Annotated in this window: 97 protein-coding genes and 1 other annotated feature (2 of these 98 running past the window's edge); of the genes, 39 read left to right on the top strand and 58 right to left on the bottom strand. The window is 41.5% G+C overall.

Annotation, left to right across the window (positions count from 1 at the left end; all coding sequences use genetic code 11):
- Positions 1 to 866 carry the 5' portion of a tRNA uracil 4-sulfurtransferase ThiI gene (gene thiI / locus G3341_RS03475; protein ID WP_154622800.1) on the bottom strand. Its footprint begins 586 nt before the window's first position, so the window shows 866 of its 1,452 coding nt (coding positions 1–866); it begins with the start codon at positions 864 to 866; the stop codon falls past the left edge of the window.
- A 219-nt stretch (positions 867 to 1,085) separates the two neighbouring features.
- On the opposite strand from thiI, the gene xseB reads away from it, so the two are divergent.
- The 3 genes from xseB (at position 1,086) to dxs (ending at position 4,375) form a co-directional block, all read left to right on the top strand.
- A complete protein-coding gene (gene xseB / locus G3341_RS03470; RefSeq protein WP_004926992.1) occupies positions 1,086 to 1,337 on the top strand; it encodes an exodeoxyribonuclease VII small subunit in 252 nt (83 codons plus the stop codon).
- A 3-nt stretch (positions 1,338 to 1,340) separates the two neighbouring features.
- Positions 1,341 to 2,258 (top strand): (2E,6E)-farnesyl diphosphate synthase, encoded by a 918-nt coding sequence (gene ispA / locus G3341_RS03465; RefSeq protein ID WP_163860711.1) that lies wholly within the window; start codon positions 1,341 to 1,343, stop codon positions 2,256 to 2,258.
- Between the two features lie 248 nt (positions 2,259 to 2,506).
- Entirely contained in the window at positions 2,507 to 4,375 is a 1,869-nt protein-coding gene (gene dxs / locus G3341_RS03460; RefSeq protein ID WP_154622802.1) for a 1-deoxy-D-xylulose-5-phosphate synthase, read from the top strand.
- Positions 4,376 to 4,956: 581 nt separating this feature from the next.
- Here dxs and thiL read toward each other — a convergent pair.
- The 10 genes from thiL to queA all read right to left on the bottom strand — a co-directional run bounded on the left by thiL (position 4,957) and on the right by queA (position 14,544).
- Complete coding sequence (gene thiL / locus G3341_RS03455) at positions 4,957 to 5,946, bottom strand: thiamine-phosphate kinase (RefSeq protein WP_154624255.1); 990 nt, start codon at positions 5,944 to 5,946, stop codon at positions 4,957 to 4,959.
- Between the two features lie 134 nt (positions 5,947 to 6,080).
- Positions 6,081 to 6,497: a transcription antitermination factor NusB gene (nusB, locus tag G3341_RS03450; RefSeq protein ID WP_163860710.1), complete on the bottom strand. Its 417-nt coding sequence runs from the start codon at positions 6,495 to 6,497 to the stop codon at positions 6,081 to 6,083.
- A gap of 26 nt (positions 6,498 to 6,523) precedes the next feature.
- Positions 6,524 to 6,994 carry a 6,7-dimethyl-8-ribityllumazine synthase gene (ribH, locus tag G3341_RS03445; protein WP_154624256.1) on the bottom strand — a complete coding sequence of 157 codons (471 nt, stop codon included), beginning with the start codon at positions 6,992 to 6,994 and terminating at the stop codon, positions 6,524 to 6,526.
- A gap of 239 nt (positions 6,995 to 7,233) precedes the next feature.
- Positions 7,234 to 8,349: a bifunctional diaminohydroxyphosphoribosylaminopyrimidine deaminase/5-amino-6-(5-phosphoribosylamino)uracil reductase RibD gene (gene ribD, locus G3341_RS03440; protein ID WP_154624257.1), complete on the bottom strand. Its 1,116-nt coding sequence runs from the start codon at positions 8,347 to 8,349 to the stop codon at positions 7,234 to 7,236.
- A gap of 4 nt (positions 8,350 to 8,353) precedes the next feature.
- On the bottom strand, positions 8,354 to 8,803 hold the full coding sequence (gene nrdR / locus G3341_RS03435) for a transcriptional regulator NrdR (protein ID WP_154624258.1): 450 nt from the start codon (positions 8,801 to 8,803) through the stop codon (positions 8,354 to 8,356).
- Positions 8,804 to 8,981: 178 nt separating this feature from the next.
- On the bottom strand, positions 8,982 to 9,950 hold the full coding sequence (gene secF / locus G3341_RS03430; protein WP_163860709.1) for a protein translocase subunit SecF: 969 nt from the start codon (positions 9,948 to 9,950) through the stop codon (positions 8,982 to 8,984).
- 10 nt (positions 9,951 to 9,960) lie between these two features.
- Positions 9,961 to 11,808, bottom strand: a complete 1,848-nt coding sequence (secD, locus tag G3341_RS03425) for a protein translocase subunit SecD (RefSeq protein ID WP_163860708.1) — start codon at positions 11,806 to 11,808, stop codon at positions 9,961 to 9,963.
- A 27-nt stretch (positions 11,809 to 11,835) separates the two neighbouring features.
- Positions 11,836 to 12,168 (bottom strand): preprotein translocase subunit YajC, encoded by a 333-nt coding sequence (yajC, locus tag G3341_RS03420; RefSeq protein ID WP_004905542.1) that lies wholly within the window; start codon positions 12,166 to 12,168, stop codon positions 11,836 to 11,838.
- A gap of 93 nt (positions 12,169 to 12,261) precedes the next feature.
- A complete protein-coding gene (gene tgt, locus G3341_RS03415; RefSeq protein WP_163860707.1) occupies positions 12,262 to 13,389 on the bottom strand; it encodes a tRNA guanosine(34) transglycosylase Tgt in 1,128 nt (375 codons plus the stop codon).
- A gap of 48 nt (positions 13,390 to 13,437) precedes the next feature.
- On the bottom strand, positions 13,438 to 14,544 hold the full coding sequence (gene queA, locus G3341_RS03410) for a tRNA preQ1(34) S-adenosylmethionine ribosyltransferase-isomerase QueA (protein WP_163860706.1): 1,107 nt from the start codon (positions 14,542 to 14,544) through the stop codon (positions 13,438 to 13,440).
- 301 nt (positions 14,545 to 14,845) lie between these two features.
- Between queA and G3341_RS03405 the strand changes: the two genes are divergently transcribed.
- Positions 14,846 to 15,430, top strand: a complete 585-nt coding sequence (locus G3341_RS03405) for an ACP phosphodiesterase (protein ID WP_154624262.1) — start codon at positions 14,846 to 14,848, stop codon at positions 15,428 to 15,430.
- Between the two features lie 67 nt (positions 15,431 to 15,497).
- Here G3341_RS03405 and G3341_RS03400 read toward each other — a convergent pair whose 3' ends face one another.
- Complete coding sequence (locus G3341_RS03400) at positions 15,498 to 16,523, bottom strand: hypothetical protein (RefSeq protein ID WP_163860705.1); 1,026 nt, start codon at positions 16,521 to 16,523, stop codon at positions 15,498 to 15,500.
- A 526-nt stretch (positions 16,524 to 17,049) separates the two neighbouring features.
- Here G3341_RS03400 and G3341_RS03395 point away from each other — a divergent pair.
- From G3341_RS03395 to G3341_RS03380, 4 genes are all read left to right on the top strand, one after another.
- A complete protein-coding gene (locus G3341_RS03395; RefSeq protein WP_154624264.1) occupies positions 17,050 to 17,652 on the top strand; it encodes a peroxiredoxin C in 603 nt (200 codons plus the stop codon).
- 412 nt (positions 17,653 to 18,064) lie between these two features.
- Positions 18,065 to 18,685 carry a hypothetical protein gene (locus G3341_RS03390; RefSeq protein ID WP_163860704.1) on the top strand — a complete coding sequence of 207 codons (621 nt, stop codon included), beginning with the start codon at positions 18,065 to 18,067 and terminating at the stop codon, positions 18,683 to 18,685.
- A 236-nt stretch (positions 18,686 to 18,921) separates the two neighbouring features.
- Entirely contained in the window at positions 18,922 to 20,688 is a 1,767-nt protein-coding gene (gene ggt / locus G3341_RS03385) for a gamma-glutamyltransferase (RefSeq protein ID WP_154624266.1), read from the top strand.
- A gap of 178 nt (positions 20,689 to 20,866) precedes the next feature.
- A complete protein-coding gene (locus G3341_RS03380; RefSeq protein WP_163860703.1) occupies positions 20,867 to 21,883 on the top strand; it encodes a hypothetical protein in 1,017 nt (338 codons plus the stop codon).
- A 77-nt stretch (positions 21,884 to 21,960) separates the two neighbouring features.
- Here G3341_RS03380 and brnQ read toward each other — a convergent pair whose 3' ends face one another.
- From brnQ to phoB, 3 genes are all read right to left on the bottom strand, one after another.
- Positions 21,961 to 23,286, bottom strand: a complete 1,326-nt coding sequence (gene brnQ / locus G3341_RS03375) for a branched-chain amino acid transport system II carrier protein (protein ID WP_154624268.1) — start codon at positions 23,284 to 23,286, stop codon at positions 21,961 to 21,963.
- A gap of 708 nt (positions 23,287 to 23,994) precedes the next feature.
- Positions 23,995 to 25,308, bottom strand: coding sequence for a phosphate regulon sensor histidine kinase PhoR (phoR, locus tag G3341_RS03370; protein WP_154624269.1), 1,314 nt, complete (start codon positions 25,306 to 25,308; stop codon positions 23,995 to 23,997).
- Between the two features lie 21 nt (positions 25,309 to 25,329).
- Complete coding sequence (gene phoB / locus G3341_RS03365; protein WP_154624270.1) at positions 25,330 to 26,019, bottom strand: phosphate regulon transcriptional regulator PhoB; 690 nt, start codon at positions 26,017 to 26,019, stop codon at positions 25,330 to 25,332.
- 316 nt (positions 26,020 to 26,335) lie between these two features.
- On the opposite strand from phoB, the gene sbcD reads away from it, so the two are divergent.
- Both sbcD and G3341_RS03355 read left to right on the top strand, forming a co-directional pair.
- Complete coding sequence (sbcD, locus tag G3341_RS03360) at positions 26,336 to 27,553, top strand: exonuclease subunit SbcD (protein ID WP_154624271.1); 1,218 nt, start codon at positions 26,336 to 26,338, stop codon at positions 27,551 to 27,553.
- On the top strand, positions 27,550 to 31,227 hold the full coding sequence (locus G3341_RS03355; protein WP_163860702.1) for an AAA family ATPase: 3,678 nt from the start codon (positions 27,550 to 27,552) through the stop codon (positions 31,225 to 31,227). The genes sbcD and G3341_RS03355 overlap by 4 nt, the downstream gene beginning before the upstream one ends.
- A 66-nt stretch (positions 31,228 to 31,293) precedes the next feature.
- On the opposite strand, the gene G3341_RS03350 is transcribed toward G3341_RS03355, so the two are convergent.
- Both G3341_RS03350 and G3341_RS03345 read right to left on the bottom strand, forming a co-directional pair.
- Complete coding sequence (locus G3341_RS03350) at positions 31,294 to 32,577, bottom strand: cystathionine gamma-synthase family protein (protein WP_154624273.1); 1,284 nt, start codon at positions 32,575 to 32,577, stop codon at positions 31,294 to 31,296.
- Positions 32,578 to 32,622: 45 nt separating this feature from the next.
- On the bottom strand, positions 32,623 to 33,657 hold the full coding sequence (locus G3341_RS03345; protein WP_154624274.1) for an isopenicillin N synthase family dioxygenase: 1,035 nt from the start codon (positions 33,655 to 33,657) through the stop codon (positions 32,623 to 32,625).
- A 229-nt stretch (positions 33,658 to 33,886) separates the two neighbouring features.
- On the opposite strand from G3341_RS03345, the gene G3341_RS20605 reads away from it, so the two are divergent.
- The 4 genes from G3341_RS20605 (at position 33,887) to G3341_RS03330 (ending at position 36,439) form a co-directional block, all read left to right on the top strand.
- Positions 33,887 to 34,171, top strand: a complete 285-nt coding sequence (locus G3341_RS20605; protein WP_244316471.1) for a hypothetical protein — start codon at positions 33,887 to 33,889, stop codon at positions 34,169 to 34,171.
- The gene (locus G3341_RS03340; RefSeq protein ID WP_244316503.1) at positions 34,123 to 34,737 is read left to right on the top strand and encodes a MetQ/NlpA family ABC transporter substrate-binding protein; all 615 of its coding nucleotides are present in this window, start codon (positions 34,123 to 34,125) and stop codon (positions 34,735 to 34,737) included. Before G3341_RS20605 ends, G3341_RS03340 begins: the two co-directional genes overlap by 49 nt.
- 315 nt (positions 34,738 to 35,052) lie before the next feature.
- The gene (locus G3341_RS03335) at positions 35,053 to 35,652 is read left to right on the top strand and encodes a nitroreductase family protein (RefSeq protein ID WP_154622320.1); all 600 of its coding nucleotides are present in this window, start codon (positions 35,053 to 35,055) and stop codon (positions 35,650 to 35,652) included.
- Between the two features lie 484 nt (positions 35,653 to 36,136).
- The gene (locus G3341_RS03330) at positions 36,137 to 36,439 is read left to right on the top strand and encodes a hypothetical protein (protein WP_154622321.1); all 303 of its coding nucleotides are present in this window, start codon (positions 36,137 to 36,139) and stop codon (positions 36,437 to 36,439) included.
- A gap of 92 nt (positions 36,440 to 36,531) precedes the next feature.
- On the opposite strand, the gene G3341_RS03325 is transcribed toward G3341_RS03330, so the two are convergent.
- The 8 genes from G3341_RS03325 to mak all read right to left on the bottom strand — a co-directional run bounded on the left by G3341_RS03325 (position 36,532) and on the right by mak (position 47,196).
- Positions 36,532 to 37,686, bottom strand: coding sequence for a fimbrial protein (locus tag G3341_RS03325; RefSeq protein ID WP_163863482.1), 1,155 nt, complete (start codon positions 37,684 to 37,686; stop codon positions 36,532 to 36,534).
- A gap of 81 nt (positions 37,687 to 37,767) precedes the next feature.
- Positions 37,768 to 38,976: a fimbrial protein gene (locus G3341_RS03320; RefSeq protein WP_163860701.1), complete on the bottom strand. Its 1,209-nt coding sequence runs from the start codon at positions 38,974 to 38,976 to the stop codon at positions 37,768 to 37,770.
- 7 nt (positions 38,977 to 38,983) lie between these two features.
- Complete coding sequence (locus G3341_RS03315; protein ID WP_163860700.1) at positions 38,984 to 41,452, bottom strand: fimbria/pilus outer membrane usher protein; 2,469 nt, start codon at positions 41,450 to 41,452, stop codon at positions 38,984 to 38,986.
- A gap of 14 nt (positions 41,453 to 41,466) precedes the next feature.
- Positions 41,467 to 42,216 carry a fimbrial biogenesis chaperone gene (locus tag G3341_RS03310; RefSeq protein WP_163860699.1) on the bottom strand — a complete coding sequence of 250 codons (750 nt, stop codon included), beginning with the start codon at positions 42,214 to 42,216 and terminating at the stop codon, positions 41,467 to 41,469.
- 86 nt (positions 42,217 to 42,302) lie between these two features.
- On the bottom strand, positions 42,303 to 42,815 hold the full coding sequence (locus tag G3341_RS03305) for a fimbrial protein (RefSeq protein ID WP_154622576.1): 513 nt from the start codon (positions 42,813 to 42,815) through the stop codon (positions 42,303 to 42,305).
- 106 nt (positions 42,816 to 42,921) lie between these two features.
- Positions 42,922 to 43,170: a helix-turn-helix domain-containing protein gene (locus G3341_RS03300; protein ID WP_244316470.1), complete on the bottom strand. Its 249-nt coding sequence runs from the start codon at positions 43,168 to 43,170 to the stop codon at positions 42,922 to 42,924.
- 955 nt (positions 43,171 to 44,125) lie between these two features.
- Positions 44,126 to 46,075 (bottom strand): bifunctional 2',3'-cyclic-nucleotide 2'-phosphodiesterase/3'-nucleotidase, encoded by a 1,950-nt coding sequence (locus G3341_RS03295; protein ID WP_163860698.1) that lies wholly within the window; start codon positions 46,073 to 46,075, stop codon positions 44,126 to 44,128.
- A 215-nt stretch (positions 46,076 to 46,290) separates the two neighbouring features.
- Positions 46,291 to 47,196 (bottom strand): fructokinase, encoded by a 906-nt coding sequence (mak, locus tag G3341_RS03290; RefSeq protein WP_154622315.1) that lies wholly within the window; start codon positions 47,194 to 47,196, stop codon positions 46,291 to 46,293.
- Between the two features lie 196 nt (positions 47,197 to 47,392).
- On the opposite strand from mak, the gene rdgC reads away from it, so the two are divergent.
- Positions 47,393 to 48,298: a recombination-associated protein RdgC gene (gene rdgC, locus G3341_RS03285; RefSeq protein WP_163860697.1), complete on the top strand. Its 906-nt coding sequence runs from the start codon at positions 47,393 to 47,395 to the stop codon at positions 48,296 to 48,298.
- A gap of 226 nt (positions 48,299 to 48,524) precedes the next feature.
- On the top strand, positions 48,525 to 49,040 hold the full coding sequence (locus tag G3341_RS03280; protein ID WP_154622317.1) for a GNAT family N-acetyltransferase: 516 nt from the start codon (positions 48,525 to 48,527) through the stop codon (positions 49,038 to 49,040).
- 196 nt (positions 49,041 to 49,236) lie between these two features.
- Here the strand turns inward: G3341_RS03280 and yedF are convergent, their stop codons facing one another.
- The 3 genes from yedF to G3341_RS03265 form a co-directional block, all read right to left on the bottom strand.
- Positions 49,237 to 49,476 (bottom strand): sulfurtransferase-like selenium metabolism protein YedF, encoded by a 240-nt coding sequence (gene yedF / locus G3341_RS03275; protein ID WP_004926886.1) that lies wholly within the window; start codon positions 49,474 to 49,476, stop codon positions 49,237 to 49,239.
- Positions 49,473 to 50,687, bottom strand: a complete 1,215-nt coding sequence (gene yedE, locus G3341_RS03270; protein ID WP_154622318.1) for a selenium metabolism membrane protein YedE/FdhT — start codon at positions 50,685 to 50,687, stop codon at positions 49,473 to 49,475. The genes yedF and yedE overlap by 4 nt, the downstream gene beginning before the upstream one ends.
- Before the next feature lie 1,667 nt (positions 50,688 to 52,354).
- A complete protein-coding gene (locus G3341_RS03265) occupies positions 52,355 to 52,546 on the bottom strand; it encodes a hypothetical protein (protein ID WP_163860696.1) in 192 nt (63 codons plus the stop codon).
- A 514-nt stretch (positions 52,547 to 53,060) separates the two neighbouring features.
- Here G3341_RS03265 and G3341_RS03260 point away from each other — a divergent pair.
- A complete protein-coding gene (locus G3341_RS03260; protein WP_163860695.1) occupies positions 53,061 to 53,951 on the top strand; it encodes an alpha/beta fold hydrolase in 891 nt (296 codons plus the stop codon).
- 381 nt (positions 53,952 to 54,332) lie between these two features.
- Here the strand turns inward: G3341_RS03260 and exbD are convergent, their stop codons facing one another.
- Together exbD and exbB are read right to left on the bottom strand one after the other, a co-directional pair.
- Entirely contained in the window at positions 54,333 to 54,758 is a 426-nt protein-coding gene (gene exbD / locus G3341_RS03255) for a TonB system transport protein ExbD (protein WP_154622415.1), read from the bottom strand.
- A 5-nt stretch (positions 54,759 to 54,763) separates the two neighbouring features.
- The gene (exbB, locus tag G3341_RS03250; protein ID WP_154622416.1) at positions 54,764 to 55,699 is read right to left on the bottom strand and encodes a tonB-system energizer ExbB; all 936 of its coding nucleotides are present in this window, start codon (positions 55,697 to 55,699) and stop codon (positions 54,764 to 54,766) included.
- 360 nt (positions 55,700 to 56,059) lie between these two features.
- Here exbB and metC point away from each other — a divergent pair, with 360 nt between their 5' ends.
- Both metC and G3341_RS03240 read left to right on the top strand, forming a co-directional pair.
- Positions 56,060 to 57,247, top strand: coding sequence for a cystathionine beta-lyase (metC, locus tag G3341_RS03245; RefSeq protein WP_163860694.1), 1,188 nt, complete (start codon positions 56,060 to 56,062; stop codon positions 57,245 to 57,247).
- A 167-nt stretch (positions 57,248 to 57,414) separates the two neighbouring features.
- Complete coding sequence (locus G3341_RS03240) at positions 57,415 to 58,086, top strand: DedA family protein (protein ID WP_154622418.1); 672 nt, start codon at positions 57,415 to 57,417, stop codon at positions 58,084 to 58,086.
- A 43-nt stretch (positions 58,087 to 58,129) separates the two neighbouring features.
- On the opposite strand, the gene G3341_RS03235 is transcribed toward G3341_RS03240, so the two are convergent.
- Positions 58,130 to 59,158: a MerR family transcriptional regulator gene (locus G3341_RS03235; protein WP_154622419.1), complete on the bottom strand. Its 1,029-nt coding sequence runs from the start codon at positions 59,156 to 59,158 to the stop codon at positions 58,130 to 58,132.
- Positions 59,159 to 59,329: 171 nt separating this feature from the next.
- On the opposite strand from G3341_RS03235, the gene G3341_RS03230 reads away from it, so the two are divergent.
- The gene (locus tag G3341_RS03230) at positions 59,330 to 59,731 is read left to right on the top strand and encodes a hypothetical protein (RefSeq protein ID WP_154622420.1); all 402 of its coding nucleotides are present in this window, start codon (positions 59,330 to 59,332) and stop codon (positions 59,729 to 59,731) included.
- A 66-nt stretch (positions 59,732 to 59,797) separates the two neighbouring features.
- On the opposite strand, the gene carB is transcribed toward G3341_RS03230, so the two are convergent.
- From carB to dapB, 3 genes are all read right to left on the bottom strand, one after another.
- Positions 59,798 to 63,019, bottom strand: coding sequence for a carbamoyl-phosphate synthase large subunit (carB, locus tag G3341_RS03225; protein ID WP_154622421.1), 3,222 nt, complete (start codon positions 63,017 to 63,019; stop codon positions 59,798 to 59,800).
- 14 nt (positions 63,020 to 63,033) lie between these two features.
- A complete protein-coding gene (gene carA, locus G3341_RS03220) occupies positions 63,034 to 64,197 on the bottom strand; it encodes a glutamine-hydrolyzing carbamoyl-phosphate synthase small subunit (RefSeq protein ID WP_167520909.1) in 1,164 nt (387 codons plus the stop codon).
- Positions 64,198 to 64,643: 446 nt separating this feature from the next.
- Positions 64,644 to 65,465 (bottom strand): 4-hydroxy-tetrahydrodipicolinate reductase, encoded by an 822-nt coding sequence (gene dapB / locus G3341_RS03215; protein ID WP_163860692.1) that lies wholly within the window; start codon positions 65,463 to 65,465, stop codon positions 64,644 to 64,646.
- A gap of 299 nt (positions 65,466 to 65,764) precedes the next feature.
- Here dapB and G3341_RS03210 point away from each other — a divergent pair, with 299 nt between their 5' ends.
- Complete coding sequence (locus G3341_RS03210) at positions 65,765 to 66,790, top strand: TerC/Alx family metal homeostasis membrane protein (RefSeq protein WP_163860691.1); 1,026 nt, start codon at positions 65,765 to 65,767, stop codon at positions 66,788 to 66,790.
- 70 nt (positions 66,791 to 66,860) lie between these two features.
- Here the strand turns inward: G3341_RS03210 and G3341_RS03205 are convergent, their stop codons facing one another.
- The 6 genes from G3341_RS03205 to ribF all read right to left on the bottom strand — a co-directional run bounded on the left by G3341_RS03205 (position 66,861) and on the right by ribF (position 73,356).
- The gene (locus G3341_RS03205) at positions 66,861 to 67,520 is read right to left on the bottom strand and encodes an HAD family hydrolase (protein WP_247046870.1); all 660 of its coding nucleotides are present in this window, start codon (positions 67,518 to 67,520) and stop codon (positions 66,861 to 66,863) included.
- A gap of 86 nt (positions 67,521 to 67,606) precedes the next feature.
- On the bottom strand, positions 67,607 to 68,560 hold the full coding sequence (gene ispH / locus G3341_RS03200; RefSeq protein ID WP_154622425.1) for a 4-hydroxy-3-methylbut-2-enyl diphosphate reductase: 954 nt from the start codon (positions 68,558 to 68,560) through the stop codon (positions 67,607 to 67,609).
- Positions 68,541 to 69,011, bottom strand: a complete 471-nt coding sequence (fkpB, locus tag G3341_RS03195; protein ID WP_154622426.1) for an FKBP-type peptidyl-prolyl cis-trans isomerase — start codon at positions 69,009 to 69,011, stop codon at positions 68,541 to 68,543. Before fkpB ends, ispH begins: the two co-directional genes overlap by 20 nt.
- 67 nt (positions 69,012 to 69,078) lie before the next feature.
- On the bottom strand, positions 69,079 to 69,579 hold the full coding sequence (lspA, locus tag G3341_RS03190) for a signal peptidase II (RefSeq protein ID WP_154622427.1): 501 nt from the start codon (positions 69,577 to 69,579) through the stop codon (positions 69,079 to 69,081).
- Positions 69,579 to 72,389: an isoleucine--tRNA ligase gene (gene ileS / locus G3341_RS03185; protein ID WP_163860690.1), complete on the bottom strand. Its 2,811-nt coding sequence runs from the start codon at positions 72,387 to 72,389 to the stop codon at positions 69,579 to 69,581. The genes lspA and ileS overlap by 1 nt, the downstream gene beginning before the upstream one ends.
- Before the next feature lie 28 nt (positions 72,390 to 72,417).
- Entirely contained in the window at positions 72,418 to 73,356 is a 939-nt protein-coding gene (ribF, locus tag G3341_RS03180) for a bifunctional riboflavin kinase/FAD synthetase (protein ID WP_163860689.1), read from the bottom strand.
- 601 nt (positions 73,357 to 73,957) lie between these two features.
- Here ribF and rpsT point away from each other — a divergent pair.
- A complete protein-coding gene (gene rpsT / locus G3341_RS03175) occupies positions 73,958 to 74,218 on the top strand; it encodes a 30S ribosomal protein S20 (RefSeq protein WP_154622430.1) in 261 nt (86 codons plus the stop codon).
- A gap of 52 nt (positions 74,219 to 74,270) precedes the next feature.
- On the opposite strand, the gene nhaR is transcribed toward rpsT, so the two are convergent.
- Positions 74,271 to 75,194 carry a transcriptional activator NhaR gene (gene nhaR, locus G3341_RS03170; RefSeq protein ID WP_154622431.1) on the bottom strand — a complete coding sequence of 308 codons (924 nt, stop codon included), beginning with the start codon at positions 75,192 to 75,194 and terminating at the stop codon, positions 74,271 to 74,273.
- Positions 75,195 to 75,378: 184 nt separating this feature from the next.
- A complete protein-coding gene (gene nhaA, locus G3341_RS03165) occupies positions 75,379 to 76,551 on the bottom strand; it encodes a Na+/H+ antiporter NhaA (RefSeq protein WP_154622432.1) in 1,173 nt (390 codons plus the stop codon).
- Positions 76,552 to 76,944: 393 nt separating this feature from the next.
- Between nhaA and G3341_RS03160 the strand changes: the two genes are divergently transcribed.
- Entirely contained in the window at positions 76,945 to 77,793 is an 849-nt protein-coding gene (locus G3341_RS03160; RefSeq protein ID WP_163860688.1) for an EamA family transporter, read from the top strand.
- Between the two features lie 54 nt (positions 77,794 to 77,847).
- Here the strand turns inward: G3341_RS03160 and dnaJ are convergent, their stop codons facing one another.
- Both dnaJ and dnaK read right to left on the bottom strand, forming a co-directional pair.
- Positions 77,848 to 78,993: a molecular chaperone DnaJ gene (gene dnaJ / locus G3341_RS03155; RefSeq protein ID WP_163860687.1), complete on the bottom strand. Its 1,146-nt coding sequence runs from the start codon at positions 78,991 to 78,993 to the stop codon at positions 77,848 to 77,850.
- Positions 78,994 to 79,103: 110 nt separating this feature from the next.
- Positions 79,104 to 81,017: a molecular chaperone DnaK gene (gene dnaK, locus G3341_RS03150; RefSeq protein WP_154622435.1), complete on the bottom strand. Its 1,914-nt coding sequence runs from the start codon at positions 81,015 to 81,017 to the stop codon at positions 79,104 to 79,106.
- 335 nt (positions 81,018 to 81,352) lie between these two features.
- On the opposite strand from dnaK, the gene satP reads away from it, so the two are divergent.
- A complete protein-coding gene (satP, locus tag G3341_RS03145; RefSeq protein WP_163860686.1) occupies positions 81,353 to 81,919 on the top strand; it encodes an acetate uptake transporter in 567 nt (188 codons plus the stop codon).
- 48 nt (positions 81,920 to 81,967) lie between these two features.
- Here satP and mog read toward each other — a convergent pair whose 3' ends face one another.
- Together mog and tal are read right to left on the bottom strand one after the other, a co-directional pair.
- On the bottom strand, positions 81,968 to 82,549 hold the full coding sequence (gene mog, locus G3341_RS03140) for a molybdopterin adenylyltransferase (protein WP_154622020.1): 582 nt from the start codon (positions 82,547 to 82,549) through the stop codon (positions 81,968 to 81,970).
- Between the two features lie 364 nt (positions 82,550 to 82,913).
- Positions 82,914 to 83,867, bottom strand: coding sequence for a transaldolase (gene tal / locus G3341_RS03135; RefSeq protein ID WP_154622019.1), 954 nt, complete (start codon positions 83,865 to 83,867; stop codon positions 82,914 to 82,916).
- A 284-nt stretch (positions 83,868 to 84,151) separates the two neighbouring features.
- Between tal and yaaA the strand changes: the two genes are divergently transcribed.
- The 4 genes from yaaA to G3341_RS03115 all read left to right on the top strand — a co-directional run bounded on the left by yaaA (position 84,152) and on the right by G3341_RS03115 (position 87,226).
- On the top strand, positions 84,152 to 84,928 hold the full coding sequence (gene yaaA, locus G3341_RS03130) for a peroxide stress protein YaaA (protein WP_154622018.1): 777 nt from the start codon (positions 84,152 to 84,154) through the stop codon (positions 84,926 to 84,928).
- A gap of 198 nt (positions 84,929 to 85,126) precedes the next feature.
- Positions 85,127 to 86,122: an aldo/keto reductase gene (locus tag G3341_RS03125; RefSeq protein ID WP_154622017.1), complete on the top strand. Its 996-nt coding sequence runs from the start codon at positions 85,127 to 85,129 to the stop codon at positions 86,120 to 86,122.
- Positions 86,123 to 86,470: 348 nt separating this feature from the next.
- The gene (locus G3341_RS03120) at positions 86,471 to 86,707 is read left to right on the top strand and encodes a hypothetical protein (protein ID WP_154622189.1); all 237 of its coding nucleotides are present in this window, start codon (positions 86,471 to 86,473) and stop codon (positions 86,705 to 86,707) included.
- 66 nt (positions 86,708 to 86,773) lie between these two features.
- A complete protein-coding gene (locus G3341_RS03115) occupies positions 86,774 to 87,226 on the top strand; it encodes a hypothetical protein (RefSeq protein WP_163860685.1) in 453 nt (150 codons plus the stop codon).
- A gap of 141 nt (positions 87,227 to 87,367) precedes the next feature.
- Here G3341_RS03115 and thrC read toward each other — a convergent pair whose 3' ends face one another.
- The 4 genes from thrC to thrL all read right to left on the bottom strand — a co-directional run bounded on the left by thrC (position 87,368) and on the right by thrL (position 92,209).
- Complete coding sequence (gene thrC, locus G3341_RS03110) at positions 87,368 to 88,660, bottom strand: threonine synthase (protein ID WP_163860684.1); 1,293 nt, start codon at positions 88,658 to 88,660, stop codon at positions 87,368 to 87,370.
- Between the two features lie 3 nt (positions 88,661 to 88,663).
- Entirely contained in the window at positions 88,664 to 89,593 is a 930-nt protein-coding gene (gene thrB, locus G3341_RS03105; protein ID WP_163860683.1) for a homoserine kinase, read from the bottom strand.
- A gap of 3 nt (positions 89,594 to 89,596) precedes the next feature.
- Complete coding sequence (gene thrA / locus G3341_RS03100) at positions 89,597 to 92,056, bottom strand: bifunctional aspartate kinase/homoserine dehydrogenase I (protein ID WP_163860682.1); 2,460 nt, start codon at positions 92,054 to 92,056, stop codon at positions 89,597 to 89,599.
- 24 nt (positions 92,057 to 92,080) lie between these two features.
- Positions 92,081 to 92,202: a sequence feature (Thr leader region), on the bottom strand.
- The gene (thrL, locus tag G3341_RS20930) at positions 92,141 to 92,209 is read right to left on the bottom strand and encodes a thr operon leader peptide (RefSeq protein WP_071599685.1); all 69 of its coding nucleotides are present in this window, start codon (positions 92,207 to 92,209) and stop codon (positions 92,141 to 92,143) included. Its footprint overlaps the feature before it by 62 nt.
- 657 nt (positions 92,210 to 92,866) lie before the next feature.
- On the opposite strand from thrL, the gene arcA reads away from it, so the two are divergent.
- Entirely contained in the window at positions 92,867 to 93,583 is a 717-nt protein-coding gene (gene arcA / locus G3341_RS03090) for a two-component system response regulator ArcA (protein WP_004926714.1), read from the top strand.
- A 77-nt stretch (positions 93,584 to 93,660) separates the two neighbouring features.
- On the opposite strand, the gene creA is transcribed toward arcA, so the two are convergent.
- Complete coding sequence (gene creA, locus G3341_RS03085) at positions 93,661 to 94,137, bottom strand: protein CreA (protein WP_154622193.1); 477 nt, start codon at positions 94,135 to 94,137, stop codon at positions 93,661 to 93,663.
- A gap of 253 nt (positions 94,138 to 94,390) precedes the next feature.
- Here creA and robA point away from each other — a divergent pair, with 253 nt between their 5' ends.
- The gene (gene robA / locus G3341_RS03080) at positions 94,391 to 95,287 is read left to right on the top strand and encodes an MDR efflux pump AcrAB transcriptional activator RobA (protein ID WP_163860681.1); all 897 of its coding nucleotides are present in this window, start codon (positions 94,391 to 94,393) and stop codon (positions 95,285 to 95,287) included.
- Between the two features lie 125 nt (positions 95,288 to 95,412).
- On the opposite strand, the gene gpmB is transcribed toward robA, so the two are convergent.
- Positions 95,413 to 96,060 carry a 2,3-diphosphoglycerate-dependent phosphoglycerate mutase GpmB gene (gene gpmB / locus G3341_RS03075; RefSeq protein ID WP_163860680.1) on the bottom strand — a complete coding sequence of 216 codons (648 nt, stop codon included), beginning with the start codon at positions 96,058 to 96,060 and terminating at the stop codon, positions 95,413 to 95,415.
- Positions 96,061 to 96,112: 52 nt separating this feature from the next.
- Between gpmB and yjjX the strand changes: the two genes are divergently transcribed.
- The gene (yjjX, locus tag G3341_RS03070) at positions 96,113 to 96,649 is read left to right on the top strand and encodes an inosine/xanthosine triphosphatase (RefSeq protein ID WP_154622196.1); all 537 of its coding nucleotides are present in this window, start codon (positions 96,113 to 96,115) and stop codon (positions 96,647 to 96,649) included.
- A gap of 160 nt (positions 96,650 to 96,809) precedes the next feature.
- On the opposite strand, the gene trpR is transcribed toward yjjX, so the two are convergent.
- Both trpR and sltY read right to left on the bottom strand, forming a co-directional pair.
- Positions 96,810 to 97,130 carry a trp operon repressor gene (trpR, locus tag G3341_RS03065; protein WP_154622197.1) on the bottom strand — a complete coding sequence of 107 codons (321 nt, stop codon included), beginning with the start codon at positions 97,128 to 97,130 and terminating at the stop codon, positions 96,810 to 96,812.
- A gap of 70 nt (positions 97,131 to 97,200) precedes the next feature.
- Positions 97,201 to 99,114, bottom strand: a complete 1,914-nt coding sequence (gene sltY, locus G3341_RS03060) for a murein transglycosylase (protein WP_163860679.1) — start codon at positions 99,112 to 99,114, stop codon at positions 97,201 to 97,203.
- A gap of 677 nt (positions 99,115 to 99,791) precedes the next feature.
- Here sltY and G3341_RS03055 point away from each other — a divergent pair.
- Both G3341_RS03055 and ettA read left to right on the top strand, forming a co-directional pair.
- The gene (locus G3341_RS03055) at positions 99,792 to 100,319 is read left to right on the top strand and encodes a bactofilin family protein (RefSeq protein ID WP_231131827.1); all 528 of its coding nucleotides are present in this window, start codon (positions 99,792 to 99,794) and stop codon (positions 100,317 to 100,319) included.
- 533 nt (positions 100,320 to 100,852) lie between these two features.
- Positions 100,853 to 102,520: an energy-dependent translational throttle protein EttA gene (gene ettA / locus G3341_RS03050; protein WP_154623553.1), complete on the top strand. Its 1,668-nt coding sequence runs from the start codon at positions 100,853 to 100,855 to the stop codon at positions 102,518 to 102,520.
- Positions 102,521 to 102,597: 77 nt separating this feature from the next.
- Here ettA and nadR read toward each other — a convergent pair whose 3' ends face one another.
- The 3 genes from nadR to serB all read right to left on the bottom strand — a co-directional run bounded on the left by nadR (position 102,598) and on the right by serB (position 106,664).
- Positions 102,598 to 103,830 carry a multifunctional transcriptional regulator/nicotinamide-nucleotide adenylyltransferase/ribosylnicotinamide kinase NadR gene (gene nadR, locus G3341_RS03045; RefSeq protein ID WP_154623552.1) on the bottom strand — a complete coding sequence of 411 codons (1,233 nt, stop codon included), beginning with the start codon at positions 103,828 to 103,830 and terminating at the stop codon, positions 102,598 to 102,600.
- Positions 103,831 to 103,943: 113 nt separating this feature from the next.
- The gene (gene radA / locus G3341_RS03040; protein WP_163860677.1) at positions 103,944 to 105,332 is read right to left on the bottom strand and encodes a DNA repair protein RadA; all 1,389 of its coding nucleotides are present in this window, start codon (positions 105,330 to 105,332) and stop codon (positions 103,944 to 103,946) included.
- A gap of 354 nt (positions 105,333 to 105,686) precedes the next feature.
- Positions 105,687 to 106,664: a phosphoserine phosphatase gene (gene serB, locus G3341_RS03035; RefSeq protein WP_154623550.1), complete on the bottom strand. Its 978-nt coding sequence runs from the start codon at positions 106,662 to 106,664 to the stop codon at positions 105,687 to 105,689.
- Between the two features lie 123 nt (positions 106,665 to 106,787).
- On the opposite strand from serB, the gene G3341_RS03030 reads away from it, so the two are divergent.
- Positions 106,788 to 107,540 carry an AhpA/YtjB family protein gene (locus tag G3341_RS03030; protein WP_154623549.1) on the top strand — a complete coding sequence of 251 codons (753 nt, stop codon included), beginning with the start codon at positions 106,788 to 106,790 and terminating at the stop codon, positions 107,538 to 107,540.
- Positions 107,541 to 107,584: 44 nt separating this feature from the next.
- Here G3341_RS03030 and G3341_RS03025 read toward each other — a convergent pair whose 3' ends face one another.
- Entirely contained in the window at positions 107,585 to 108,367 is a 783-nt protein-coding gene (locus tag G3341_RS03025) for an energy transducer TonB (RefSeq protein ID WP_163860676.1), read from the bottom strand.
- A 182-nt stretch (positions 108,368 to 108,549) separates the two neighbouring features.
- On the opposite strand from G3341_RS03025, the gene G3341_RS03020 reads away from it, so the two are divergent.
- The 5 genes from G3341_RS03020 to G3341_RS03000 form a co-directional block, all read left to right on the top strand.
- Positions 108,550 to 109,086, top strand: coding sequence for an RNA polymerase sigma factor (locus G3341_RS03020; RefSeq protein WP_154622152.1), 537 nt, complete (start codon positions 108,550 to 108,552; stop codon positions 109,084 to 109,086).
- Positions 109,086 to 110,072: a FecR family protein gene (locus G3341_RS03015; protein ID WP_163860675.1), complete on the top strand. Its 987-nt coding sequence runs from the start codon at positions 109,086 to 109,088 to the stop codon at positions 110,070 to 110,072. Before G3341_RS03020 ends, G3341_RS03015 begins: the two co-directional genes overlap by 1 nt.
- Positions 110,073 to 110,189: 117 nt before the next feature.
- Complete coding sequence (locus tag G3341_RS03010; RefSeq protein ID WP_163860674.1) at positions 110,190 to 112,964, top strand: secretin and TonB N-terminal domain-containing protein; 2,775 nt, start codon at positions 110,190 to 110,192, stop codon at positions 112,962 to 112,964.
- A gap of 48 nt (positions 112,965 to 113,012) precedes the next feature.
- Positions 113,013 to 114,719 (top strand): ABC transporter ATP-binding protein/permease, encoded by a 1,707-nt coding sequence (locus G3341_RS03005; RefSeq protein ID WP_163860673.1) that lies wholly within the window; start codon positions 113,013 to 113,015, stop codon positions 114,717 to 114,719.
- Positions 114,709 to 115,343, top strand: the beginning of a protein-coding gene (locus tag G3341_RS03000; protein ID WP_163860672.1) for a M16 family metallopeptidase. The gene runs 2,155 nt beyond the window's last position; 635 of the gene's 2,790 nt are visible here — the first part of the coding sequence; it begins with the start codon at positions 114,709 to 114,711; its stop codon lies off the right edge, out of view. The genes G3341_RS03005 and G3341_RS03000 overlap by 11 nt, the downstream gene beginning before the upstream one ends.

Here is a 115,343-nt window from a genome sequence, read left to right as displayed (position 1 = left end):
GCCTCGCCAGTGACAATCGCTTGTACACCATAACGTTCGGCGACTTTAGAAGCTGCACGTACCATCATGCGCTTCAGTACCACTCCCATTTGGCCATCATCAACTTTTTCAAGGATTTCTGCCACAACAGGTTCAAAATTAACCGCAATAAAGCGAACTTTATGTGAACTGCCAAAGCGGTTCCATAAATAGTGGGCTATTTGTTTAACGCCAATTTCGTGGGCTGCACCGCCTAAGTTAAAGAAACAGTAGTGCACTCGACAACCGCGGCGCATCAACATATAACTGGAAACGCCTGAGTCAAAACCACCTGAAATCAGCGACAGTACATCTTCTTGAGTACCAATTGGGAAACCACCAATACCTTCATAACGCGCTTTCACGAGGATCAAGTTTTCGTCTTCGATCTCCAAATGCACGGTGAGATCAGGATCGGTTAATTTCACTTTTGCAGATGAAATATGTTGATTTAAGCCACCACCGATGTAGCGTTCCGCTTCAATCGATGTAAACTCGTGCTTCCCTCTGCGTTTTACGCGAACACAAAAGGTTTTGTTTTCTAGTAATGCACCGTATGCCTCATGCGCCATTTCATAAATATGATGTAGGCTAGTAAACGGTTTTTCTTCAACTTCTAAAATATGGTGAATACCAGGGATTCGAGTCAGCATGTCACAAATTTCGTCGTGCTTTGTTTCCCCTTTAACACGCACTTCGATGTTATCCCAATGACGGACAACCGCGATTTCTTCGCCTAATGGTTTGAGGACATTACGGATATTGCTGGTGAGGATCTTAATAAAACGTAGCCTAACGGTTTGGCTTTTAATCGTAATTTCTGGGAATAACTTAATGATAAACTTCATAATAGCAGCATGTTAATGTTATAGGGGCCAGCGCACGTATTTTAAAAGTGACACACGTACAGGTTACCAATTGTCAATAAAGAAGCGTATTATAGCACTATCTTGTGTGTTGAATCTAAAAACACTAAGAATAAATTGTATCCGTAGCGAGACTACGCTAGTCTGCTAAATGAATATAATCCCTTGATTGAATGATTGAATATTTGTGGTTGAAGAAAGATGGCTAAAGAAAAATCTCAACAAGTACCAGTAGTTAGCTTCGAAAACTCACTCAAAGAACTTGAGGAAATTGTTTCTCGCCTTGAGTCTGGCTCACTACCACTTGAAGATGCTCTCAATGAATTTGAACGAGGCATTCAAATCGCTAAACAAGGGCAAAAAGTCCTCCAACAGGCTGAACAACGCGTTCAAATTCTCCTTAGCGATGATGAAAATAAAGCACTTGATGATTTTTCACCAGATACCGAATAAATTATGTCTGAACAACACCTTAATAGCTTCATAGTACAACAACAACAAGCGTATGAGCGAGTTAACCAATATCTATTAGATGCTTTGGATGCGCTTCCTTTCTCACATTTACCGCTTGCTGCTGCGATGAAGCATGGCGCATTGCTCGGTGGTAAGCGCCTACGCCCATTTTTAACCTATACTGTAGGAAGTATGCTTGGTGTCGCGACCATTAATCTTGATGCACCAGCGGCGGCGGTTGAATGTATTCATGCCTATTCACTCATTCATGATGATCTCCCAGCGATGGATGATGATGATTTACGCCGTGGGCAACCGACATGCCATATAAAATTTGGTGAAGGAAATGCGATTTTAGCCGGCGATGCGCTACAAACATTAGCATTCCAATTACTTTCCTCCGCCCCCATGCCAGATGTCACTGATAAAGATCGGATTGCCATGCTGTCAGAGCTGGCTTATGCCAGTGGTTTAGCAGGCATGTGCGGTGGACAAGCCCTTGATCTTGAAGCTGAAGGTAAACGTGTCGGCCTTGCGGAACTAGAGCAAATTCATCAACATAAAACAGGTGCACTCATACGAGCGGCCATTCGCATGGGCGCCTATGCCGCTGGAGATAACGGCTATCAAATATTATCTGCTTTAGATCATTATGCTGAAGCTATCGGTCTGGCATTTCAAGTACAAGACGACATTCTAGATGTCATTGGTGACAGCGAAATCACAGGTAAGCGTCAAGGTGCAGATGCAGAGCATGAAAAGAGCACTTATCCCTCATTACTGGGGCTTGAAGCAGCTCAAGAAAAAGCGCGTGAACTTTATTTTAATGCCCTTGAAGCCTTAAAAGTCATTGAAGCACAAGGCTATAATACGCAAACCTTAATCGCATTAGCTAATTTCATTATCGAGCGTAAAAGCTGATCTTATATAAAGCCACTTTACATTCAGACGTATGATGATAAAAGTGGCATAATAGCTGAATTCGAACGCTGGGATTACCCAGCGTTATACTCTAAATAATTCGTAGTACCGCTGAGCGAACAACCAATAAGTCGCTAACAGCACCGCAAACTAGATGCCCCATAGGGTTGGGCCTAGTCAACAATGCGGCAACTGGATATATGACGAGTATATTACCTTTTAACAATTATAATAGTAGTGAGCCCCTAATGAGTATTGATATCGCTAAGTATCCAACACTAGCGCTGGCAGAAACACCGGAAGAGCTTCGTTTGCTACCGAAAGAAAGCCTGCCTAAGCTATGTGATGAACTCAGGCAATTTTTACTTAGTAGTGTTGGTCGATCTAGCGGTCATTTTGCCTCTGGTTTAGGCGCCGTTGAACTCACCGTCGCATTACATTATGTCTATAAAACCCCTTTCGATAACCTCGTTTGGGATGTCGGTCATCAAGCCTACCCACATAAAATTTTGACGGGACGCCGCGATCGTATCGATACCATTCGCCAAAAAAATGGCTTACATCCCTTTCCTTGGCGTGATGAAAGTGAATATGACGTACTCAGTGTCGGCCACTCATCAACTTCAATCAGTGCCGGCTTAGGTATGGCTATTGCCGCTGAAAAAGAAGATAGGAATCGTAAAACCGTCTGTGTGATTGGTGACGGCGCAATTACTGCCGGCATGGCTTTTGAAGCGATGAACCATGCTGGTGATGTCGCGCCGGATATGTTAGTCATTCTTAATGACAATGAAATGTCTATTTCTGAGAATGTTGGAGCACTTAATAATCACCTTGCGCATTTACTTTCTGGCAAGCTTTATACCACCTTACGTGAAGGTGGAAAAAAAGTGTTCTCGAACATGCCGCCGATTAAAGAGCTCTTAAAGAAAACCGAAGAGCATATCAAAGGTATGGTTGTTCCAGGCACCATGTTTGAAGAACTTGGTTTTAACTACATCGGTCCAGTTGATGGCCATGATGTTGTTGCGCTCGTACAGACGCTGAAAAATATGCGCGATCTAAAAGGCCCTCAGTTCTTACATATCATGACCAAAAAAGGTCGTGGCTATGAACCAGCCGAAAAAGATCCAATTAGCTGGCATGCTGTGCCTAAATTTGACCCTAGCACTTTTACTTTACCTAAAAGCAAAGAAACGGGGCCTACATTCTCTAAAATTTTTGGCGATTGGCTGTGTGATGAAGCACAGAATGATAGCAAACTCATGGCGATCACACCTGCAATGCGTGAAGGTTCCGGTATGGTGCGTTTTTCAAAAGAGTACCCCGACCAGTACTTTGACGTTGCTATCGCCGAACAGCATGCGGTGACCTTTGCTGCTGGCTTAGCTATCGGAGGCTACAATCCTATTGTTGCAATTTACTCCACTTTCCTACAACGCGGCTACGACCAAGTGATCCACGATATCGCGATCCAAAAAGTGCCTGTTTTATTTGCTATTGATCGTGCTGGGATTGTTGGTGCAGATGGTCAGACTCATCAAGGTGCTTTTGATATCTCCTATCTCCGTTGTATCCCAACATTGGTGATCATGACGCCAAGTGATGAAAATGAATGTCGTCAAATGCTGCATACAGGCTACCACTATAAAGAAGGCCCAAGTGCTGTTCGCTATCCTCGAGGAACAGGAACAGGTGCTGAGCTTCAACCTCTCGAAACCCTGCCGATTGGTAAAGGAGTCATTCGACGCCAAGGTGAGAAGGTGGCGATCCTCTGCTTTGGTACTTTGCTCAAGCATGCATTAGTTGCCGCTGAAGAACTTAATGCAACCGTGGTTGATATGCGTTTTGTGAAACCATTGGATGAAGAATTAATTTTGGAAATGGCAAATAGTCATGAAATGTTAGTGACGCTAGAAGAGAATGCCATCATGGGTGGTGCGGGTAGTGGTATTAACGAATTTCTGATGCGCGAGCGCAAGATGATCCCCGTATTAAACCTTGGATTACCTGACTTCTTTATTCCTCAAGGTAGTCAAGATGAGCTTATTGCAGATCTCGGTTTAGATAGCCAAGGCATTCTGAACGCTATCGAGCAGTATCAACAAAAACTGTAGTGTCTAAAATAGACAGGTATTGTTAGGGTAACAAGCAATACCTGTTTTTTCTTGGTACTTCATCCTATTCCCTCTGTAATTTAATGTTGAATTGCACTCATATTTTTTAATATCTCAGTATAAAATTAGCGGGATCATTAGTTAGATCAATTTCAAGCAAATTTCTTTTAAAAAGGATCTTGCTTTTATCTCAAATAAAGTTCAGTATGGATTTAACATCTATTTACCCTCATAAGAATTTTGTCAATATTGACATAAATATCTCATATTTATATGAGATCTACGCCTCATTTTTGTTTTAGCTGCCTTTTGGCAGCTTTCTTTTATGAATAAAAAATGACTTTTTATTCATACACTTAAAGAATACTTAATCCCCCTCTTTATATGTAAGTATTTATACTAATAAGCCTGTTTATTCTTTTATATAAATTATCTCAGCATTATTTTGCCAGCAAAATATAAAATAAAATATTTTATGGATTCAAGATCCCTTTATAACGATCTGTTGCGATCAATAATAATAAAAAAGCCCGTGACAATGACTGACACGGGCTGATTTTTTTATGCGTTATTATCTAGGATTAATTATCAATATTTTCTAATACAAAATGATCAAATCCTTTTAATGCCACATCTACAACCTGATTATCACAATAATAACTGATCCCCTCAGATTGCGGTTTGATCTGCCCAATACAAGTAAAGTTGGCACCGGTATGCGCTAGTGCCATTTCGAGTGCACCACGGTTTATCTCAGGAACTGTGAAGCAAAGCTCATAATCCTCGCCGCCACTGAGAGACCAAATACGCGCTTGCTCTACGGAACAGTTTTGCTGTAATGCTTCAGAAAGTGGTAATGCATCAAGATTAATACGTGCACCACAGCCGCTAGCTTTCAAGATATGGTTTAGATCGGAAATTAATCCATCTGAAATATCAATGGCGGAAGAGGCCAGATTGCGTAATGCTTGGCCTTGCAAAATACGTGGCTGAGGACGCAAATGGCGTCCCAGTAACCATGCTTTTTGCTTTTCATCTTGGATATCTAACCTGCCCTGCAATATTGCTAGACCGGCAGCGCTATCACCCAGTGTCCCCGTCACATATATCCAGTCTCCATTACGAGCCCCTGACCGTGACAACGCTTTTCCATGTGGCACTAAGCCATGTACCGTATAAGTTAAACTCATCGGGCCACGCGTGGTGTCTCCACCAATTAACTGCATACCGTAATAATTAATCTGCTCAAACAAGCTATCACTGAATTGCTCTAACCAATGGAGGTCAACATGAGGTAATGTAATCGCCAGTGAAACCCAAGCAGGATCCGCCCCCATCGCAGCAAGATCACTTAAATTAGAGGCTAATGATTTGTAGGCTAGATCCGCAGGGGAAATTTCAGGTAGGAAATGAATACCAGAAACCAGTGTATCAGTACTGACAGCAAGCTGCTGTTTTTCTGGTATGGTCATCAACGCACAGTCATCACCAATACCGATATTCACATCCCGTCGATTGGTAGTTTGACGGTTAAAGAAACGTGCGATGAGGTCAAATTCGCCATATGACATGGTAGCTTTTCCATTTTCGCTATGCCTAGTATCATATTTATCATGGATACATACGCATAAAATATAAAGATAGGCTGGAACCCAGCCTACCTCATTACTACTGTAGTATTACAGGAGGGAACCCTGATCAATGTTTATTTTTTACGACGAACAGCTGGCGCAGCCTTATCAAGTACACCATTAACAAATTTATGGCTATCTTCTGCACCGAATACTTTAGCAAGTTCAATGCCTTCATTAATAGCAACTTTATAAGGGACATCTTCACGGTAGCTAAGTTCATACATAGCAACACGTAAAATCGCTTTCTCTACCTGTCCCAGCTCTTCGAGTTGGCGAGATAAGAAAGGAGCCATGAGTTGATCCAATTTCGCAGCGTTATTCGCTACTCCAGATAACAGTTCACGAAAATAAATAACGTCAACGTCAGACATGTCCTGTTCAGCAATAAATTCATATTCCACATCGGAAACGTTATTACCGGATAATTGCCATGAATAGATGGCTTGCACAGCACACTCACGAGCGCGGCGACGAGCAGCAGGTTTCACAAGATTCCCCTTAAATAAAAACTAAATCAGCCTTTTACAGCTTTAAGTACATTAATCATTTCTAATGCTGTCAGTGCTGCTTCAGCACCTTTGTTACCAGCTTTAGTGCCAGCGCGTTCAATCGCTTGCTCAATATTCTCTGTGGTCAGAACACCAAAAGTGACAGGAATTTCACTGTTCATTGCTACATGAGATAGGCCTGAGCTACACTCTCCTGCAACAAACTCGAAATGGGCGGTTCCACCACGGATAACCGTGCCTAACGCAATGACTGCATCATATTTTTTCGTTTCAGCTAACGCCTTAACTGTTAGTGGTAGCTCATAAGCCCCCGGTACCCACACAACAGTAATGTTGTCTTGAGAAACTTGGCCGATACGCTCTAAAGCATCAACAGCACCGTCCAGCAGACTATCATTAATAAAGTTGTTAAAACGAGCGATTGCAATGGCGACACGCGCTTGTGGCGCGGCAACAACACCTTTAATTACGTTCATAGCCTTCCTTTAATATTAATTATACTCGTCATGCTTCAGGTTGCAGCGTTTTACCTTACCTACGGTAAGAACCCCATTCGCCCTAGCCATACAGCGAACTATACATCTAGCGACGCTTTCACTTATTACCGAGCTGCACCTCGAATGATGAACAGTATACAACCCGTGGGGCGCGGATTTTATCACATTCTTTCATTAATCGCGTGGTTGAATTTTAGCAAAACGATAAAAAACTTTTATTACCACACGGGACGTAGTCTAACACGTAGATCATCACCAACCTTTTGCACATCCGTAAATGCAAATTTTGGCGCATCAGACAAATGCGCAAGAGCCGGAAAATTGACTAATCCGTGCGCGGTATCGCCTAGCAGTTTAGGTGCAATATAAACAATAAGCTCATCCACTAAACCGAGCTTAAGTAACGATCCGGCCAGTGTTGGTCCTGCTTCTACCCATATACTGTTCACATTACGCTTAGCGAGCTGCATCATCAGAATCACTAAGTCAATGCCATTGTCGTCACTGGGTATCGCTAATTGTTCAACTTGCCCCTGCCATACGGCATCGACGTCAGGTTGTGGGCGTACAAGCCAACATTCACCTGATAATTGAGTCACCTTATGCTCTGCCGTGACTTTGTTCTGCTGATCCAACACAATTCGAATAGGCTGACGTACCGTCTTTTCTGGGTAAATAGTTTGTATATTTTCTGGTAACTCATTCCATCGAACAGTCAAAGAAGGATCATCTGCTAATACGGTACTGCTGGTACTTAAGATGGCGCTTGCCTGCGCTCGCAATACTTGAACATCCTGCCGAGCAGCGGCAGAGGTAATCCATTTACTTTCGCCAGAGGCAAGCGCTGTCTTACCATCAAGAGAGGCTGCCAGTTTCAATTGAACATAAGGGAATGCTGTACGCATGCGCTTGAGAAAGCCTTGATTTAATCGCTCAGCTTGCTCCATCAAAACCCCACTGGCCGTTTCGATACCTGCTTGAGACAGCATATATAGGCCACGACCTGCAACTTGTGGGTTAGGGTCTTGCATAGCGGCCACAACACGGCTAACACCGGCTTTAATTAAAGCTTCAGCACAAGGTGGTGTACGACCATGATGGCTACACGGCTCTAATGTGACATAGGCGGTTGCACCTTTTGCGTTTTCCCCTGCCATACGCAAAGCATGAACTTCAGCGTGAGGCTCCCCAGCCTTCTGGTGGTAGCCTTCACCCACAATTTCGCCATCACGTACAATAACACAGCCAACATTTGGGTTTGGTGACGTAGTAAAACGACCTTTTTGGGCAAGCTCAAGCGCCCGCGCCATGTAGATGCGGTCTTGTTCAATCATGTTATTAATCCTGTAATTTAGCGATTTCTTCGCCAAATTCCCGCACATCTTCAAAACTGCGGTAAACCGAGGCAAAACGGATATAAGCGACTTTATCCAACTTTTTCAACTCATCCATCACTAAATTACCAATCAATTTAGAAGGGATTTCTCTTTCACCCGTTGCACGGAGTTGTGATTTGATAGAAATAATCGCCTGTTCAACCGCATCTGCACTTACAGGGCGTTTTTCCAAGGCTTTTTGCATGCCTCGGCTAAGTTTTTCTTCATCAAACGGTTCACGTATTTCATCACTTTTAATTACCCGTGGCATAACAAGTTCAGCCACTTCAAAGGTGGTGAAGCGTTCATGGCAAAGCAGACATTGACGGCGCCTGCGCACTTGAGAGCCTTCACCAACTAGACGCGAGTCAATTACTTTCGTATCTACAGCTGAGCAAAATGGGCAGTGCATAGTGTTTCCTGATTCTTATTTCGGGTAAACAGTGTAACCCAGAGCTCAATAAAAAACACCCCGCAAGACTGTACATTTGCAGTCTAACGGGGTGTTTCACGTTTTTAGCTCGCTTTTCAAAACCCAAAAGATAGCGTTAATTGGCCTACTAGCATGACAGGCCTTCTGCTAAATCAGATTAAGGCAGTAAAGACTCTTGGTCTGCACCTTCTTTCTCAACTTTAGGAGGAAGTAAATGCTCACGTCTCATTCCCATCTTCAATGCTAATGCAGAAGCAACATAGATAGATGAGATAGTACCAATAGTGACACCAATCAACATTACCAATGAGAAGCCTTCTAACATTGCGCCACCAAATATATACAGCATCAAAACCACCAGTAATGTGGTTGCAGATGTCATAATGGTACGGCTTAATGTTTGGGTAAGAGAGACGTTCATGATTTCATAAGGTGTACCGCGACGGATCTTACGGAAATTTTCACGAATACGGTCAGATACTACGATACTGTCGTTCAGTGAATAACCAATAACAGACATCAATGACGCAACAATCGTCATATCGATCTCAATATGGAATAACGATAAGATACCTAATGTAATGATAACGTCATGGGCAAGTGCTAATACCGCACCCGCAGCAAGACGCCATTCAAAGCGGAAACCAACATAAATCAGAATACAGATAAGCGCGGTTAACAATGCCAGTGCGCCTGTTTGAGCCAATTCAGCGCCAACACTTGGCCCCACAAACTCAATCCGCTTAACTGTCGCCTGTTCATCAACATTTTTATTGATGATAGTGATGATCTCTTTACCAACTTCTTGACCCGCCACACCTTCGATAGGGGGTAGACGGATCATAATGTCACGGCTACTACCAAAGTTTTGGATCAGAGGGTCTTTGTGGTCCGTATTAGAAAGACTATCACGAATCTTATCCAAGTCAGCAGGCTGACTCAGGTTGATCTCGATTACCGTCCCCCCCGTGAAATCAAGTCCCCAGTTGAACCCTTTAACCCCGATGACCACAAAAGATGCGATCAGCAGTACGATAGAAATCCCAAAGGCAACGTTGTCCCAGCGCATAAAGTCATAGACTTTACGGCCATAGTTCAATTGTTCAACAGTATAATCCTGTGCCACAACGTGCTCCTTAAATTGACAGCTTGTTGATACGCTTACCACCATATAGCAGGTTCACGATAGCACGTGTACCGATAATGGCTGTAAACATAGAGGTGGCGACACCGATAGCTGTCGTAATTGCAAAGCCTTTGATTGACCCGGTTCCCACTGCATACAGAATAATGGCAGTGATAAGCGTAGTCAGGTTTGCGTCAATAATACTTGAGAATGCGCCTTTATAACCTTCATGAATAGATTGCTGGACGGAACGCCCATTACGCAATTCTTCTTTGATACGTTCGTTAATCAAAACGTTCGCATCAACGGCAACGGCAAGGGTCAACACAATCCCCGCAATACCAGGCATTGTCAGTGTTGCACCCGGTAACAGCGACATCACACCAACAATCATGATCAAGTTTGCAAATAGTGCAGTACTGGCAATCAAACCAAACTTACGATAGTAAATAATCATAAATAGAATTGATGCTAACAGGCCTGCCAAACACGCTTTCAAACCTTGTTCAATATTCTGCAAACCAAGCGTTGGACCAATGGTACGCTCTTCAACGATTTGGATTGGTGCAATTAACGCACCCGCACGTAACAGCAATGATAACTGGCGTGCTTCATTTGGATCATTGATACCGGTGATACGGAATTGACTACCGAAACGCGCTGAAATGTTCGCAGCGTTAATCACTTTCTCATCTTTCATCAAGATAGCGCGGCCTTCGGCATCTCGTTTACCACTGTCTTTATATTCAACAAACAGGGTTGCCATGAGTTTACCCTGATTATCACGAGTAAAATCAGACATGATAGAGCCACCAGCACTATCCAAACCGATGCTAACTTGAGGTGCACCGTTTTCATCACCGCCTGAAGTTGAGTCAGTGATATGGTCACCGGTCAAAATAACACGCTTATACAACACGTAAGGCACGCCATTTCGATCATACTTAACTTCGGAATCACCAGGCACACGTCCACTTTCAGCAGCCGATGGATCAACGCTTTGGTTGACTAAACGGAACTCTAGGGTTGCTGTTGCACCTAAAATTTCTTTAGCACGGGCGGTATCTTGAATACCCGGTAACTCAACAACAATACGCTCCGCACCTTGACGCTGAACTAAAGGTTCTGCAACCCCTAATTGGTTCACACGGTTACGAATGATAGTAATGTTTTGAGATACGGCATAGTTACGAGCCTCACGTAGACGCTCATCCGTCATGACAGCAGTCATGGTATTATTGCCACCATCAGAAAACACTAAGTCTTGGAATTTACGAGCCAATGTTTTCTCTGCTAGGCTACGGTCATCAGCGTTACGGAAACGGACTTCAACGCTGTAATTGTCGCCTTTACGGATAGAAGAGTACGGAATGCCTGCTTGGCGCAAGTCATTACGTATACCGTCCATGTTTTGTTCCTGCAATTTACCTAATGCAGTGTCCATATCAACTTCCATTAGGAAGTGAACCCCACCACGCAAGTCAAGGCCGAGTTTCATCGGCTCACCACCGATCATTTCAAGCCATTTCGGTGTTGCAGGTGCAAGGTTTAATGCAACAACGTATTGATCACCCAAGGCGCTAACTAAAGCTTCACGAGCGCGCAACTGAATATCTGAGTTGTTGAATCGGGCTAATACAGCCCCATTTTCCAAGGCAATAGACTTGCTTTGGATATTGTCTTTTTCTAACGTTTTTTGGACTTGGATCAGCGTTTGTTCATTGGCGGCGGTTCCCCGCACGCCAGTGATCTGAACAGCCGGATCCTCACCATATAGGTTTGGAAGCGCATAAAGCAGACCGATGAGGATCGCAGCGATCAGCATCAGATACTTCCACAAAGGATAACGGTTTAGCACGGCAGTTCCCTTCGGGAAAATCAGAAATTAAATAGCTTTCATTGTGCCTTTAGGTAAAACAGCAGCAACGAAATCACGTTTGATAGTTACTTCAGTGTTCTCACTGAGTTCAAGAACAACATAGCCTGTTTCAGAAACTTTGGTTACACGTCCGATCAAACCACCCGTTGTCAAAACTTCATCACCCTTCGTAATGGATTCCATCAGCTTACGGTGCTCTTTAGCACGTTTTTGCTGTGGACGTAGGATCATAAAATAGAAGATCAGGGCGAAAACGACGAGCATAATGACCATCGTGTACGGGCTACCCTGTGCTGGAGCGCCTGCAGATGCCGCTGCTTCAGAAATAAAAAAACTCATTCAACTTTCCTCATTGTTATTGAACGCTATTTAAAACATAAGTACAGCAAGGCTTAATATGCTACACAGATTAAGCCTATTTGGCACTTAAATTCATTCCATATTTAAAGAAGGTTGGCTTTTGCCAATCTTCTGGTAAAAATCTTGGGCAAACTGTTCAAAGTTACCCTCTTCAATCGCTTGACGAATGCCAGCCATCAAACGCTGATAATAACGTAAATTATGAATGGTATTTAGTCTTGCGCCAAGAATTTCATTACAACGGTCGAGATGATGTAAATAAGCTCGGCTATAATGGCGGCAAGTATAACAATCACATTCCGGATCGAGTGTTGAAGTATCTGATTTATACTTCGCATTACGAATTTTTACCACGCCATTAGTGACAAATAAATGTCCATTTCGTGCATTTCGAGTTGGCATCACACAATCGAACATATCGATACCACGGCGTACACCTTCGACTAAATCTTCAGGTTTACCGACACCCATAAGATAACGGGGTTTATCAGCTGGAATCTGTGGACATACATGCTCTAAAATACGGTGCATATCTTCTTTTGGCTCACCCACCGCGAGGCCGCCTACAGCGTACCCATCAAAACCAATTTCTACCAGCCCCTTAACCGAAATATCACGTAAATCTTCGTAAACACTCCCTTGGATAATGCCAAACAACGCATTCTTGTTGTTTAATTCGTCAAAACGTTGACGGCTACGCGCGGCCCAACGTAAAGACATCTCCATGGATGTTTTTGCATAATCCCAATCCGCGGGATATGGCGTACACTCATCAAAAATCATGACGATGTCCGAGCCAAGATCGTACTGAATTTCCATCGATTTTTCTGGGCTTAAGAAGACTTTTTCGCCATTGATTGGATTGCGGAAATGCACACCTTCCTCTTTAATTTTACGCATAGCGCCGAGACTAAAGACTTGAAAGCCTCCTGAATCTGTCAAGATCGGCCCTTGCCACTGCATGAAATCATGTAAATCCCCATGCAATTTCATAATCTCTTGCCCTGGGCGTAACCAGAGATGAAAGGTATTCCCAAGTAGGATTTGAGCGCCCGTTTCTTGTACTTCTTCAGGCGTCATTCCCTTGACCGTACCATAGGTACCCACAGGCATAAATGCCGGCGTTTCTACGACTCCGCGTTCAAACACTAAACGACCACGACGTGCATTGCCATCCGTGGTGTGTAATTCATATTTCACGTTTATTTCTCCTAGCACCAGAAAAACAGTCCGATGCTGATATTAACTTTACAGGCTAGTGGCGTTGCCATCGCCTAAATCAAACGACTCTCCAATCTGCTCTAAACGAGCATCGGGATTACGGGTGATAAACATAGCATCACCATAACTAAAGAAACGGTATTGTTGTGCTACCGCTTCTTTGTAAGCTTGCATAGTATGTTGGTATCCTGCAAAGGCAGAAACCAACATAATTAATGTCGATTCTGGTAGATGAAAGTTAGTAATCAACGCATCAATCACTTGATATTCATAACCTGGATAAATAAAAATTTGCGTATCATCAAAAAAAGGTGCGATTAAAGTGTCTTTACTGGCTTGAGCCGCACTTTCCAATGAGCGGACGGATGTCGTTCCTACCGCAATAACGCGATTACCTCGGGCCTTACAAGCCAATACCGCATCGACAACATCTTGGGGAACTTCCGCATATTCTGAATGCATGACATGGTCTTCAATGGTATCGACTCGCACGGGCTGGAACGTACCTGCACCTACATGCAATGTGACAAACGCCATTTCCACACCTTTTTCACGCAATGCTTCCAGCAAAGGCTCATCAAAATGTAATCCCGCTGTTGGTGCCGCAACAGCACCAGGGCGCTGACTATAAACAGTTTGATATAATTCTTTATCGGCTTCTTCGTCTGGACGATCGATATAAGGAGGCAACGGCATATGACCAATTTGATTGAGGATACTCAGCACGTCACGCTCATCATCAAATTGCACTTCAAACAAGGTATCATGACGAGCGACCATGGTCGCCTTGACGCTTTCGTCTTCACCTAAAATCAGCTCAGCACCTTCTTTTGGTGCTTTAGAAGCTCTGATATGCGCAAGCACGCGGTGCTTATCTAACATTCTTTCAACGAGCATTTCGATTTTACCACCACTCGCCTTACGGCCAAATAGTCTTGCTGGAATAACACGAGTATTGTTAAAAACGAGCAAGTCACCCAGCTCCAATTTCTCAAGAATATCGGTAAAAATGCCATGCGTGAGCTGCCCCGTTGGGCCATCAAGGCTAAGCAGCCTGCATGCGCTTCGCTGCGCTTGAGGATAGTGGGCAATTAATTCTTCAGGTAACTCAAAAGTAAAATCAGAAACACGCATTGTCTTAACTTCAATCTAAAAAAACAGGCGACTAGTCTAGTGCTGAGCACTCAAAGGCGCAAGAAATAAGCGTATTTTTGCTGAAAAAACTCCCCACATTTAACAAATATTTAGCAAAGTAGCCCTATTCCCTGTTTCTCTAAAGGGGCTATTATCGTTCTCTTTTGTTCGTCAATACCTAATGACAAAGCGGCTTACCACTCATTGACACTGAAAAACAGATAACCGTAGGTAGCTCAAACAATGTTTAAACAACGAACATCACTATAATTTGTTAAGCATCAGGTATATGATAAGGATCATGAACTTTCTCGCTCATTTACACTTGGCTTATACCGCTAACTCCTCATTACTCGGCAATATCATGGCTGATTTTGTACGTGGCAACCCTGAAGGCCTGTATGCGCCAGATGTCGTCGCGGGTATCATGATGCACCGAGCTGTTGATAAGGCAACGGATTCGCACCCTTTGGTCAAAGAGGCGCGTCTGCTATTCAGAACGGATTACCGGCGAGTCGCACCAATCACGTTAGATCTCGTATGGGATCATTTTCTGTCTTTGCATTGGTCTAAGGTTGAACCGCATATTAACCTAACTGACTTTATTCATTATGCTCGCCATCAAATAGAGCCAAACCTCTCCCATACTCCTGAAAAGTTTCAGGAGCTGAATGAGTTTCTTTGGCCGCAGCACTGGCTAACGCGCTATGCAGATAAAGCCTACATTGGTAAATCATTAAATGGTATGGCTCGCAGACGACCAAAATTACAAGCACTTAGTGGTTCATATGACGATTTTTTATTGCAATATGCGCAACTTGAAAAAATTTTTTTCCAGTTTTACCCACAAATGATGGCGCTTGTGAAAAACTCACGCTTTTCTTAGACACCCTCATGCCATGACAAGCCGTTACATGATTTCGCAAAAATAATAGCCATAAATGAATGTTCGATTAAAACGTTTCCCGAACGGATTTTGCATTCACCCAATGAGTTACCTGCCCCGTTTTACTATCAAAATCAGAATCTAAACATTGAGCCTTAGAAAGGTAATCACTGCCTCTTGAGATCCCAATACCGTGATAGCCATAGATGCGAGCTTCTGGCACGACTTTTTGGGCTTCTATTTTGGCGTGAGCAGCTAGTGAATGAGTATGATTTTTATCAATTCGCTTTTTTTGTGTTAATTGGTTAAATGAGTCAAGTCTCTCAGCATCGGCGCTTTCACAAGCAGTCAATTTAATTTTTACATTGCTGGCGATTTTATTGCCTAGTGATGCATAGATTTCCTTCATCACATCTGCAACATGTTTTTGCCGACAACCTATTTTGCTCGTTTCATAGAGATAAGGCTGCCCTGCTTCACCATGCCCAATAACATAAATTGTGTCTATTTTTTGTGATGACTTTAACTCTAACTGCAATTGGTTCAATGCCTTATATTCCCCCAATACAGTCACTGCATTCTTATTGAGCGCTATACCACCTTGTAAAATCGCATCATGTACCGTTGCAAGCCCATGCTCTGCAATTAAAGGAGTCAATTTTTGGTCATAAACAGCCCCATTCTTTAACTTTCCCTGTAGCTCACTTTTTTTAAATTCCCTCACCGATTCTTGCAGCATCGGACGCAATAATTTCGAGCTCAATAAGGGTAATGCAGCTTTATTTTTCAAAACTCTAGGTGTATTGATTCTCAATGCTTGGCAAATCATATCTTGATGACCAAATGGACTATAAATAACCGCATTCTTCGAGGGTAAACTAAACGTCTCATTATTATTTTTTAATTTAATGATATTCGGCGCGACGGATAAGGTATTACTGTCCACCATAGTATTGTGATATCCGCGGCTCCTAACGGTCGCGTTTTGACTCACCTGATTCACAGGTTTAGCCGTTGGACGGTGGCTTTTTGTCTGAGCGATGTGGGCGCTTTTGGGCGTCATAACAGACTCTGAGACTATTTTACCAATCATTCGTATACCTCTATGCTTCGCTAATGTATTTTTATCAATAAATTAAACTGCTAATAAATTCAGCATCAGACATAGTAGAAGCAATCAAGAACTGAATGATTTCATAAAACGCGGCTATGACGTAATTCAAGAGTAGAAAAGAGTCACAACATCAATAAATATCATCTATCAATATTAATTTAGTTATAAAGATCAATAAATTAAAAAACCTATTAATATCAATGCAAAATTTAAGCTTGCACCTCACAACAATCAAACTATCTTATTGTTATTAATCTGATAAATTGTTACAATCAATAGGTAAAAACTATCACAACGATTGGTATTTATACCTTTATTCTTTGTAGGGAATTTCATATTCTCTCTTGAGATATAGCCCAAATATTTTGAGCTGCTTGTAGGCGGAAAATAACCACTCCCCCTAACAGCACCATTGAGTGCGCAGGGAGTTTAGTGAACCCCACACCTAAGCAGTTTACATTATTATGGGTATAAAACCTTTAATTAACACTCATAGGAGTAAATTATGGTTCTGGTAACACGTCAAGCCCCTGATTTTACCGCAGCAGCTGTTCTAGGTAACGGTGAAATTGTTGATAACTTCAACCTGAAAAAACACCTAAACGGCCGCCCAGCAGTGATCTTCTTCTGGCCAATGGACTTCACTTTCGTTTGCCCTTCTGAGTTGATCGCATTCGATCATCGTTATGATGAATTCAAAAAACGCGGCGTTGAAATCGTTGGTGTTTCTTTTGACTCTGAATTCGTTCACAACGCATGGCGTAAAACACCGGTTGATAACGGTGGTATTGGTGAAGTTAAATACCCAATGGTTGCTGATATCAAACGCGAAATTATGAAAGCTTACGGCATTGAACACCCAGAAGCAGGTGTTGCTCTGCGTGGTTCTTTCTTAGTCGATAAAAATGGTGTTGTTCGCCACCAAGTCGTTAACGACCTGCCACTAGGCCGTAACATCGATGAAATGCTGCGTATGGTTGATGCGCTGCAATTCCACGAAGAGCACGGTGATGTTTGCCCAGCTCAGTGGGAAAAAGGTAAAGAAGGTATGAATGCATCTCCTAAAGGTGTTGCAGACTACCTGACTAAAAACGCAACTGGTCTGTAATTAGATCTTTTCAGTTTTTATGGGCCAGCATAATTTTATGCTGGCCTTTTAGGTATCGTTCTCATTTTCCCTGTTATTTCCTTCTGTTTTTTCTTCCTTTTTTAAATATCTCAGACCAGAAAATTCTCAATTGAAGATAAAAAACCATATATCAAATGATATATAGCGCCTCATACTTTCATGTGGTGAATATTTATAATATGGTTACATTTATCAACAAATAGTTACATTCACTATTGAATAAGCCTTATTGAATTTAATGATATTTTTGGGGTAAGTCTGTTAATCATCTATATCTCGATACGTAAATTATTTTTATATCAAATAGTTACAAAAATATCGTCATCATAGTCGTTATAATGATCTTTATAACAGCAATAAATATACGTAAGTCGATTAGGATAGGAATACAATGAAATTTAAAATGTTAGCTTCTCTTGCTATTGCAGCGACTTTCCTCGCTGGCTGCGATAATAACCAAACTGCTTCTGAAAGTAATTTCAAAAAGTCTATTCAAGATTATCTCGATACTAAACCGGCTATTTGTATTAATACAGGAGCCTTTCCTGCGGGGTTTTTAGCACAATCAAATGCGACAAAAATAGAACAATTAAACAGTTTAGTTGATGCTGGGCTATTAAATAAATCAGAAAAAGAAATTGTCATCAAGGATATGTGGGGCAAAGAAAAATCAGGTGAGGGCGTTGAATTTACACTGACTAATGAAGGTCAAAAATTCTTTGATGAAACCAAGGCTGAATTTTCAGGACGCGGGAGTTTCTGTACAGGTAAACTCGTTGTAACGGAAGTGACCAACTTTACTGAGCCAGCTGAACGTGGCGGGCAAAAAATTTCTATCGCTAACTTCAAACAAAAAATTGAAGATGTTGCGCCATGGGCTAAAAATGAAAAAGTCATCGCCGCATACCCACAAATCAAATCAGCCCAAGAACGCGCTGAAAAATCGCAGCAATCACCACTAGTGCTGACGAACAATGGTTGGATCCACATCGCATTATTCAATGCAAAATAAGTTAACTCACTTCGGTAGAGCTCTCGCCTAGGGCTCTACCCTTCCCTTCTCTAGGCTCGAGAATAAAATTTATTTCCTCTCATTTTAATCATATTCTCATACCGATCTCTCGGCCTGCTCATCTATTTTGTGCTATACATAAAATACACAATTGATTAACAAATCGACCCATTTAGTCATTTGTGTTACACAACATCATAATAACCCTATACTATTTTAATTATCGGGAGATACGAATGATAAAAACATCATGGCGCCCTTCTGCCTTATTACTTTCGCTACTTATCTCACCTCAGCTGTTTGCAGCCTCAGAGCCAGCAGTGGAAGCCAAAAAAGGGATGGTGGTATCTTCCCAGCACTTAGCCTCTCAAATTGGCGCTGATATTCTTAATTCAGGTGGGAATGCTGTCGATGCTGCCGTGGCTGTAGGTTACGCTCAAGCGGTCGTAAACCCATGCTGCGGTAATATTGGTGGAGGCGGTTTTATGACTCTCCACCTTGCTGATGGTAAAGATATTTTTATCAATTTCCGTGAAACTGCCCCTGATGCGGCTAGCGCCAATATGTACTTAGATAACAATGGCAACTTAATAGAAGGCGCAAGTCTTTACGGTTACTTAGCATCTGGCGTCCCCGGAACAGTAAAAGGGCTTGATTACGCGCTCGAAAAATACGGTTCAATGAGCCGCCAGCAAGTGATGGCACCCGCCATTAAATTAGCCCGAGAGGGCTTTGTTTTAACACGGGCGGATACCGATGTTCTCGATACAACCACTGAACGATTTAAGCAGGACCCTGAAGTCGCGCGTATCTTTTTAAAACCGGATGGTAGCCCTTTCCAACCCGGTGATTTGCTCGTTCAAACTGACCTAGCAAATACCCTCGAAAAAATTGCTAAAGAAGGCCCTAGCGCCTTTTATGAAGGAGAGATCCCGAAAATTGTTGAGGAAGCATCGAAAAAGAACGGCGGAATACTCACCGCTAAAGATTTCGCTAATTATACAATCACCGATACCACCCCTGTTAGCTGTACCTATCGCGGCTATAAGTTCATTTCAGCACCGCCACCAAGCTCAGGGGGAGTGACGATCTGCCAAACGCTCAACATCTTAGAAGGCTATGACCTCAAAGAAATGGGTTTTAACTCGGCAGAATATATCCATACACTAACTGAAGCGATGCGCCATGCCTATATGGATAGAAATACCTTCTTAGGCGACCCTGCCTTCGTTAAGAATCCAACGGATAAATTGTTAAGTAAAGCCTACGCTGACGAGCTACGCAAAGAGATCAAACCAGGTCAAGCGACACCATCAACACAAGTGCAGCCGGGTGTCGGGCCTCACGAAAAACCTGAAACCACTCACTACTCTGTGGTCGATGATAAAGGCAATGCGGTATCCACGACTTATACCATTAATGGTCGCTTCGGTTCTGTAGTCATCCCACCGGGTACGGGCTTTTTCTTAAATGATGAAATGGATGATTTCACGACTAAAGTCGGTGAAAAAAATCTGTATGGATTAGTCCAAGGGGAAAGAAATTCGATTGCTCCGGGTAAACGACCATTGTCATCAATGAGCCCAACCATCGTGACAAAAGATGGCAATGTATACCTTGTGCTAGGCTCTCCTGGCGGCTCACGGATCATATCCATCACATTACAAACTGCATTGAACATTATCGACCATGGCATGCCTCCTCAAGAAGCCGTTAATGCACCACGTATTCATCATCAATGGTTACCAGACGAGGTTTACTATGAAGAACGAGGAGTATCTAAAGATAGCTTAGCCTTACTCGATAAAATGGGCTATAAAATGGTTGAACAAACGCCATGGGGGGCTGCTGAGCTAATTATGGTGCCTGTGCCGGATGCGAAAGGCGCTAAAACAGACTCCTCAGGTAATGACGCAGCCGTCTCAGGTAAAGTTCGCCAAGGCTATATTTACGGTTCCAACGATGTTCGCCGTCCAGCAGGAAGTGCTGTTGGCGTGAATTAATCTTCTCCAAAAAAGCGGGAGCCATCCCGCTTTAGACTGCTGCCAAACCTATTATGTTTGGCAGCAAGTCGAATAGGTTATTGATTCATCTTCCAAGAGGAACGTGTCTCTTTTTTTGAAAGACGCTTATTCAGCGTTTCATATAATTCCATAATATACAATTAACAAAGGAATTATTATGATCAACACATTTACAAAAAACGAGGCTCCTTCCGCCCTTGTTTTCACTAATCATAATACTCGCTCAACGAAAAGTTCAGCAGACTCATCCCCTCAGAGATTACAGCCCAACCATGTTGACAGTATCAGCAATACAAATGAATCTTATACATTCCCATTAAATGGCCGTTTTATTCATTTTAATAAAGAAAAATTACTGACTGATTATCAACAGCATAGCAATTCCGAATTAATAAAAGGTGTTAGACGTGAACTTAAGGCACAACTTAAAAGTGTCAATAAATTAGATAGACTTAAACACCCGCAAAGAACCCTTAGAATGATGGATATACTCTCACACTTAAAACAACCGAAGAGTCATCAAGAAGGAAAAATTCATTCGCGATATCAATCAAACAACCAAATCGTTCAAATCCTGATGGAAGAAGGACGTCAGCAACATGCTCAGCTGGAAAGATCACTCGCTATAGCTAGGACTATCAATACAGCAGTGTGTGCTACGATTGAAGAATGGAGAGCCAATCACCAATCTACTACCATTACGCTGACACCCGTAGAAATCGAACAAATAAAAAGTAAAGTGTTAGATGCGGTGATAACCAAATTTGAATTAACCGATGAACATATTAATTTAAAAGATAGTTCTCCCTACACCGCATATCATGTCGCAATGAATTCATATAATAAGGCGATTAAAACCATCGATTTTAATACACAAGGGCTCACAGAAAGCCAAAAGCGTGAAAACGCACAAAGTATGACAAAAGAGATCAATACCATCATCACAACCCTTGGCAATAACATTATCAACCATGTGATGACAGAATTTGAAAACGGTAAGGTATTCAATCTTCATGAAATTAAGCAGTGCGCTTCAGAGGTCACCCAAGAACAGCTCAATCATCTAGCGCCTTGCGCCTCAACAAAATCAACAGCGAATATTCCTCAACCAACACAGCTTCAGTTCTCAACATACGGTATTCATGGGGAATATGATGAAATAACTGACGTGTAAGTCAATTTTACCGATAGCTTATATTTAACAGTAAAAAGGAGCCATTAGGCTCCTTTTTACTGTGAATCCTTTCGTCATTAAACAGGTTTATGCGCCTTACTTGGCTCAATCATTCGGTCACACACTGCCGCGACAGCTAACACAATCACAGAGGGCAACAGCCACGCTAAATCTTGCTGATATAGTGGGATAGCCGTCATCCAATCAGGAATATAGGTTTTCAAATGCTCAGAAGCTTTGGCAGCCCCCACTAACCCAACAATAAAACTGGTTAACATCGTAGGAGCAATGACCACACTTGGATTACGCCACCATTTCAATGTGAAGCTGAGTAAGATCAAAACAATACATGGAGGATAAATCGCGACAAGCACAGGCACTGAAAAGGCAATCAATTTACTCAAACCAAGGTTAGAGACCACCATGGAAAACACCCCCAGTATGAGTACTAATGTGCGATAAGAAATGGGGACATATCGACTAAAGAACTCTGCGCAAGCACAAGTCAGCCCAACAGCAGTCACCATACAGGCAACAAAAATCAGTACCGCAAGGAAAAAGCTACCGTAATTACCAAATGTATACTGAACATAGGCATGCAAAATATCCGCACCATCCTGTGGGTTTGGGATAATAGAAGCGCTATTTTCGCCCAATTTAAATAGGGATAGATAAACCAGTGTCAACAATAGACCCGCAATCAAACCTGCCCACATGGTATAGCGCGTCAACAACGACGAATTCTCAATGCCGCGTGAACGGGCTGCATTAACGATAACGATACCGAACACCATTGCACCCAATGTGTCCATCGTTAGATAACCGTTAATGAAACCATTCGAAAATGCCATCTCTCGATATTCATCCGTTGATGGTATTGGTTGACCCGCTGGCCACAATACTGCCGCAACCCCTAAAATGGCCAAAGCAAGCATTTTGACCGGTGCCAATATATGCCCAACACTATCTAATAACTTGCCTGGATACAGTGAAATACCAATAACCAAAACAAAGTAAATTGCGCTGTAAATCAATAATGAGATGTCAGATTCACCACCCAATAATGGTGCAATACCCACTTTATAAGACACTGTAGCAGTACGTGGTGTGGCAAATAAAGGTCCCACAGAGAGGTAAGCGACAACCGCTAGCAATAAGCCTGCTGTTTTTCCTACTGGAGTACTCAGTGCCTCAATGCCCCCTCCAACTTTGGCTAATGCCACGACCGTTAAAACGGGGAGACCGACACCTGTAACAAGGAACCCTAATGCAGCCGTCCAAACTTGTTCACCTGCTTGTAAACCAACCATAGGCGGAAATATGATATTTCCAGCCCCCACAAAAAGCGCAAAGGTCATAAAACCTAAAGCAAGAATATCTCTGGATGTTAAACGATGAGCCATATTTTATGTTGAATCTATGTAACAATGTTAATAAATATAGAGTCACTAATAAGTAACTCTTTGAATTATAAGTGGCGGTATAGAATTCTAATTAACAAGATGATAAACAATACAATCTGTATGTTTTATCACATCAGGCAAGATTAAAAATCAAAAAACAGAAAAAATCGCCAATAACTGGCTACAAGTAAAACTTTTATAGGGAAAAAAGGCAAGAGCAAAGCGAAAAACAAGAATAAAACTCTAAAGTATTTTTTATAACTAGTGATTACTGTCAGTAAAGTAACAATATGCGCTATATGATTTGAATAAAAAACAACCAATAAACACTCAACTCTCCTTCGAGTTTAATGATATCTAATTCGAGATTGCTAGATAAAAATAGGCATTTCTGTAGTAATTGAGTATGTTTTTAATATAAATCAATGGAATATAGAAACATTGCCTCATATACCGAAAGAACGCCTAATATATAAAGACTGGCTTTCTAGAGTACAAGAACAGTAAAAGCGGCTGTATGCCGCTTCAGACGGCTGACAAACCTATGATGTTTGGCGGCAAGTCGAGTAGGTTTTAAAAATAAACGAGGAAATCAATTTATTGATTTTCGGCTGATAACACAAAGCGGGAAAAACTACGCTTTTATCCCGCTTTGTCAACAACCTCAAGCGGCTATATGCCGCTTTTAGTCGGGTAATCATGACCTCTTTATGCTGTTTTATTCGCCTTTTTATCTACGACAATTAACACCGGCGGTAAGGTAAATGAGAATTCACTCCCCTTGCCTAACTGACTGGTTATCACTAACTGGCTGTTATGATGCTGCAAAGCATGCTTAACGATAGCAAGACCTAACCCCGTCCCCCCACCAGTTTGGCGAGACCTCGCTTTATCAACACGATAAAAACGTTCCGTTAAGCGAGGAATATGCTCTGCGGGGATCCCTGCACCATTATCTGTCACACTAAAGCGCGCGCCATTATGTGTTTTTTGCCAACCTACACGAATTGTCGTCCCTTCCGGTGTGTGCATAATGGCATTATAGACAAGGTTCGCTACCGCACTACGTAATTGCTCTTCATTACCATAAACACGTAACTTTTCATCCACTGAAAATACCAATTGCTGCCGACCTTGGCTTAAACTTATCGCCTCCTGCTCTATCATTTTTAAAATGACCGGAATATTCACTTGTTCATCTAAATTGATATGAGGCGCGACTTCAATACGAGATAATTGCAGTAATTGTTTCACTAAATTATCCATCCGATGTGCTTGCTCTTGCATCACCATCAAGGCTTTTTTATTTGCCGGAGAAGTATTTTCTTGGTCTTCCAATACTTCAAGATAACCTTGAATGACTGTCAACGGTGTCCGTAGCTCATGACTAACGTTCGCAAAGAAATCTCTACGCGATTTTTCTAAGCGACGCTTTTCAGTGACATCACGAGCCACCATTAGGAGCTGGTCTTCGCTATAAGGCAAGATACGAAATTCGACAATAGCGCCACTGTTTAACTCTATCGTTAACGCTTGCTCATAATTTTGTAACGTGAAATACCGACTAAAGTCAGGATAGCGCAATAAATTAAAAATAGGTTGCCCGCTATCTTCCGGCCAACGAAAACCTAATAGGTGCTGGGCATGCCGATTACACCAAAAAATGTTACCTTCAAGAGTCATCATCACAACCGCATCCGGTAAAGACTCTGCCCCACTGCGAAAGCGTTTAATCAATTGGCCTAATTCACGACGACGTTTACGGTTTCGTTGTTGAAGTTGGTAGATGCCATAAAATATGGGTTCCCACCCCCCTTTGCCATCAGGTGGAAGCATACTGCGATCAAGCCATAACCAATATGAAAGCTTCATCAGGTTATAGCTATGCCAAATTAAGGCCGCCGCCAATGAAATCACTAAAAGCCATGCTAGATGGCCGATAAAAATAGACAATATTAAGGCTGGTAAGATAAATAAAAACAGCCCCCAAACTAGCTGCTTCCATGATAAGCGTTCAAGCAAACTGGAATCTCCTGTTATTTCTCAGTAGCGCACTGAAAAGCGATAGCCAGTGCCACGAACCGTTTGAACCATTTTATCATGCCCTTCCGTCTCTAATGCTTTTCTGAGACGACGAATATGAACATCAACCGTTCTATCTTCAACATACACATTCGCCCCCCACACATAATTGAGTAACTGTTCACGGCTATATACACGTTCGGGGTGAGTCATAAAGAAATGCAATAATTTATATTCCGTTGGCCCCATATCAATAGGCACATCGTTACTGCTAACGCGGTGAGACGTTGGGTCGAGTGTTAACCCATTCATTTCAATAATATCTTCAGTCGCCATTGGCGAAATACGGCGTAAAATGGCTTTTACTCGCGCGACTAACTCTTTAGGCGAAAAAGGCTTGATTAGATAGTCATCTGCACCAACTTCCAATCCCTTTACGCGATCTTCTTCTTCTCCCCTTGCTGTTAGCATCATCACAGGAACATCGCGAGTATCACTGTCACGTTTCATGTGCTTAATCACTTGAATACCGGATCCGCCTGGGATCATCCAATCCAATAGAACTAGGTCAGGTAATGGGTCAACCAACTGCGCAATCGCGGAATCATAATCATCAGCTTCAATAGACTGAAAACCATTCTGCTCCAGTACAAAACAAACCATTTCTCGGATGGGCGCTTCATCTTCAACAACTAGAATGCGTCTTGCCATGATTAATCCTGTAAATAAGAAGAGATTATTAAAAGTGAAACCATTATGCGTCACTTTTATGACAGAATTATGAATCCTGTCATCCAATGACACGACTCTTTTCTATATTAGTGGTAAATTGTCATTTTAGTGAAATAAACTTGTCATACATAATGCCGTGAATGGATTTATCTTCATACGGCATCATCATCTACTGGGCAATATGCCTAACACCTCTTCCCACTCAATTCGCTATTTGTTCTGATATTGCCATTAACGACCTCTAATAAGGTATACTCATCATCGCAACTCTATCAAGCAGCAGGAATCAGCCCTTATGCGTATCATTCATACCTCCGACTGGCACCTTGGCCAATATTTTTTCACCAAAAACCGAGCTGTTGAGCATCAACACTTTTTAACTTGGCTGATTGAGCAAGTTAAACAATACCAAGTGAATGCCGTGATCGTTGCCGGAGATATTTTTGACACAGGCTCCCCGCCTAGCTATGCAAGAGAACTTTACAACCAATTCGTTGTGTCACTCCAACAAACTGGCTGCCAGCTAGTCATACTGAGTGGTAATCATGATTCCGTTTCGGTCTTAAACGAAACCAGCTCGTTGCTTGCGTATTTAAATACCCAGGTTGTCACCTCTGGCAGCCATCCACAGGTGATCACCTTAAAAAATGCACAAGGCCAACCTGGGGCACTACTTTGTGCCATTCCTTTTCTACGACCAAGAGATATTCAATTGAGCGTGGCAGGACAAAGCAGCGAAGAAAAACAGCTATCACTACAGACCGCGATTAGCGAGTATTACCAAAATAGCTATCAACTAGCAGTACAACAACGGGCATCACTCGGATTAGATATCCCTATTATTGCCACTGGCCACCTAACGGTTGTCGGCGCCGAAGTTTCCGATTCTGTGCGCGATATCTATATTGGTAGCTTGGATGCATTCCCTTCCGGCGCATTTCCTCCTGCTGATTACATCGCATTAGGGCATATTCACCGCCCACAAACGATTGGGGGACAGCAACATATCCGTTACTCTGGCTCTCCTATTGCTCTAAGTTTTGATGAGGCTCAGCAACAAAAAAGTGTCTGTATGGTGGAGTTTGACGGCCATCAAATCTCACAAATTTGTCAGCTCCCTATTCCTCTATTTCAGCCACTACAAACATTAAAAGGCTCACTTGCTGACATTGAAAAGCAATTAAAGACATTAAAACATACGCCTGACACCCCACCTATTTGGTTAGATATTGAAGTCGCATCGCAAGACTATCTTGCGGATATCCAACAACGTATAGAGGTCTTAGTCAAGGATTTACCTGTTGAGGTGGTTTTATTACGCCGTGCGCGTAAACAACAAGGTCAGTCTGTGACGATAGCCAATGAAACCTTAAATGAGCTCACTGTAGAAGAGGTTTTTTTACGTCGTTTAGCAGAGGAAGCGTTGGACGATAAAGAGAAGGAACAACGCCTATTATTACTCTTTAGGCAATCCTGCGAAGCACTACGCGCTGAATTAGAGGGAGACGCATGAAAATCTTGAGCTTACGTTTAAAAAATATTAACTCCCTTAAAGGCGAATGGAAAATAGACTTTACCCAAGAACCGTTTGCTAGTCAGGGACTGTTTGCGATTACTGGCCCAACAGGGGCAGGCAAAACAACATTGCTGGATGCTATTTGTTTGGCGCTCTACCATCAAACGCCTCGCTTGAGCACTTTATCTGCCAGCCAAAACGAACTCATGACACGTCATACTGGTGACTGCTTGGCTGAGGTTGAATTTGAAGTAAAAGGTATTGCTTATCGCGCATTTTGGAGTCAACGCCGAGCGGGTAATAAACCTGAAGGTAAGCTGCAATCTCCAAAAGCGGAGTTAGCAACTAGCGATGACGGTAAAATTATTGCTGAGAAAATCAGTGAGGTAAGAGAAAAAATCATTCAGGTGACAGGACTCGATTTTGAACGTTTTACCAAATCGATCTTATTATCACAGGGTGATTTTGCCGCCTTCTTAAATGCTAGCGAAAAAGAACGCGCTGACTTATTAGAAGAGATCACAGGAACCGAGATTTATAGCCAAGTATCCAGCTATATCTACCGTCAGCATAAGCAAGTTAAACATGATTTAGAGCTGTTAAAAACTCGCGCGCAAAGCATTCATTTACTTACCGAGAGTGAACATCAAGCATTCGTCGCCCAGCAAACGCATTTGGCTAGCCAAGAAAGCCAGCTAAATGATACACGCGCCCAATATCAACAGGCCTTATATTGGCAGCAACGTCGGCAACAATTGGCAGCGCGTTTGAGCCAATTACAATATGAAAAACAACAAGCAGAACAAGCCTACAACGATGCACAGCCTAAACTAAAAAAACTGGCAAACAACTTACCAGCAGAGAGTATGCGACCGCTATGGCTAGATTTAGAGCGCCAACAACAATCCCTGAATGAACTCACTGAAAAACAGCGCCAGCTTTTACAGCATATCGAACATCAACACCAACAACTCACCCCGTTGCAAATGCAGCTCACGCAGGCACAAGATAAAGACAAGCAACATCAAGCTTACGTGCAGCAACAAACCTTGTTGATCGATAGTCAAGTTCGCCCTCTGGACAATGAGATCGCTCATTTACATCAGCAGATTAGGGAAGTTTCAGAGCAACAATCACAAGATCAAGCTGAATATCGTTCAAAACAGGCCTTAATTTCCGATGCCCAACAGCAGGCTAAACTGGCAAATACAGAACAACAACACATTCAGCATTACCTAGAACAAAATGCACAAGATGCCCGCATTCTGCAACAAATTGGATTATGGCGCCAACAAGGCCACTCTATTGATGAGTTAAATCAACGCGTACTGGCATTAAAACAAAAACATCAAGCTTTAACGCAAGAGCAGTTAACCTTGTCCGCCGAGCAACAGCAGCAAGTTGAGCAAAATACGCAAACTCAACAACAGCTCGAACAAGAGACGATGACCTATCAAGCAGTTGAAGCACACTATTTAGCGTGGCAGAACAAACACGATGTTGAGCAGCTTAATCACGCAATAGAACAGCTGCGAACAAGATTGCAACATGCCCAACTATTGCCTTTATTATTATCGCAATGGCAGGAACAACAGAAACAATTAAAGCAAAAACAAAGCCAACAAGATGAAATTACTCAGTCTATCTCTCAAGCTGAACAACAAATTCAACTCACTGAAACACAAATTAATCATCTTCAGCCACATTTAGCAGACTTGACTGCACGGTTACGCTTAGAACAAAAAATCGTCAGTTTGGAAAAGGAACGGCAGCAATTACTCTCGGGCGAGCCTTGTCCTTTGTGCGGGTCGACTGAGCATCCTTCGATTGAACAGTATCAAGCCATTGCGCCGACGCAAACGGAACAGCGATTAGCTGAGCTAACCAAGCAATTGGAAGAGTTAAAGCAAACGCAGATGGCCCAGCATTCACTGAAACAACAAGAAATCCAGCGTCAAGCTGAGAACCAAAGATCACAACAACAATTAATTGCCCAAGAAGGCAACTTACACCAGCAATGGGTAACCGCTTGCCAACAAGCCTTAGCGCCTCAATTAGAGATGACAGATGTTGTTGTTGAACAATTCATTGCTGAGCTTCAGCAACAACTCGCCATACAACAACAATTGTTGCAGGATTTCACTGTCCTTGAACGCAAATATCAACAACTAAAATATCAATTACATGAAAAACAGTCTTTAAATAAACAACAGCAATCGACACTTGCCTTGGTTATCGAACGTATTAAGCACTTACATCAACTTATCGATGAAACACAAACCGAGCTGAACATACAGCAGCAACGTCAACATGAGCAAAAGCAGCAATTACACATTGCACTGGCTGACTTTGATCTGCCCATCAACGAAAGTTTTGATAACCGTTTTGCTGTATTAGAACAGCGAGGCCAACGGTATGAACAACAAAGGCAAGCAGCTCAAGAGATAGCAAAGAAAATTGCCGTCAATGCAGCAACCTTACAAGCGCAAATGGCACAGCAGGCTGACTTAAATAAACGACTAGAGAGCACCTGCCAGCAGCTACAACAATTAAAATTAACGCTACAACAAAAGCAAGCTATGCGCCAACAATTATTAGATGGGCAGCCCATTACAGCGTTTGTCGCCCAACTTCAGGCACAGCAAGACAAACTGACTCAACATAAGCAACAGCTCACAGAGCAAATCAGCCACTGTGAAAAAGCGATTGCATCGCTCAAAGGTAGCCAAACTGAAATTGAAGGCGCAATCACTAAAAATCAGCCTCTATTAGCCAACGCTCAACAGGCTTTCGATACTGCGCTCTCCATGAGTCCATTCGCGACACAACAAGAATTCTTAGGCGCCTTATTATCTTCTGATGAAAAACTTCAACTTGAACAGTTACAACAGAAGCTAGAGCAGTCACGACTACAGGCGCAAACACGCTATACAGAAGGTGAACTAACGTTATCAGAACATTTAAATCAGAAACCTGAAACATTTACCGAGGCCAGCCCAGAAAAATGGCAACAAGAGATAGCCAAACTTGATGAAGAGATCAAAAACCTCAATAAACAACAAGGGCAAATTTTCAGTCAGCTTGAGGCTGATAGACAACAACGTCATCAACAACGAGGTTTGCTGCAAGAAATTGCAGACAGCCAATCTCGCTACGATGATTGGGGCTATCTAACCGAACTTATTGGTTCCGCTGACGGTGATAAGTTCCGTCGTTACGCTCAAGGGCTCACCTTCGACTGTCTCATTTCACTGGCTAATTTACGACTCGATAAACTGCATGGCCGCTATTTGCTAAAGCGCAATCATAATGCTGATCTTGAGTTACAAGTCATTGATGGTTGGCAAGCTGATACTGTGAGAGATATTAAAACGCTTTCAGGTGGGGAAAGCTTCCTTGTTAGCCTAGCGCTCGCACTCGCGCTCTCTGATATGGTGAGTAGCAAAACACAACTCGAATCGCTATTTCTGGATGAAGGCTTTGGTACTCTCGATCCAGAAACGTTGGATATTGCGTTAGATGCATTAGAAAGTCTCAATGCCTCTGGAAAAACGATTGGGGTGATCAGCCATGTCGAAGCGATGAAAGAGCGGATCCCAGTTCAAATCACCGTGAAGAAAACCAATGGGTTTGGCTTTAGTGAATTACCGAGTCAATTTAGAGTTAACTGATCGCACAGCTGTAGTGCGCAACATCACTATCTCAGCAGAGGCCAATAGCCTCTGCTGCCGTTACGTTTAAATCGCCTCTAATGCCTGTGATAATGCTTCTTTTAAGTCATTCACATTTTCAATACCGACAGATAAGCGTACTAAATTACTCTCAATACCAATGGAGCGACGAACAGATTCCGCAATACCTGAATGTGTCGTTGAAGCAGGATGGCATGCTAACGACTCCGTGCCACCTAAACTCACCGCTAATTTAAATAACGCAAGGTGGTTCAGAAAGTTAAACGCATCTTCCTCATTATCCCCAACATTGATAGAAAACGTTGAACCGGCTCCCGAACATTGCGCCGAGTAAACTTGATACTCCGCACTTTCCTCGGACAGAAACGCAGGGTAATGCACCTTTTTTACTTTTGGATGCTGGTGTAAAAAAGTAGCAAGTTGCTGAGCATTGTCATTGGCTTTTTCCATTCTTAATTGCAACGTTTCTAATGAACGTCCTATCATCCAACTTGAATGAGGGTCAAGTTGAGTGCCAATTGCATTGCGTTGTGCTCGCACTTTATCAAGTAATTCACGGCGTCCAACGACGCCCCCCGCGACCAAATCCGAATGCCCGCCGACATATTTAGTGAGTGAATACACACTTAAATCGGCACCCAGCGCTAAAGGCTTCTGAAATATAGGTCCCAATAACGTGTTATCACAGATCAGTAGCGGTTTTTCACTTTGTCGTGTTTGAGCAATTTCTTGCGCTATCTCACTAAGTAAGTGAATACCAACTAACGTATTTAATGGATTAGACGGCGTTTCGATATAAATCGCCGCAATCCTTTTTTCAGGATCGATACCGTTAATCACCTCTCGAATAGACTCCGCATCGCACCCATTTTGGAATGCCACTGGCGTTATCCCAAATCGAGCTAGCGTATTCAAAAATAAGGTTTCTGTGCCACCATACAGGGGCTGAGAATGTAATAACACATCGCCAGGTTTGAGAAATGCCAGCAAACACGTTGTAATTGCAGACATGCCTGACGAAAAGAGCGCAGCGCTTTCAGCACCTTCATATAAGGCAAGCCTATCTTCAACAATCTCACTATTAGGATGATTGAAGCGTGAATAGACTAGCCCCTGTTTTTGGTTATCGGGTGTAGGTGTGCGCCCACTAACCATATTGAAAAAGTCTTTTCCTTCCTGAGCTGTTTTAAATACAAAAGTTGAGGTTAGAAAAACAGGAGGTTTAATGGCCCCTTCGGATAGTTCAGGATCATATCCATAACTCATCATCAATGTTTCTGGTGACAGTGTGTGTCCATTTAATTCTTTTTTATAATAGCGACTTGACATCGTTGTACTCCAATAAGATCAATCTACAGCTTTATACTGAGTACATCATAAGATATTGCTATTTTTAACAATTTGCTCGTATTCTTCCGGATAAAACTGACGTGTGACCGATAAATGTGAGCGTAATCGCCCTTTAATTGCATTTTTTCCTAGATTGGTAAACATTGGATTCAAGGGATCACTCTCTGGCCCCAATGCTTGTTGAGCAAGATAATGGGGTAATGGCAATAATGGTACTTCATCGGCAAAAACACTTGGCGTGATGAAATAAGCAATCGAATAACGTGAAACACTATTCTTTTGCCTAACAACTTGATGCACGTTTGCGCGTAAATAACCGTTGGTTGCCAATTCAAACACTTCTCCAATGTTGACAACGAAAGCATTTTCTAACGGAGCAACATCGACCCAACCATTATCTGTTTCGACTTGTAATCCCCCAATATTATCTTGCCATAATAATGTGAGTATTCCCGCATCCTTATGCGCTCCAACTCCTTGCCCACCTTCATTTTGGTCATCCCGTGCCGGATAATGAATCAACTTTAATAAATGTTGAGCAGGCTCGGCAATAATCTGATCAAAACTATTCTCAGGTAATTCCAATGCCACAAGAAACGCTCTGATTAATTTCACGGCAATGTCTCTCATGGCTGATTGCCACGCTAACGCCGCTGTTTTCAATTCAGGTAGTGTTTCAGGCCATTGGTTAGGGCCTTGTAAATTCCACCAAATAGGGTCCTGCTCTGTGAGTGCTAATGCTGGCAGTTCTTCCCCAATATCAATTTGTTCCCGATAATCAGGCTGGTTTCGGGTATTCTCCTGCGTTGAGGCCGTATAACCACGAAAATGCCTTGAGTGGCTCATGTTTATCTTGTCTTTTTCTGTTTTCGGTAAGGCAAAAAACCGTTTCATATTAACAAGCAAATCCTCTCGTTGTTCGACTGGAATAGCGTGACCAACAAGATAAAAAAAGCCTATTTCACGAGCGATAAAACGTAGCTTTTGATAAAAATGTTTTTGTGTTTCCGGATTATCTAACTCACGAAGATCGATAATGGGTAATTGATATGATGACATAATAATTCCTATTAATATTTAATTATCATAATAGTGGTTTTTTCATCCACACTGATATAAATAAATACCATATATAAAAAAGGCTAAAAATAACTTAAAAACATATCGATATAACCTATCTTAATTAATTTCATATAACTAAAAGTTGTTTATTTTTATAAAATGTTATTTCAAAAACACTTATTTATTCTGATTAGATAAAGAAATAAATAACGAATAGGGTAAAAAAATGAAAAAGCTCGCTGTATTGTTGTTAACATTTTCTGTTGCCATCATGAGTGCTTGTTCAGATGAAAATAAAACGACAGAAACTGATAAAACGAATTCACAAGAGAAGCAAAAAATCATTATTGGTAGCCATGGAAGCGATGCTGATATTTGGCGATTTATCGCTCAATCTCAGGCAGCTAAAGATGCGGGATTAGATATCGATGTTAAGATTATAGATGATGGTGTCAAGCGACTATTGATGGCGATGTTGATGTTAATGCCTTTCAATCTTGGGGATTTTTAAAAGATTTCAATCAAAATCACCACCATCAACTCGCGGCGATTACAACTACTTACTTTGAACCTATGGCCATTTATTCCTCGAAATATAAAACGCTAGAAGAGATACCTAATAAAGCATTAGTTGCAATTCCCAATGATACTGCAAATCATGCTAGAGCATTATTATTGTTGCAAAAATCTCAACTTATTACATTAAAACCAGACTTTAACCAAGCCACAGGGTCAGTTAATGATATTGTTGAAAATCCTAAACAACTCGAATTTAAACAAATTAAGTATGCTCATGGTCCACGAGCATTACCTGATGTCGATATTGCTGTTATTGGAAATACCGCAGCACAAGAAGGTGGCTTAAATGCACTTAAAGATTCATTATTTAGAGAACAAAATGATGGTAGTATTAACAATATGATCAATGTACTCGTCGTTAAAACAGAAAATAAAGATAACCCAGCCTTTAATAAACTAGCTGAACTTTATCATACCGACGCGGTTAAAAATTATATTCAGGACAATTTTGGTGGCACAAAAATACAAATTGTTCAGCCTTTATCTACTCTCAAATAAAAAATGTCAGGTATAACGATAGATTACATATGGTTATACCTGTTCCTGACGGCATAAACCTCTTTCAATTTCACTCACCGAACATTCAAAGCACTCTCCAAAATAGGGTTTCAAACCAAAGCAACAAAACATATCATATTGATTTAAAACATCATTAATCCAGCACACACTAGAGCGAAAAATTTGAACCTTATCGTTAATTTTTTTTTCTATGATTTTTTCGCCACAACGCTATAGTAATACTCAACTAACGAATAACGGCTTCTGAAACGTTTAATATAATGCCGTGCGCTAACAAATAGCTAGGAGACTCAAATGTCAAATGCATTTATCGAAATGATTAAAAACCGCCGTACTATTTACAACCTCGGCGATGCATTACCTGTTTCTGAGGAACACGTTACAAAATTAATTAAAGAAGCAGTGAAACATTCACCTTCTTCTTTTAACTCTCAAACATCACGGGTCGTCATTTTATTTGGTGCAGAGCATAAAAAATTGTGGAATCTCACCAAAGAAATCTTGCGTACAATTGTTCCTGAAAAAGCTTTCGCGGCAACAGAACAAAAAATAGACAGTTTCGCTGCGGGTGCTGGCTCTATTTTATTCTTTGAAGATATGGATGTCGTTAAAAGCCTGCAAGAGCAGTTCCCACTCTACGCTGACAACTTCCCTATTTGGTCTGAACAAGCAAGTGGTATTGCGCAATTTGCGGTCTGGACGGCATTAGCACAAGAAAATGTCGGTGCATCACTACAGCACTATAACCCATTAATTGATAACCAAGTTCAAAAAGAATGGGGAACACCGGATAGCTGGGTATTACGTGCTCAAATGGTATTTGGTTCAATCAATGCCCCAGCAGGTGATAAAGACTTTATGGATGATGAAGAACGCTTCAAAATCTTCAAGTAATTCATTATAAAACGATAATAAAAAATGCCCCTATTTGTTATAAATAGGGGCTAATCACCTTCTACATTAAATCGCTACAACTTTGCAATGCCAACCAACACCAAGGGATTCAAAAATGATAAAATTTGGGCGGTTTCTATTTAATACTCAAAATGTTGTCATCAATAACTTTTATCACTGAATATTTACGCCCAAATATAAAAGCAAAAACCGCCCACCAAGCCTCGTCAAACCCACTAAATACGGGATACATACAGATTAAAAATCCAATTAAGATTCATTTTACGAATTTTTATATATCACTCCCGCCTGCCTATCTCGGTTAGAAATCACTCAAAAACAAAATATGCTAAAGAAAATCGATGTTTCTTTAGTACATGTCATATTTTTTACTCGTAACTGAACTAAACTTAGAGATGAGAATTCGTAACGCGCTATCCGTGTTATTAAAGTAGCGCTAGTTCCAACTAGGGGGTAGATGCTAATGAAACGTTTATCTTTAATTGTTACTGTTACTGCTGTACTCATTTCTAGTTTCACTTTCTCTCATGCCGCAACAAACAAAATAGGTGGAGGCACGATTACCTTTGTGGGTTATGTCTATGAACCACTCTGTGAAGTCACCGTGTCAAATAGTGAGCAAATTAACCTGGAATGTTATCGCAATGGTAAAAACTTAACTAAAACTAGCTCACTCAAGAACGCCAAGCAACTTAGCTCTGATTATGTCAAAGTGGAATATAACCAATTTAACAATAAACCGACCCTCAATATTACTTATGATTAACGTAGTATTTTTTTGAAAGAGTTAGCGATAGTTGGCTAACTCTTTCAACTCTATTGACGACATTATTTTATCGTTATCATTCATCATCTTAACTAATTAGTATTTAACATTATCGTCATTTTGCTATTCGCTCTACCGGGTGTAATTGGAACACCACCGTAGGGAACAAAGCGAGCTAAAAAATTCAGTTGAACTTCATGCGTTGCAGCCCCTGTCGTTGGAATTGGCACGCGAGTCCAATTATTAGTCGCCGGAATTTGCCCTCCTACAACACCTAAATTTAGTAAATTATTACGAACCCCTGAAGACGTTAAGATTTCAATGGCTATGCCAGTTGCTGTTGAACCTAAATTAGGATCTAATAACAAATAGTTCGTTTCATTCTTTACTCTATTTTCTTCCCCAGGTGCAAATCCATAGCTAATTCTTGCGCCTCTTTGGCATTTTAATGTAAATGAAAATGGCACAGGAATAGAAGGAATATCAGCAGCAGAATGCCTTCCTAAATTCACCGTCGATTGTACGGCACTCAAGCCACATGTTGATACGACTCGAGCCCCAACAGGCCTCATACGAATAGGTAAATAACTCCCAGCGCTAGGAAACCCAGCATTCCCTTGAGCGGCATTGATACCCGGCCCAGAAAAGCCTATTGCGCCGCGATCAAATCCTGCAATTGATGTATATGAGTTCGAGTTGGCAGCAGCAGTCGAACGGGCTTGTTCCAAGGTCACGCCTGAAAAATGTTTCATTTTGATATTTATTTTATTGCTATTGACAGGATCGACTTCATAACCTATTTTTCGTCTACTCACCCTATTATCATACTGATTATCAACCGATTTATTCATTCCTAAAAACATTTGAAAGCTTAATTCAGGTGCCCTTACGGCCCAATATTTAATACCATTAGCAATAAACAGATAGTTGCCATTATCAATAGCTCCACTAGGCAAGTAATACATTTCAAATATATTATCTGCATCCGTTATATCACATTGAAACACGATGGTTTCTAATGTTTTTCCCATTAAAGAGGCCATATTGGCATTGGAAAATGACTCAATATAAAGTTGCGTCCCTGCTGGTTGAAATTCCAATCCATAAATATATAAATCCACTTTAGAACCAAGAATAATGGGTCCACCTGAGATACCACCATTCATTCTTACACAAGCGGCATTCGCCAGCCCCGTAAAAAATAATAATGTAATACCTATTAATAAAAATATACGTTTAAGCCCCATCACAATCCCTCCCTAATGCTATAAGTTTAAATACATAAATAAAGCCAAAATAAAAGTGTGTTCATCAGTAAAAGAAAAATTTTAATTTTGATTCAGCATAAAAGTCGCTTTACTTCTTACAATACCCGGTGTTATTTCTTCACTACCATGTTTTACAATACGGGCTGAAAAATTGACATCCACAGTCGATGTTGAAGTACCCGAAGGAGGAATGGGTAATGGCTTCCAATTATTATTATTTGAAATTTGCCCACCATTTGCGGATAAACTCAATAAAGGGACTCTATTCGTGTTTGCATCTAAAATTTCAATAGCAACACCTTTCGCTGTTGAACCAATATTCGGATCAAGCAGTAATACATCGGTAATATTTTGATTTATATTTTCCATACCGGGAGCAAAACCATATCGAATATTTGCAGCGCCGGTATCACATTTTACTGTAACAGAGAAATTGACAGGGGTTGAAGGAAGCGAATTTCCAGCGTGGCTCCCTAAATTCACATTTGACGTATTTCTTTCTACGGTACACGAATTAACCGCTGTTGTGCTGGCTGCATTTTGTCCAATATTAAAAAATGATCCCGGCGTATGTGGAGCGCCATTCCCTCCATTCGATACCATGGTATCATTGATTCCTGGCCCTTTAAAAAAGACAAAGGCTCTTGATTCATTTGGGATCGTAGCATCAAATCCATTAGCAGTGATGGGCACTTTAGAACGAATTTGATGGTTGGTCACACCCGAAAAATGTTTTGCTTTAACAAGAATAAAATTTGGGTTTGCTGGGTCAACATCATAACCGATTCTTTTTGACCAATTAGGCTGGTTAGGGAATGCCGTCGTCGCGCTAATTCCATTCCCTAAAAAAAACTCATAATCGACCCCTGAAGTTGCAGTATAAGTATTATTGGCGTAAACAACTGATATTGGCCAATAAGGAATACCATTAATATTTTGCGCAGGTGTTAAATTCGAATAATATGCTCTAAACATATAATAACCTTCGAATATCCTAGTCGCATCAGCGGCCGCACAACGAAATAGAACTTGCTCAGGACTCAAGCCATGCGTTGCTGCCATTTGTGCCGCTGATATATAACTTGTTGCTAACGTTGTTCCTGCTGGTTGAAACTGTAAACCATAAATAGAAACTGGATCTGATGTTCCAACATGTATCGCAGGATTTGGTCTAATATAAGTCTCCATCGTACAAATTGCATTAGCAACAAAAGGAGTAGACATTAAACTTGAAAGCAACGCAACTTTATATTTACGGTTAATATTCATGTTAACCTCAATAGAAATAACAAATGGATTCTGAAATAGAATTATTATCCGAGATACGATAATCAAATTTACAACGTTGATTACTATCTTCACCCCATTTAACAAAAACAGTGCCTTGTTCAGATTGAGAATTAAAATGAACTAAACCGCCTTGTCCAACTAAACCAATTTTATTGTTATTTTCATCATAAATATCAGCGCCAAAGGGTACTGCGTTTTTATCTTGCAATGTAATTCGATAAGTAATGTTATTACCTTTCTTCGTATCAAATTTCACGAGAACAGCAGATCCGGCATAAGGAGCAACTTTGATTAAGTTATTATCAAGATCAATATCCGTACTCATATTTTCAGTATTAAGATAAAGTGTGTTGTATTGATAAGGGACTAATGAAGGGACTACTGCTTGCCCATTACCATTAATCACAATATTACTCCATGAAGATACTGCCGCACCTTCCGCTTCATCAGCTTCTACAATAGCAAAAGTATCACTTAAATAACGAGACGGAATAACCCCGCCCTCATATACAACGAGTGCACCACTCGCGCCCATTGAGAGGGATTTAAAATCATGTCCTTGAGAATAACCGGCATTAACCGATGCAGAAGAAAAATCCTTTTGAATATTGCCTGAAAAACTACTATTTGAGTTACCAACATTGCTTGCTGTAGCATTCCACGAAATAGAATTATCTTCACCAAAAGAACTACTAATCGTGGTGTTATTTGCCCAACGATTATCTGAGTCTGAACGAGTGATTGAACTACTCAATAACGTATTCTGTTCTGGATACCAAAGTGAGAATGGCACTGACACGTTAAACATGTAGTTATTATCACCACCCTCTTCATTATTTCGGTACATTTTGATATAGGTAAAGCTATAGCCAATACCTTTAAAGTTATTCATATAACCGGCTTGCAATTGCTTAGTATCAGGCAAATCATCACGCCAAGTTTGCAAAGAGCCGCTGATATACATCGTTCCATAATCAGCTAAATTCTGATTAACCGTTAATATATATTGAGAACGCCTTGGATTAATCGTGCCACCGCTATATAAATAGCTATCACGATAAGAACTCGCTTCATATAAACTTAAATAGTTTTGTGACTCATAGCGATAACCTGCTAAAGCGATATTTGTGCCTGTCGCATTAATGTCTTTATTCCATGTTATACGTGCACGTGCGCCATTATAGGTATGATTATTATCTAATTCAGCTTTTGAGCTTGCCATATCAAAACTAAAGGCACCAATTTGAGTATTAACAGCAAAACCCAATAATCCAGATTGGTATTTATTGCTGTACTGTACTCCAGCAAATGGCGTGAAAATATTACTCAAACCATATTTCAGGGTAGACTGAACAAAAATATCAGAAGAAGTATTATCGCCGCGTAATTTACCACTCACAATACTGTAGTCGATTTGCCCAGGTCTTAATAATCCAGGTACCGTAGAGAACGGAACAATAAATGTAGAAACACTGCCATTAGCCTCTGTAACTTCAACCGTTAAATCGCCGCCATAACCCGTTGCATAGAGATCATTGATCGTAAATTCACCCGGAGAAACATTTGTTTCGTATATCACAAAACCATTTTGAATAACTCTAACTCTAGCGTTACTATTCGCCACCCCTCTGACGGTTGGCGCAAAACCTTGCATTGACTGTGGGCGCATTCGATTGTCAGTCGCTAATTCAGCGCCTGTGTATGAAAAGCTATCGAATAAGCTTCCATCTGTAAATGATTGGCCAATAGTTAATTCGCTTTCTATTTGTGGGATTGCTCGTTGAACATAAGTCCTAATGCTTTCGTGTTGAAATTTATCATCTTGATTGTATTGCAAGTTAGATTGATGGCGAATTCTAAACAAACCTAGATTAAGCCCTGCTGATATATTTCCATAAGCAGAATGTTCATCTTCCCCATGACTACGACTACTATATCCATTCAGGTTATAGTTCATAAAGAAAGCAGGGATACCTTCATTCAAAGCACTGATAGGCACAAAGCCGCGCGCAGAATGCTCCACCATGACTTGAGGAATTAAAATATCTAAGCGTAGGACTTCTTGCTTTAAATTAACTTGGACATCTTTTGACAACGCATTTAAATCTTCACATGCACCATCAGTGGTTATTAAACCTAAATATTCAGGTTTTATATTAAAGCTATCAATATCTTCTTTGGTTAAACAGGGAACCACTCGTCCTTTGCTATTTTCATAAAATCTAACTTCTTTATTATAAATAAACTCGTTATTTAAATACACATCAACAAACCAGTCTCCAGGCGTGATCTGGTCTTCTGATAATTTATCTATTGATATATCTTTAGCATTACCAATTAAGAAACCTTCATTATAAGAATATTTCTTTTCACTTTGGTTTTCTTCTACCGCTAATGCAACCCTACCATACCCTAAGGATAAGTATACCATTATAAAAATTAATTTTATTTTCATAGCAATACCATTTATTATAAATTAGACTCGTAGGAATCTAAGCCACCATAATCATTAATGACTGAGTAGCTAATTTTTTTTGCATTCATAAACTCATTGGGTATTGCCACACCATTTCCACGATTAAGATAAATATCAGAGAATGGCGCAACCATATTACCTTCTAAATTTAGCTTTCTATTCCCATCAGATAAAGTGACAGTTTGGAATGTAATAAACCATGGAGAATTATTCTTTATCAATAACTTATTACCTTTTGATGTTTTCTTTAATGAGAAAGAAAGTTTTTCATTTATCTGTGCTGGTACTTTAACATCTGTAGGTCGATAAAATAATTTAATTCTAGACCTAATTGCAATTTGCATTGTGTTTTTATTTAGTGAAGTTGTCTCTTCATTTTCTGGAGGAACTTCCAACACATTGAGGTAAAAAATAGATTCTCTATCTTTAGGTAATGCGCCTCCCAAATAAGTTAATCTTAAATTTTGACCTGCACCTGGAGACATTTTAAATATTGGTGGAGTAATTGAAAATGGTGTTTTAATATTTTCAGGTAACTCATTAGGATCTCCAGTATCTAACCAAACTTGTACTAAAGCAGGCCATTTATTATCATTGACCAACTGTACTGTTTTACTTTTCGCTTTTTCATTATATATAACCCTCGTTCCATTGATAATAACGCTGGCATAAAGTGATGTTGATACAATGAATAATGAAATAAATAAAATTAATTTATTTATTATAGGCAGCCTAGTTATCATAATGACCTAATCCTACTTAAAATTGTAATAATTTAATTTTTTATTGATCTGTCAGAGGAATAATTTCCTCTGACAGAATTAACTTCTTATGGATAAGTCAATGTATAGTTAACTTGTGCTGTTACTGCACCTGGCGCGGTTACAACATCTTTCGCATAGTAAAATGCTTGGTATGCCAGTGTTGCAGCACCATTAACAATTGGCTGGTTACCAACTGGCGCACCATTTACTTTCGCTAAGTTACCTGCTTGGTCAGCTAGACCAATCTGTACGTTAGCGGGTGCAACGGTAGGAATAAGATTACCTGTTACAGCATCGCCAGAACTTAGGCTTTCGAAGTTAGCAGCAACATCAACACCACTAACGCTACAGTTAGCTAAGTCGATAGTGAATGAGGTGTTTCCTGCTGTCGCACCTGCTGCATTCAATGCTGTCGTTGATACAGTTGGCAGCGTTACAGTGAAGTCACCACCATTACCTGTTGTCACATCACAGGTTGTAGATGTAATTTCACCGTTGAACGTAATAGTACCATCCGCAGCTAATGCTGATGCTGAAATTGACGATGCAATGAATAAAACTAAAAGTGATTTTTTCATATTTAACCTTTGTAAGATAAAACAATTCCAATCCTTGATTATTAAAAATAAGGATGACTAACTACACATATAGGGCTAAATCCATTTAGAACTACATTCCAAAAAATTAGATAATTAAAGTATTCGCAATAAATATATTCTTATCGTAAATTGTCTTGTCGTAATCAGATAATAAAACTACGATATCCACATTAAATGCATTAGCAAATTTTGCTAATGATTCAACATCTATTCTATTTATTCCGCGTTCAAATCGTGAAATTTGTTGTTGGCTTATTCCAGTTATTTTACCAAGCGTTTCACCGCTCCAACCATTTTGTAATCTTAACGATTTAATTCGTTGTCCAACAGACAATGAATATTTGTATTTTTCAATTTACATGTAAGAGTACCTCTGAATTTAGAATTTATTATTCATGCTTTGATTCAGATCAGTGCTTGACTAATATATTACGCATTCATAGTTTAAAAACAAATAACATCACTCACTAAAGAGTAGGTGGATTTTTGCGAATAATATATTTTATTAACCCCACTCTAAAATAAACAACCACAATAAAAACATAATGTTAACCTTTGCAAACAATCCAGAATTAACATCTAAACACTCAGTTTTAAATCCCAACTAAAGGTTTATAATTCCGATTTAAATTGAAAAAACGACATTTTTATCATAAAACATCAATTTTATACTTTAATATATATTATCTTAATTACATTTTTAGATTATCCTCATCACTATCTTACTTCAAATAACCCCCCTCCTTTAACACAACATCACAATATAACCATCATTTATTGACAGTAAAAATCAAAAAAATGCCTTTAATAAGTGGAAAATACTGCAAGGCAATATAACTACTGACAAAAATAGAACCTTTATCAGACGATAATTTCTATTCCTTTATTTTAGATAATCAATAAAACACATTCTTTTTACGATCTATTTTTTAGAGAAAACAATCGCCATAAAGATATATCAATAATAACTAACATGATTAATTATTTAATCTTGTCAGAGCTAGACTTTAATAACAAATCAATTTTATTTATCTATAAACAACATGAACAAAATTACGTTATTCATTTTTATTTGGATATAATATGTATGACAATGCATAATTAGACTAACCATTTTGTCGTATATCAATATTTAGTTACCAAGTTTGTATGACTCAGTTAGTTTATTTGAATGTTCTTCTTTTTATTGAGCAAACAAAAATATTAACCCCCTATTATTAAATCCAGTTTAATAATAAAGGGGGTTTTGATGATTAGTTTTTAATAATAATACTAAAATCGATACTTAGTTATTTACCATTTAAATTAATTTTGTAAATAGCAAAACCAATATCATCATTTCCTACTTTTTCTAAAGGATACTGTGCCGTCTGTTGAATAAATTTTGCGGCTTTATCACTTTGAGATGTTTCAAAACGAATATCGAGTGCTTTATCACTTTTAATCGGTAAGAAAGACCAATTATTATCGGCTTTACTTTTCACCTCACCTTGTTCTTTGGAAATTTTAGCAATGTAAGATGCCAATACTGAACGATTTTCATCTGGGGAAGCGAATGCGATATGGTTATCACCTGTACCTGCAAACTTACCGCCGTATGCACGATAGTTATTGGTTGCGACTAAGAAAGTGGCCTTTGGATCAATGGGTTTGCCTTGATAAGTAACATTTTTGATCCTATTAGCCTGTGAATTAACTGGTTGGCAATCTACGTCATATTTTGCAGGTTCGGTAAGATCGATTTGGTAATTAATCCCGCTGATAGTATCAAAGTTATAAGTTCTGAATCCTTCCCAATTGATCAAGTTTTGAGGTGAGGTTGATTGAGGGTCAATACGGTTAAACATCCCAGCGGAACATTCTAGCCACTCAACGACTTCGGCGCCTGTTGCCTTCACTACGACTAAAGTATTTGGATATAGATACAAGTCAGCCGCATTGCGGAAAGTAAGGTCCCCTTTTTCAACCTCAACAAATTCATCTGGCGCATTTTTACGACCACCAACTTTAAATGGCGCGGCGGCAGAAAGTACAGGAAGATCCGCTAAATCAGGGTCACCTTGAATATAATGCTTTGTATAATCAGTTTGAGCATCATTGACAATCTGTACCGTCGGATCACTCTGTACTAATGCCAAATAGCTATACATGTTATCAGAAGCTTTACCGATCATTTTCCCCACAAATTGACGTGTATCGTTGTGAGGCTTATCGATAATTTTAGCCAACTCGTCATCTCGTTCGACTAGCGGTTTTTTATTGGCTTTGTCGTAGACAGGGCGGGCATGAGCATTTGCTTTAAGCACTTCCCAACGTCCTTTATCATTGCTTAACACCAAGTCAACGACGCCAAGGTGATCCCCCCACTGACCAGGCATAACGGCAGGGATACCATTAACGGTTCCTTTTTCAATATCAACGCCTTTGATATTTTCAAAATCTTTACTTGGGAATACACCGTGAGAGTGACCAAACATAATGGCATCGATACCCGGCACTTCACTGAGATAGTAAACGGAGTTCTCTGCCATCGCTTTATATGGCTCTTGTGAAAAGCCTGAATGCGGAATTGCCACAACCAAGTCCGCCCCTTCCTTTTTCATCTGAGGCACAAATTTTTTCGCGGTCTCAGTGATATCATTGACGGTCACCTTGCCTGTCAGGTTTGGCTTATCCCAAATCATAATTTGTGGAGGAACAAAGCCAATATAACCGATTTTTAAATTATGACGCTTACCGTCTCGATCCTTAACGGGCGTATCAACAATAATATAAGGTGTGAAGTAATTTTCGCCTGTCTTAGCATCAATAATATTTGCGTTAACATAAGGGAACTTAGCCCCTGCAATCGCCTTTTTAAGATAGTCTAAGCCAAAGTTAAACTCATGATTACCAAAGTTACCGACGGTATATCCCATCGTATTCATCAGGCTATGAGCTGGGTGAGACTCTCCATTTTCAAGCCCTTTGGCCGCCATATAATCTGCTAAAGGGCTACCTTGAATCAGGTCACCGTTATCCACTAATACCGCATTCGTCACCTCGCCTTTTGCGGCTTTAATTAAACTTGCTGTTCGTACTAAACCAAATTGCTCAGTCGGCTTATCCTTATAGTAATCAAAATCAATCAAATTACTATGTATGTCGGAAGTTTCCATCACACGTAAATCGACTGTCGCGGCATTGACATTCAATGTCACGAACAATGCTAAAGCAGATAATTTAAAAATGTTATTCACCGTAATTCCCCTTACGTTGATTGATGTAAAATAATCGTTGCCAGTGCTGTGTGCCAAAATAGGGCTAGCACATCTTCATACTTGTCGATAGGCTAACCAGTTCGTATTTCGATAAGTGATAATCAACAATGCCCTTCTTATAAATTGAAGTCACCGTTTATCTTAATTAGACGTGTTTAATTCTAGATAAGTCACAGAATAAATGACGATAGTCACTACTTAGGCCAAAGCCACGCGGCGCCTCGGACACCGCTTGAGTCACCATGAATCGCTTGTCGAATCGGCGTATCGCATTCACGACCAAATACCCAATTTTTCACTCGTGTAGGCAATGAGTGATATAACCCCTCAACATTACTCATTCCACCACCTAAAACAATCACGTCAGGGTCTAACATATTAATGGCTTGTGCTAATGCCCTAGCTAGACGAGATTGGTAGTTATCCATTGCCGTTATGGCATGTGGGTCACCTGCTTTCATCAATGTGATAATGTCAGCGCCTGTTTTCGTATCGCCGGAGAGCTTGCGATAATCCGCCATAAACCCAGTACCGGATACAAACTGTTCAGTACAACCTGTTAATCCGCAATAACATTGCTCGTCTTGCAAAAACGCGAAGTCTTGACTGTTCTGCCAAGGTAATGGGTTATGCCCCCACTCTCCTGCAACGCCATTTCCCCCTGAATGCACTTGTCCATTAATTGCGATACCCGCTCCACATCCGGTACCAATAATCACAGCAAATACAACAGGCGCGCCTTTTCCGGCGCCATCCACCGCCTCTGAGACAGCAAGGCAATTAGCGTCATTGGCAACTTTAACTGGCCTTTCAAGGATATTCGCGAGGTCGGCATCAAAAAATTGGCCATTAAGCCAAGTGGAATTGGCATTTTTCACTTTTCCAGTGACAGGGGATAAGGTGCCTGGGATACCGACCCCTACGCGACCTCTCTTTCCTGTTGCCATTTCTGCGTCATTCACTAATCCCGCAATCGCATCTAATGTTGCACGATAATTACCTCTAGGCGTTGCAACTCGCTTCCTAAAAAGTGTGTCACCATTATCTTCCAATGCAATCACTTCAATTTTGGTGCCACCAAGGTCAATGCCAATTCTCATCTTCACCCTCACTGCTTAGCTGTTTTCTGTATCATTGCCTGTATACATTATCAATTTCAAGCGATTAGCTATAAAATTGAGGCCTAATAACATAACAAATGATGCATAAAAGCATTTTTTTTCGCTAAATAATCGACAATTCGTTATCATAGCCACCGGCTAAAATAGGTCATCCATCAACAAAGGTAGGTTTTTCATGTGGTTCAAGAATATATTGGTCTATCGTCTGAATCGTGATTTGGCGCTAAGTGCTGACGATCTAGAGAGACAACTTGCCCCTCTCGCCTATCATCCATGTGGTAGCCAAGACATGATGAAAACAGGCTGGGTGTCACCTATGAAAGGCTCAGATTCACTGACCCATGCTGCTGGCAATCAAATTCTGATTTGTGCTAAAAAAGAAGAAAAAATGTTGCCTTCCCCTGTGATCAAGCAAGAATTACAAGAAAAAATTGAAAAGCTTGAAGCCGACCAAGGGCGAAAACTGAAAAAAACGGAAAAAGACGCGCTTAAAGACGAAGTCGTCCACTCTTTATTGCCTAGAGCATTCAGCAAATACAATAAAACCTATATATGGATTGATACGGTCAATCAACTCATCATCGTTGACGCTGCTAGTGCCAAACGTGCTGAAGATAATTTAGCCTTGCTCCGTAAAAGTTTAGGCTCATTACCTGTTGTACCATTAACATTCAAAGATCCTATTGAGTTGACTTTAACCGAGTGGATCCGCTCAGGCTCACTTCCTCAAGGCTTTGCTGTTATGGATGAAGCTGAATTAAAAGCGCTCTTAGAAGAAGGCGGTATCATTCGCTGTAAAAAGCAAGAGCTCATTTCAGATGAAATTGCGACACATATTGAAGCCGGAAAGCTAGTCACCAAATTGGCTTTAGATTGGGAAGAGCGCATTCAGTTTATGCTATCTGATGATGGCTCTCTGAAAAGGCTAAAATTCAGTGATACATTAAAAGAACAAAACGATGATATCGGTAAAGAAGATTATGCCCAACGTTTTGACGCCGATTATATCCTAATGACTGGGGAACTCAGTGCGCTCATTGCACGCCTTATTGATGTTCTTGGTGGTGAAGCAGAGCATTAATCGACGCCATATCAACTGATGGCATCACATATCACACTGTGTTGCCATCACTTTTTAGACCTCGCTAACATTGCCATCATTAAGTCATTGACTGCCTACCGAATCTCTGGTGAATTGAATTACATCTTGATAACAAAATAGCTGACATTTTTATTTGTTAAAAAAAATAATTAAACAAATAATGCAAGCTATTGAATAAGGTTAAACATTAATCGCAGGAATTGCTATGAAAGAGCACATCGAACCGGAAGTGGATGAACATTCACTTGTCACACTGCAAAAAATAACGGCAGATAATTTTTCTGAAATTTGCCTGCTCAGCCATACACTGAGTGAAGCGCAACGCAGCATGGTGGCAGATAATGCCTACTCCATTGTTGAAGCTCAGTTTTCAGACTGTGCGTGGTATCGCGGCATTTATGCTGATGATGTCCCTGTGGGTTTTATTATGTTGCATTCAGGGTTAGACGATGATGAGCTTGAATATGATGGAATTATGCTATGGCGTTTTATGATAGCTGAACCTTATCAAAAACTTGGATTTGGTCGTGAAGCCTTAATCCAAGTGATCCGCTATTTAAAAAAGAAAGGCTATCCACGACTTTATAATAGTTGTGGTGAAGGTGAAGAAAGCCCATTTGAATTCTATAAGAAACTTGGCTTTATCCCGACGGGGGATTATGTCGATGATGAGTGTGAATTAGTGCTTGATTTAACTAGCTGGCAGGAAGAGTCGTCATAAGCGAATGCGCGATGAATAACCTAACTCAGAATACTTATAATCTCAGTGTGAGGGAGTCAAAAACTGAAGTCAGCAGTGCGAGGTCTCAATAATTCGCGTTGCAGCAAGGCCGCCTACCCGTGGTAACCCTAGTCACACCTATAAATAGATGGCTAGGGTCACAAAGCAACCTACAACGCTGCAACTTGAAGTATGGCTATTTTTGGATTAAATAGCGAATAGTCGGTCCATCCTGTTGTATGTCCAGCACGGTATAACCATAATTTTTCGCATCTAAAGGAATATTATTGATGGATTGTGGGCAATCACTGACCACTTCCAATATTTCCCCTTTTTTTAGCGATGGCATGGCTTCTAACGTCGCGACAGCTGGGTAGGGACAAGGTTCTCCCACCATATCTAATCGATAATCTGGAATGATTTCTTTATGGCTCATACAACCTCCGCTGATGCTGCAACCTGTTTTTGCCCGCGCTTACGGAAAAAGTACTTTTCCCACACCAGCATTAAGATAAACGCTATTGCTAATAATAAATAAGTCACCGCTAACCCACCTTGTGGGCCGAAGGTTTCCAATAAGTTCACTTTATCAAAGTCGGTTGCCAACCAAGGGCCTAAATCATCCCAATAGTAGGCAAGGATCGTGGCTCCGATTATGTTGCCAAAACCGACCCACCAATAGTGAACTTGTCCTTCAACGGCACGATACATCCATCCCGTTTCACACCCTCCTGCTAGCACGATACCGAATCCAAATAATAACCCACCGATGACGGCGTTAGGTCCTGCCCATAAAATTTTTGGCGTTGCACCTAATTGTACATAGCTAAAAATACCTATTGCACTTACGGCCATACCTATAATGATCGCCTTTGCCATATGGGTTCTTCCAGTGATCCATAAATCACGAAAAGCGGAAGTAAAACAAATTTGAGCTCGTTCAATCAGCAAACCAAAACCGATACCGCATAAGATAGCAATGCCTAATACAGGAGAATCCCATAAGGTATAGAAGCCCCATGCGATCGCTAAGGAAAAGATTATCATGCCTAACTTAAAGCGTTTTTTGGCAACATCTGCTCGCTGAGTGAGTGGTGAAGCAGCCGATACTTTTTTCAGATTAATTGGGATCCTAAACATTGGCATTAAAGTGAATTTCGCACCAAAGTAAGATCCTGCCGCCGTTGCAATGGCAAAATACCATGCATGCAGCGAGAACTGGGGAATGCCTGTAAAGAATGCGGCTAAATTACATCCCATTGCTAAACGTGCCCCAAAACCAGCAATGATGCCACCAATAATCGCTTGAAAAATACGAATACGATGTTGTGGCATACGTAATTTAACGTTATTTGCCCATAATGCTGCTGCAAAACAACCAGCAAACATCCCGATAATCATAACGCCATCGATTCTCTCTAATGGGCTACCCGATAAACCGATCACTTTAAAATATCCCCAGTTTTCAGGTTCGGCCCCAAATAACTGTAGAATATGTCCACCCCAACGGGTAAATTCACCTGTGACGGCCCAAAATGTTCCTGTTAATCCAAAGTAGTATGTCGATAAGATACCCGCAGCAATAACTGCCGGTAGAGGTTTCCAAAAACGGATGAGATAGTGAGATTTAAACTCAGACCAAGTCATTTTAACTTCCAAATCATTCGCGCCAGTACCTGGCAGAGAATTCCGCTGTTGTATTGTATGCACACTATCCCTTAAAGCTACGCCAGCAGCAGTAAGAAAATAACGCCTCGTCCCCACAGCAGATATGGATCACATCATACTCCGATAATTGAATTCGTGAAGTGATATGTTACAAATAATTTGCACTACTTATAGGCCTGCACGCGTTCGATTTTTGCGACTTGAAACCACTTTTCAACAAGTGACATAGCGCTTCATGGACACGCCGATGCCATCGCCTTCAGTGAGTCATCAATATAGCAGACAACAGATTAATAATAGCTACCCTGTTGTTTTATATGTATATTTTAAGAAAAAAAAAGCGTTATCAGAGATAACGCAGGAATGTGTAGTCTTATTTTATCTATAATAGAGGAGTATAATATGAAATTGCCGTGTTACCGGCGTTGCATGCTATGCGTAGTCTGAAGTCAGCCCATTTGACCTCAGTAATAACATTTATCTACTTAAAAAAACGATTCATTGATAAGTCAAAAAATAGTGCTATATAAATCATTTTTATAAACTCAAGATATCAATCTTATTTTATTTTTCCCTAGTTTGGCGAATAGAAATAAAAAAATTGAATCATGAAAAGTGTTTAAAAGTATTTCTAAATGTTATTGAAGGCATTATAACCCAACATAATTGTTGCGCAAGTGTTTTTTTCATTTAACTTAAATTTTGTGGGAGTCATATTTTTTATATTTAAATCAATAGGTTATATAAATTAATTTCAAAATAAAAAAATAAATATATATTTTTAAAAATAATTTACATAATTATCCATTTCTTGAAAATGTTACAAAGCTAATTATTCAATTAACTCTTCTTATATAGATAATAGTTTTAAATTTAATTGTTAGATTTATTTATCCATATATCATCATGTGCACAAATATTAATCTAATTTATTTTATTACTTATTCTACTTGATAACACTTGTCATGGATAAATATAGTGAATATCAAAAATAATAAGAGTAGATTTTTTTTAGTCATAAAAAACATAAGGTTACAATATTGCCATAAAGACTAATAATCAGCCAATAATAAAAACTTAAGTGTTATCACTTAAATTTAAACAAAGCTAAATAACCTCATAATAAAGATATAGTTTATTTTTAATAATCACTTAGTGAAAAATCGAACCAAAAAATGAGATTTAATACACAAAAAAAGACACTCATCTCAATATTTAACTTGTTATAAAGCTGGAGTATTAATTCAAAAAACTAATCGTTACTCGCAATACGTTATGCGTGTTAACAGAAAAAATAGCTTAGTTTTTTGCTCCTCTATCACTCCCAAATCGCTCTACCTTGCCAATACTCGTCAAATAATGATAAGAACTGGCTAACTTTGGGAGGCAGATAGCGCTTTGTGGGGTATAACGCACAAATAAAAAATTCAGGTTTGCAAAATTCGTTTAGAGCAGGAAGCAAACACCCTTTTTTAATCTCCTCCTGGCAAGAAAAGCCCCTAGTTGGCAAATACCCTGTCCCTCAATCAAAGCAGATAAAATGGCCTCAGTATCATTTAAAACCAAACGACCTTTAGGCATATATGATTGTAAATTTGAATTAATTTTAAATTGCCATGGAACGTTATATCCCTTATGTCGAAAAATTAGTCAGTTATGGTATTTAGTGGTTGTAAGTCCTCTGGCATACCATGTTCTTGTATGTAATGAGGTTTAGCACAAGTTATCAGACGATGCGGAGCGAGTACTTTTCTAACTAAACGATTGTCATCATTAAAATCGATATCGACCTCCACTTCTGCCCATCGTTCTAAATAACATCGCACTATTGGCATCATAAAACGTTTTCCGAATGCAACAGGTACTGTCGACCTTAGTAACCCTTTTGGTCGCTGCTGCCCTTGACCCAATATATTTGCAATTTCGTATAATATTTTAAGTCTGGAGGAGCAACAGTGATCATATGGGGTGTTGCTTATGGTGGTGTTTCCGCCACCTTAATGACATGGATGATAGTGCATAGTTTCACCCTATCGAAATTACAGGTTCCTTATACATTTCATTTTTTAATGCGGGTATTGCACTAGGTTCTGCTTTAGGCGGTGTCGTTGTTCTATTAAATAGCTTAGATACAAATCTTATTGTTTCTGCATTGTTATTCGTCAGCGTCCTTTTGATATTACTAACTCACATCGTCAAAAAGGCCATTAACTAAAAATATTATCCTGATTTAAAAGATGACTACGATAGAGTTTACCTTTAATTCTTGATAATCTTTACTCATTATTATGGCTAGTATTTTCAGTGAAATTACGGCATAAGCAGTACAAAATTCACAAAATTGGAAATAAAATGATAACAAACGCTGAAACAGTACTTTTTTATGATTCATTTGGCATTCCCAAAAACCCTGCTGTCGTACTAATTCCTGGTTTAGGGGGGCATAATATTAGCTGGACGGATGACTTTTGCCAGCAAGTTGCCGATGCGGGTTTTTATATCTTGCGTATTGATAATCGAGATGCCGGTTTATCCCCCCATTTGGATAACTTTCCCTCTATTAATCTCGGCGCACTCATTGAAAAAATGCAAAATAAGGAACAATTTGCTATTCCTTATACTTTGCTAGATATGGCTGAGGATATTGTCCAATTACTCAATAAGTTATCTATTAATAAAGCGCATATTATTGGACGCTCAATGGGAGGAATGATCGCGCAACTGGTTGCGGCTAAATACCCTGAACGTACATTATCCCTCTGCGCAATTATGTCATCAACAGGTAACCCAGAGCTCCCACAAAGTGAGCCTGATGTCATGCAGATGCTCATTAGCCCAAGTGCCAACCCTCAAGAAAATTTAGACGCTTATTTATCTGGGCAACTGGCATTTTTCCAGCGGGTTAGTTCTTCGATCTGCCCATTCGATGAAAACTATTACCGTGACTATTTGCTACAGGCTCTGAAACGCAACTATTCACCTGAAGGCACTAAACGCCAAATTGTCGCGGTTGCTGTAACTGGCGATCTGCGACCTTATATTCAGCACATTGACACACCAACTTTAGTTATTCATGGCTCTATTGATCCGCTATTTCCGTTAGCTGCTGGCCAAGATATTGCTAATAATATTGCTAATGCAAAACTAGTCATTATTGAGGGTATGGGTCATGAAACGCCCCCTCTACTCAATCCAAAAATTGCGGATCTCATTATTGCTCATTTACATGAGGCAACGAATTAACTATCCAGTGTATAAATAAGGCTCTAACAGAGCCTTATTACCATTCCTCCTTCACCTTATTTCTTATACGGTAGGTAAATAGGGTTGGTAGTTGCTAAGATAAAAAGCGGTGGGTGAGTATCGTGATGTTGGATAAGGACTCGTTGTGAGCTTTAAGCTTAACCGTCATGTGATAGCTGATATGATAAAAACATCATACTGATAGCGCTGCCAACGGGTTAATAACCCTGTCAGATGCAAGCAGCACGTCAAAAATGACCATTACGCATAATGAAAATCAGTTTATGGTGTTCGCTTGATAGCACAAAGCGGGAAAATCACGTTTTCCCGCTTTGTTAGCAATCTCAGTTCATTGCATTTTGAAGGATGCCTACTCATTGATTATTTAGGAGATGCGGCTTCCATCCCAACTAAACCAATTTTTAGATACCCTGACTGACGTAATGCATTCATCACATCCATCATCGTTTCATAATCAACACTTTTATCCGCTTGGAAGAAGATCGTGGTTTCTTTATTCGCATTCGTTGCGATATCAAGTGATGATGCTAATTGCTCTTTGCTAACAGCTTGGTCACCAATAAATAGTTGGCTATCCGCTTTTACCGTGAGGAATACCGGTTTCTCTGGGCGCGGTTGCGGTTTCGCTGTCGAAGCAGGCAAGTCAACTTTGATATCTACTGTTGCTAGTGGTGCAGCAACCATGAAGATAATCAGCAGGACTAACATAACATCAATAAATGGTGTTACGTTAATCTCGTGCATTTCACCACTATCGTCTTGTTCGTCACCTAAACGCATTGCCATAATCGTTACCTTGCTTTGCTATTTGCCAGATCCAGATCGCGGCCTAAGAGTAGAGCAGCTTGGGCAGCTACATCACCAACTTGGCCACGGTAGTTATTAATCATTCTGGCGAAAATGTTATAAATAACAACCGCTGGAATTGCGGCGATCAAACCGATTGCTGTCGCTAATAGTGCTTCTGCAATCCCTGGAGCAACAACAGCGAGGTTAGTGGTTTGTGAGTGAGCGATACCAATGAAGCTGTTCATGATCCCCCAAACAGTACCAAACAGTCCAACAAAGGGTGAGATGGCCCCTATTGTTGCTAAATAACCATTCCCGCGTCCCATATGGCGGCTAACCGCCGCAATAGAACGCTCAAGGCGGAACCCTGTGCGCTCCTTAATTCCAGCGAGATCCGTGCTTTGAGCTGACAATGTTCTTTCTAGAACCGCTTGCTTAAGCAGGAAAAGTGTTACGCTGTTCGACTTAAAGTCTTTAGCAACACTCATTGCTTCATCTAAAGATTTCACTTCTCTTAACTGTTTTACTTCAGCTTTTAAACGACGACGTGCCGCCAGCAGTTCTATTCCTTTGGAAAAGAATAACGCCCATGTGATAACTGACGCTAATACCAAACCAATCATAACGGTTTTCACAACATTATCGGCGTTTTGGTACATTCCCCAAACTGATAAGTCTTTATCAAAACCACCTTGGTTATCCGTAGTAATTTCAACACTTTCACTCACGGTCGGTGTTGTTGTATTTTCTGCCGTAGCTGGATTTTGTGTTTCCGGTGCATTATTTGCTGGCGTTGAAGACGATGGATTCGTTGTCGCAGGCGCCGCAGCGGCTGGTGTCGTTTGGGCAGACGTTGGGGTTGTTGCTGGTGTGGTTTCAGCACTTGCTGTTCCCATCAGGCCTATCGCCAATAGAATAGAAGCTGTTAGTTTACGCATCAGTTGGCCTTATACTCTCTTTTTCTGTGTTCTATTAATAAATTCGTGCCGATGATTTCACGCTCACCGACTAACCTATAAAAGCGAAATTCACTCGCCCAATTGTTCTCTTTTTTCAAAAGACGGTGCAGATAATATCAAACACAGCGCGAATTGATAGTAATTATCATTACTATTCAATATTTTTTTCGTATTCTTTGTCCTTTCACAAAAAAGCCCTTAATAAGAACAAGACTATTACGCACTGACATGAAAAAAAATCCGATTCAGTCTTTACGCTTGTACATCTTCAACAAAATCATTTAAGTTCAATGAATCTTTTTAGTTTCCTATCGCTCAGTACAAGTTAAAGGACTCAATATGGCAAAGATTAGACCTGAAACACAACTCGTGCATCTAGGCAGAAATCCGACTTATACGCAAAAAGGGGTTAACCCTATTATTCAGCGTACTTCCTCCGTCATCTTCAATACACTTGAAGAAAAGCAGCACGCGACGCGCAATAGGGCAAAATCGGTGCTTTTCTATGGTCGTCGAGGCACACAAACTCACTTTGCCTTCCAAGAAGCTATGACTGAGCTAGAATGTGGTGCAGGTGCCGTGTTGTATCCTTCTGGTGCCGCGGCGATCAACAATGCGATCTTATCCTTTATCTCCTCAGGCGATCACATACTAGTGACGGGTTCTGCTTATGATCCAACACAAAACTTTTGTGATAAGATCCTCACTAAATTCAATGTTGATACAGACTATTTCGACCCTATGATCGGGGCGAATATCGCTGAACTCATTCGCCCTAATACACGCATTGTTTTTCTCGAAGCGCCAAGCTCTATTACGATGGAAATCCATGATCTTCCCGCTATCGTGAACGCAGTTCGCCAGAAATCATCGGATATTATTATTATGATTGATAATACTTGGGCTGCTGGCGTATTACTGAAACCGCTTTTGTTAGGCATCGATATCTCAATACAATCCGCCACTAAATACATCAATGGCCATTCTGATGGCATGTTAGGTGTTGCGGTTGCCAATGAACGCTGTATCGATACCTTACGTGAAAACTCCTATTTACTCGGGCAAACTGCTGACCCTGATACGGTGTATATGGCGGGTCGGGGCTTACATACATTAGCCACTCGGCTAAAACAACATGAGGCAAATGGTCTCGCTATCGCTCAGTGGCTAGAACAACAGCCAGAAGTTGATCGTGTTTTCCATCCTGCTCTGCCTTCTTGTCCTGGACACACCTTTTTTGTACGTGATTTTAATGGCAGTAATGGCTTATTCTCTTTTCAATTAAAATCACGTTTATCTCAAGAACAGTTCGAGCGCTTTTTGAATCATCTTAACCATTTTAAGATGGGTTATTCGTGGGGTGGCTATGAATCACTGATTCTCGGATATCAAAAAGAAGATTTACTCGGTATGCGCCAATATGATGTCAATTTCAATGAAGGAACATTGTTCCGTATTCATGTTGGCCTTGAGCATCCTCAAGATTTAATTGAAGACCTAAAAAAAGCGTTTGAACGTAGCCTATAACTATTTTTCACACTTTCATGATGCTTATTTCTACATGAAAGTGTGCATATTCAACGCGGTTATTTATCCACTAATCTGCTTAATTTAGTAAACAAATCAAACTGGCTACGTTTTTTTCCTGTAATATAGAAAAGAATTCGCTTTTTCGCAGATAGACAGGAACTATTATGGAAGTACTACGCGAAATCGTACTGGCACTCTGGCATCACGATTTCCTTAAACTCTCCAATCCAGAAGTACTTTGGGTTATTTATACCGTTCTCTTCGTTGTCATTGTATTAGAAAATGGGGTACTCCCTGCCGCTTTTTTACCCGGTGACACCCTGTTAATTCTTTCGGGCGCCCTCATCGCAAAGGGTGTACTGCACTTTATTCCAACTGTTTTACTGCTCACAACAGCGGCAAGCCTCGGTTGCTGGCTCGGTTTTCTTCAAGGGCGATGGTTGAGTGAAACAAACGTTGTCAAACGTTGGTTATCGCAAATCCCTCAAGAATATCACCATAAAGCCAACCATATGTTTCATAAACAAGGGCTTTATGCTTTGCTGATTGGCCGATTTTTAGCTTTCGTGCGCACATTATTACCTGTATTAGCAGGGTTATCTGAGTTAAGCCATCGACGTTTTCAACTCTTTAATTGGCTAAGTGGATTGCTCTGGGTTGGTATTATTGTGACATTAGGCTATGTACTGAATCAGATCCCTTTTGTGAAACAACATGAGCAGATCGTTCTCAGTGCCCTCATGATCCTCCCTGTGCTTTTGTTGGTTGGCGGGCTCATAGGGTCAATTATGATGTATTGGAAACATCGTAAGGCCCTGAATAATAAGTCCGAATAATCAAAAAAACCGCCTCATCATGAGGCGGTAAATAATAAGAGGGTTATGCTTGAGTAAAAGAACGGGTTAAAGCCTCAAATAGGTACTGACCAATTTCAGGAGTCATCCAAGTTCCCTGTGAAATAACCGGATTTTCTCGATAGATTTGACGAATTTTCTCCTGTAGTTCAGGATCTCCTCCCGTAAATTGGTTAAACATCGTTAGCCATGTTTGTGCCAATGCCTGTACTTCTGGCGATTCTGGCGATATTCCTGCGTGTTTCGCAGTATATAGTCCAGCGATCAGCTCAGGCCATACTTTTCCTGATTCGAAATAATGTTCTTTCACAAAAGCAAATTGTGATGCTGTCAGATAAGGTTTAAAAATAGCCAACTGATGCTCACTAAAGCCTTTCGCGACATAGTCAATCATCTCTTCAGTAATACCGGATGACGCTGCAAATTCATTATCGGATAAATGAATTTTATTCAATCTTGCAAAAAACTCAGGGTTACCCCCAGTATCACGTTCTAGGGCAACCATCCACTCTGCTGATATTTGGCGTACTTGTTCAGAATCAACGGCAACACCTTCTTGCATAAGGCTTTTAACGGTTGCTACACGTTGCTGCCACGCTTGATTTTTTAGCGTCTGATCCGTATACAGAGGCATTTGTTCTAACTCTTTCGGTGTAAAATATTTGTCGTACATAGACATCATCTCCAAAATAGAAAACCAATCAGCCTGAGTGAGCACATTACCTGTCCGCATTTGTAATTGCAGTTGCTCTAGTCGATAGCGTAACTTCTCTGCCTGTTTTATTTGTTCAGAAAGAGAGCAAATACGCTCCTGAAGCATTTGCGCCATATCCCCACTCTGGCCATCTAAGATCTCACCGATGTCTTTAAGTTTAACGCCCACCTGTCTTAACATTTGAATTTGCGTCAAACGTTCGAGACACTGTACGTTATAGAGTCGATAACCCGCATCGGTTCTCGCAGTTGGAACTAATAATCCTATTTCTTCATAATGATGAAGCGTGCGAATGGTTAGCCCAGTTTTTTGTGCAATTTCACCCACTTGAAATAGCATATCAATCCTCCTGTGATGGATGTGCAGGTTAGTGCCTCACGTAACGTGAGAGTCAATCTTTTTTAAAAATAATTTTATCTGTTGGTGTATTTGGGATTCTCTTTATCTTCACAAACGCACTGATTATAATTTCTGCCGAATGACCCACATTGAATAATAATGGTGAAATTAATGAGCCTGAAAGCAATATTGATAGGATTGCTTTTACTACCTTCTACGCTGGTATTCGCAAATACTCTAGAGACGGGAGAACCAAGCACGCCAGGGTATGAGAAAGCAGAAGAAGCGAAAGCTTGCATTGACCAATACGCTTTTACGATCGCAAGTCACTACAATCAGCCTGCCAACCAAATCGCCGAGGCCGCACTGGGCTATTGTGATAATAAAATAGAATCATTTCGCCAATATAACCGAGAAATGAGTGTCGCTAATATCCCACAAAATGACCTACGAGAGTTATCGCTACGAGGCGCTGCGCTCTATGCCGCTGACCAACAATTCCATGATCTCAAACTTTCATGGATAAAAGATATTGAATACAAAATATTAAAGCACAGAAACGCGACGCAATAACGTTATACCAACAACAAAAAAGCCCTGTCACTTCAAGTACAGGGCTTTAAACTAAGTTGATTCGTCTTATTTAATCAACGCGTGCATTTCCTGAACTGAGATAACTTTCTCTGTAGGGTCAGCACTTAACGACATGGTTGTTGCAAAACCACCGTTTAACGTTGTGTCATAATGCACTTTATATTGTAATGCGCTACGACGGATTAATTTAGAATCTTCAATCGCTTGTCGGCCAGCCGTGGTGTTAACAATATAATCATATTCGCCATTTTTGATACGGTCTTGAATATGTGGGCGGCCTTCATGTACTTTATTTACCAAGCGTGGATTAATGCCTGCTTCCCCTAATACAATCGCTGTACCGTGAGTTGCATCGAGCTCAAAACCATGCTTCAGCAATTTAGCGGCTAAATCCACCACGCGAGTTTTGTCACCTTCACGAACGGATAACAATGCGCGACCTGATTTTTTCATCGTTGAGTTACTGCCTAACATCGCTTTAGCAAAGGCTTCCGCAAATGTACGACCAACCCCCATGACTTCACCCGTTGAACGCATCTCTGGCCCTAAAATAGGATCCACGCCTTGGAATTTATTGAAAGGTAAAACCACTTCTTTCACTGAATAGTAAGGAGGAATAATCTCTTTAGTCACACCTTGCTCTGTGAGTGATTGTCCAACCATGACACGAGCAGCCACTTTTGCCAAAGGAACGCCCGTCGCTTTAGATACAAACGGTACGGTTCGAGCAGCACGAGGGTTAACTTCTATTAGATAGACTTCGTTATTTTTGACTGCAAACTGTACGTTCATCAAACCACGAACACGCAATTCAAAGGCTAGGCTGCGTACTTGCTCACGCATCACATCTTGAATTTCTTGACTTAACGTATAAGCAGGTAGTGAACATGCGGAATCACCAGAGTGAACACCCGCTTGTTCGATATGCTCCATGATGCCGCCAATCAAAACGGTTTCGCCATCACAAATTGCATCGACATCGACTTCGACCGCATCATCAAGGAAACGGTCAAGTAACACAGGTGCATCGTTAGAAACGCTCACCGCCGTTTGGAAGTAACGACGTAAATCCGATTCATCATAAACAATTTCCATTGCACGACCACCGAGGACATAAGATGGGCGTACCACCAGCGGATAACCGATACCTGCTGCTTTTTCAATTGCTTGTTCGATCGTCACAACGGTCGCATTTTGCGGCTGTTTCAGATTCAAACGGTTAACGGCTTGCTGGAAACGTTCACGGTCTTCTGCTCGGTCAATCGCGTCTGGACTTGTTCCAATTACAGGGACACCAGCCGCTTCTAACGCACGAGCCAGTTTGAGTGGCGTTTGTCCACCATACTGAACAATCACCCCTTTAGGCTGTTCAATACGCACAATTTCCAGCACATCTTCTAATGTGACAGGCTCAAAATACAAGCGGTCTGACGTATCGTAGTCCGTTGAAACAGTTTCCGGATTACAGTTAACCATAATGGTTTCATAACCATCTTCACGCAGTGCTAATGAAGCATGAACACAGCAGTAGTCGAACTCAATCCCTTGACCAATCCTATTTGGACCGCCCCCCAGCACCATCACTTTTGGCTTATCTGTGTTCGGGTTCGATTCACACTCATCTTCATACGTGGAGTACATATAAGCCGTGTCCGTCGCAAACTCAGCCGCACAGGTATCAACACGCTTATAAACAGGATGTAGGCCATAACCTTGGCGTAATTTGCGTAATTCCGCTTCAGAGACACCAACCAGTTTCGCTAGTCGAGCATCCGCAAAACCTTTACGTTTAAGCACACGTAAAAAGTCTTTATTCAGCCCATTCACGCCTTGTTCGGTGACTTGTTCTTCTAAGCGAACCAACTCTTCGATTTGGACTAAGAACCAGCGGTCGATATTGGTTAAATTAAAGATCCCATCGACAGAAAGACCTGCACGGAAGGCATCTGCAATATACCAAATACGCTCAGCGCCAGCGTCTTTCAGTTCACGACGAATACGTGTTAACGCTTCTGGATCATCTTGACTGACTTTGGGATCAAAGCCCGTCGCACCGACTTCAAGGCCACGCAACGCTTTTTGCATAGACTCTTGGAATGTGCGTCCAATTGCCATGACCTCACCGACTGATTTCATCTGCGTTGTCAGACGGTCATTGGTACCCGCAAATTTTTCAAAATTAAAGCGAGGTATTTTTGTCACAACATAGTCAATAGAAGGTTCGAATGATGCCGGTGTACGGCCACCAGTAATATCATTCATGAGTTCATCGAGAGTATAGCCAACCGCAAGTTTGGCTGCGATTTTCGCGATAGGAAAACCTGTCGCCTTAGAAGCCAATGCAGAAGAACGTGACACACGAGGGTTCATTTCAATAACAATCAAGCGACCATTTTTGGGATTGACAGAGAACTGAACGTTAGATCCCCCTGTTTCAACACCAATTTCACGCAACACTGCCATCGATGCATCACGCATGATTTGGTATTCTTTATCCGTTAGCGTCTGTGCTGGTGCAACGGTAATTGAGTCACCGGTATGGATCCCCATTGCATCAAAGTTTTCAATCGAACAAACAATAATGCAGTTATCATTTTTATCACGTACAACTTCCATTTCGTACTCTTTCCAGCCAATCAGCGATTCATCAATGAGTAGCTCATTGGTTGGTGAGAGATCAAGACCACGCGTACAGATTTCTTCGAATTCTTCACGGTTGTAGGCAATCCCTCCACCGGTTCCCCCCATCGTAAATGAAGGACGAATAATACAAGGGAATCCGACATCTTCAGCCACTGCATAGGCTTCTTCCATATTGTGTGCGATACCTGAACGCGCCGTCTCTAAGCCAATTTTTTTCATTGCCTTATCAAAACGTTGGCGATCTTCCGCCTTATCAATCGCGTCCGCGGTTGCACCAATCATTGTCACACCGAACTCTTCTAATACACCTTTGCGCTCAAGCTCAAGTGCACAGTTAAGCGCCGTTTGCCCGCCCATAGTAGGCAAGACAGCATCAGGGCGTTCCTTTTCGATGATCTTACGCACAACTTCCCAATGAATCGGCTCAATATAGGTTGCATCGGCCATTTCAGGGTCAGTCATGATGGTGGCAGGGTTTGAGTTGACTAAAATCACGCGATAGCCTTCTTCGCGTAGTGCTTTACACGCTTGTGCACCTGAATAGTCAAATTCACATGCTTGGCCGATAACAATCGGGCCAGCCCCTAGAATCAGAATACTTTTTATATCTGTACGTTTTGGCATTTTTCTGCTCCCGATTATTTTGCGTTATGACGAGGTTGGTTCTGGCGATATTCATGAATCAATTCAATGAAGTGATCGAACAATTTAGCCGCATCATGAGGACCAGAACTTGCTTCAGGGTGCCCTTGGAAGCTGAAAGCAGGCTTATCTGTACGATGAATACCTTGCAGAGTGCCATCAAACAATGACTTGTGTGTCACGCGTAATGTATCGGGTAATGTTGACTCATCAACGGCAAAACCGTGGTTTTGCGCCGTGATCATCACGACATTCTGATCTAAATCTTTAACAGGATGGTTAGCACCGTGATGACCAAACTTCATTTTCATGGTGCTTGCACCGCTCGCAAGCGCCAGTAACTGATGTCCTAAGCAGATACCGAAAACAGGTATTTCTGTGTTTAAGAAATCTTGAATCACTTTGATAGCATAATCACAAGGCGCAGGGTCACCAGGTCCATTTGATAAGAAAATACCATCTGGATCCATCGCTAATACAACGTCCGCTGGAGTTGTTGCTGGCACGACAGTCAATCGACAACCGCGGTCAACTAGCATACGTAAAATATTACGCTTAGCCCCGAAATCATAGGCAACAACATGCAATGGCAGCTCATCTTCACTTTTTGCACTGAGTTGCCCGTCTTTTAACGTCCAAGAGCCTTGAGTCCAGCTGTAAGCCTCTTTGGTACAGACTTCTTTTGCTAAATCTAAACCGTTTAAACCCGAAAATGCGCGAGCTTTTTCTAATGCCAGTGCCGCATCAGGGTTATCCCCCGCGATAATACAGCCGTTTTGAGCACCTTTCTCTCTGAGTAAACGTGTCAGTTTACGCGTATCAATATCGGCAATCGCAACGACATTATGACGTTTCAGGTATTCTGATAGGCCTTCCTGACCGCGAAAGTTACTGTAAACCAATGGCAGATCACGAATTATCAAACCTTGTGCATGAACTTCTGGGGATTCTTCGTCATCGGCATTAGTGCCGACATTACCAATATGGGGATAGGTGAGAGTAACAATTTGGCGGGAATAGGAAGGGTCGGTAATTATTTCTTGATATCCGGTCATTGACGTATTGAAAACGACTTCTCCAACAGCGGCCCCTTCAGCACCAATGGCGCGCCCGTGGAATTCGGTTCCGTCTTCGAGAACCAGTATAGCTGACTTAATCAAAACACCCTCCAGGGAATAATAAATCACAATTAGTGCATATTAATTCAGATTTGAGGATCTAAATCAATGCCAAAATGCGTTTTTAAGCAAATTTTTGGCAAATTGCGCGCATTCTAATGATGAGATGGAGTCTTGTCTAGAAAAAAACACATTTTTTTCATTTTTTTCTTACTTTTTTGCTTATCAGCCTGATTTTTACTGGAATGAGCATTAAAACCAGCAGCCATAATAACAACGTAAACGGTTGCAAACTAAATTAACTGAATAAGTTATGGTAATACTGAAAGAAAGATAATAAAAGTTTATTTTTTAAACAAAAGACAGAAATTAAGGTAGGAAAACAGAGATAAACACAACAAATAAAACAAAATTGAATTATAGATTGCAAATCATAACACATCTAACAATAACATCATGATTTGCAATCAATATATAACACTATAAAACTACAAATCTTCCAGGTTAAGCACATCTTTCATGTTATATAACCCTGATTTTTGAGACACCACCCACCAAGAAGCTCTAATTGCCCCATTAGCAAAAGTCATTCGACTGGATGCCTTGTGAGTAATCTCCACACGCTCGCCAATATCTGCAAACATTGCAGTATGTTCTCCAACAATATCTCCCGCACGCACGGTCGCAAAACCAATTGTTCCTGCTTCACGTTCACCTGTATAGCCTTCTCGGGTATACACAGCACAATCCTTAAGGTCTTTACCCAGTGCGGTAGCGATCGATTCCCCCATTGCGAGTGCAGTCCCTGAAGGAGCATCAACTTTGTGTCGATGATGCGCTTCTATAATTTCAATATCGGTGTAATCTCCCATCACTTTCGCCGCTTTTTCTAGCAATTTCAGCACTAAGTTAACCCCAACACTAAAGTTTGCGGCAAAAACAATAGGGATAGATTTAGCGGCATCTGCTATCGCTTGTTTACCCTGTTCATCAAACCCCGTAGTCCCTATTACCATAGCTTTTTGATGTGTGCGACAAAATGCCAAATAACACAATGTTCCTTCAGGGCGAGTGAAATCAATCACAACATCAAAATCATTGACCACTTTATCCAAGCTATCAACAACAGAGATACCCAATTTACCCACTCCCGCGAGTTCACCCGCATCGGTTCCAATCAAAGATGAACCTTCTCGCTCAATTGCAGCACCTAACTGTATCCCCTCTTGATTCTGTGCAGCTTGAATCAGCTGGCGTCCCATACGCCCACCTGCACCAACAATTGCAACTCGTACCGTCGAATGCGTCATTTCATATCCTTTTTAGCCGTTTCGCTGTGATTGTATGGCTCGATAAGCCATCGCATCTTCTCACAGCATGGTCATTTGAAAAATCATTGTGACATAGCTTAACGAGCCTCTTGATACTGTGCTAGTTCTAATCATGAATTATTAACAAAAGCGTATAACAACGAGAAATTATCAGAAAAAGTTGTCACTCCTGTTTCGGCAAGACATGCTAAAAATGTGAGCTAGATAGAAAAATGGTTGTGCATCTTGTCATAACAGGATTAAGCTTATTAGGTAATTACCATTGTTTAGGGATTATTATGGTTTCCACACATATTGGCTTTCCCACAGAAACCGTTACGGTCTTTGTGATATTAGCCATCGCAGCGATTGCGATCGATTTATTCATGCACCGTTCCGACCGCCCCATTACACTCAAAAATGCCATTTTCTGGTCCCTTTTTTGGATTCTGATTGCGATGGCTTTTGCAGCATTCTTATATTTTCATCATGGCTCAGAAACCGCTAGTTTATTTATTACCGGCTACGTACTAGAAAAAGTCCTTTCTATAGATAACTTATTTTTAATGATGGCTATCTTTTCATGGTTCTCGGTACCAGATCATTATCGACATCGCATTTTGTACTGGGGAGTTATCGGGGCAATGGTCTTTCGAGGTATTTTTGTCGCCATCGGTACAGGACTTCTCAGCTTAGGGCCTTATGTTGAAATGATTTTTGCACTCGTTGTTGCATGGTCAGCTGTAATGATGCTAAAAAATCAAAAAGTGGAAGAGAAGATCGAAGATTACTCCCAACATCTTGCCTATCGTTTGGTTAAACGCTTTTTTCCTTTATGGCCTAAAATTCAAGGGCATGCTTTTTTACTCACCCAAAAAGAGGTCGATACTGAGCTCAGTAAACCTGAAAATAAAGACATCATGATAGGGAGAAACAGTAAAGCAACCTATTACGCGACTCCACTACTGTTGTGTGTCGCGATTATTGAATTATCGGATGTCATGTTTGCCTTTGATTCTGTGCCTGCAATTATTGCAGTCAGCCGTGAGCCATTAATTGTTTACAGCGCGATGATGTTTGCCATACTCGGTCTACGTACACTCTATTTTGTGCTTGAAGCACTAAAACAATATTTGGTCTATCTCGAAAAAGCCGTTGTCATACTGCTGTTTTTTATCGCAATTAAACTGGGCTTAAATGCAACAGATCACTTGTGGCAGCATGGCTATAGCATTTCAACAAACATGAGTTTATGGGTTGTGCTTGGTGTGTTAGCGTTAGGCGTGATGGCCAGTGTGCTATTGCCAAAGAAGAAGAAACTCTAGTGTAATCACTTTGAAGCAAAATTATCAGCCTGTTGAAAATGACTTCTCAATAGGCTGGTAAGTAGTGCCATTAATCTTTCGCGACTACCTGTCGGTGCTTGTAGTGATAATGCTTTTTATGGAAATGACGCCAATGCGCATCTTGAGCGGCTTGCAATAATTCAAAATCCCCACGAGTATCCCCCCAAGCGCGTAAATGATACTGGGTTAAATCACCATACACTTGTTCTAAGCGTTTAACTTTTTGTTCTCGACGACAGTTTTGTCCAACAAGGTTACCGGTTAATTTCCCATCGACAATTTCAAGTTCGGTACTAATCAGTTTTATTCCCAGTCTTCTGGCAAAAGGTTTAAGCACCAAAGAAGGGGAGGCAGAACAAATCGTCACCTCAGCACCGCTCTCTACTTCAGCGGCAACACCTAACACCCCTTCAGGGCGCATTAGTTTAGGCCAATAAATTTCACAAAATTGCTCTGCTTTTTCTCTCAGCCATTTTTCATCAACCCCAGTCAGAAAGGTTTTAATTAGCACTTCTTTTAATTCATCACGGGTAAGCTTTCTTCTCGCACATTGCAGAGTCGGTAAAACTAATTTAATAATCTTGCGAGAAAAACGGTATTTGCCAAAAACAAACTTCAAAAATGGAATAAAACTATCGTGGTACGTTAATGTGCCATCGAAATCAAAAACAGAGAGTACATTAACTGAATGGTCGGTATTATTAGACACGACTGAAGACTCCAAAACGATGCCTTCCTCTGAGCTGCTTTCAATCAGCAGATCAGAGGTATTATTAGTCGCTAAGGTCACTCGCCTTAGCTAATTTGTTTGACTTCAACACGTAGCTCTTTAGGCACTTCAAACACGATGTTTTCTTCACGGCCTTGTAGTTCCACTACCTCATTCGCACCAAGTTCTTGAAGCTTATCGATAACCTGACGAACTAGAATATCCGGCGCCGAAGCTCCCGCTGTTAAACCGATAATATTTTTATCAGATAGCCACTCAGTTTTAATATCTTCTGCGCCATCAATTAGATAAGCCGGCTTTTTCATCCGAGAGGCTAACTCTGCCAAGCGGTTTGAGTTCGATGAGTTTTTCGAGCCAACAACCAGCACAATGTCAGCACGTTCGGCAAGTTCACGGGCGGCTTCTTGTCGGTTAGTTGTCGCATAGCAAATATCATCTTTACGTGGTCCAACAATACTTGGAAAACGTTGTGTTAAAGCATCGATAACATCTGAGGTATCATCAACAGAAAGCGTTGTTTGCGTCATAAAACACAAGTTGTTTTCATCTTTCACTTGTAGTTTCCAAACATCTTCTGGGCACTCAACAAGGTACATTCCACCTTCAGGGTTGTTATACTGCCCCATGGTACCTTCAACTTCAGGATGACCTGCATGACCAATCAAGATGGCTTCTTTGCCTTTTCGGCTCGCACGCGCTACTTCCATATGCACTTTCGTGACCAATGGGCAGGTAGCATCAAATAGCATCGTTAAATCACGTGAACGTGCTTCTTGGCGGATCGCTTGTGAAACACCGTGAGCGGAAAAAATAAGGATAGAACCATCGGGTACTTCAGAGATCTCTTCAATAAAAATAGCACCGCGCTGACGTAGATCATCCACCACATAACGGTTATGAACCACTTCATGACGTACATAAATAGGGGCACCATAAAGCTCAAGTGCTCTTTCTACAATACTGATTGCGCGGTCTACCCCTGCACAAAAGCCACGAGGGTTAGCCATTAATATTTGCATTTTGACTCTCCAATTGCGGGTCAATTTCAAGTACTTCAATATCAAAAGTGATTTCTTGCTCTGCTAACGGGTGATTAAAATCAATAGTGACTGACTCACCTTCTATTGATTTTACTACCCCTGGCATTTCACTGCCATTCATTGCAGAAAAAAGCATAATAGTCCCTATCTCAGGTATCCCTGTTTCAGTGAAATCACGTAATGAAAAGTATTGAATTAAATCAGGATTATGCTTACCGAATACGGTATCTCCTGGCAAAGAAAAACTTTTCTTCTCACCGACATTTAGCCCCAATAGCTGCGCTTCTAACTCAGGAGAAAGCGAGCCATTACCTAAACTAAATAATGCAGGTTTCCCCTGACTAAGTGAAGAATCCGCCGTTGAACCATCTTCTAATTTCAAGGTGAAATGCAGTAATACGGCACTGTGCGGTTGTACCTGAGTAGACATAAATCGAACCTATTTTGCTATGATAAAAATCAGCCCGGCAAAACCGGGCTGAGGGTTATTATATCAGTTAATTTGCTTTCTTTTTGTCCTTATCCGGTAAGAAACCCTCTAAGATCACTAAAGCAGCACCAATACAAATCGCAATATCTGCAAGGTTGAATGTTGGGTAATGCCAATTACCAATATAAAAATCAATATAATCGACAACGAAACCGTGCATCAACCGGTCACTAAGATTACCAATTGCTCCACTGATAATTAGCGCATACGCAATATTGCTTAAGCGTTTTTGCGCACTTTGGCGATACATCATCACCATTAGGATGATAGATATCGCGATGGCTACCCCAGCAAAGAACCAGCGTTGCCAGCCGCCCTCATCAGCAAGAAAGCTAAATGCAGCACCGAAGTTCTGTGCATACATTAAATTGAGATAAGGCATGACTGGATGCGCATCATACAGCGTCATCTCTTTCAAGACTAACTGTTTGATGCCTAAATCCAATGCTATCAATACAACGGTTAACCACAGCCAGCGCAATCCAGTAGAACAAATAGGTTTCTTCATTATGCAAATTTACGTATTTCACCGTTTCCGGCTACGTTAGTGACACAGCGACCACACAGTTCAGGGTGATCCGCAACGGAACCTACATCATTAGCATAATGCCAACAGCGAGGACATTTCTCACCGGAAGCTTTGCTAAAGCCAATTTTTAAACCACTCAGTTCAGACGCCTGTGCATCCGCTGGCGCTGACGCAATATCAACAACGGAAGCTTGAGAGGTCAAAAGAACAAAGCGTAATTCATCTGATAAACTGTTCAGTTTAGCGGCTAGATCTTTATCTGCATACAAGACAACAGAGGCTTCTAACGAACCACCAATGTGTTTATCCGCACGAGCTTGTTCAAGAACTTTGTTCACTTCACCACGAACAGCGAGCAATTCAGCCCAGAAGTTATCGTTCATCTCTTCAGATGCCGCTAAGCCAAACAAGGCATCATACCATTCTTCAGTTAATACAAACTTAGCACGCTCACCCGGCAATTCGTTCCATATTTCATCCGCGGTGAAAGAAAGCACAGGTGCAATCCAACGAACAAGCGCTTCCGCGATATGGAATAGTGCAGTTTGGCAGCTACGACGCGCTAAGCTGTCACTTTTCGCAGTATATTGGCGATCTTTAATGATATCCAGATAGAAAGAGCCCATTTCGATAGAACAGAAATGCATTAAACGCTGAATGACGGATAAGAAATCATATTCATCATACGCTTTTGTGATCTCTTTTTGTGCTTCTAGCGCACGTCCCACCGCCCATCTATCCAACGTCACCATCTCTTCAGGCTTCACCATATCCGTTTCAGGATTAAAGCCATTTAAGTTAGCAAGTAAGAAGCGCGCGGTGTTACGAATACGGCGGTAAGAATCAGCGGCACGTTTTAAGATTTCATCAGACACTGCAATTTCACCAGTGTAATCTGTTGATGCTACCCATAAACGTAAAATATCCGCACCCAGTTTATTCATCACATCCTGTGGACTGATCGTATTGCCCAAAGATTTGGACATCTTACGACCTTGACCATCGACAGTAAAACCATGCGTCAGTACTTGACGATAAGGTGCTTTACCTTTCATCGCTGTTGACAGCATTAATGACGACATAAACCAGCCACGATGTTGGTCTGAACCTTCAAGGTACATGTCGGCTGAGTTACCATGATACTCTGGGCGCGCATCCACAACGGCAAAGTGGGTCGACCCTGAGTCAAACCATACGTCTAATGTGTCTGGCACTTTACGGTAGATTTCAGCTTCATCACCTAATAGTTCTGCTGGATCCAGATCCCACCATGCTTGGATACCATCCACTTCAACACGTTTAGCGACTTCTTCCATCAACTCCAACGTGCGAGGATGTAACTCTTCAGTGTCTTTATGCACGAACAGCGACATCGGGGTCCCCCAAGTACGCTGACGAGAGATACACCAGTCAGGGCGATTTTCAACCATGGCTTCAATACGTGCACGACCCCAACCAGGGATCCACTGAACGATATCAATCTCTTTTAATGATTGCTCACGTAAACCGTTTTTATCCATGCCAATAAACCATTGTGGTGTAGCACGGAAAATAACCGGCGTTTTGTGACGCCAGCAGCATGGATAGCTATGTGAAATTGCTTGCTTATACAGCAATGCGCCTTTTTCTTTGAGTAATTCAACAATGACATCGTTAGCCTTGAAGATGAACACACCATCTAATGTTGGGTATGTGTTCGCAAGGAAGCAACCATCGGGACCGACTGGGTTCGCCGTTTCTAGACCATATTTTTGACCGACGACATAGTCTTCAGGACCATGTCCCGGTGCAGTATGTACTGCCCCTGTACCTGCATCTAAGGTTACGTGATCACCTAAGATAGCAGGAACATCAAAGCCCATAAATGGATGCTGGAAGCGCAATAATTCAAGGGCACTACCTTCACATTCACCTAGCACCTTCCAAGACTCAATGCCCGCTGTTTTCATGACATCTTCAACGAGATCAGCAGCAAGGATAACCACTTCGCCATTGGCTTCAACTAACTGGTATTTAAACTCAGGGTTCAGTGAGATAGCGCGGTTCGCGGGTAACGTCCAAGGCGTTGTTGTCCAAATAACTAACGCTGGCGTTTTATCGCCCGCCACACCGAATTTTTCGTACACCGCATGACTATCTATCGCAGGGAAGCGCACAAAGATAGAGGGTGACGTTTTATCATAGTATTCCACTTCTGCTTCGGCGAGTGAAGAACCACAAGCTGTACACCAGTGAACAGGTTTTGCCCCTTTCACTAGATGACCATTCGCGATAGTTTTCCCTAAGGCTCTGATAATATTTGCTTCTGTTTTGAAGTCCATCGTCAGATACGGCTTATCCCACTCACCCAAAACACCAAGGCGAATAAAGTCAGCTTTTTGGCCTTCAATTTGCTCTTTCGCATATTGACGGCATTGTGCGCGAAATTCAGCGGCGGAAACTTTTTCCCCTGGCTTACCGACTATTTGCTCAACTTTATGTTCAATAGGTAAACCATGGCAATCCCAACCAGGGATGTATGGGGAATCATATCCCGCCAACCCTTTGGATTTAATAATAATGTCTTTGAGAATTTTGTTAACTGAGTGACCAATATGAATACTACCGTTAGCATACGGAGGGCCATCATGCAAAATAAACGTTTTCTTACCTAATTTTGCCTGACGGATAGCTTGATACAAACCTTCTTTGTACCAACGTTCTAACATTTGTGGTTCGCGTTTAGCGAGATCGCCACGCATTGGAAACCCTGTTTCTGGTAGATTCAGGGTATTTTTATAGTCACTCATCGATTCTCAGTTCCATTTTTCCGCTAAATTATCTGACATTCGTTGCAGCTAAGTAATCTCTAGCCACAATCACATCTTTAGCAATTTGCTCCTTAAGCGCGTCTAATGAAGCAAACCGCTGTTCGTCACGTAACTTCTTACGTAACACGACATCAATATGACGTCCATATAAATCCATATTGGCATCAATTAGATGAACTTCTAATTGTTGGCCTTTACCAGATACTGTTGGTCTAGTACCAATATTTGCCACGCCGGGTAGAGGCTTCTCCCCTAAACCATAAACTTCTACAGCATACACACCCGTCACTGGTGTGACTAATCGTTTTAACGGCAAATTAGCCGTCGGGAAACCAATAGTACGCCCAAGTTGATTTCCATGAACAACGCGTCCACTGATACGATATGGGTGGCCTAATAACGTTTCCGCTAATGCCAGATCGTTATCTTGTATTGCTTTGCGAATCGCAGTACTACTGATACGTAGCCCTGAATCACAAAAACTTTCAGTATCCGCGACTTCAAATCCATACTGATTGCCTGCTTGCTGTAGGAAAGCAAAATCTCCCATGCGATTCTTGCCAAAACGAAAATCATCGCCAATAGCGAGATATTTCACGCCCAGTTTTTTTACCAGTAACTCTGCAACAAACTCATCGGGTGTTAAAGAGGCAAAGTGTTGATTGAACTCAACACATAGTAGGTAGTCAATCCCACTATCAGCCAAGTATTTCACTTTATCTCGTAAACGAGTCAGACGAGCAGGTGCTTTGTCACCGATAAAAAACTCAAGAGGTTGTGGTTCAAAAATCATCACAACAGTGGGTAACCCCAACTGCTCACCTTTTTGCTTCAAATTTTGAAGTAAAGCCTGATGCCCACGATGGACACCATCAAAATTACCAATAGTCAGCACGCAACCATGATGGTGCGCCCGGATATTTTGTATACCGCGAATTAGCTCCATAACAGGCTCAATACCGAGGAAATTGCTGGATTATACCTTGTACGACGCTTAAGGTTAACCCAAGTTCGTAAAAGGTTGCATTCAATCGCCATTTTTTGATCAAAATATCACTTAAAGGGAGCTTTTGGCCCAGATAAACCGTACTGCTTAATGACTTTTAACTGGTCAAAATTCTCTATCGCGAATATAAAGATCAAAATATAGGGATAACCAATGGATTATCAATACAACAAAATTGCGCTGAGGTCTCGAAAAATCGTAAATTTTTCTGACTTTCGTACAGACTTATGCAACCTATTGTTATCAATGGATAACAAATAACCAATTTTTGTTCAATAATCATACCCGTCGCTATTATCTTCACCTCAAAAATTTTTTCAGTAAAAATTTTTTTTATTATGTGTCATCAAATACGCTTTTTTTCGTGTGAAGATCTGTATTCCTCTAGCATTTGCTGGTAGAATCTTGCACCATTCACAACCGCACATGCGTCGATGTACACGACGTTTATTTGCACAAATCCATTGACAAATGAAGGCCGAAAGGGCATATTCCTCGACCTTTGAATTGTCCTCAATAGAATACATTTGGGAGTTGGACCTTGGCTAATATCAAATCAGCTAAGAAACGCGCTATACAATCTGAGAAACGTCGTCAGCATAACGCTAGCCGTCGTTCTATGGTGCGTACTTTTATCAAGAAAGTTTACTTTGCGATCGCAGCTGGCGATAAAGAAGCAGCTCAGAAAGCATTCAATGACATGCAACCTATTGTTGATCGTCACGCCACTAAAGGCCTGATCCACAAAAATAAAGCTGCTCGTCATAAAGCTAACTTAGCAGCTCAAATCAAAGCGATGTAATATTGCTTCTTGATTAGCTAAAAAAACCGGCTCTTGCCGGTTTTTTTGTCTGTCATACTTTTTTCTCAAGTTTATCAAATGGCGCAGAGAATAAATTGGAAAAATCTTTATTACAGACACGCTGAACGGCTGGATGTTGGATCATACGTTCTGCAAAAATCACAAAATACTCTTCTTTAACGCTATCTAACCTGCCTAGTTCGATAACATCCTCACCTTCCAAAATATCCGCGGCATATAATGATGGCGCCACAAAGATTGCATTATGAGACACACCAAAGGCTTTCATTAACGCAGCATCATCAAATTCACCCAGTACTTCAACTTGCAAATTCTTATTACGGATCCAAGTCAATAAGTGGCGTCCCAACATTGAACGGCGACCCGGTATTAATAAACGACGTTCTTCTAGACATTCAGGAAAAGGTTTCTTAGGTATGGGTTGACGGCAGAAGAAACTGACGCTGCATTCGCCTAACTTCACAGAAAATAAACCTTCCTGCTGTGATGAGTCCACTGGACAATCCGATAAAATCATATCCAATTTATGTTGGCTCAGTTGTTCGAGTAACATTTCGTGCGTCGATTCAAAACAGCGTAGATGAATCTGTTCATGTTCAACGACAGCAGTTTCTAAAACGCGACTGACTAATTGTTTTGATAACGCATCGGCAACGCCAACATCAAACAAAAGGTTTGATTCTCGACTGTAGTTAACTATGTCAAGCATCTCTTGGCTTAACATAAACATTTTATCTGCGTAGCGAAAAATGAGTTGCCCAAGCTCCGATGGAACTAATCCACGCCCTTGACGCTTAAATAACTTGCCACCTAATCGTTCTTCTAATGCTTTTATCTGTCCGGTAATCGTTTGAGGCGTTAAATACAGCGCTTCGGCTGCCCCAACGACAGAACCTTCTTTACATACATGCCAAAAATAATAAAGATGATTAAAATTAAGATGTGAAACCCGCATATCGATTCCTTCTGTACCGCCAATAATAATCAATACTGACCATACTGTTTTTCTCTGCCCCTTTTGCAGGAGTTATTATGGAAATACCCACAACACGAACAATGCGTGTTGTGGGTATATCATAGTCCATTAACTCGGGAATTCTTACTATTTATTTCTGAAATTATCGGAATTCAGACAATAGTTACTTTTGTTGAATCTTCGGTAAGACTACTCTTAATAAAAAATAACCTAAAAATGCAGCGAGTGTTGATCCAATCAAAATTCCCAGTCTTGAATAGGTGCTATAGCTATCATCCAGCCCGTCAAATGCGAGTCCTGTAATAAAAATAGACATAGTAAAACCGATTCCACATAAGACTGAAACGGCAAATACCTGTTTTAAATTGATAGACTCAGGCAACTTCGCAAACCCAAGTTTTACCGAAATCCAGCTAAACAGAAAAATACCTAATGGTTTACCAAATAATAAGCCCGCAGCGATACCCAAAGGTAATGTGCTTATTAATCCATCGAATGTGACGCCGTTTAATTGTACTCCTGAATTTGCAAAAGCAAAGATAGGTAGAATCATGTAAGCGACCCATGGATGTAGCACATGTTCGAGTTCTTCTGATGGTTTGGTATTGTTAGTACCACGCAGCGGAATCAAGAATCCAACGATAACACCAGCAAGCGTTGCATGAACTCCAGACTTGAGAATACATACCCAAAGAATCAGTCCAATGACTAAATATGCCGCGGTGTTTTCAACTCTTCGCCAATTCATGAAGACCAATAAGGCAACACACAAAGCGGCTAGGCCAAGCGCAACTAGCGATAATGAGCTCGTGTAGAAAAAAGCAATAATCACAATGACACCAAGGTCATCAATGATCGCCAAAGCTAACAAAAAGACTTTCAGTTCTGTTGGTACCCGCTTCCCTAATAGAGCCATTACACCTAATGCAAAAGCAATGTCTGTTGCTGCGGGTATTGCCCAACCTTGGCGAGTGACCTCATCTGCACCGTTAAATAATAAATAAATTAACGCAGGAGCTAACATTCCCCCTAATGCTGCAATCGCGGGAAAAATCGCTTTGTCTTTCCCCGCTAATGAACCTTCAAGTAACTCTCGTTTAACTTCAAGGCCCACAACGAGAAAGAAAATAGCCATCAAAAAATCGTTAACCCATAAAATTAACGGTTTATCTAGTTCTAGTGATGAAATTTTCACGGAAATAGGGATATCTAAAAATTGCTGATATAGCCCCTGAGCTGGCGAATTCGCCATAATTAATGCGACTATGGCAGCAATAATTAGGAGTAGCCCTCCTGCTGCTTCTAACCTTAAAAATTTACGGATGATTGCTGTCATATGTTTAACCCCAAAATAAATAGAGTGTTAATATTATGCTAATCATTAATTCGTAAAAAGTCGTTTATTTATCAATAATAGATCGACATTACCGAACAATATGCGAAATTGCTCACTCTTTTTGCTAAACTATCGTTAAATTTAAGTATAAATAAATTATTTTGATTTTATCTTTTTCTTTTTTCAGCAGCAGACTCGATTCAGTTTCTTTAGCTAAAATAAACGACTTTTGCTGTGTAACGAGGCGATTTTTAGACAAGACTGTTTTTGTGCGTATAGGCTCGTAAACCTGTATTTTGGTTTGCAAAAAAAAGAGAAGCTTCTCGAAGCGCTTCACAAAAATGTTCCATTACGCAATACTGGGTAACTATTTTAAATAAATGCTATTTTCTTATGACGACGACTATCTTACTGGCTGTATTATTTGCCGCATTTTGTCACGCGTGTTGGAATGCTTTAGTTAAATTCGGTAACGATCGTTTTTTTGGCCTCGTCATGATCGCCTTTTTTTCAGGAGTATTAACGCTACCGGCCCTATTTCTACTTGGACTGCCTCCCGTTAATGCCCTCCCTTGGTTAACTTTGTCTGTCATTTTTCATATTGGCTATACCTATTTTTTGAGCCAAGCATACACACATGGTGATTTAGGGCAGATTTACCCGATTTCCCGTGGTTCCGCCCCACTGATTACCGCATTACTCAGCCTCATCATTTTTAATGAGATGCTTTCATTATCTGGTTTTCTAGGTATTTTATTGATTATAAGTGGTGTGGTGATTATTGCATTTGCAGGCAAAAAATTTACCTTTAATATCAAGAGAAAAGCACTATTTTACGCATTATGTACCGCGTTTTTCACAGCCTGTTATACCTTATCAGATGGACAAGGCTCTCGCGCCAGTGAAGATCCGATTATTTATACGTTATGGCTATTTTTACTCAATGGGATAGTGCTCATCATTCCCGGCATAATAAAATACAAAACAACATTATTTCAAGGTATTAGGCAGTATTGGCGTTCTGGACTAATGGGAGGGCTAATGCAGCTGATAAGTTATGGCATTGCCATCTGGGCTATGAGCCAAGCCTCTATTGTGTTAGTGGCAGCCATCAGAGAAACCAGCGTACTTTTCGCAATGTTTTTATCCATCGTTTTCTTAAAAGAAAAATTTAATATGATGCGAATTATTGCATGCTTAGTCATTCTATCCGGTGTATTACTTGCAAAGCTGGCTAGCTAATCAGCAATTATAATCACTGATAAAAAAATACCCGCAGCTAGCGGGCATTTTCAATTATTTATTAGTCAGGTCATCAAAGAATTTTTTAACACCGTCTAAAAAACTTTTTGTGCGCGGACTATTTTTTTCACCGCTGCTACCACCTAGTGACTCACCAAACTCTTTGAGTAACTCTTTTTGTTTCTCATTTAACTTAACTGGCGTTTCAACCACAATGTGACACATCAAATCACCTTGTAACCCACCACGAACGGATTTCACGCCTTTACCTTTCATACGGAAAATCTTGCCCGTTTGCGTTTCCGCAGGGATTTTGAGTTTTACACGTCCATCAAGAGTTGGGACTTCAATTTCTCCGCCCAATGCCGCAATTGCAAAGTTAATCGGAACTTCACAATGCAGGTTATTACCTTCACGCTCAAAAATATTGTGTGGTAATACATGCACTTGAACGAATAAATCGCCTGCTGGTGCACCATTTTCGCCTGCTTCACCTTCACCAGACAAACGAACACGGTCGCCAGTATCTACACCCGCTGGAATTTTAACGGATAATGTTTTATAGCGCTCAACACGTCCATGACCATGACACTTGTTGCACGGATCTTTAATGACCTTACCGCGGCCATGACACGTAGGACAAGGCTGTTGTACCGAAAAGAATCCCTGACGCATGTGGACTTGTCCCATACCATGACAAGTTGGGCAAGTATCAGCACTCGTTCCGGGTTTAGCACCACTACCATGGCAAATATCACAAGTTTCCAACGTTGGAATACGGATCTCTTTGGTCACTCCACGGACAGCCTCCTCAAGAGTCAGTTCCATGTTGTATTGTAAATCAGAACCACGGCTTGGGCGCTGCTGTCTGCGGCCGCCTCCAAAAATATCACCGAAGACGTCACCAAAGATATCGCTAAAGTCCGCACCGCCGCCAAAACCACCGCCGCCGCCGCCGCCAAAGCCACCTTGTTCAAAGGCTGCATGACCATATTGGTCATAGGCTGCGCGTTTCTGCTCATCAGAAAGGACTTCGTAAGCTTCTTTTATCTCTTTAAATTTAACTTCTGCTTCATCTTTTTTATCCTGATTACGGTCAGGATGGTACTTCATCGCTAAACGCTTATATGCGCGTTTGATATCTTTATCAGAAGCATTTTTTTCGAGGCCTAATACCTCATAAAAATCTCTTTTTGCCATTTATTTTACCCTTAACATGCCGACACGGGCGTAGAGTTTCCTCGACGCCCGTGTTCGGTATCAGTAACCATTAATAACCATTAGCAAGGTCACTGCGCCCGCTAAGGGCATTATTTTTTATCTTTATCGTTAACTTCTTCGAATTCCGCATCAACGACATCGTCATCTTTCTTAGCTTCTGCGCCTGCATTCGCTGAGCCAGCCTGAGCTTGTTGCTGTGCAATTTCCAGAAGTTTAGCAGAAGCAGTGACCAAAGCTTGAATCTTCGCTTCGATTTCTGCTTTATCTTCGCCTTTACTTACCGCTTCCAGCTCAGATGTTGCTTTTTCAATGTTTTCTTTATCTTCAGCAGGCAGCTTGTCGCCAGCTTCTTCGATTTGTTTACGAGTACCATGAATCAACTGGTCAGCTTGGTTACGAACTTGAACTAACTCTTCAAATTTACGGTCAGCTTCTGCGTTCGCTTCCGCGTCACGTACCATTTTTTCGATTTCCTCGTCATTTAGACCAGAAGAAGCCTTAATGGTAATGTTTTGCTCGCGACCACTGTTTTTATCTTTTGCTGATACATGCAAGATACCATCAGCATCGATATCAAATGTCACTTCAATTTGCGGCATGCCACGTGGAGCAGGCTGAATACCATCTAAGTTAAACTGGCCTAATGATTTGTTATCACTTGCACGTTTACGCTCACCTTGCAGAACATGAATAGTCACCGCTGCTTGGTTATCTTCCGCTGTTGAGAACACTTGGCTATGTTTAGTAGGGATAGTGGTGTTCTTCGGAATTAACGACGTCATCACGCCACCCATCGTTTCGATACCTAAAGACAGTGGAGTCACGTCAAGTAACAGAACGTCTTTAACATCACCAGCTAATACACCACCTTGAACAGCGGCACCAATAGCAACTGCTTCATCTGGGTTAACATCTTTACGTGGTTCTTTACCGAAGAAATCAGCAACAGCTTTTTGAACCATTGGCATACGAATCTGACCACCAACTAAAATAACATCGCTGATATCATTCACATTCAGACCCGCATCCTGTAGAGCAACTTTAACCGGCTCCATGGTGCGTTTAACTAAATCTTCTACCAGTGACTCTAATTTTGCACGAGTCACTTTAATGTTCATGTGTTTAGGACCCGTTGCATCCGCAGTAATGTACGGCAGGTTCACATCTGTTTGTTGTGCTGAAGAAAGTTCGATTTTCGCTTTCTCTGCCGCTTCTTTCAGACGTTGCATTGCCAGCGGATCATTGCGTAGGTCAACACCTTGCTCTTTCTTGAACTCTTCAACTAAGTAGTTGATCAAACGGTTATCAAAGTCTTCACCACCTAAGTGAGTATCACCATTGGTCGCTAGCACTTCATACGTTTTTTCGCCGTCAACTTCATCAATCTCAATGATTGACAGGTCAAAGGTACCACCACCTAAGTCGTAAACAGCAATAGTACGGTTACCGATTTCTTTATCTAAACCATAAGCCAATGCAGCTGCTGTGGGTTCGTTGATAATACGCTTAACATCTAAACCAGCGATACGGCCCGCATCTTTAGTTGCTTGACGCTGAGCATCGTTAAAGTAGGCTGGTACGGTAATAACAGCTTCTGTTACTGGTTCACCCAAGTAATCTTCTGCTGTTTTTTTCATTTTTTTCAGAACTTCAGCTGAAACTTGTGGTGGAGCCATTTTTTGGCCTTTCACATCTAACCAAGCGTCACCGTTATCTGCCGCAATAATTTTGTATGGCATGATAGAAACGTCGCGCTGAACTTCTTCGTCTTGGAAACGACGACCGATCAAACGTTTGATCGCAAACAATGTATTTTCTGGGTTGGTCACTGCCTGACGTTTTGCTGGCTGACCGACCAAAATTTCACCGTCTTGTGTGTACGCAATGATGGAAGGAGTAGTACGATCACCCTCGCTGTTCTCTAGAACACGAGCAGTTGTGCCATCCATAATTGCAACGCATGAGTTAGTTGTACCCAAGTCGATACCAATAATTTTACCCATCTAAAACGCCTCCAAAGGAATTCTTTCTATTCAATTTCGATATCAATCTATATGAGGCTCAATATTTCATTTTCAAGGGAGTTTTTACTCCGAGACTCAATTTTTTTGCTTTATGCAATAATTCGATTGATCACGAGTGATGCTGTAAAGATGGGGTCGTAAATTCATTCATCAAGGGGACGACTTAAAAAAATTTCATATTTTTTGCAAAAAAAACTGTCTTTTGATCATTGTTTCAACAATAAAAACTGCGTATTATTCGCCGCCAACTGAGAACAGCTGGCGGAGTTACTTTATATCTTATTGAATATTAATGATTTTTAACCAGAGGTTATATGCAATCTAGCGCTATTGCTAATCCGGGTCCACTTGGTTTATTGGGCTTTGGTATGACAACAATTCTGCTTAATCTCCATAATGCAGGTTTTTTCCCTCTCTCATCGGTTATTTTGAGCATGGGAATTTTTTATGGTGGTATTGCTCAGGTGATTGCCGGACTTATTGAATATAAAAAAGGAAATACGTTTGGCGCAACTGCATTTAGTTCATATGGCATGTTTTGGTTAACATTAGTTGGCTTACTATTTTTGCCAACAATGGGTTTAGCTGAAGCAACGTCTCCAGACTTCTTAGGTATTTACTTACTCATTTGGGGTATCTTTACCTTCTTTATGTTCCTTGGAACATTCAGAGCTAATTTCGCCCTGCAATTCATCTTTGCTAGCCTCACCGTACTGTTTGCATTACTCACAATCGGTAATTTAACGAATAATGCAACGCTGTTAACCATTGCGGGTTATGAAGGGATAATATGTGGCGCAAGTGCATTTTACTTGGCCATGGCTGAGGTATTGAATGAGCAATATGGCAAAACTATTTTGCCTATAGGGCAACGTCACTGATTTTAAAGGAATAGCTGTCAGGTGAGCTAGCCTCACCTGACCTAGCAATCATTCACTACGGATCGCTGACTTCGGCCTAAAAGCCTTAACAACCGCAGGGTCTGTTTCCACATATGGCCCATCAAGAAGTTGAATGCAATAGGGAACGCTAGCAAAAATCCCTGATACCATCACATTCCCTTCAGCATCTTTCAATCCTTCCAATGTTTCTGCTATCGCTTTCGGTTGACCGGGCAAATTCAAAATTAATGCTTGATTGCGTATCGCCCCAACTTGGCGGGAAAGGATGGCTGTTGGTACAAACTTCAAGCTAATTTGACGCATTTGCTCACCAAAGCCGGGCATTTCACGGTCCGCAATCGCTAATGTGGCATCGGGAGTGACATCGCGACGAGCAGGTCCAGTTCCTCCGGTCGTTAAAACTAAATGGCAAGCAAATTCATCCACCAACTCACACAACGTCTGCTCAATCATGATTTGCTCATCAGGGATCAGGCGAGTTTCAATACGAAAAGGCGTTGTTAACGCTTTTGCAAGCCATGCTTCCAAAGAGGGAATACCTTTATCTTCATAAATACCACTTGAAGCACGGTCAGAAACCGAAACCAAACCTATGCGCAATTCATCCATACCAACCTCAATAAATAACCTATAAAATGCTTATTCTCATAACGTGAATAGTCATCATGATACCCATGATGGGCCTATAATATCACGTGAGGTAACAGGTTTCAGTGCTACATATCGCTATAATGGTAAAGTTAAAAGAAAATGTGGAATTGATAGCAATAATAAAATGCTTAAAGGTTGTAGTACTGCTTGTTATGCCGATAAAAATGAAATCCTCACCATATTCAAACGCAACTGTTCACGAGTCACTCTCCCTTATATGTTGGAACGGATACCGCTGCGAGTAACAAAGCATCAATGCCGTTTTCCCCTATAACGCAAAAAACCCAGCCTATGGCTGGGTTTCGTTAAAATAACAGCAGAATTACAGCAAGTCTGCGATCATTTTTTCCAGTTTTTCTTGGTCAATGGCAAACTTACGGATACCTTCAGCCAGTTTATCTACCGCCATCGGATCTTGGTTATGCTGCCAATAGAACTCAGATTCGGTCAGTTTAGCTTCTGGCTCAGCAGTTTTACCTGAATCAACAAGTTTACGTACCACCTCACCTTGTGCTTCTGATAGCTCTTTCAGTAATGCTGGAGAAATCGTTAGGCGATCACAACCTGCCAATTCCAGAATTTCCCCTACGTTACGGAAGCTAGCACCCATAACCACTGTTTTGTAGCCATGTGCTTTATAGTAGTTATAGATTTCAGTGACTGAAATAACGCCTGGATCTTCATGTGGCGCAAATTCTTTTTTGTCGCTATTCGCTTTGTACCAATCAAGGATACGACCCACAAATGGAGAGATCAGGTAAACGCCAGCTTCAGCACACGCACGAGCCTGAGCAAAAGAGAATAACAATGTTAGGTTACAGTTAATACCTTCTTTTTCCAGTTTCTCTGCGGCACGGATACCCTGCCAAGTTGAAGCCAGTTTAATCAGAATACGATCATTGCTGATACCCGCTTCGTTGTACAACTTGATCAGGCGACGCGCTTTAGCAATACACGCTTCTTCATCGTAAGACAGACGTGCATCAACTTCAGTTGAAACACGGCCCGGAACTAATTTTAGAATTTCCAAACCGATATTAACGGCTAGTTTGTCACAAGCATCAATAACCTGCTGTTCGCGGTGATTGCTTTGCTTACGAGCCCACTCGACAGCTTCGTCAATAAGCTTACGATATTCAGGAATTTGTGCTGCATTCAGAATCAAAGAAGGGTTAGTTGTCGCATCTTGTGGTTTATAAAGCTTCATCGCTTCAATATCGCCAGTATCAGCAACAACGGTGGTTAGACTACGTAAGGAGGTTAATTTATCGGTCATTTCTTTAATCTCGTTGTTATAAAGGAATTGAGGCAAACGCCGCACCGTACAATGATAATATCACGCATCCGAGTTGCTGCAAGCGACTAAAACTATTATAAAGCAACTAACTGATATGCAATCGTTTTCGCTTCAAAAATTAAAACTGAATCCTTTTAGCTTCTTATCCAGCTAATCATAGCCCGATGAAATAGGAAAATTGTTTTTACTTATCTCATCAATTAGCCATTTAAGATCAATTTTTGCTAAAGTGGTAATAGTCATTTTATTATAGGGAACTTGTCATGCTCATCACGATTTCACCCGCCAAAACTTTAGATTATGAAAGCCCACTAGCAACAAAAACTTTCACCCAGCCTGAGTTACTGCATGAATCTCAGCAACTGATTGACGTTTGCCGTCAGCTTTCCCCTGCCGATATCTCAAGTTTAATGAAAATTAGTGATAAACTTGCAGGCTTAAATGCGGCACGTTTTGGTGAGTGGCATGCCGATTTTACGCCAGATAATGCACGCCAAGCGATATTAGCATTTAAAGGTGATGTGTATACGGGTATGCAGGCCGAAACATTCTCTGAGCAAGACTTCGCTTTTGCACAACAACACTTACGTATTTTATCTGGACTGTATGGACTGCTACGTCCGCTCGATTTAATGCAACCTTATCGACTCGAAATGGGCACTCGCTTGAAAAATCCTCGCGGTAAGGATTTGTATGAATTTTGGGGTGATATCATCACAAATCAGCTCAATAAAGCGCTTTCAGCCCAAGGTGATCAGGTCTTGGTTAACCTTGCTTCTGATGAGTACTTCAAATCAGTCAACGTCAAAAAATTAGACGCGACGATGATAAAACCCGTCTTTCTCGATGAAAAAAATGGCAAATATAAAGTCATTAGTTTCTATGCTAAAAAAGCACGTGGCTTGATGAGCCGCTTTATTATCCAAAATAAACTCACCAAAACAGAACAATTGGTTGATTTTAATCTTGAAGGCTATCAATTCGATGAAAGCCAATCTAAAGGGAATGAGCTAGTCTTTACTCGCCCTGAACAGCACTAATTCCTCAAAGCAAAGGTGGTCACCAGTCCTGATCACCTTGTGCAACTTATCGCCAATATTGTGTATTTTTCATCCTCCATCACAGATTTGCTAAAAACTTTCACTTTGCTCAAAAATTAGCATTGATTCACCAGAGCGCTGATATCTTTTGTGACAATATGGCTTTGGTCTCTATGCCAACCATTTTGGAGGTGATGTATGCCTTATATTGCAAATACAGATCGTTATACTGATATGGAGTATCGCTTGTGTGGCCGCAGCGGTTTAAGGCTTCCTCTTATTTCTTTAGGTCTTTGGCACAATTTTGGCGACAATAAATCCCCAGATAATTGCAGAGCCATGCTAAGGCATGCATTTGATCATGGCATTACTCATTTCGATCTCGCCAATAATTATGGTCCTCCCCCTGGGTCGGCAGAAAGCCTATTCGGCCGCCTTCTCCAACAAGACTTTTTACCTTACCGAGATGAGATGATCATTTCATCTAAAGCTGGGTTTACCATGTGGGATGGCCCTTATGGTGATTGGGGAAGTAAAAAATATTTAATAGCCAGTCTCAATCAAAGCCTAAAACGCATGGGCTTAGATTATGTTGATATCTTTTATCATCATCGCCCTGATCCAGATACCCCACTCGAAGAAACCATGGGCGCATTAGATTTGATCGTGCGTCAAGGTAAGGCATTGTATGTCGGGATCTCCAACTACCCCGCCGATCTTGCCAAAGACGCCATTGATATTCTGAATCAGCTTGGTACCCCTTGTCTTATTCACCAACCCAAGTACTCCATGCTCGTCAGAGATCCGGAAGAAGGGCTACTTGATGTACTGGAAGATGAAGGGGTCGGTTCTATAGCTTACTCCCCTTTAGCTGGTGGAATACTGACAGATCGTTACTTAAACGGTATCCCTGCTGATTCTCGAGCCGCGAACAACCCCTCTTTGCCACCTGAAAGGCTCACCTCCGCGGTAATAACGAAGGTGAAAAAACTCAATGAATTAGCGTTGAGTCGTCAGCAAAAACTGAGCCAAATGGCACTTGCTTGGCTTTTACGTCACGATCGCATCACCTCAGTGCTCATTGGCGCTAGCCGAATCAGCCAAATTGATGATGCTCTTGGCATAATAAGAAACCGCCAATTCACCGCAGACGAGCTAAAAACGATTGAGCTTATCTTAGAAAACGATATTTAAATCGCGCTTTCCATCTTGCTGTCTCTTGTTGCAAATACAGCCCAGAGACAGCTGATTCTATTTCAAGAAATGCCCCCATTCATTAAACTCAATGCCCTGACAATACCATCGTTGTCAAATACAGAAATGCCCTTCCGCAAAATGCTATCACCCAATAAAACATAAATATAATTTATATCATTTAAATAAAAATACTCAACCAAACTATTAATTAAAAACTAAAAAACATAAAAATCAAAGAAATATAAAAACACACCATCATAATGGCAAGTTAAAATTGATAAATATAACTGAACACATAAACTGAGTTAGCAGTTTATTTAATTCATTTAACGAAGAGAAAATTATATGAAAATAAAATGTATCCTTATTGCTTCTGTATTTATCCCTACTTTATCTTTGGCCTCGGTTTTTCAATATAACGCTCTTGAGATGCTTTCAGATCCAATCTCTGGATCAAGTCAATATTTAGGACAAAGTGGCCATGGTGGTCATGGCGGTAACGGGGGTAATGGCGGAAGTGGTGGCAATGGCGGTAATGGTGGCAACGGCGGCAACGGTGGTAATGGCGGTAATGGCAACTAATCTGCTGACGACTTAACTTTACTTGATCATCCCCCTTCAATAACGAAGGGGGATTGGAGGATAATTATGCCCAAAGAATTATTTCTCATAGTCTGCACTGCTTTTGTTGTATCAACCTCAATACCAAGCCACTCTTTTAACCGCGTGTCCTCACAGCTGCTCTTTCACCCTCAACATGCTATCTCAAGCGATAACAATATTTTTTACCTTAATAGCAGTAAACAAGGAAATGGCGGACATGGCGGAAACGGTGCCAATGGCGGGAATGGTGGCAGTGGTTTAGGAAATGGTGATGGCGGCGATGGCGGTAATGCACAACTAGGCAGCAATGGTAACGGTGGAAATGGCGGCAATGGCGGGAATGGGGGTAACGGTGGAAATGGCTCAGGGAGTGGGAATGGGGGTAACGGCGGTGATGCTGGCCCTGAAGGTGGTGAAGGCGGACGTGGTGGCCTCGGTGGACCAAACGGTGGTCGAGATGGTTTGAATGGTGCTAGCGCCCGTCGTTCTATCAATTAAATCCTTTAACCGGCGAGTTAGCTGGCTCACTCAATCGCCTGACCTTTGTAACTTATGTTGATTTCAATTTATCTTTATCACGTTATGAGACGAATAAAAATAGAAACGGAAGCTGATAGCTTCCGCTTCATCATAACGCGATTATTTAGGTGCACGTTCCATTAAGAAGGCCCTCAGCTTAGCAAAGTCTGAAGGCAAGAAATGAGATAACAAAGGTAACTCTGCGCGCTCAGCCAAGGCTTGTGGCAAAGGCAGCGGTTTATTCAAAATCTCTTCTACACTTTCTTTAAACTTAGCTGGATGTGCAGTACCTAAAAACAGGCCATACTCCCCATCTTGTAACTGATCACGCAATACGCGATAAGCAACAGCAGCATGAGGCTCAGATACATAACCTTTTCTATCTAATTCACGGACAGTATCTTTTGTCACGTCATCGGTCACGACACCATGGCCAAGTTGTTGAAGCGACCAGCCTTTACGACGGAATAGCTCTTCAATACGAGGCCAGTTATTAGGTTGGCTAACATCCATCGCATTCGATAAGGTTGCAACCGTTTGATGTGGTTTCCATTGCCCCTCTTCAAGATAGCGAGGAACCGTATCATTCACGTTCGTTGCAGCAATAAAGCGTTTAACTGGTAGCCCCATCGATTTCGCCAGTAACCCCGCGGTTAAATCACCAAAGTTACCGCTTGGCACGGAGATAACTAATTGCTCACGTTTTTCCGCAGGGATCTGAGCCACGGCTTCAAAGTAATAACAAATCTGTGCTAGCAAACGACTAATATTGATTGAGTTAGCAGAGTTTAAGTGCAGTGCTTTTTTTAGCTCTTCATCATCAAAAGATTGTTTAACCAACGCTTGGCAAGCATCAAAGTCATCTTTAATTGCAACAGTATGAATATTTTCACCCAGTGTACAAAATAGCTTTTCTTGCAGCGGGCTGATCTTGCCTTCAGGATATAAAATAACGACTTGGACGTTATTTAAACGGTAAAAAGCGTGTGCAACCGCAGCCCCCGTATCACCTGAAGTGGCCGTTAGAATAGTGACAGGTTGATCACCCGCAACTTGACCTAACGCCTGAGCCATAAAACGCCCACCAAAATCTTTAAATGCTAATGTTGGACCATGGTAGAGCTCAAGTGTTGCCACATCTTGCTCAACTTGCGTCACAGGTGCTGGGAATGTAAACGCCTCTTTCACTCGGGACGCGAGCTCAGCTTCTGGGATTTCATCACCAATAAATGCCGTCAAAATGCGGCTACTACGAGTGACAAAATCTAATTTTAGTAACTCGTCAATTTCAGTGGCGCTAAATTCAGGTAGATCTTGCGGGAAAAATAGGCCTTGTTGTTTGCCAAGTCCCTGTTTTACTGCCTGTGCGAAGCTAACTTGTTCGCTATTATCTTTTAAGTTATACAGTTTCATTCTTTACCCTATTGTCCTTGCCCCTGTGAGATCCAAACGGCAGATATGCACAAAGCCTTCATCATTTTGAACGTAATGTTGTTGTAGATAATCTGCCATTTTCTCGGCAATATTTTTGTCATCGCAGATAGCAAATAGTGTGGGGCCTGATCCGGAAATACCACAGGCTAATGCACCTATCTCATACGCATTTTTGCGTGCTTCAGCGAAACCAGGAAGCAGTTGAGTGCGGTAAGGCTCTGCAACCACATCTTGGATCATCGTTACAGCCAGCTGTGGCTGATGAGTATGACACGCGTGAATAAAACCAGATAGGTAACGGCCATGATTCACAATATCATGACGTGGATAACTATTAGGCAAAATAGCACGAGCCTCTGCGGTAGAGACTTTAATCCCTGGGTAAGCCATGACCCAATACCAGTTATCAAATGCAGGAACTGGCTGAGAAATTATTCCATTTTGCTCAATAATCAGCTGTAGTCCCCCAAGAAAGCAAGGGGCGACGTTATCGTAATGCACGCTGCCTGAAATACGTCCTTCCAACTCGCCCATCATGCTTAATAGGGTAGTCTCATCAAAAGGTTGCCCTGCAAACTCATTCAATGCCATCAGTGCAGCAACAACAGAACATGCACTTGAACCTAAACCAGAGCCAATAGGCATATTTTTTTCGAGCGTCATCGCAACATTAAGCGGTTTACCAAGACGTTCACAAAACAATTCCCAGCACTGGTAAACAATATTGTGCTCACTCTTTTTGGGTAATTTTGCAACAAAGCGTCCTTTATTGGTCAAAGAAAAGCTTTCGGCTGCTTCAACAGTGACACAATCGCCTAACAGAGTTCCATCTACTGGCGATACTGCCGCCCCTAATACATCAAACCCGACACTAACATTACCAATTGAAGCGGGCGCATAAACTTTAATCACTTATCAGACTCCCAATTTCCATGATAGGGTACGCAACATATCTGCAAATACGCCGGCAGCGGTAACATCATTACCTGCACCATAGCCTCTTAGAACTAAAGGTATTGGTTGGTAATAGCGTGTATAGAAAGCCAATGCGTTTTCGCCATTCTTGACTTTAAAGAGTGGATCATTGCCATCAACGGCAACAATTTTTACTTGGCAACGTCCTTCCTCTATCAACCCAACATAGCGTAACACTTTTTCTTCCGCTTCTGCGGCTTTTATACGTTCTGCAAATTGTTGGTCGAGCTGTGGTAAACGAGCCATAAATTCAGCAACACTGCCACTGCTATCAAACTCAGCAGGTAATACCGCATCAATTTCAATATCGTCTAGCTCTAATTGATAGCCCGCTTCACGAGCAAGGATCAACAGTTTACGAGCAACATCCATACCGGATAAGTCATCACGTGGGTCAGGCTCAGTAAATCCTTTCTCTTTCGCTAATGTTGTCGCCTCAGACAGAGACATACCTTCATCTAACTTACCAAAGATAAAGGATAGTGAGCCAGAGAGAATTCCACTAAAGTGCACCAGCTCATCACCCGCATTCAGAAGATTCTGTAAGTTTTCAATCACCGGCAAACCTGCACCAACGTTAGTGTCATAAAGGAACTTACGTTTTGATACTTCACACGCTGAACGTAGTTGGCGGTAATAATCCATCGATAACGTGTTGGCTTTTTTATTAGGCGTGACCACGTTAAAACCATCTTTTAAGAAATTCACATACTGCTCGGCAATCTCTTGGTTAGAGGTACAATCGATAATCACAGGATTGAGGAAGTGATATTCACGTTCAAGTCTGATCAAACGACTTAAGCTAAAGGGTTCTGTCGCTTGTGCAAGTTCTTCTTTCCAATTATCAAGAGAGATGCCTTGCATATTGGTTAGCATGGCTCTTGAGTTAGCAATTCCGCACACACGTAAATCAATATGTTTTTGCTTTAACCATTGTTGTTGGCGATGGATCTGTTCAATCAATGCATTTCCAACCCCCCCTACCCCAATGATAAAGGCTTCTATCACCTGCTCTGCATTAAATAGCATTTGATGGCATAAACGAACTGCCGTTGTTGCCGCCTCATTCGCGATGACCGCTGAAATGGAGCGTTCAGATGAACCTTGCGCAATCGCAACAATATTTATATTTCCGCGTGTTAAAGCTGAAAAGAAACGTGCTGATATCCCTTTAAGGGTACGCATCCCATCTCCCACTACGGAAATAATCGCCAACTGCTCCATGACATCAAGAGGATCCAAGACACCGTCTTTTAATTCTAAATAGAACTCTTCTTCCAGTGCTGCGCGTGCTCGCACTAATTCACCTTGTGGCACACAGAAACTAATGCTGTATTCGGATGATGACTGAGTAATCAAGACCACCGAGATCCCTTTACGCGACATGACTGAGAAAATACGAGCTGCCATGCCAACCATCCCTTTCATGCCAGGACCCGAAACGTTGATCATTGCCATGTTATTAAGATTCGTGATCCCTTTAACTGGTGTACTTTCATCCGTTTGACCATCGCCAATCAAAGTCCCCGGAGCACTTGGATTAGTGGTATTTTTAATCAGGCAAGGAATTTGGAATTGTGCGATTGGCGCGATGGTGCGTGGGTGAAGAACTTTTGCACCAAAGTAGGACAGTTCCATTGCTTCTTGGTAAGACATCCCTTTTAATAAACGCGCATCAGGCACTAAACGAGGGTCACAGGTATACACCCCATCCACATCGGTCCAGATCTCACAACAGGCCGCCCGTAAACAAGCTGCTAAAACAGCGGCAGAATAATCAGAACCATTGCGTCCTAATACCACCAGTTCGCCTTTATCATTACCCGCAGTAAAACCCGCCATCAATACAAAGTGGTCTTTCGGGATATTTAATTCTGCAATACGCTTAGTCGATTCATTGATATCAACTGTTGATTCAAGGTAATGGCCAACTGCTAATAAACGTTCGACAGGGTTAATCACTGTCACTTTGTGTCCGCGTGCTTTTAACACAGATTCCATGATAGCAATGGAGAGTTTTTCACCACGACAAATGATGGAAGCATTAATGCTATCAGGGCATTGGCCTAGAAGAGTAATACCATGCAGTACTTGTTTGATTTGTGCAAATTCTTGTTCGGTGAGTTTTTTCAGTCTGTCGTAATCAAAACCGGGTTGTTTTTCTTTCAATCCTTTTAGTAAGTTTGCAAAAATCATTTCTGCATCATTCACATGCGTGATGACATCCTGACCTGCAACCGTTTTATCAATCATTGCGACCAAATGGTTAGTGATTTTTGCTGGTGCGGATAACACCAAAGCCACCGGCCCATCGGCCAATTTACTCTCAGCGATGTCAGCAACATTAAGTACTCGTTCGTCATTTGCAACCGAAGTACCGCCAAATTTAAGCACACGCATGGTATTTCTCTCCTGATTTAACACCAAAAAAAAGCCCGCATCTGATTGGACGCGGGCTTTTTCATTTTTTATTTTTTGGATGCGTCAGCCCGCCCCGTTTCCTGTGGTTACGGTGGTGGTAATAATAATCGTAGTCAGGCTGATGTTACGCATAAATTTCTGTCTGTCTCTTGATTCGTTACTTTCTCCCTATACGGTTAAAGCAATTATAAAGAAATGTCAAATTTATTTACCCAAAAAACAGATTACTGGTTATTTTACTTATCAAAAATTATGCTATCTCTTCAACAAAACTTAATGACAACACGACTCAATACCACATTTTGTCAATTTTTAAATCCAAAAAACCAACAATTGGCGATATAAAATATTTATGCGTTATTTTAAAGAAATATCAGGACAGATGGTGAATTATTGGATTAATTCACTCAATGAGTAAAAATAAAAACGGGGCGTATTTTGCTCTTTATCTGATAGTTAAACATCTACTGAATTTGTAAGATTTTCTTCCTAACAAATTTTGTTAACGTGCTACAATTGATTTTGATATGTATCAACAAAAGTTATTTTTTTAGGTGGTAAATGAAGTATTAGCTGTTATATTGCTGTTAACAGCCCAACGTTGGGAAAGTGCCTAAATTTTGATTCATTTTTGAATCTGATAACAACAGAGGCGACAAAATAACGTTGACTCAAAGACATATTTATAACCCATAGACGCGTTTTTCCAGCAAAAACAAAATCAAAACCACCTAATTTGGAAGCGTTCTATGAGTTCACTATTTTATTTTAAAACTTTAGGTAGCAAATATGCAGACCCCACACATTTTGATTGTTGAAGATGAGATTGTCACACGCAATACACTAAAAAGCATTTTTGAAGCTGAAGGCTATGTTGTCCATGAAGCGACTGATGGCGAAGAGATGCACAATGTTCTGTCCGAACATGACATCAATCTTGTTATCATGGATATTAACTTGCCTGGCAAAAATGGCCTCCTTCTTGCTCGTGAATTACGTGAACAAGAAAGTATTGCGCTAATGTTCCTAACCGGTCGTGATAACGAAGTCGATAAGATCCTTGGCCTTGAAATTGGTGCCGATGATTACATCACCAAACCATTTAACCCGCGTGAATTAACAATTCGTGCGCGTAACCTACTTTCTCGCACTATGAATTTAGCGGGGGGTACGGAAGAGCGTCGCTTAGTTGAAAGCTATAAGTTTAATGGCTGGGAACTTGACATTAATAGCCGTTCACTGATTAGCCCAGCAGGCGAGCACTACAAGTTACCGCGTAGTGAATTCCGTGCGATGTTGCATTTCTGTGAAAACCCAGGAAAAATTCAAACTCGTGCCGATTTATTGAAAAAAATGACCGGCCGTGAGTTGAAACCCCATGATAGAACTGTTGACGTGACTATTCGTCGTATTCGTAAGCATTTCGAATCAACACCTGATACACCAGAAATTATCGCAACAATTCATGGTGAAGGTTACCGCTTCTGTGGTGATTTAGACGAATAAGTCACCCTGCACAGAAAAAATAAACCGGCTTAATCGCCGGTTTTTTGTTTTTTAAGCCCAAATATTTTAACCGGTATTTACCACGGCATAATTGGCACTGCGCTGAGTGCATTTTTAGGTGATCCGTCGATCATTTTATCCGAATACGTTAAATAGATTAGCGCATTACGCTTAGGGTCATAAAAACGTACCACTTGGAGTTTTTTGAACACTAATGAGGTTCGTTTTTGAAATACGACATGCGCTTTTTTCGGAGAACGTTTGATACGCTCATTCAACTCAATCGGGCCTACTTGCTGACAAGAAATTGCCGCATCAGAAGTATCCTCAGCTAAACCTAGCCCACCTTTGATGCCTCCCGTTTTCGAGCGGCTGAGATAGCAGGTGACATTATCAACATCGGGATCATCAAAAGCTTCGACAACAATTTTATGGTCAGGGCCAAATATTTTGAAAACGGTATCGACTGAACCAATTTCTTCCGCGAATGACGCGAAAGGCAATGTCGACAGCAGTGATGCCAATAATAGGTGTTTCAGCTTGCAAAAATGCATAGAGGTTTCCTTATCAACCAGAAGGCTTAGTCTCGCTTATTATATACTCTAACTGATTTGAATTGCAGATAGATTATTATCAACGGACTTGCGGTATGAAATATGACAACTATAAAAGAAGTTAATCATTTTCTTTGCAACTAAATGGCAAATACAACTCTTTTACTATAAACGAAAGGGTTAACTTGATATAGAATAGGCGTTCCTTGATAACCTATATCTGTTTTTTAAGTCTTACTGACTAGGGATATACATGGATCAAACAAATATTATTCGTGACCTTCTACGCTGGATCGATGATAACCTAGATAAACCTCTATCACTCGATAATGTTGCTGCAAAAGCCGGTTATTCTAAATGGCACTTACAACGGATGTTTAAAGACGTTACCGACCAAGCGATTGGTGCCTACATTCGTGCCCGTAGACTCTCGCGCGCTGCCGTTGCGTTACGCCTCACCAGCCGTCCAATTCTTGATATTGCTTTACAGTATCGTTTTGACTCACAACAAACCTTTACGCGAGCATTTAAGAAACAGTTTAATATCACTCCGGCCTACTATCGCCGCAGTGATGAATGGTGCGCGACAGGCATTTGCCCACCAATTATCTTAGATGAGCATAAGCATTTAGATCATGAATTTGTCGTTATGCCTGAACAACCTTTAGTTGGACTAGAGCAGAGTTGTTCTTATTCTTTAGAAGAGTGGTCAACGGCTTGTTCAGAAATGCGTCAAACATTTTGGCATTATTATTTAGAGCATACTACATCTATCGCTTCAGAAGTTTTTGGCTTGCACCATGCTATCCATAATACTGAAAAAGAAGATGAGCAAACGGTGTTCTACACAACCGCGGTTAAACCCGAAGATGCCAGCTTTAATAATGCAGAATATACTCATCTGACTATCCCCGCGGGGGAATATGTCAAATTTAGCTTTAGTGGCGAAGCAACACGTTCGGCGATGCAAGAGTTTTTATATCAAATTTATGGCATTTATCTGCCTAAACTCAATATCACACGTCGACCTGGCTATGATATCGAACATTACAAAATTAAAAATGCCGAACTCCGTGATCTAAACCATCACCATGATGACCCCAGATCACATGTCGCGGCTTTTGATTATTATGTGCCAATAAAACGCTAATTATTTGGAGTTTCAATGTACTCATCATCATTATTCAAACTGTAGCTTTTTTGATATCACGCTAGCTACGATTTGAATTGTTCAGAGTATCTCCTTGTTGAAACTCCAAATATTGACGCTCTTTGCTAAGCTTGCTGCTCATCTAAAGCTGGCTGAGTAAGATGAGTGATTTCTCCCGTGCTTTCAACAATCCATCCATTCGCGAGCCAAGGGCTGTTTTGATAATCGACCCGTGAGATGGAACAGTTACGTAAACGCAACCGGCGTTCTGAATAGGCTGGTACACCTAAAATACGACTTAATAATGTACTCAATGCGATACCATGACTGACTAATAAAGGTTTACTGCCCTCTGGCAGCTCAAGGCAGCTATTCAACGCAGCAAACATGCGCTGATAGAGTTCCTCCATCGATTCACCTTCAGGAATGCACCCGCCTTCAGTGCCATCAATCAGGCTTTTACGCCATTGCTCTTCTTGTTCCGTCAGACTATCTATTTTTCTCTGTTCAAGAACACCCATATTGAGTTCACGAAGTCGCGGTTCTATGATAATTTCCCCACCGCAAACATCCGCAATTATTTGTGCAGTTTCGCGTGTGCGTCCCATATCACTAGTGATAATATGGGTAATGCCTTCTGATTTAATTCTTTCGGCAACTTGCCTTGCTTGCAGACGTCCAGTGGCCGTGAGAGGGCTGTCAGATTGGCCCTGTATACGGCGAGCTACGTTCCATTCAGTTTCGCCATGGCGAACAAGATAAACCTGTAACATAGATGTGTTCCGTTATTACTTTGCGAATTATGTGTTCAAAGGAAAATAATTAATGTACCAAGTTATAGCTGCAACGACTAATCCTGCCAAAATTAAAGCGATTCATCTTGCTTTCGATGCTGTTTTTGGGCCTGGCAGTTATCAGATAGAAGATATTAACGTTGATAGCAGCGTTCCACAGCAACCTATCGGTAATAATGAAACCCGTACTGGAGCAAGGCAACGCGTAATGGCATCAAGACAAGTCCGCCCTGAAGCCGATTTTTGGGTCGGCATTGAAGCGGGAATTGATGAGGACATGACTTTTGCGTGGATTGTTATTGAACATAAACAAATCCGTGGAGAATCACGTTCAGCAAGTATTATGATCCCAGAAAAAATTCTTGCGGGTATTCGAGAAGGACGTGAACTTGGTGAAGAAATGGCCGATTTAACGGGCATCGATAACATTAAGCAGCAAGGTGGTGCTATCGGATTCTTTACTAACGGGGTGCTAACACGCACAAGTGTCTACCAACAAGCACTGATACTGGCGCTGGTTCCCATTAAGCATGAAATTTATAAAGAGCTAAACCAGATAGAAGATTAATTATAACGAAAAAATAACAATAGGGGCAGTCTTTGCCCCTATTTGATATGATGAATAACACAAATTAAATAAATGATTGTGGCAACACAGGGTTTCATCACGCATACATAACTCATGCAGGCCAAATTATTTAATTTGGTATTATTAGTTAGCTCTTTGATTATTTAAGTAATTGTTCCTCTAGCCACACTTTCACCGATTGCGGCGCAGATTTTAAACTATTTGAACCTCGTGTTATGGTTGCAATACCAACACCGAGTTCATTTTTTAATTCTCTTTGACTCATTTCACCACGCATCAACTCCTGAACAATGCGTACTCGGGTGGCAAGCGCTGTGCGTTCATCAGGGGTCAGCAACAACTGTAAAATAGGATGTTGCAAGTCTTGCTCAAACGCGAGCTGAAGTAACTTAACGAAGCGTTGCCAATCATCGTTCTCATCAGTCGTGAGTGCGGGGTCATTCAGGTGATTTGCAGTCATGTTATCCAACCATACTATTTAACTAGTACAAATGATAACACATTATTCAGCAAATCACCTGTAAAACCTCTTAATACTTCATTAACCACTCACTATCGGTCAATACAGGACCACTTTGCCCCATAAAGTAACGATAGAAAACGTCGTATGACAATACATTCTTCACGTAGCCCCGTGTTTCAGAGAAAGGAATACTCTCTACAAAGGCAACAGCATCAAGACGCCCACCGCTGTTACCTAACCAACGAGTCACCCTTGATGGGCCAGCATTATAAGCCGCACTCGATAAAATACGGTTGTTAGAGAACTGCTGATAAACATCCTCTAAGTAAGCCGTACCAATCTCAATATTTTTCACTGGGTTCGTCAGTTGGCTTGTATTCACATAGCCACTAATACCTTGTTTTTGTACGGTGTGCTTAGCGGTTGCGGGCATCAACTGCATAAGGCCCGTTGCGCCAACTGGCGAGCGAGCTTGTGGGTTCCAAGCACTTTCTTGACGGGCAATGGCCATCGCATAACTCTTAGAGACCGTTTTATCTTTGGTGTGGCGTTCGAACTCTTTTTCCCATGCTAATGGGAAACGCTCTTCCAAATGATTCCATAACTTGCCTGTGATCGTCGCTTGTACGCTTAAATCCGCCCAATTATGATTAAAAGCATAACGCGCAAGTTGCTCTTGCTGATTCGCGGGGCGTGAAGCGACTAAGCTAACCCACTCGGTTCGCGCTAGATTATCCATCTCCCAATACATTAACTCTTTAACCCGTTGAATCTCAGCCAACTTATCGAGATTACTGTCTGGTTTTTCCGCCGTTTTAATATACAGAGGATATTCTGTATTTAATTTTTGAGCAGCGACCATCGGATAGAAACCTCTCCCATCCATGAGCTTACGCAGTATCGTTTCACCCTCGGCTTTTTTACCTTCATCGATGAGTGTGATCGCCTGCCAATACTGCCACTCTTCTTTATTCTTCGCATCAGTAGGTAGCTGTTTTAGCCATTTAGCGATCCCAGCTTTATCACCCGCACCAAGCGCTAAACGCACTCGACGCTCTTTTAAAGCCGTTGAATCAGTTTCACTGATCACTTCATCACGCCAATTGGCTTGTTCTGGCGTAACATCCCCCATATATTGCCAAGCGATACTATCTTTCAGCTTTTGTGTTTCCGCCATATTCATTTTTTGCGCACTGCTGATCCCTCTTAATGCAGCGCGTGCTTCATCCGGTGATTGGCGAGCATAACGGCTAAAACCTGCGATTGTTGCCTGACGAGAAAAATCTGTTGGCGTCATCGTTTTCGCAAACTGAGTCACTGAAGCAGGGTCATTTTGTAATTTAACTAATGCATCACCAATTGTTTTATAGTTTAGGGGAAGCCGTTTAGCGAGGTAAGCGGCCATTGATGTGTTCCCGGCATCAATCGCTAGGTGGATCCGCTCAAGGATCATTTCTGGCGTTAAATAGCCTGCCTTTTCCCACTCATTAAATAACTTATCACAGGCGGCGGGCATCGAACGCCCATTTAACCAAGCTTTTTCAGCACCTTGCCATGCTAGGCTTTTATTCCCCGTAGCCCAATTCGCATAATAATAATTACATTTTGCCTCGGCGGGTTTTGGTTCCTCGGGGCTAAATGCCAGCAAGGACTTCCACTCCTGACGGCGAGCCAACTCATTCACAAAACGATTTTTTAATGTTTTTGCGACTGGCAACGTTGGGTGTGAATCAATAAAAGCCTGCACTTGGCTCGGTGAAATAATATCGAGATCTTGGGTCAGCTCTCGATATTCTAAATAAGGATATAATGGATACTCTTGTAGCGTAGGCAATAGACGCTCTACCTCATCTATTTGTTTAGCATCCCAAGCTTGTTTGATGGCTTGGTAACGCTCTCTTTGTGCTTGTAGAGAGTCTGCCCATACTGTTGTGGACACCAACATCATGGCAATCGGGGCTGCCATCAACAATTTTTTCATGCTTAATACTTCCCTATTCCTGCAACACGCTGAGTTTTTGACCATGATAACTATAACTGATATAAACCTGTTAAGCTTACTCTTATCAAACAAAATCTTAGAGTTAAAAACAACCAGAGTGTTCCTGAAGTCACGATCACCCATATAAATGATCTTTTGATAAGCCCAAACACCCATCAAAAAATAATCTAATCAACTGAATTAATTAGAATAAAGTCATGTACACTCAATCAGATATTATGTAAAAAATTATTTCTATTAGCATAAACATCTAATACTGTAAAATACTGAAAAAATGCATACAAACAAATAATTAATAAAAAAATTAACCTAACACAAAATTTAACGCTAAACACAAGATACACGATACTCTAAAAAAGAGTATTACTTTTGGTAAAAAATGGACAAACATTAGACTTTGTTGTTAAATAATCTAAGTCGTTAGACAGAAAATGATTCAATTTTAACAATGCGAGGCTCATTTAGAATAATCAATTACCCTTTTAAAATGGGATAGGGATATGGACTTCAAAAACTTATTTTTTTCTATTTTAGGGTGCGGATGGGCCTATCTATTAATATATACATTAATGGATGTCTATTGGTCTATTGTATCTTTGCCTTTTTTAATCATATTCTTCATTATTTTTTATATACTCTCTACAAGGAATAAACGGATGTTTACAAAAAAAAATAAAGATAATTTAGTCGAACCAGTGAAAACTGATGAAATCGCCTACAAGAAAGAGGTTATTGAGCCAAAAGAAGAAAAATTACCTCAAACACCCGCACCAAGAAAAAGCACCTCCATTTCAAGTAGTTGTAAAATATCTGGCGACTTTATTTTGGATGATGACATTCAAGTATTTGGTCATATAAAAGGCAGTATACGCAGTAATAATGGTGTTGTGACCATCCAAAAAGAAGGGGTTGTCGAAGGCGAAATTTATGCTCAAACGATCTCAATCAATGGCAAAATGAAAGGGTTATGCGTATCTGAAGATCTTGATATCTTAGAGAATGGCCAGTTAGATGGTATCTGCCAAACTAAAAACTTAACAATCAAGAAAGGTGGCGTATTTACAGGTACCTCAGAAAGAACCGATAAAAAAATATCTAGCCATGATGTTAAAAATGAACTTACACAAAAAAAATCAGATGTGATTAATTTAGGTGTGCCTTCATCTTCCCTGCCTACTCGATAAGTAACCTATCAAACATTTATTTTATAGCGGTAATCATTCCGCTATAAAATGATAATTAATACAGGCTAGCTATATTTAGAACTTATTACCAAATAGCTTTATTGCGCTTGGCTGAAATACATCAAACGCTTATCACTGCTCTGTATAAATAGTCGTGATACACTCAAATTATATTTTCAAGATCTCTCTTCTATATTGATAAAAGAATTAAGTAATGGCTGTTTTAACTTTACTTATCTTAAATTTCACGTCAGTTCACTTCTGGACATAAACTGTTTACTCACAATGCGCCGTTATCTAATGCCTCACCAAATTCCCCCTTGTTGAAGCACTCTTTTAGCCTAGAAATAGACAACTATTGACTTAAAGTGAGGAACAATTAGAGTGAGACTCAGAAAAATTTGCAGATAGGACGTAAAGCTTACGGCAGCAAACGCTACCTAAGGTATAATAAGGGTATAAGAGCGTTATTTGTATGCGAAAAGCGCTATCGAATATTGAACTTTCATTTATAAAACAATAGGTAAAATAAATTGGCTCAATACGTTTACTCAATGCATCGGGTTGGAAAAATTGTTCCGCCGAAGCGTCATATTTTGAAAAATATTTCTCTAAGCTTCTTTCCTGGAGCAAAGATTGGTGTTTTAGGTCTCAATGGTGCTGGTAAATCTACATTACTGCGTATCATGGCAGGTATTGATACCGATATCGAAGGTGAAGCACGTCCTCAACCAGGCATTAAAATTGGCTATCTTCCACAGGAACCTAAGCTCAATCCTGAGCATACTGTTCGCGAAGCGGTTGAAGAAGCCGTTTCAGAAGTCAAAAATGCCTTGACGCGTTTAGACGAAGTGTATGCCGCTTATGCGGATCCTGATGCTGATTTTGATAAATTAGCTAAAGAGCAAGGCGAATTAGAAGCCATTATCGCGGCACACGATGGGCATAACTTAGATAACCAACTGGAACGTGCGGCCGATGCTTTACGTTTACCAGCTTGGGATGCAAAAATTGAAAACTTATCGGGTGGTGAACGTCGCCGTGTTGCTATCTGCCGACTGCTGCTAGAAAAACCCGATATGTTGCTCCTTGATGAGCCAACTAACCACTTGGATGCTGAATCCGTCGGCTGGCTAGAACGTTTCCTGCACGACTACGAAGGCACCGTCGTCGCGATCACCCACGACCGTTACTTCCTTGATAACGTTGCAGGTTGGATCCTTGAGCTTGACCGTGGAGAAGGTATTCCATGGGAAGGCAATTATTCATCTTGGTTGGAACAAAAAGATCAACGTCTAGCACAAGAAGCCTCTACTGAAGCTGCTCGCCGTAAATCGATCGAGAAAGAACTCGAGTGGATCCGCCAGAATCCAAAAGGCCGTCAGGCTAAAGGAAAAGCACGTTTGGCTCGCTTTGAAGAGCTTAACAGTGTTGAATACCAAAAACGTAATGAAACTAGCGAACTCTTTATTCCACCTGGTCCACGCTTGGGGGATAAAGTTATCGATGTTGAGAATTTATCCAAATCCTATGGTGACCGAGTTCTCATCGATAATCTGAGTTTCTCTATTCCTAAAGGTGCAATCGTCGGTATTATCGGTCCGAACGGTGCGGGTAAATCAACCCTATTCCGCATGATCTCAGGCCAAGAACAACCTGACTCAGGGACTATCACGCTTGGTGATACGGTGAAGATTGCTTCCGTTGATCAGTTCCGTGATGCAATGGACGATAGTAAAACGGTTTGGGAAGAGATCTCTAACGGGCAAGATATTATGCGTATCGGCAACTTTGAGATCCCAAGCCGTGCATATGTTGGCCGTTTTAACTTTAAAGGCGTTGACCAAGGAAAACGTGTTGGGGAGTTATCCGGCGGGGAACGTGGTCGTCTACACTTAGCGAAACTGCTACAAGTTGGCGGTAACGTCCTGTTACTCGATGAACCAACCAACGACCTCGATGTTGAAACATTGCGTGCGTTAGAAAACGCCCTGTTAGAGTTCCCTGGCTGTGCCATGGTTATCTCGCATGACCGTTGGTTCCTTGACCGTATTGCAACACATATTATTGATTATCAAGATGAAGGCAACATCACCTTCTTTGAAGGTAACTTCTCTGAATATGAAGATTACAAAAAACGCACCTTAGGTGCAGAAGCACTACAGCCTCATCGTATGAAATACAAGCGTATGAGCAAATAGTCACGCATGATTGACCAACACAAATACCTCAATAATGGGGTATTTGTGTCATTACTCTAACTTAACGATGAATAGGCTCACTCATCTAACATCAATAATTGCTGAACTAACGAGATACAGGTTAGAAAACGGCTGTCGTAGTCGGGTGATTCAACTCGAACAAACTCAACATGATTTTTCTTTAGCATTTCAATCAGCAATGCTTGGAATTCTTGCCGATCTTTTTCACTGCCTAAGCTACGTAACCCATCGGCCACCCATGGAGTGTTGTTTTCCAATAAGATGACTAAATCAAAACGGTATTCATCAATTAGAGCCTGAACAAAAGGATGTTCTTTTCCTTCGTAGCGCTTACAAAAAGCCTGTGTCGTAATAAAATCGGTATCGATAAATGCGACCTTATTGGCATATTTAACAGCAAAATCAATATATTGAGCATGACCTAACGCAATTTTGTCATAGTCAGAATATTGCAATGCCATCTCATCACCACCGAGGTGGGAAAAAACATAGTCTCGTCCAAATTCCCATGCGCTAGTCGTATTAAAAATATTAGCCAATTTATTCACTAATGTGGACTTGCCGCTCGATTCTCCACCGAGTATGGCAACTTTACGCACAAAGAAGGGTTTGACTTCTGTTGGAATATAATCCCAGTAGCGAAAAGGTGCCTGACGGATCTGATTACCACTAATATTCATAAAGGTACGCTCAGGGTCGATTAAAATCGTTTCTATGCCTAAATATTTTTTGTACCTTGGCGCATCATTTTTTTCACCTGAGTAGATAAAACTTGGGTGGATATTCTGTTTTTTCAAAAACCCGAGCATGCCCTCACTCCACACTTCCCAACCATGTGGATAAGGTTCTATCCCCTGCTCATCAAATGAATGGATATGAATATTTTTTTGGTATTTGAATGTTTGTAATAACCAACGTAGGCGGTCGCTCACCGTAGGTTGTTGTGACATAGAACTATTCACAAACAAATCTTTATCGCGCGGTTCATCATGACAAAGAATAACATGCAGTTCATCGACTTGACTGCACGCACGTTGTATCAGGTAGATATGACCTGTATGCAAAGGATAAAACTTACCAAAGACGACCCCAATGATTTTTTGTTTATTGGGATATTCCAACCCCAGAAAACGATGGAGTGCCGCAATTTTTTGCGCACTTGGGCTTTTAATTTTATTGTTGATAAGCTGGCTGAGATAACCTTTGGTCATATCAGAGGCATCGGCAACTTGCTGTAGAGTATAACCCGCTTGCTTAATTGCATTCTTAAGATAGTCAAATTCAGCCATTTAATTTCCTTATATGCTTTCAATAACACGGCCTACAACTAGGTATTACGACAGTATTACTGCGAGATAACGTTCTATTTAACAACGTAAAAATGTCAATGATGCTTAATCTCTTATTCAAATTCATCCATCACGCTTAAAGCGTCGGATAACTTTTTCACACCATACACTTTCATATCTGGAGGTAGCTTTTTAGGCATATTGGCATGAGGCACAATCGCGCGTTTAAAACCGTGTTTTGCCGCCTCAGAAATTCGCTCCTGCCCACTGGGTACTGGACGGATCTCACCAGCAAGCCCAACCTCACCAAATACCACCAAATCTCTTGGTAAAGGCCGGTCACGAAAACTGGAGACTAAAGAAAGGAGTAATGCCAAGTCTGCACTGGTTTCTGTCACCTTAACGCCACCAACCACATTAACGAACACGTCTTGATCGGACATTTGTAAACCACCATGCCGATGCAGAACCGCTAATAAAATGGCTAAACGATTTTGTTCAAGCCCAACCGCCACTCGACGAGGGTTTGACATCATAGAGTGATCAACCAACGCCTGAATTTCCACCAGCAATGGGCGAGTGCCTTCCCACACAACCATAACTGAACTACCCGATGTAATTTCATCACCACGACTCAAGAAAATGGCAGAAGGGTTATTCACTTCTTTTAAGCCTTGTTCCGTCATGGCAAACACACCGAGTTCATTCACCGCACCAAACCGGTTTTTATGGCTACGTAAGGTACGGAAACGATTATCGGCATCACCATCCAGCATAATCGAACAGTCGATACAGTGTTCTAACACTTTCGGTCCCGCTAAAGAGCCATCTTTTGTCACATGGCCTACCATAATAATAGCGACACCTCGGGTTTTGGCAAAACGGGTAAGGTAAGCTGCGGTTTCTCGAACCTGTGCAACACTGCCCGGAGAAGATTGGATATCTGCCATATGCATCACTTGAATTGAGTCAATCACCATCAATTTGGGTTGTTCTTGTTCGGCAGTTAAACAGATTTGTTCGATACTGGTTTCAGACAGCATGTTCAGGGAGTCAGTGGGTAGCCCTAGACGGTGGGCACGCATGGCAACCTGTTGCAGAGACTCTTCTCCCGTCACATAAAGCGTTTTCATCTCTCGTGATAGTAAGCACATTGTCTGTAGCAACAAGGTACTTTTACCAGCCCCTGGGTTTCCGCCAATTAAAATCGCGCTACCAGGCACAACACCACCACCAAGCACACGGTCAAACTCTTTAAAACCCGTGGTAAAACGAGGTAACTCTTCAAGGCTAATTTCGGATAGCTTTTGCACGCGGCTGACACCCGCGGCATTGCCAGCGTACCCTGTTAAGCGGTCATTACGTGGAGATGAATGACTTGAGGCGAGGCGCACTTCTGTGATGGTATTCCATGCGTGGCAAGCACTGCATTGCCCTTGCCAGCGTGGATAATCCGCACCACATTCATTACAGACAAACGCCCTTTTTGCACCTTTTGCCACAATATTGCTCCTATTATCCCTTTTAACCAACTGCTTTTAATTCAAAAGTCTGTACCCTACATATTTAGCCTGTTTACGACTTATAACAACCTAAAAACGTGTCCTTTTAAGCCGATAGTACGCTAAATCATCAACTTATTTTTACCTTCACAGATAACCGTCTTAATCGTCGATGCTATACCGCCATCACACATTGCATTTTAAGTTATCAGTATGTGTTCCCCCACAACTCATCTTTTCTAAATAGTGTATGTTGTGGATAGGTATCAAACGTTCTTCCCCCCTAGCCACCTATTTAAGTATGCGACTAGGCGGGTGTGGATAACCGTACCACGACGCTAAATAGGGCGAATATTAGCGTTCCTCATGCTTCAGCCCACCACTTAACACACACATCACCCCCATCAAATCGGCGTGACGGATAGCCACTTTGGCACGCGCATAGACTTTAGGTTTTGCATGATAAGCAATCCCCAGACCTGCTTTACGTAACATTTTTAGGTCATTCGCACCATCACCGATAGCCACAGTTTGTTCTATCGGAATGTCTAAGCGCTCAGCCAATTTAACTAATGTTTGAGCCTTAAATTTCGCATCAACAATAGGCCCTTTCACTTTACCGGTTAACTTACCATCTTTAATTTCCAGTTGGTTAGCCACGGCAGCGACCAGTTTGAGTTGCTGGCGTAGGTTATCCGCAAAGAAAGTAAACCCTCCGGATGCAATTGCAACATGCCAATCCATTGCCTGTAATTTACGCACAAGGCTTGTTAGGCCGGGCATTAATGGCAGGGAGTCCATGACTTGTTGCAAAATCATCACGTCAGCCCCTTTAAGTAACGCAACCCGCGCCCTTAAACTTTCAGTGAAATCGAGTTCGCCTTGCATTGCACGTTCAGTGACCTCAGAAACTTGATCACCGACACCATATAAACGAGCAATTTCATCAATACACTCGATTTGGATTGCGGTGGAATCCATATCCATCAATAACAACCCCGGTGAACGTAAACGTGGAATTTGTCCAAGAGGCACGACATCCAATAAGCTTTCATCGGCTAATTTTTTGATACGAGGAGTGATGCTTCCTGCAATTCTGACGACTTGATAGTCATCAATTCGCCATGATGAAACAATGACAATTGCTATTCCTAAGCGCTGTTGAAAATCACTGATCCGCGCTTTATCCAAGCCACGCCCATACAATAACCAACCACTATCGCCTGCACGGTAATCTAAAGGCATCACTTCCTCCCCGCTCAGCGACAGTGGCAATCCAGGCCACTTCTGAATTTCATCGGGTAAATAGCAATAGGTCAAACTCGTTGACATGAAAATTAGCTCCTGTAATCGACTCAACTTTTTATAATAAAAATACGTTCCAAAACTACCCTATCTGTGTAAGCTCTGGCAACATGATGCCAGAGAATAGATAAAGAGCCCTTAGTGATTTCTATGAAACTAACATTTAAGCTTCACAAAACAGTGATCATCGTTATCTGCGTGGCATTAATAGCCCTATTAATGCAAGGCATATCCTATTTAGGTACTAGCCAAAATCAAAGCAGAGTTGAACAGTTTAAACAATTAACGCGTGTTTTGGCTGAACAAGTGGCATTCAGCTTATCCGATTATATCGTTTCCGGCAGCAAAGATTTTAATCGAGAACGAATTATCGCCAATTTAAAGAATGTGACGAAAGACAAATATATTTTGGATGCCAGTATTTATTCGGCTGGAGGCACATTAATCGCCAGTGCAGGAGAATCCGTTTCTGTACGAGAACGCCTCGCTATCGATAGCGCTCAATCTACTCAACCTTTTCAATATCAATTAGTGGTACCTATTCTTGGTCAAGAAGAACCGAAAGGCTACCTACGTCTTACTATCGATACAGAACTTTTAACCACAGAAATCCAGCAGGCAGATAACAGCACTAACGTGTTACGTTTTTTCATTTTATTCGCGCTATGCATTGGGTTTGTGCTCGCCAACACACTCTTCCGTTCCAAGAAAAAGAAAGGAAAGAATACCCCACCACAGTTAGTGGTTGATGAAGACAGTGGTACTGAAGAGGACGATAACATGCAGCCAACTGCATCGAAAAGAGCTCACTCAGAGAAAAAGAAACCTGAACATAGGCCTTATCGACCTAAGAAGCGACGGGCTAAAAGCAAACCCAATAAACCTAAACCCCCCGAACATTAATTCGATCATACAAATCGCTGAGGGCGTTTTCCTCAGCGAAATGATTAAATGGATTTAGTATCAAATACGATAGGGGCGATGAATTCAACTTTACCATCAATCAGTAAAGTTTCTGGTGGTACAGGAAAAGGCGCTGCACGATTAATTGTTGCCAACGCTTCTTTGTCGAGAATTTTGGTTCCCGATGAATTAATCAAGCTGGCACTAATCACTTCACCTTGACGGTCAACCGTCACTTTAACCTGAGACACCCCCATTGAGCGAAAGCGCAAGGCCGCCCTTGGATAACGTTTTGCTTTCGCTAAACGCTGATGGACTTCACTGTGCCAACCTTGGTGTCCACTCACCGCGGCAGAAGCATTACTCGAAAAATTAGCACGGCTATTGGATGCACTGCCGGCTGTGGGCATTGACGTCACTGCGGATTCTTGAGTATTTAACGGTGCTTCTTCAACCACTTTTTTAACTTGTGGCTGCTGCTTTTTGGGTGGGCGTTTTTGTTCACTCACCTTGGTCAAGGTGCCATTATCGACTAAAGGGGTTTCAGGTAGTTTTTCCGTTTTTTCAACAAGTTCCGGTAAAGCTTCCTCACGCGTCACCATTTGCTGTTTAGGTGCATGGTTCACTTCAGGCTCTGAGTGCTGCTCAAGCTGATAAACCCCTAATTGCAATGATATTGCTGGTGGTAACACCCCCGTTTTAGGAAGGGTCGTCGTTAACCAACCTATAAAAATCACTGCAAGTGCTCCGTGGAAAAAAAGACTTAAAAACAAACCGCCCAGTGGACGGAAAATCGGGCGCTCTAAATTGCCCGCGATACTGCTCATATTCTGCCTCACGACTTTATTTTTTGCAGATTATAGGCATAATACAAACAAAAATGATATTCATTATTATTAATAATAACTCATAATTAAAATATCTATTTGAATTAATACAATAAAGTAATTTGAGCAAACCCTTTATTACGTATAAATGCGTAATGTTAACTTTTTGACACCAGCGAAAAATGACTATCGATAAATCTCTTGCCCGAAAAATTAGCGGGGCATATCAGTCAACTTATAGCCAGCTTGTCCGCTTTTTCCGCAATCGACTCGGTAACAGCAATGATGCTGATGATTTATCACAGGATGTGTTTACACTATGGCTTAATCGAAAAGAGCAATCTCCGATAAAAGAAAGCCGTGCTTACTTGTTTAAAATCGCCAATCATGTGTTGATCGATCATTGGCGACGTCATCAACGGCTAGCAAAATCAGAAACTGATATCGATGAAGCCTTACTGGAGCATAATCTTGAGGCGACCCAAGATGATCCTAGTGAAATATTGGAGCATCAACAGCGTATACAACGGCTTAGTGAAGCAATCGACTCGCTTCCTCCGCGAAGACGTGAAGCCTTTTTGCTTTATCGATTTGATGGTTTATCGCAAAGCGAAATAGCTGAGCGTATGGAGATCTCCATCAGTATGGTTGAAAAGCATATCGCCGCGGCTTTGCTACACTGTAAAAAGCACCTTGATAATCAGAGCAATAATAATTAATGACACACACATCCCCCTCCGAACCGGATGCATTGGATTCTGTTGATGAGCAAGCAGCACTGTGGTTTACTCGCCAGCATAGTCAACAAATGAGTGCCGAGCAGGTAAAACAATTTACTATTTGGTTAAATGCATCCCCTGAGCATGCAAAAGCCTATGAGGCAATGGCAGAGGTTTGGCGAGAGTTTGATTCGATGCCTCGTCCTGCATCTGTGGAGGTATCACCTAAAAAACGCCCTTTCTTTCGCCTTTGGCGTCCATTGGGCAATACACTCGCCGCATTGTTTATTGTGACTATTTTATTCTTGCCTTATAGCCACTTACCTTCAATGATGCTCAATAATATGACACTTGCAGCCACTAATGAGCCAAAAGAAGTGACATTATCAGACGGCTCAACACTCTTTTTAAACCGTCAAACCCAGGTGCGTGTGGCCTATGAAACCGAAATTCGCCAAGTTTATTTAGAAAAAGGGCGTGCTTACTTCAAGGTTAAATCTAATCCCTATCGCCCTTTTGTGATTTTAGCCGATGAAAGGCGCATTCGAGTCGTCGGGACGGAATTTGAAGTGGATAGGCATCACCAACAAGTCACCGTGAGCGTCAGTAAAGGCATCGTGAGTCTGAAAACAGGAGAAGCCCAAGAAGCCACTTACTTATTTGCGGGAGATAGCGCAATAAGTCCAACGATAAACAGCACAATCACTGTCCAGAAAATATCCCCTTTAGACGTTGCAAGATGGCGCTTCGGTGAACTGAGTTTTACCGATAAACCCTTAGCTGACGTGCTCACTGAGCTGAAAGCTTATTCAACGGTGAATGTTGAACTTTCGCCTTCAACGCTCGCACAGAGCAAAATTTCAGGAAGGATCAATCTACGTCAACCGGAACAGTTTTTCCAAGCTCTGCCTATACTTTTACCCGTGCAGGTTATCTATCAAGATAAAAATAACATACTGATTATTCAGAATAAAAAAAATAAATGAAAATTATTTCGATTTACAGGTGAGGATAATTCTCATTTCACCCTCTTCTTAAGCAAATACGTACTATTTGCCATTTTTTAGCACTTTTTTGGTGCCGCTTAAGAATAAGGGATATGCATGTCTACTCGATTCACCCACAAACGGTTTCAGCCTGTTGCGCTACTTGTCGCTATCAGTAGTGCGATAAGCTGTCATTCCGCTATTGCTCAAGAAGTTGTTTTTTCACTTCCGGAACAACCTCTCGCAACTTCCGTCGCACAAATTAGTCAGCAAGGAAACCTTCAACTCCTCTATGACAAAAGCCAACTCAATGGGCTACGAGCTCCATCATTATCAGGCCAATACACCGCACAAACCGCATTACAAAAAATACTTATCGGTAGTGGATTAGAGTTGGTTAGTGATAACGGGGTGTTTGTTATTCGCCCACAAAACCTGAATCAAGGCACCTTAGTGCTTCCCGAAACACAAGTTTCTGGTGTCGTGCAAAATCACCCAGCAACCGATGTGATGTCTGCCCCACAATATGTGACCTCGGAAGAGATCAGCCAGCGTAACACGGGTGATGGCAATATTACGGATCTGATGAAAACCAACCCAGCAGTGCAATTTGCCAATAATGACAGCAACTCAATGAACCAAGGGGAAATCAAGCCTTCACGTATTTCAATTCATGGTTCGAGCAGTTATCAAAACGCTTATCGCCTTGATGGTGTGAGCTTCAACAATGATTTTGATCCCGCAGATAGTGGCCTTGGTGAAACAGCCACTCGCTTAAGCAGTAGCGATCAAGGGATCTATATCGATAGCCGTCTTATCGATAGCATGGCGGTGTATGATAATAACATTCCTGTTGAATTTGGGGGCTTTACGGGAGGAACCGTTGAGGTGAATAGCCGCCGCTGGCAAGGTGAAAACAGCGCTCACGCTTATTACCGGTTAACACGTTCAGGCTGGAACAACTTATTCCATGACCCCGCACTCGGAATCGATACGACCAAAAATGATACCGCTAACCCTGCTCGTTTCCAGAATCGCTACGATAAAGATGATTTTGGGGGTTGGTTTGAATTAGGTGTCAGTGAAAATTCAGGGATTGTATTTTCAGCATCACGCCGCAGTTCCACGATACCAATGACGGTAACGGGAGGGGATTCCGTTATCTTTGATGAAAATAATCAAGTGAAAATGGTTGATTTCGCTTCAGGTGAGAAGAAGCAGCACCGCACATCGGATAACTACTTCCTGAAATATTCACTCGATCTCTCCGATAAAAGTACGTTGGATCTCTCAGCTAACTATGCTTCTTACGATAGCCGCCTATTTTCAGCCTCAGTGATGAATTCAGGTTATGATTCAACCCATGATGGTCTTGGTTTTACTGCGGTTTTTAAACATCAATTTGATATTGGCCAATTCGAGTTAACCGCTAACACCCAAACACTCAAAGATGATCGTACAGATGACCAGAAGTATTCGCTCACCGTCCGTGCTATTGATTATACCACCTATGAAACCGCGGAAAGTAGCAGCGGTGGTTTAGGCGATCTCACCTCAAAACAGAAAAATCATGGCTTAAAAAGTGTGATGCGCTTTAATGCTATGGAAGATGGGTTAGGCCTCACTCATAAACCCACTTTAGGCGCAGAGCTCAATTACACCAAAGGCACTTATCGACGAGATAAAGACTACTTCCGCTATACCTACACGGGTAGCATAGATAACAATGGCATGTATAACGGTTACCTCAGCAATGTTACTCGTTTCCAAGCAGGAAACCACGCTGCCGACTACACTAATTACGCCTTATTCCTTGATGACAATATTCAATATGGCAAGTTAACCATTCGTCCAGGGATCCGTTTAGATCGCGACGACTTCGTTAATCGTACCAATATAGCGCCCCGCTTATCCGGTAACTATGATGTTTTTGGCGATGGCAAAACACAGATTATTGCAGGTGCAAACCGTTATTACGGCCGCTCAATGCTAACCTATGCCTTATATGGTGCACAAAATGATGGTATGCAATTATGTAATAGCTATGGTGAGTTTGCCCCCTGCTCGCTTGATCCGAATAAAAACGATTGGGATAACAAAAAAGATTATGAAGGACTGGATTCACTTAAAACCCCTTATAACGATGAGCTAACCCTTGCGCTGCAACAGGAGATCCTATCAACCACATGGCGTTTACAGTATGTACACCGTGAAGGTTATGATGAGGTCAGAACACGCACCAAATACGATACTCGCGACTTTGATAAACGTAGCATTCGTACCTTTGATAATGGCGGTCGTAGTTCACACGACACCGTGACACTTTCCGTTAATAACAGCCAACCTTGGGAGTGGGCAGAAGCTTCTCATGTGATGACCGCCTCACTGACATGGCAGCAAAGTGAAAGTAATACGCCAAAAGATGCGGGCTATAACTCGTTTGACCCAGCCAATAAAGTTAATCTCAACAAGGTATGGTATGACGGTAAAGTCATCGATGCTTCAAAATTACCGTCAACCAGCTTTAACTCTCCATTTAAGTTTAACCTAGAACTGACCAGTGTTTGGGATGATTATGATCTCACTTGGTATAACCGCCTGCAATGGTGGGGAGCTCGCGACCAAGCCGTTCGCTATGACAATGCCTATGCATTTGATCCTGAATATGGGCAAGTTCGCAAATACAGCAAACAGCATTTTGCTAGCAAATATACATGGGATACCCGTCTTGGCTGGAAACCTGATTTTGCCTATGGATTTGGCTTCTCTGTGGAAGTGAACAATATCTTGAACAACAAAAATATCGCGGACCGTTTTGTGTTCGAAGATAGGGTGTTGAAATCTTACGATCCGGGTCGCCAGTTCTGGCTACAAATCAATTACGACCTTTAAATCTTGTTAGCTATGTGAGCCAATTACAACAACAATACGAAGAACGTCATGAAGACACTGAAACAATTTTTCTATTTAGTTAAACCTTTTTGGGGGCAGCGTACTGCCCTTTTCTGCTGGCTACTGCTTGCCGCCTCACTGGGGCTAACCCTGTCATCGGTCTGGTTCAATGTCAAAATGAACATGTGGAACGGTGATTTCTATAATGCGTTACAAAAATTTGATGGCCAGGCGCTCTATGGCCTCTTGCAATATTTTGTGGTGTTAGTCAGCGGATTAATTTTCGTCGTCGTTATGGGGAACTATCTCAAGCAAATGCTGATTATCCGTTGGCGTAAAGGCATGACAGAGGTCGTTCTTAATCGCTGGCTGTCTCCAAACAGCAAACACTATATGCTACGGTTAACCTCACAAGAGCCAGATAACCCCGATCAACGTATTGCAGAAGATATTCGTTTACTGATTGAGTCGACACTGAATTTGCTGGTCACCTTCCTGCATTCAATGTTAACACTGGTCTCCTTTGCCACCATTCTTTGGACACTGTCAGGCAGCCTCTCATTCAACTTAGTGGGCACGGATTGGTCTATTCCCGGTTATATGTTTTGGGCTTGTATTATTTACACGCTTATTGGTATCGCCTTAACACAATGGATTGGCTTCCCTTTGCGTCGTTTAAACATGGATAAACAACGCCGTGAAGCGGATTACCGTAGCGCGTTAATTCATTGCCGCCATCACGGCGATGCTATCGCGGGACAACGTGGTGAACAACAAGATAAAAAAGAGTTAATGCATCGCTTTGGTGAAATTATGCGTAACTGGAACCGATTGATCCGCTGTGAACGCAATCTTTCGTTTTATACCGTTGGTTATCAACAGGTGACAGCACTGGCTCCAGTCTTACTCGCATTACCTAAATTTCTTGCTGGCGAAATTATGTTAGGTGGCTTGATGCAATTACGCCAAGCCTTCAGCAGTGTGGCGACCTCATTAGGATGGTTTATTTTTGCCTATAAAGAGATAGCGGCATGGCAAGCGACGGTATCACGTTTATACAATTTTGTGATCCTATTAGAAAATGACAAAGCAGCAGATGTTCAGCTTACCGAAGAGCAACCGGCGCTTAATGCTGCGGTTAAAGTGACCACCTCAGATAATCGCACCTTAATTGAGCAGGTTAATTTAACCGCTAAACAAGGTGAACTGACCTTAATTTCAGGTCGCTCCGGTATTGGTAAATCAACGTTGCTACGCACGTTGAGTGGTCATTGGCCCTTCTTTACTGGCACAATTAAACGCACAAACAGCCTAATGTGGATCCCCCAACGCCTTTATCTTCCTACTAGCCGATTGGACTGCTTACTGGCATACCCTCAAGATATTGCTCAATTCACTGAAACCGACTTTAAGCAAGTACTCAGTAAGGTCGGGTTAGGCAAGTTGCATTATCAGTTAAATTTAGAAACCGATTGGCACAACCGATTATCGGGTGGTGAACAGCAACGCCTTATGTTTGCACGCTTGTTACTTAATCGCCCCAAATTACTGCTGTTGGATGAAACAACTTCAGCCCTTGATGAAAACAGTGCTCTTGAGCTGATTCAACTCATTAAGCATGAGCTGCCAGACAGCGCGATTGTACTCGTCACTCATCAACGTTTTCTGTCACAAGTTGCTGAACAGATTATTCCTCTGCAAGAAGCGCCAACTCGCGCCAACATAACCACAGGAACCCCTGAATATGCTTCGTAACATCGTACTCATCACGTTTGTTGGCCTAAGCCTCATTGGTTGTGGGATGCCCGCAGCTTCCAATCTCAGCGGACACGATTTATTACCTGTTCGAACGGATTTACACCATTATCAGCTTGATAATGGTCTCAACGTTTATTTATTACAACGCTCTCAGCCGGGTGTTGAACTGCGTTTGCTAGTAAAAAGTGGTTCTTTGCAAGAGAATGAAGAACAACTCGGACTTGCGCATTTTACTGAGCACATGGCCTTTAAAGGCACCAAACATTTTCCGGGCACTACCGGTTTTAAACAATTAGAGCAACAGGGTCTGAAACTGGGCAGTCATGTCAATGCGATCACGAGCCTCAACTCAACACTGTATAAGTTGTCTTTACCCGAGGCCACACCAGCACAAGTTTCAATCGCCCTACAGGTAATGGCGGATTGGGCCTCCAATATCTCATTTGATGAAGACGCGTTTGAAAAGGAACGCCCCGTGATTATTGAAGAGTGGCGTTTGCGTCAAGGGATGGGCTATCGCATCAATAATAGTCTCGAACATTTACGCTACCACGGCAGCCGCTACGCCGAACGCAATCCGATCGGTTCACTGGATATCGTACGCCAAGCCCCAATCGCGCT

This window comes from Providencia vermicola, assembly GCF_010748935.1.
GTDB classification, from domain to species: domain Bacteria; phylum Pseudomonadota; class Gammaproteobacteria; order Enterobacterales; family Enterobacteriaceae; genus Providencia; species Providencia zhejiangensis.
This window is presented reverse-complemented; position numbering and strand designations above follow the sequence as displayed.

Excerpts from the sequence above, each read along its gene's own strand:
- serB (WP_154623550.1), bottom strand. The coding sequence starts at position 106,664 with ATGTCAACGAGTTTGACCTATTGCTATTTACCCGATGAAATTCAGAAG.
- G3341_RS03240 (WP_154622418.1), top strand. The coding sequence starts at position 57,415 with ATGGAAGTACTACGCGAAATCGTACTGGCACTCTGGCATCACGATTTC.
- robA (WP_163860681.1), top strand. The coding sequence starts at position 94,391 with ATGGATCAAACAAATATTATTCGTGACCTTCTACGCTGGATCGATGAT.
- G3341_RS03405 (WP_154624262.1), top strand. The coding sequence starts at position 14,846 with ATGAACTTTCTCGCTCATTTACACTTGGCTTATACCGCTAACTCCTCA.
- G3341_RS03325 (WP_163863482.1), bottom strand. The coding sequence starts at position 37,686 with ATGGGGCTTAAACGTATATTTTTATTAATAGGTATTACATTATTATTT.
- G3341_RS03055 (WP_231131827.1), top strand. The coding sequence starts at position 99,792 with ATGTTTACAAAAAAAAATAAAGATAATTTAGTCGAACCAGTGAAAACT.
- queA (WP_163860706.1), bottom strand. The coding sequence starts at position 14,544 with ATGCGTGTTTCTGATTTTACTTTTGAGTTACCTGAAGAATTAATTGCC.
- G3341_RS03015 (WP_163860675.1), top strand. The coding sequence starts at position 109,086 with ATGACACACACATCCCCCTCCGAACCGGATGCATTGGATTCTGTTGAT.
- G3341_RS03265 (WP_163860696.1), bottom strand. The coding sequence starts at position 52,546 with ATGATGCCAATAGTGCGATGTTATTTAGAACGATGGGCAGAAGTGGAG.
- G3341_RS03235 (WP_154622419.1), bottom strand. The coding sequence starts at position 59,158 with ATGCTATTTCAAGTGGGTGAAATTGCACAAAAAACTGGGCTAACCATT.
- xseB (WP_004926992.1), top strand. The coding sequence starts at position 1,086 with ATGGCTAAAGAAAAATCTCAACAAGTACCAGTAGTTAGCTTCGAAAAC.
- dnaJ (WP_163860687.1), bottom strand. The coding sequence starts at position 78,993 with ATGGCAAAAAGAGATTTTTATGAGGTATTAGGCCTCGAAAAAAATGCT.
- ggt (WP_154624266.1), top strand. The coding sequence starts at position 18,922 with ATGATAAAAACATCATGGCGCCCTTCTGCCTTATTACTTTCGCTACTT.
- G3341_RS03125 (WP_154622017.1), top strand. The coding sequence starts at position 85,127 with ATGCCTTATATTGCAAATACAGATCGTTATACTGATATGGAGTATCGC.
- thrA (WP_163860682.1), bottom strand. The coding sequence starts at position 92,056 with ATGCGTGTGCTTAAATTTGGCGGTACTTCGGTTGCAAATGACGAACGA.
- yedF (WP_004926886.1), bottom strand. The coding sequence starts at position 49,476 with ATGAGCCATAAAGAAATCATTCCAGATTATCGATTAGATATGGTGGGA.
- ispH (WP_154622425.1), bottom strand. The coding sequence starts at position 68,560 with ATGCAAATATTAATGGCTAACCCTCGTGGCTTTTGTGCAGGGGTAGAC.
- nhaR (WP_154622431.1), bottom strand. The coding sequence starts at position 75,194 with ATGCGGGTTTCACATCTTAATTTTAATCATCTTTATTATTTTTGGCAT.
- phoB (WP_154624270.1), bottom strand. The coding sequence starts at position 26,019 with ATGGCAAGACGCATTCTAGTTGTTGAAGATGAAGCGCCCATCCGAGAA.
- gpmB (WP_163860680.1), bottom strand. The coding sequence starts at position 96,060 with ATGTTACAGGTTTATCTTGTTCGCCATGGCGAAACTGAATGGAACGTA.
- G3341_RS03120 (WP_154622189.1), top strand. The coding sequence starts at position 86,471 with ATGAAAATAAAATGTATCCTTATTGCTTCTGTATTTATCCCTACTTTA.
- mak (WP_154622315.1), bottom strand. The coding sequence starts at position 47,196 with ATGAGAATTGGCATTGACCTTGGTGGCACCAAAATTGAAGTGATTGCA.
- G3341_RS03210 (WP_163860691.1), top strand. The coding sequence starts at position 65,765 with ATGGTTTCCACACATATTGGCTTTCCCACAGAAACCGTTACGGTCTTT.
- G3341_RS03230 (WP_154622420.1), top strand. The coding sequence starts at position 59,330 with ATGAGCCTGAAAGCAATATTGATAGGATTGCTTTTACTACCTTCTACG.
- mog (WP_154622020.1), bottom strand. The coding sequence starts at position 82,549 with ATGGATGAATTGCGCATAGGTTTGGTTTCGGTTTCTGACCGTGCTTCA.
- yjjX (WP_154622196.1), top strand. The coding sequence starts at position 96,113 with ATGTACCAAGTTATAGCTGCAACGACTAATCCTGCCAAAATTAAAGCG.
- G3341_RS03355 (WP_163860702.1), top strand. The coding sequence starts at position 27,550 with ATGAAAATCTTGAGCTTACGTTTAAAAAATATTAACTCCCTTAAAGGC.
- ribD (WP_154624257.1), bottom strand. The coding sequence starts at position 8,349 with ATGATTGAACAAGACCGCATCTACATGGCGCGGGCGCTTGAGCTTGCC.
- G3341_RS03010 (WP_163860674.1), top strand. The coding sequence starts at position 110,190 with ATGTCTACTCGATTCACCCACAAACGGTTTCAGCCTGTTGCGCTACTT.
- sltY (WP_163860679.1), bottom strand. The coding sequence starts at position 99,114 with ATGAAAAAATTGTTGATGGCAGCCCCGATTGCCATGATGTTGGTGTCC.
- exbD (WP_154622415.1), bottom strand. The coding sequence starts at position 54,758 with ATGGCAATGCGTTTAGGTGACGAACAAGACGATAGTGGTGAAATGCAC.
- G3341_RS03305 (WP_154622576.1), bottom strand. The coding sequence starts at position 42,815 with ATGAAAAAATCACTTTTAGTTTTATTCATTGCATCGTCAATTTCAGCA.
- G3341_RS03020 (WP_154622152.1), top strand. The coding sequence starts at position 108,550 with ATGACTATCGATAAATCTCTTGCCCGAAAAATTAGCGGGGCATATCAG.
- thiL (WP_154624255.1), bottom strand. The coding sequence starts at position 5,946 with ATGTCATATGGCGAATTTGACCTCATCGCACGTTTCTTTAACCGTCAA.
- G3341_RS03380 (WP_163860703.1), top strand. The coding sequence starts at position 20,867 with ATGATCAACACATTTACAAAAAACGAGGCTCCTTCCGCCCTTGTTTTC.
- dapB (WP_163860692.1), bottom strand. The coding sequence starts at position 65,465 with ATGACGCATTCGACGGTACGAGTTGCAATTGTTGGTGCAGGTGGGCGT.
- ispA (WP_163860711.1), top strand. The coding sequence starts at position 1,341 with ATGTCTGAACAACACCTTAATAGCTTCATAGTACAACAACAACAAGCG.
- carB (WP_154622421.1), bottom strand. The coding sequence starts at position 63,019 with ATGCCAAAACGTACAGATATAAAAAGTATTCTGATTCTAGGGGCTGGC.
- G3341_RS03030 (WP_154623549.1), top strand. The coding sequence starts at position 106,788 with ATGAAACTAACATTTAAGCTTCACAAAACAGTGATCATCGTTATCTGC.
- exbB (WP_154622416.1), bottom strand. The coding sequence starts at position 55,699 with ATGCGTAAACTAACAGCTTCTATTCTATTGGCGATAGGCCTGATGGGA.
- arcA (WP_004926714.1), top strand. The coding sequence starts at position 92,867 with ATGCAGACCCCACACATTTTGATTGTTGAAGATGAGATTGTCACACGC.
- G3341_RS03160 (WP_163860688.1), top strand. The coding sequence starts at position 76,945 with ATGACGACGACTATCTTACTGGCTGTATTATTTGCCGCATTTTGTCAC.
- brnQ (WP_154624268.1), bottom strand. The coding sequence starts at position 23,286 with ATGGCTCATCGTTTAACATCCAGAGATATTCTTGCTTTAGGTTTTATG.
- thrC (WP_163860684.1), bottom strand. The coding sequence starts at position 88,660 with ATGAAACTGTATAACTTAAAAGATAATAGCGAACAAGTTAGCTTCGCA.
- creA (WP_154622193.1), bottom strand. The coding sequence starts at position 94,137 with ATGCATTTTTGCAAGCTGAAACACCTATTATTGGCATCACTGCTGTCG.
- ribH (WP_154624256.1), bottom strand. The coding sequence starts at position 6,994 with ATGAACGTAATTAAAGGTGTTGTTGCCGCGCCACAAGCGCGTGTCGCC.
- G3341_RS03025 (WP_163860676.1), bottom strand. The coding sequence starts at position 108,367 with ATGAGCAGTATCGCGGGCAATTTAGAGCGCCCGATTTTCCGTCCACTG.
- yedE (WP_154622318.1), bottom strand. The coding sequence starts at position 50,687 with ATGACTTGGTCTGAGTTTAAATCTCACTATCTCATCCGTTTTTGGAAA.
- G3341_RS03260 (WP_163860695.1), top strand. The coding sequence starts at position 53,061 with ATGATAACAAACGCTGAAACAGTACTTTTTTATGATTCATTTGGCATT.
- trpR (WP_154622197.1), bottom strand. The coding sequence starts at position 97,130 with ATGACTGCAAATCACCTGAATGACCCCGCACTCACGACTGATGAGAAC.
- G3341_RS03115 (WP_163860685.1), top strand. The coding sequence starts at position 86,774 with ATGCCCAAAGAATTATTTCTCATAGTCTGCACTGCTTTTGTTGTATCA.
- G3341_RS03350 (WP_154624273.1), bottom strand. The coding sequence starts at position 32,577 with ATGTCAAGTCGCTATTATAAAAAAGAATTAAATGGACACACACTGTCA.
- G3341_RS20605 (WP_244316471.1), top strand. The coding sequence starts at position 33,887 with ATGAAAAAGCTCGCTGTATTGTTGTTAACATTTTCTGTTGCCATCATG.
- yaaA (WP_154622018.1), top strand. The coding sequence starts at position 84,152 with ATGCTCATCACGATTTCACCCGCCAAAACTTTAGATTATGAAAGCCCA.
- sbcD (WP_154624271.1), top strand. The coding sequence starts at position 26,336 with ATGCGTATCATTCATACCTCCGACTGGCACCTTGGCCAATATTTTTTC.
- G3341_RS03320 (WP_163860701.1), bottom strand. The coding sequence starts at position 38,976 with ATGAATATTAACCGTAAATATAAAGTTGCGTTGCTTTCAAGTTTAATG.
- G3341_RS03315 (WP_163860700.1), bottom strand. The coding sequence starts at position 41,452 with ATGAAAATAAAATTAATTTTTATAATGGTATACTTATCCTTAGGGTAT.
- G3341_RS03400 (WP_163860705.1), bottom strand. The coding sequence starts at position 16,523 with ATGATTGGTAAAATAGTCTCAGAGTCTGTTATGACGCCCAAAAGCGCC.
- yajC (WP_004905542.1), bottom strand. The coding sequence starts at position 12,168 with ATGAGTTTTTTTATTTCTGAAGCAGCGGCATCTGCAGGCGCTCCAGCA.
- G3341_RS03330 (WP_154622321.1), top strand. The coding sequence starts at position 36,137 with ATGAAACGTTTATCTTTAATTGTTACTGTTACTGCTGTACTCATTTCT.
- nadR (WP_154623552.1), bottom strand. The coding sequence starts at position 103,830 with ATGGCTGAATTTGACTATCTTAAGAATGCAATTAAGCAAGCGGGTTAT.
- nhaA (WP_154622432.1), bottom strand. The coding sequence starts at position 76,551 with ATGACAGCAATCATCCGTAAATTTTTAAGGTTAGAAGCAGCAGGAGGG.
- G3341_RS03280 (WP_154622317.1), top strand. The coding sequence starts at position 48,525 with ATGAAAGAGCACATCGAACCGGAAGTGGATGAACATTCACTTGTCACA.
- satP (WP_163860686.1), top strand. The coding sequence starts at position 81,353 with ATGCAATCTAGCGCTATTGCTAATCCGGGTCCACTTGGTTTATTGGGC.
- G3341_RS03390 (WP_163860704.1), top strand. The coding sequence starts at position 18,065 with ATGAAATTTAAAATGTTAGCTTCTCTTGCTATTGCAGCGACTTTCCTC.
- rdgC (WP_163860697.1), top strand. The coding sequence starts at position 47,393 with ATGTGGTTCAAGAATATATTGGTCTATCGTCTGAATCGTGATTTGGCG.
- dnaK (WP_154622435.1), bottom strand. The coding sequence starts at position 81,017 with ATGGGTAAAATTATTGGTATCGACTTGGGTACAACTAACTCATGCGTT.
- G3341_RS03310 (WP_163860699.1), bottom strand. The coding sequence starts at position 42,216 with ATGATAACTAGGCTGCCTATAATAAATAAATTAATTTTATTTATTTCA.
- G3341_RS03335 (WP_154622320.1), top strand. The coding sequence starts at position 35,053 with ATGTCAAATGCATTTATCGAAATGATTAAAAACCGCCGTACTATTTAC.
- G3341_RS03005 (WP_163860673.1), top strand. The coding sequence starts at position 113,013 with ATGAAGACACTGAAACAATTTTTCTATTTAGTTAAACCTTTTTGGGGG.
- G3341_RS03345 (WP_154624274.1), bottom strand. The coding sequence starts at position 33,657 with ATGTCATCATATCAATTACCCATTATCGATCTTCGTGAGTTAGATAAT.
- ribF (WP_163860689.1), bottom strand. The coding sequence starts at position 73,356 with ATGGAGCTAATTCGCGGTATACAAAATATCCGGGCGCACCATCATGGT.
- lspA (WP_154622427.1), bottom strand. The coding sequence starts at position 69,579 with ATGAAGAAACCTATTTGTTCTACTGGATTGCGCTGGCTGTGGTTAACC.
- dxs (WP_154622802.1), top strand. The coding sequence starts at position 2,507 with ATGAGTATTGATATCGCTAAGTATCCAACACTAGCGCTGGCAGAAACA.
- fkpB (WP_154622426.1), bottom strand. The coding sequence starts at position 69,011 with ATGTCTACTCAGGTACAACCGCACAGTGCCGTATTACTGCATTTCACC.
- metC (WP_163860694.1), top strand. The coding sequence starts at position 56,060 with ATGGCAAAGATTAGACCTGAAACACAACTCGTGCATCTAGGCAGAAAT.
- tal (WP_154622019.1), bottom strand. The coding sequence starts at position 83,867 with ATGACCGATAAATTAACCTCCTTACGTAGTCTAACCACCGTTGTTGCT.
- ileS (WP_163860690.1), bottom strand. The coding sequence starts at position 72,389 with ATGAGTGACTATAAAAATACCCTGAATCTACCAGAAACAGGGTTTCCA.
- nrdR (WP_154624258.1), bottom strand. The coding sequence starts at position 8,803 with ATGCACTGCCCATTTTGCTCAGCTGTAGATACGAAAGTAATTGACTCG.
- G3341_RS03395 (WP_154624264.1), top strand. The coding sequence starts at position 17,050 with ATGGTTCTGGTAACACGTCAAGCCCCTGATTTTACCGCAGCAGCTGTT.